General features: G+C 44.8%; 71 protein-coding genes and 1 riboswitch (1 of these 72 cut by a window edge). Of the genes, 52 read left to right on the top strand and 19 right to left on the bottom strand.

Annotation, left to right across the window (positions count from 1 at the left end; genetic code table 11):
* Window positions 1-176: 176 nt before the first annotated feature.
* The 9 genes from AC58QT_RS10275 to AC58QT_RS10235 all read left to right on the top strand — a co-directional run bounded on the left by AC58QT_RS10275 (window position 177) and on the right by AC58QT_RS10235 (window position 11868).
* Window positions 177-599 carry a hypothetical protein gene (locus AC58QT_RS10275; RefSeq protein ID WP_497408842.1) on the top strand — a complete coding sequence of 141 codons (423 nt, stop codon included), beginning with the start codon at window positions 177-179 and terminating at the stop codon, window positions 597-599.
* 407 nt (window positions 600-1006) lie between these two features.
* The gene (locus AC58QT_RS10270; RefSeq protein WP_497408841.1) at window positions 1007-3538 is read left to right on the top strand and encodes a winged helix-turn-helix domain-containing protein; all 2532 of its coding nucleotides are present in this window, start codon (window positions 1007-1009) and stop codon (window positions 3536-3538) included.
* Window positions 3539-3664: 126 nt separating this feature from the next.
* A complete protein-coding gene (locus tag AC58QT_RS10265; protein ID WP_497408840.1) occupies window positions 3665-6904 on the top strand; it encodes an InlB B-repeat-containing protein in 3240 nt (1079 codons plus the stop codon).
* A gap of 371 nt (window positions 6905-7275) precedes the next feature.
* Complete coding sequence (locus AC58QT_RS10260) at window positions 7276-7446, top strand: hypothetical protein (protein WP_497408839.1); 171 nt, start codon at window positions 7276-7278, stop codon at window positions 7444-7446.
* Between the two features lie 19 nt (window positions 7447-7465).
* Window positions 7466-8998, top strand: a complete 1533-nt coding sequence (locus AC58QT_RS10255) for a methyl-accepting chemotaxis protein (protein ID WP_497408838.1) — start codon at window positions 7466-7468, stop codon at window positions 8996-8998.
* A 190-nt stretch (window positions 8999-9188) separates the two neighbouring features.
* On the top strand, window positions 9189-9515 hold the full coding sequence (locus AC58QT_RS10250) for a helix-turn-helix transcriptional regulator (RefSeq protein WP_497408837.1): 327 nt from the start codon (window positions 9189-9191) through the stop codon (window positions 9513-9515).
* Window positions 9516-9587: 72 nt separating this feature from the next.
* Window positions 9588-9684, top strand: a riboswitch (cyclic di-GMP riboswitch).
* A 128-nt stretch (window positions 9685-9812) separates the two neighbouring features.
* A complete protein-coding gene (locus tag AC58QT_RS10245) occupies window positions 9813-10832 on the top strand; it encodes a GGDEF domain-containing protein (RefSeq protein ID WP_497408873.1) in 1020 nt (339 codons plus the stop codon).
* Window positions 10833-11034: 202 nt separating this feature from the next.
* The gene (locus AC58QT_RS10240; RefSeq protein WP_497408836.1) at window positions 11035-11178 is read left to right on the top strand and encodes a hypothetical protein; all 144 of its coding nucleotides are present in this window, start codon (window positions 11035-11037) and stop codon (window positions 11176-11178) included.
* 72 nt (window positions 11179-11250) lie between these two features.
* The gene (locus tag AC58QT_RS10235) at window positions 11251-11868 is read left to right on the top strand and encodes a polysaccharide deacetylase family protein (protein ID WP_497408835.1); all 618 of its coding nucleotides are present in this window, start codon (window positions 11251-11253) and stop codon (window positions 11866-11868) included.
* Between the two features lie 48 nt (window positions 11869-11916).
* On the opposite strand, the gene AC58QT_RS10230 is transcribed toward AC58QT_RS10235, so the two are convergent.
* Window positions 11917-13473 carry a diguanylate cyclase domain-containing protein gene (locus AC58QT_RS10230; protein WP_497408834.1) on the bottom strand — a complete coding sequence of 519 codons (1557 nt, stop codon included), beginning with the start codon at window positions 13471-13473 and terminating at the stop codon, window positions 11917-11919.
* A 215-nt stretch (window positions 13474-13688) separates the two neighbouring features.
* On the opposite strand from AC58QT_RS10230, the gene AC58QT_RS10225 reads away from it, so the two are divergent.
* The 3 genes from AC58QT_RS10225 to AC58QT_RS10215 are packed head-to-tail and all read left to right on the top strand — an operon-like array spanning window position 13689 to window position 15552.
* The gene (locus AC58QT_RS10225) at window positions 13689-14435 is read left to right on the top strand and encodes a phytanoyl-CoA dioxygenase family protein (protein ID WP_497408833.1); all 747 of its coding nucleotides are present in this window, start codon (window positions 13689-13691) and stop codon (window positions 14433-14435) included.
* Window positions 14436-14449: 14 nt separating this feature from the next.
* Window positions 14450-14671 carry a hypothetical protein gene (locus AC58QT_RS10220; RefSeq protein ID WP_497408832.1) on the top strand — a complete coding sequence of 74 codons (222 nt, stop codon included), beginning with the start codon at window positions 14450-14452 and terminating at the stop codon, window positions 14669-14671.
* Between the two features lie 35 nt (window positions 14672-14706).
* On the top strand, window positions 14707-15552 hold the full coding sequence (locus AC58QT_RS10215; protein ID WP_497408831.1) for a helix-turn-helix domain-containing protein: 846 nt from the start codon (window positions 14707-14709) through the stop codon (window positions 15550-15552).
* A 39-nt stretch (window positions 15553-15591) separates the two neighbouring features.
* Here the strand turns inward: AC58QT_RS10215 and AC58QT_RS10210 are convergent, their stop codons facing one another.
* The 7 genes from AC58QT_RS10210 to AC58QT_RS10180 form a co-directional block, all read right to left on the bottom strand.
* Window positions 15592-16449: an SDR family oxidoreductase gene (locus tag AC58QT_RS10210; protein WP_497408830.1), complete on the bottom strand. Its 858-nt coding sequence runs from the start codon at window positions 16447-16449 to the stop codon at window positions 15592-15594.
* Between the two features lie 193 nt (window positions 16450-16642).
* Window positions 16643-17494 carry a creatininase family protein gene (locus AC58QT_RS10205; RefSeq protein WP_497408829.1) on the bottom strand — a complete coding sequence of 284 codons (852 nt, stop codon included), beginning with the start codon at window positions 17492-17494 and terminating at the stop codon, window positions 16643-16645.
* 4 nt (window positions 17495-17498) lie between these two features.
* Window positions 17499-18479, bottom strand: a complete 981-nt coding sequence (locus tag AC58QT_RS10200) for an aldo/keto reductase (RefSeq protein ID WP_497408828.1) — start codon at window positions 18477-18479, stop codon at window positions 17499-17501.
* Between the two features lie 7 nt (window positions 18480-18486).
* The gene (locus AC58QT_RS10195) at window positions 18487-19431 is read right to left on the bottom strand and encodes an aldose epimerase family protein (RefSeq protein ID WP_497408827.1); all 945 of its coding nucleotides are present in this window, start codon (window positions 19429-19431) and stop codon (window positions 18487-18489) included.
* 1 nt (window position 19432) lies between these two features.
* Entirely contained in the window at window positions 19433-20671 is a 1239-nt protein-coding gene (locus AC58QT_RS10190) for an NAD(P)/FAD-dependent oxidoreductase (protein WP_497408826.1), read from the bottom strand.
* A gap of 13 nt (window positions 20672-20684) precedes the next feature.
* Entirely contained in the window at window positions 20685-21008 is a 324-nt protein-coding gene (locus AC58QT_RS10185) for a MocE family 2Fe-2S type ferredoxin (RefSeq protein WP_497408825.1), read from the bottom strand.
* On the bottom strand, window positions 21008-22117 hold the full coding sequence (locus AC58QT_RS10180; protein ID WP_497408824.1) for a fatty acid desaturase family protein: 1110 nt from the start codon (window positions 22115-22117) through the stop codon (window positions 21008-21010). The genes AC58QT_RS10185 and AC58QT_RS10180 overlap by 1 nt, the downstream gene beginning before the upstream one ends.
* Window positions 22118-22282: 165 nt before the next feature.
* Between AC58QT_RS10180 and AC58QT_RS10175 the strand changes: the two genes are divergently transcribed.
* The 16 genes from AC58QT_RS10175 (at window position 22283) to AC58QT_RS10100 (ending at window position 40945) form a co-directional block, all read left to right on the top strand.
* Window positions 22283-23164: an AraC family transcriptional regulator gene (locus AC58QT_RS10175; RefSeq protein ID WP_497408823.1), complete on the top strand. Its 882-nt coding sequence runs from the start codon at window positions 22283-22285 to the stop codon at window positions 23162-23164.
* A gap of 149 nt (window positions 23165-23313) precedes the next feature.
* Complete coding sequence (locus AC58QT_RS10170; RefSeq protein WP_497408822.1) at window positions 23314-24147, top strand: class I fructose-bisphosphate aldolase; 834 nt, start codon at window positions 23314-23316, stop codon at window positions 24145-24147.
* A gap of 30 nt (window positions 24148-24177) precedes the next feature.
* Window positions 24178-25335 carry a Gfo/Idh/MocA family protein gene (locus AC58QT_RS10165; protein WP_497408821.1) on the top strand — a complete coding sequence of 386 codons (1158 nt, stop codon included), beginning with the start codon at window positions 24178-24180 and terminating at the stop codon, window positions 25333-25335.
* A 2-nt stretch (window positions 25336-25337) separates the two neighbouring features.
* Window positions 25338-26573 carry a carbohydrate kinase family protein gene (locus AC58QT_RS10160; protein WP_497408820.1) on the top strand — a complete coding sequence of 412 codons (1236 nt, stop codon included), beginning with the start codon at window positions 25338-25340 and terminating at the stop codon, window positions 26571-26573.
* Window positions 26560-27108, top strand: coding sequence for a D-lyxose/D-mannose family sugar isomerase (locus AC58QT_RS10155; RefSeq protein WP_497408819.1), 549 nt, complete (start codon window positions 26560-26562; stop codon window positions 27106-27108). The genes AC58QT_RS10160 and AC58QT_RS10155 overlap by 14 nt, the downstream gene beginning before the upstream one ends.
* A 78-nt stretch (window positions 27109-27186) precedes the next feature.
* On the top strand, window positions 27187-27948 hold the full coding sequence (locus AC58QT_RS10150) for a DeoR/GlpR family DNA-binding transcription regulator (RefSeq protein WP_497408818.1): 762 nt from the start codon (window positions 27187-27189) through the stop codon (window positions 27946-27948).
* A 495-nt stretch (window positions 27949-28443) separates the two neighbouring features.
* The gene (locus AC58QT_RS10145) at window positions 28444-30291 is read left to right on the top strand and encodes a cache domain-containing sensor histidine kinase (protein WP_497408817.1); all 1848 of its coding nucleotides are present in this window, start codon (window positions 28444-28446) and stop codon (window positions 30289-30291) included.
* A complete protein-coding gene (locus AC58QT_RS10140) occupies window positions 30269-31339 on the top strand; it encodes a response regulator transcription factor (RefSeq protein WP_497408816.1) in 1071 nt (356 codons plus the stop codon). The genes AC58QT_RS10145 and AC58QT_RS10140 overlap by 23 nt, the downstream gene beginning before the upstream one ends.
* 98 nt (window positions 31340-31437) lie before the next feature.
* Window positions 31438-32343, top strand: a complete 906-nt coding sequence (locus AC58QT_RS10135; RefSeq protein ID WP_497408815.1) for an ABC transporter permease — start codon at window positions 31438-31440, stop codon at window positions 32341-32343.
* Window positions 32344-32355: 12 nt separating this feature from the next.
* The gene (locus AC58QT_RS10130; protein ID WP_497408814.1) at window positions 32356-33213 is read left to right on the top strand and encodes a carbohydrate ABC transporter permease; all 858 of its coding nucleotides are present in this window, start codon (window positions 32356-32358) and stop codon (window positions 33211-33213) included.
* Window positions 33214-33250: 37 nt separating this feature from the next.
* Window positions 33251-34819, top strand: a complete 1569-nt coding sequence (locus tag AC58QT_RS10125) for an extracellular solute-binding protein (RefSeq protein ID WP_497408813.1) — start codon at window positions 33251-33253, stop codon at window positions 34817-34819.
* Window positions 34820-34897: 78 nt separating this feature from the next.
* Window positions 34898-36247 carry a class-II fumarase/aspartase family protein gene (locus AC58QT_RS10120; RefSeq protein WP_497408812.1) on the top strand — a complete coding sequence of 450 codons (1350 nt, stop codon included), beginning with the start codon at window positions 34898-34900 and terminating at the stop codon, window positions 36245-36247.
* A 27-nt stretch (window positions 36248-36274) separates the two neighbouring features.
* Window positions 36275-37678 (top strand): NAD-dependent malic enzyme, encoded by a 1404-nt coding sequence (locus AC58QT_RS10115; RefSeq protein WP_497408811.1) that lies wholly within the window; start codon window positions 36275-36277, stop codon window positions 37676-37678.
* Window positions 37679-37833: 155 nt separating this feature from the next.
* On the top strand, window positions 37834-38997 hold the full coding sequence (locus AC58QT_RS10110; RefSeq protein ID WP_497408810.1) for a DUF4317 domain-containing protein: 1164 nt from the start codon (window positions 37834-37836) through the stop codon (window positions 38995-38997).
* A 113-nt stretch (window positions 38998-39110) separates the two neighbouring features.
* On the top strand, window positions 39111-39944 hold the full coding sequence (locus AC58QT_RS10105) for an AraC family transcriptional regulator (protein ID WP_497408809.1): 834 nt from the start codon (window positions 39111-39113) through the stop codon (window positions 39942-39944).
* Between the two features lie 128 nt (window positions 39945-40072).
* The gene (locus AC58QT_RS10100; RefSeq protein WP_497408808.1) at window positions 40073-40945 is read left to right on the top strand and encodes a phytanoyl-CoA dioxygenase family protein; all 873 of its coding nucleotides are present in this window, start codon (window positions 40073-40075) and stop codon (window positions 40943-40945) included.
* A 60-nt stretch (window positions 40946-41005) separates the two neighbouring features.
* Here AC58QT_RS10100 and AC58QT_RS10095 read toward each other — a convergent pair whose 3' ends face one another.
* Both AC58QT_RS10095 and AC58QT_RS10090 read right to left on the bottom strand, forming a co-directional pair.
* Window positions 41006-42865, bottom strand: a complete 1860-nt coding sequence (locus AC58QT_RS10095) for a heparinase II/III domain-containing protein (protein ID WP_497408807.1) — start codon at window positions 42863-42865, stop codon at window positions 41006-41008.
* Window positions 42866-42885: 20 nt separating this feature from the next.
* Window positions 42886-44259, bottom strand: coding sequence for a DUF455 family protein (locus tag AC58QT_RS10090; RefSeq protein WP_497408806.1), 1374 nt, complete (start codon window positions 44257-44259; stop codon window positions 42886-42888).
* 122 nt (window positions 44260-44381) lie between these two features.
* Here AC58QT_RS10090 and AC58QT_RS10085 point away from each other — a divergent pair, with 122 nt between their 5' ends.
* The 3 genes from AC58QT_RS10085 to AC58QT_RS10075 all read left to right on the top strand — a co-directional run bounded on the left by AC58QT_RS10085 (window position 44382) and on the right by AC58QT_RS10075 (window position 46991).
* Entirely contained in the window at window positions 44382-45236 is an 855-nt protein-coding gene (locus AC58QT_RS10085; RefSeq protein ID WP_497408805.1) for a helix-turn-helix transcriptional regulator, read from the top strand.
* Between the two features lie 126 nt (window positions 45237-45362).
* Window positions 45363-46091 (top strand): phytanoyl-CoA dioxygenase family protein, encoded by a 729-nt coding sequence (locus AC58QT_RS10080; protein ID WP_497288703.1) that lies wholly within the window; start codon window positions 45363-45365, stop codon window positions 46089-46091.
* A 69-nt stretch (window positions 46092-46160) separates the two neighbouring features.
* Complete coding sequence (locus tag AC58QT_RS10075; RefSeq protein ID WP_497408804.1) at window positions 46161-46991, top strand: helix-turn-helix transcriptional regulator; 831 nt, start codon at window positions 46161-46163, stop codon at window positions 46989-46991.
* A 155-nt stretch (window positions 46992-47146) separates the two neighbouring features.
* Here AC58QT_RS10075 and AC58QT_RS10070 read toward each other — a convergent pair whose 3' ends face one another.
* Window positions 47147-49840 (bottom strand): MGH1-like glycoside hydrolase domain-containing protein, encoded by a 2694-nt coding sequence (locus AC58QT_RS10070; protein ID WP_497408803.1) that lies wholly within the window; start codon window positions 49838-49840, stop codon window positions 47147-47149.
* A 151-nt stretch (window positions 49841-49991) separates the two neighbouring features.
* Here AC58QT_RS10070 and AC58QT_RS10065 point away from each other — a divergent pair, with 151 nt between their 5' ends.
* The 10 genes from AC58QT_RS10065 to AC58QT_RS10020 all read left to right on the top strand — a co-directional run bounded on the left by AC58QT_RS10065 (window position 49992) and on the right by AC58QT_RS10020 (window position 60730).
* Complete coding sequence (locus AC58QT_RS10065) at window positions 49992-50888, top strand: AraC family transcriptional regulator (protein WP_497408802.1); 897 nt, start codon at window positions 49992-49994, stop codon at window positions 50886-50888.
* Between the two features lie 80 nt (window positions 50889-50968).
* Window positions 50969-51892 carry a Gfo/Idh/MocA family protein gene (locus AC58QT_RS10060; protein WP_497408801.1) on the top strand — a complete coding sequence of 308 codons (924 nt, stop codon included), beginning with the start codon at window positions 50969-50971 and terminating at the stop codon, window positions 51890-51892.
* Window positions 51893-52025: 133 nt separating this feature from the next.
* Complete coding sequence (locus AC58QT_RS10055; protein ID WP_497408872.1) at window positions 52026-52964, top strand: 6-bladed beta-propeller; 939 nt, start codon at window positions 52026-52028, stop codon at window positions 52962-52964.
* Between the two features lie 431 nt (window positions 52965-53395).
* Entirely contained in the window at window positions 53396-54484 is a 1089-nt protein-coding gene (locus AC58QT_RS10050; RefSeq protein WP_497408800.1) for a glycoside hydrolase family 88 protein, read from the top strand.
* Window positions 54481-55251 carry an SDR family NAD(P)-dependent oxidoreductase gene (locus AC58QT_RS10045; RefSeq protein ID WP_497408799.1) on the top strand — a complete coding sequence of 257 codons (771 nt, stop codon included), beginning with the start codon at window positions 54481-54483 and terminating at the stop codon, window positions 55249-55251. The genes AC58QT_RS10050 and AC58QT_RS10045 overlap by 4 nt, the downstream gene beginning before the upstream one ends.
* A 23-nt stretch (window positions 55252-55274) precedes the next feature.
* The gene (locus AC58QT_RS10040; protein WP_497408798.1) at window positions 55275-55964 is read left to right on the top strand and encodes an RraA family protein; all 690 of its coding nucleotides are present in this window, start codon (window positions 55275-55277) and stop codon (window positions 55962-55964) included.
* Window positions 55965-56072: 108 nt separating this feature from the next.
* Window positions 56073-56960, top strand: a complete 888-nt coding sequence (locus tag AC58QT_RS10035) for an AraC family transcriptional regulator (protein WP_497408797.1) — start codon at window positions 56073-56075, stop codon at window positions 56958-56960.
* A gap of 148 nt (window positions 56961-57108) precedes the next feature.
* Window positions 57109-57918 carry a hypothetical protein gene (locus tag AC58QT_RS10030; RefSeq protein WP_497408796.1) on the top strand — a complete coding sequence of 270 codons (810 nt, stop codon included), beginning with the start codon at window positions 57109-57111 and terminating at the stop codon, window positions 57916-57918.
* Window positions 57915-59813 carry an FAD-dependent oxidoreductase gene (locus AC58QT_RS10025; protein ID WP_497408795.1) on the top strand — a complete coding sequence of 633 codons (1899 nt, stop codon included), beginning with the start codon at window positions 57915-57917 and terminating at the stop codon, window positions 59811-59813. Before AC58QT_RS10030 ends, AC58QT_RS10025 begins: the two co-directional genes overlap by 4 nt.
* An 83-nt stretch (window positions 59814-59896) precedes the next feature.
* Complete coding sequence (locus AC58QT_RS10020) at window positions 59897-60730, top strand: helix-turn-helix domain-containing protein (protein WP_497408794.1); 834 nt, start codon at window positions 59897-59899, stop codon at window positions 60728-60730.
* Between the two features lie 109 nt (window positions 60731-60839).
* Here AC58QT_RS10020 and AC58QT_RS10015 read toward each other — a convergent pair whose 3' ends face one another.
* Window positions 60840-61388: a helix-turn-helix domain-containing protein gene (locus AC58QT_RS10015; RefSeq protein ID WP_497408793.1), complete on the bottom strand. Its 549-nt coding sequence runs from the start codon at window positions 61386-61388 to the stop codon at window positions 60840-60842.
* Window positions 61389-61549: 161 nt separating this feature from the next.
* Here AC58QT_RS10015 and AC58QT_RS10010 point away from each other — a divergent pair, with 161 nt between their 5' ends.
* The 6 genes from AC58QT_RS10010 to AC58QT_RS09985 all read left to right on the top strand — a co-directional run bounded on the left by AC58QT_RS10010 (window position 61550) and on the right by AC58QT_RS09985 (window position 67015).
* Window positions 61550-61906 (top strand): cupin domain-containing protein, encoded by a 357-nt coding sequence (locus AC58QT_RS10010; protein WP_497282727.1) that lies wholly within the window; start codon window positions 61550-61552, stop codon window positions 61904-61906.
* 14 nt (window positions 61907-61920) lie between these two features.
* Window positions 61921-63150, top strand: coding sequence for a Tm-1-like ATP-binding domain-containing protein (locus tag AC58QT_RS10005; RefSeq protein ID WP_497408871.1), 1230 nt, complete (start codon window positions 61921-61923; stop codon window positions 63148-63150).
* Between the two features lie 23 nt (window positions 63151-63173).
* Complete coding sequence (locus AC58QT_RS10000) at window positions 63174-63998, top strand: phosphoenolpyruvate hydrolase family protein (RefSeq protein ID WP_497408792.1); 825 nt, start codon at window positions 63174-63176, stop codon at window positions 63996-63998.
* Window positions 63995-65032, top strand: a complete 1038-nt coding sequence (locus AC58QT_RS09995; protein WP_497408791.1) for a Gfo/Idh/MocA family protein — start codon at window positions 63995-63997, stop codon at window positions 65030-65032. Before AC58QT_RS10000 ends, AC58QT_RS09995 begins: the two co-directional genes overlap by 4 nt.
* 70 nt (window positions 65033-65102) lie before the next feature.
* Window positions 65103-65966 (top strand): sugar phosphate isomerase/epimerase family protein, encoded by an 864-nt coding sequence (locus tag AC58QT_RS09990; protein WP_497408790.1) that lies wholly within the window; start codon window positions 65103-65105, stop codon window positions 65964-65966.
* Window positions 65963-67015, top strand: a complete 1053-nt coding sequence (locus AC58QT_RS09985; RefSeq protein ID WP_497408789.1) for a Gfo/Idh/MocA family protein — start codon at window positions 65963-65965, stop codon at window positions 67013-67015. Before AC58QT_RS09990 ends, AC58QT_RS09985 begins: the two co-directional genes overlap by 4 nt.
* A gap of 197 nt (window positions 67016-67212) precedes the next feature.
* On the opposite strand, the gene AC58QT_RS09980 is transcribed toward AC58QT_RS09985, so the two are convergent.
* The 4 genes from AC58QT_RS09980 to AC58QT_RS09965 form a co-directional block, all read right to left on the bottom strand.
* The gene (locus tag AC58QT_RS09980) at window positions 67213-68826 is read right to left on the bottom strand and encodes a type 2 periplasmic-binding domain-containing protein (RefSeq protein ID WP_497408788.1); all 1614 of its coding nucleotides are present in this window, start codon (window positions 68824-68826) and stop codon (window positions 67213-67215) included.
* Between the two features lie 153 nt (window positions 68827-68979).
* Window positions 68980-69861, bottom strand: coding sequence for a carbohydrate ABC transporter permease (locus AC58QT_RS09975; protein ID WP_497408787.1), 882 nt, complete (start codon window positions 69859-69861; stop codon window positions 68980-68982).
* A gap of 10 nt (window positions 69862-69871) precedes the next feature.
* Entirely contained in the window at window positions 69872-70852 is a 981-nt protein-coding gene (locus AC58QT_RS09970; RefSeq protein WP_497408786.1) for an ABC transporter permease, read from the bottom strand.
* 202 nt (window positions 70853-71054) lie between these two features.
* Window positions 71055-73373, bottom strand: a complete 2319-nt coding sequence (locus AC58QT_RS09965; RefSeq protein ID WP_497408785.1) for a helix-turn-helix domain-containing protein — start codon at window positions 73371-73373, stop codon at window positions 71055-71057.
* 428 nt (window positions 73374-73801) lie between these two features.
* Here AC58QT_RS09965 and AC58QT_RS09960 point away from each other — a divergent pair, with 428 nt between their 5' ends.
* A complete protein-coding gene (locus AC58QT_RS09960; RefSeq protein WP_497408784.1) occupies window positions 73802-80875 on the top strand; it encodes a CBM96 family carbohydrate-binding protein in 7074 nt (2357 codons plus the stop codon).
* Between the two features lie 70 nt (window positions 80876-80945).
* Here AC58QT_RS09960 and AC58QT_RS09955 read toward each other — a convergent pair whose 3' ends face one another.
* The gene (locus AC58QT_RS09955) at window positions 80946-81938 is read right to left on the bottom strand and encodes a hydroxyacid dehydrogenase (RefSeq protein ID WP_497408783.1); all 993 of its coding nucleotides are present in this window, start codon (window positions 81936-81938) and stop codon (window positions 80946-80948) included.
* Window positions 81939-81962: 24 nt separating this feature from the next.
* Window positions 81963-82781: a sugar phosphate isomerase/epimerase family protein gene (locus AC58QT_RS09950; RefSeq protein ID WP_497408782.1), complete on the bottom strand. Its 819-nt coding sequence runs from the start codon at window positions 82779-82781 to the stop codon at window positions 81963-81965.
* A 149-nt stretch (window positions 82782-82930) separates the two neighbouring features.
* Here AC58QT_RS09950 and AC58QT_RS09945 point away from each other — a divergent pair, with 149 nt between their 5' ends.
* The 4 genes from AC58QT_RS09945 to AC58QT_RS09930 all read left to right on the top strand — a co-directional run bounded on the left by AC58QT_RS09945 (window position 82931) and on the right by AC58QT_RS09930 (window position 93202).
* On the top strand, window positions 82931-83779 hold the full coding sequence (locus AC58QT_RS09945) for a helix-turn-helix domain-containing protein (RefSeq protein WP_497282707.1): 849 nt from the start codon (window positions 82931-82933) through the stop codon (window positions 83777-83779).
* A gap of 388 nt (window positions 83780-84167) precedes the next feature.
* On the top strand, window positions 84168-89876 hold the full coding sequence (gene hepB / locus AC58QT_RS09940) for a heparin/heparin-sulfate lyase HepB (protein ID WP_497408781.1): 5709 nt from the start codon (window positions 84168-84170) through the stop codon (window positions 89874-89876).
* A gap of 98 nt (window positions 89877-89974) precedes the next feature.
* Window positions 89975-91888: an S-layer homology domain-containing protein gene (locus AC58QT_RS09935; protein ID WP_497408780.1), complete on the top strand. Its 1914-nt coding sequence runs from the start codon at window positions 89975-89977 to the stop codon at window positions 91886-91888.
* 12 nt (window positions 91889-91900) lie between these two features.
* Window positions 91901-93202, top strand: a complete 1302-nt coding sequence (locus tag AC58QT_RS09930) for a heparin lyase I family protein (protein WP_497408779.1) — start codon at window positions 91901-91903, stop codon at window positions 93200-93202.
* Window positions 93203-93284: 82 nt separating this feature from the next.
* On the opposite strand, the gene AC58QT_RS09925 is transcribed toward AC58QT_RS09930, so the two are convergent.
* Window positions 93285-93751, bottom strand: the end of a protein-coding gene (locus AC58QT_RS09925) for an AraC family transcriptional regulator (protein ID WP_497408778.1). It continues 1777 nt past the right edge of the window; 467 of the gene's 2244 nt are visible here — the last part of the coding sequence; its start codon lies beyond the right edge, outside the window; its stop codon occupies window positions 93285-93287.

Raw genomic sequence — 93751 nt, 5'->3', positions numbered from 1 at the left:
AATCCATAGGACTTCGTTTTCTAAGCGGTCGTTATTTTCATGGTGATGAAATCCTGCGAATGAGTGAGCATACGTTAAATAAACCCTTAAAACCGAGGGACGGGCAGGATACTTTAATGATTCCTCGAATACTTTAAGTTAAATGCACAGAATTTTATCGAGAGGGAAGATGATTTATGGACTTGATAAAATATGGTGAAATCCGAGGATTTTTAAAAGCCTTGTCTGAAATTAAATTTGAAGAATATGAAACATACTATTTTTATTTCGAGAACGTGAATCTTGTTGATACTAACTTGGTGAGGAGTTTAAAACAACATATATTAAGTTGTCATTATGTCACTAAGTCTGAACCACTCAATATTTCACTATCAGAAATTGAAAACTGGCATAAAGCTGTTATTCGAGGTTTTCATGACTTCGATATAGGTGACAAAGTCGTAGAAGAGTATTTAAATTTACTTGATGATTTTTTCGGAACATATAGCATCAAAGTATGGCAAGTAAATAGTGAATCGCATTTTGGAGCTTGCCAGTTTGAATACTTATTTGAAGTAAATAATTCCCTTTACTATCTCCTAATGTATATGACAGATTGATTTGTAGTTCCATGATAGAGAGGTTCTATCCAAAGAAATCCACTCCATTGTTAGGAGTGGATTTGTCTTTATATACTAATGTAAATCTTATGGTCAAATTGTACTTTGTGCTTAGATACATTACGGAGAACCGTACCATAGATGACAGGTAAGGTCATTATGCTAACGGAACCGAGGGAGTTCAATCGCCTATGCGGCAGCCGGTCAAACGATCGACTGTCGTTTTCTTTTGAAGTGACGGGCAAAATACGAGACTGGTCAGACAGAGAACGATGGTGTACCATAGATTACACAACTCTCTTTGTTTGCATGGTTGCTAGTCACTCCAATGAAACCAAACGAAGAAGGTACTTTTTGTTTAGAGAAAGATAAAACACGATTTATCCTTTTTTGTGGAGGAATTAACAGTGATTGTAAGTACAAAATTTCAGATCCCCCATATACGAAATACTATGGTATCCCGTCCGAAGCTGATGCGCAAGCTTAATGAGGGGATGGAAACCAAGCTGATGCTTATTTCCGCGCAGGCTGGTTATGGAAAGACAACAGCGTTATGTGAATGGGTGAAACAATGCAGCGCGCTTGCTGCGTGGGTCTCTTTAGATAAGCATGATAATGAGTGGATTTCATTTTGGAGTTGCGTAACGGCCTCCATTAAGGAGAGAATCCCTGGCTTTGGCCAAACGATTGGGTATCTTATTGAGAATGGACCTTCGGAATCTTCAGAGCCTATGATTAAGGAACTTTTGAATGAATTGAATTATATAACCGGTGAACTGGTAATCATACTCGACGATTATCATGTCATTCAACTCCCCGATATTCACCAATCATTGAGCTACTTACTGGAACATTTACCTCCTCATATACATCTTTATATCGCTAGCCGTACCGATTTGCCGATTCCTACTACCAGACTTCTGGCGAAGGGTGAATTGCATTATATTCAAATGCAGGATTTACGCTTTGAACTGGAAGAGGGGGTTGTATTTTTTCGAGATACGACGGATTTATCGCTAACGAAAGGGCAAGTAACCGAGCTGTTCCATCAAACTGAGGGTTGGGTCAGTGGATTGCAGCTGGCGGCAATCTCTCTGAAACGCAGTACGAATATAAAGCAGTCCATCCAGCAATTTACGGGTCAACAGCATCATATATCCGATTACTTGTTGGAAGAAGTGTTCCTGCATCAGTCGGAAACCATGCGGTCCTTTTTATTGGAAACGTCCATTTTAAGTAGAATGAACCATTCTTTATGCCAAGCAGTAACGGGGCAAATGAACAGTCAAGAGCAATTGGAGAGACTGGAGCAGCTAAATTTATTCATTATACCCTTAGACGAGGAGCGGAATTGGTATCGATATCACCATTTGCTTTCCGATTTCTTACGACAGCTAGGGTCCAGAACGGATTCGGAGAAATGGATTCAAGTGCACATCCGCGCGGCGAATTGGTTGGAAAAAAATGGGTTTGATGAAGAAGCGGTGGAGCATTATTTAGAAGGCCAACAGTTTTTGGATGTTATTCGGTTGATCGAGAAAAATCCCCCTGCCTTGATGCAATCGAAGAGTGATGCGTTGATGAGGTGGATAACTGTTTTACCAGAAAGCTCCTTTGCAGAGAAGCCAATGATTGAAATGTTTTATATAGCCGTAATGTTGCTAGGAGGTAAGAGGGAAGCCGCTATTCAGAGAATGGAGCAAACCAGAGTCCGGTTTGAAGCACTGCAAGGGAAATCACCCGATGTAGACTGGAACCAGGTTATGGGTAATATCTATTTCTATTGCGGTATGGCCTCTTATATCCAAAATGACTTTGTGCGAGCGTCGGAATACTTGGTCCTTACCGAACGATATATGCCGGAGGGAAGCTACTTTCAGGTGATGGGGGTAAACCGGTATGAAGGGTATAGTAGGAATTATGATCAATTAACTTTAATTAAAGATCTGTATGCGGCGGAAGACTTCATTTTGAAATGGATTAAAGCATGGGAGCATAAAAGGAATTATCCTTTCATTGGATATTTTTACTTGGCATATATCCATTTGCTGTATGAGTGGAATCGGTTGGAGGAGGCAGAATTTAACTATGGTCAGTCATTGGGGCGCATAAACCATCAGCCTCTTGCACGAATTATGATCCAATTAGACATCGCTGCATCGCGGCTTGAGCAAGCCAAAGGAAATCCAAAGCGAGCGTCCGAACTATTGGTGCAATTGAAGTCAAAAATTGATTCACCCGATTATGCTTTATTTGTAGTGAAAATCGAAACGGAACAAGCTTATTTATCTTTGCGGCAAGGCTCGCTCCAAGATGCGCTTGATTGGTCGCAAAGGTGCGGTCTTGCGCACACGGATGAGGTTTCATTGAACCTTTTGGCTGAGCATCTGATTTTGGCTAGAGTGCTTGCGGCGTCCGAACGAATAGAAGAAGCGCTGTACCTGTTGGAAAGATTATATCTCTTGGTACGCAAGGGAGACTGTCTCCGTGATCACACAAAAGTATTAATTGTGCAAAGTGTGACGCTATGGCATTCGGGTCAAAAGGAGGCTGCGCTCATTCCATTGGTCACTGCTTTGGATTTGGCTAAGCCAGATGGATATATTCGTAGTTTTATTGACGAAGGTTCTGTAATGGCGGAGATGCTTAACGCTTATTCAAAGGTTCAGGAAGATAGTCATTCTTCTTCGGGTTACTATGTAAAGCAACTGTTGCGTGCTATGAATAATACACCAGAGGATCATCAATCACCGAAAGGAAAACTTACAGGGCAGGAATTTAAAATTTTGCTGCTAATTATGGATAGATTGATGAACAAGGAAATTGCTGAACGTCTGAATATTACGGTAGATACCGTGAAATATCATATTAAAAACATCTACACGAAGCTTGGAGTAAACAATCGTAAACAAGCACTGGAACGTGCAAAGCAATTATAGAGACTTGGTTAAAATGCCTATCCTGTTTATTCAAAACCTACCCCTGGCGGGTAGGTTTTTTTTTGTTTATTTTAATTTATAGTAGAGGTGAATGTCGAATCTAGACAAAGGTGAGTGAAACAATTTATGAACAAACGTTGGATTTCTTTAGTAATGGGATTCGTTATTCTATTAGGGATGATCCCCACTTTTTCTAACGCTGCTTCTACCGATAATTGGGTTAATCGGCAACCTAATAACCTTGTTACCAGTAATCAGGACGTCTGCTACGGCAACGGCAAGTTTATGGCGGTGACTGATGAGGGGGCCATCTTAACCTCGACTGACGGAACAAGTTGGGCGAATTACAAACCGGCAACTACATTCAAGCTTACTAGTATCAGTTGCGATAATGGTAAGTTTGTGGTTGTGAGTAGAGCTGGAGATGCATCGTCCTCTAGTGACGGAGTGAACTGGAAAACTGGTTACACCCTCAATAATTATGCACAACTTTGGGGCGTTAGCTACGGCAAAGGCCTGTATGTGGCAGTGGGAGGCAAAATTGATGCTAGAAAAGGAGCCGTATACACCTCTACGACGAGTGAGACGCCTGACTTATGGACGGATCGCAATGTAAGCACCACGTCAATTCTTACGGGCGTCACCTACGGCAACGGAAAGTTTGTGGCGGTGGGGCAATATGGAACGATACTGACCTCCAGTGACGGAGCGAGCTGGCCGAGCCAACAATCGGGCATTGCGGCAGATCTTAAAGGCGTCAAATACCTAAATGGTAAGTTTGTGTCCTGGACAGTAGACGGAAAAACGATATTGACCTCCGTTGACGGAGCGAGTTGGAGTAAGATCACCACGTCGGGCATTATCTGTGCCTCATGTGAGTCGACAAATTCTGGTGTCCTTCATAGTGTCTCCTACGGCAATGGTACGTATGTGGGGGTGGGACCGGTTAATTCTATCTATACCTCCAGTGACTTAGTGAATTGGACGAAAAGCTATGCGGGTACGAACGGGTCTCTTAATGGCGTCACCTACGGCAACGGCACGTTTATCGTGGTAGGTAACAGAGGAGACATATTTCAAAACATTGATCCCCCGACGTACACGATTACTTATTACGGCAATGGCAGCACGGGAGGAACCGTGCCAACGGATAGCAATTCATACGCGCAAAATGCAACTGTAACTGTACTAGGAAACACGGGAAGCTTGGTGAAGACGGGCAACACCTTCAAAGGTTGGAACACGGCGGCCAACGGAACAGGAACCCCCTATGCGGCAAATGCAACGTTCGGCATGGGGGCGGCGAATGTGACGCTGTACGCGCAGTGGACGGTCAACCCGACATACACCGTAACGTACAACGGTAATGGCAGCACGGGAGGAACCGTGCCAACGGATAGCAATTCATACGCGCAAAATGCAACGGTAACCGTATTAGGAAACACGGGAAGCTTGGTGAAGACGGGCAACACCTTCAAAGGTTGGAACACGGCGGCCAACGGAACAGGAACATCCTATGCGGCAAATGCAACGTTCGGCATAGGAGTGGCGAATGTGACGCTGTACGCGCAGTGGACGGTCAACCCGACATACACCATAACGTATAACGGCAACGGCAGCACGGGAGGAACCGTGCCAACGGATAGCAATTCATACGCGCAAAATGCAACTGTAACCGTATTAGGAAACACGGGAAGCTTGGTGAAGACGGGCAACACCTTCAAAGGTTGGAACACGGCGGCCAACGGAACAGGAACACCCTATGCGGCAAATGCAACGTTCGGCATGGGGGCGGCGAATGTAACGCTATACGCGCAGTGGACGGTCAACCCGACATACACCGTAACGTATAACGGCAATGGCAGCACGGGAGGAACCGTGCCAACGGATAGCATTCCGTACGCGCAAAATGAAACGGTAACCGTATTAGGAAACACGGGAAGCTTGGTGAAGACGGGCAACACCTTCAAAGGTTGGAACACGGCGGGCAACGGAACAGGAACACCCTATGCGGCAAATGAAACGTTCGGCATGGGAGCGGCGAATGTGACGCTATATGCGCAGTGGACTACGGACCCGACATACACCGTAACGTACAACGGCAATGGCAGCACGGGAGGAACCGTGCCAACGGATAGCAATCCGTACGCGCAAAATGAAACGGTAACCGTATTAGGAAACACGGGAAGCTTAGTGAAGACGGGCAACACCTTCAAAGGTTGGAACACGGCGGGCAACGGAACAGGAACATCCTATGCGGCAAATGCAACGTTTGGCATGGGAGCGGCGAACGCGACGCTGTACGCGCAGTGGACGGCCAGCCCTGGTGGCGGTAGCGGTGACGGCAGTGGAGGTGGAGGTGGAGGTGGCATCCCAACACCACCAGATGACAGCAAAGTAATCTCAGAGAATGGTGAATTATCGCTTCCCACAGGCAAAACAGGCGAGGTTAGTTTGGCAGATGAAATCACAATAGATATTCCGGCAAATGCAACGGACAAAGAACTGAAACTAACAATTGAAAAACTTACTGAAACTCAAGATCTTCTAACGGATGAAGACGTTCTGGCTAGTCCAATCTTCGAGATTCTAAAAAATTTCTCAGAGAACTTCAGTAAACCCGTAACACTGACTTTTAAGTTTGATCCGACAAAATTGAGCGGTGATCGAAGAGCAGCCGTGTTCTATTATGATGAAGTGCAGAAGAAATGGGTAGAAGTTGGCGGTGTTGTTAGCGGTAATCAGATTACCGCAGAAGTAACCCACTTTACAAAATTTGCTGTAATGGTTGTAGGGCAAGCAACAAGTGAGCCAAAACCAACGATTAACTTTAGCGATATATCCGAACACTGGGCGAGGGCAATCATTAAGCAAGCGGTAAGCAGCGGAATCGTCACTGGTTATGAGGACGGCACGTTTAAGCCGGACAAAACCGTGACTCGTGCGGAATTTGCCGTCATGCTGATGAATGCGTTGAAGTCGGAAGGAGCGGGAGCGGCGCTGACGTTCACAGATACAGCGAAGATCGGAAGCTGGGCGCAGAAAGCGGTCGCGCAAGCGGTGCAAGCAGGCATAATTAATGGCTATGAGGACGGTACTTTCCGTCCAGCTGGGGAAATTACGCGTGCAGAGATGGCAGCGATGATTGCAGGTGCTTTGGGTAAATATACCGAAGCGAATGCCACAGCAACTAGCTTCGCAGACGACAAGGACATTCCAGCGTGGGCAAAAGATGCGGTTGCATATGTAAAGCAAGCAGGCATCGTGCAAGGGAAAGGCGACAACGAATTTGCCCCTGGGGACCCTGCAACAAGAGCAGAGGCTGTAACGGTTCTGCTGAACATGCTGGCTCAAAAGAGCAAGTAAAGTAGTAATCGTCAACCCAAACTGATTTTAGTTTAGATGTGTAAATAACAAGGGTTATCCTTAAAGCGGTAAAATTAACTGCTTAGGGGATAGCCCTTGCCTTATTTCAAATAGGAAGTATCGACACATGTGGAGTACTGTGGTATGGCTATAAAAGCTTTTCGTATTGATTTTTCTATGGCTACTTGCAGGTTATATCGGATCTGTTCTGAATTCATGGGGTTACCTAATCTCAAGTGGTTAAATAAAACTATACACGGTGTTAACTATCTCTAGATTGATCATACTCATTTTAATAATATAATGTTCATGATACTGGAGAAATAGTTAAGAGTACGTTCTCCTTAATCTTAGAAGAACAGGAGATAACTATGGCAGATCAAAATATCTCGAATGAATCCTTGCATGACATTATTCTTGAATGTAAACAGCTAATTCATCAGCTTGAAGAAATATCCATGTTATATATGGAAAAGTCGAATGTGTATACGGATGGAACCGAGATTGAAAAACGACAAAATAAGGATAAGCAATGTCGTTAATATAGGAGGCTAGTGGAAATTGATAGGACAAAAGAACAGGTTCATGTTACAGGTATCTTTGGGCACCATAGCACTCAGCTTTATCATCCATTTATTGTATAGAAAATTTAATTTCATGAAAAACATGGGACACATGATGCCGATGGAGAATCTGGCTGCTGGTCATGATACCGGTCAACACTATTCATTCGCGCTGAGCATTTTTTTAATTATTCCCGTGGTTTTCTTGGGGGTAGCTTATTTTCTTTATCGTAAGCAAACAGATCAACCCCTAATACCAATGCTTAATACATTAGTTCTTACGTTTTCTAGTATCTCTATTATTGCTGGTGGGGGAGGGGGGATAGAGCTGCATTTTTCTATATTTATGGTGGTTGCCATAGTAGCATATTATGAAGATATTAAGCTAATTGCCCTTATGACAGGAATTTTCGCCTTGCAGCATGTTTTAGGATATTTCTTTGTGCCTAAGTTGATCTTTGGGAGTAGCGATTACTCTTTCGTAATGCTTCTTATCCACGCCATTTTTCTGATCTTAACGTCCAGTGCAACAAGTCTCCAGGTTGTATCTAAGGAAAGAATTATGAGGGCAGTAGAATTGGAAAAAGCGATTAAACAAAAAGAAGCTGAAGCGCTTCTCGAAACGGTACGAAAACATTCTCAAGAATTAGAACAAGCATCTGTAATCATTTCAGAGAAATCTGAAAATAACATTGTGGCTAATCATGATATGCTGGCTACTTTTAAAGAAGTGTCTACAGGTCTTGAATTTCAAAGCGAATCACTAAGCAATATGGAGATTAATCTGCACAGTATTAATGAGATGATTGAGCAGAACTCCCAATCCTTTTCTGACTTGCAAGCAACGGCTGCTACAACAGCAACAACGATGCATAACAACCAAAATAATATTGAACCTTTGTTTGAGCAAGTTAGAATCGTATCCAATGCGATACACCAAACGACGGACACCATGCAAAATTTATATGAGTCTTCTCACCAAGTAGGGGATATTATTACCACGATTCAACAAATAGCTAACCAAACGGGTATTTTAGCTTTAAATGCGTCTATAGAAGCAGCTCGAGCTGGGGAACATGGCAGGGGGTTTGCGGTCGTTGCCAGTGAGATTCGGAAATTAGCTGAGCAGAGTAATAAGGCTACATATGAAATAAAGGCAATTCTAACTAATATTCAAGAGGAAAGTGAAGAATCTTTAACCCAGATTGAAGTTGGAAGACAAGCCACATCTCACACGGTTGAACTTGCAGAAGCGTCGATATCCAGTTTGGAGCAAATGAACCAGGCCATTACCGAGATGATTGTGATTGTTAAAGCCCTTAATGAATCTGTGAAGCATATTGAACTGCGGTCACAAGTGATTTCTAATGAAATGACTAACATATCAGCGGTCACCGAAGAAAGCGTGTCCACTGTACAAGAGCTTTATAGCACTACAGAAACCCAATCGAATACTTCTTACCACATTAATAGAGAGTTACTCCGTTTGAAGGAGCTTTCCAAAACATTACAGGAACAATTTTCTTCTTAAGATTGTAAAGGACCGCAATTCCAATGTTTCCGTGACATTTCCATTTTTATTCTTAAAGATTATAGAGAGATGTCATTGCCCGTGTAACCTATGTCGGGCTTATTTGTCTGCGTGATAGCCCGCATTGCGGGAACATTTTTAATGAGATTTTGAAACACATACTTACTATGTTAGGAGAATGAATCTAGCGATGATAGTAAACCGATTAATTGTAGAGTCACCCGTATTTAATGCGTACTTCAATACGTTTAAGGAACGGTTTTGTCTTACTCCGAGGGAGATTGAGGTATTGAGCCTGCTGATCGTTTGTGGAAACAATAATAGAGAGTTAGGTGAACAACTCCATATCACTGAAAAAACGCTGAATAATCATATTACTAAGATTAAGTTTAAAACCAGAACACATTCCATTCGGGAGCTTCAAGCATTTATTTATCGAGACTCTTTCAACCTGCTTCTTGTCAATATTTTTAAAAATGAAGAGAATATATCGGAGCCATTTTATTTTCAGCAATGATCTCAGATAGATTTGTATGCTAAATCGCGTTATTTCGAAATTGAAATAAAAAAGTACCCGCAAACAAGCAATAATGAACAAAGGCAAATCCATCGAAAGGTGGAGACGCAAAGCCACAGGTCTAAGCCAGGAAACATATTCATCCTGGGATGATAGCTGGGTTACCTTTAAAGGCTTGTTTTTTGCGTGAAAAGAATTGAAATAATCCTATTTAATTTATAAATAAGGAGATGCATATGTTTGCAAATAACGTTCCAATTCTACACCATTTCAATTTGTTGTATCTTGCTAATTGTAATGCTCGTTATGGCTTTAAGACTATTTCGACTGAGAAAAAAACAAGTATATTTGATACTAACATTCGGCCTGATACTTGCAGTGGTATATGAAGTCCTTAAAATGACCTCGATAGGATCCAAATCACTACTGCACATTGCTAGTGCCATCATGTTCATGAACATAAATATTGGAATTTACGCTTCATACCTTAATAAGATAAAACGAAGCATAATTTACTATTTGGTTGCTGCGATTTTCATCCCACTCTTACTCTTCTTTAGCAGTTCTTTCCATGCAGATGTATCACTTTTCATCATTGAACTTGCTGCTGTATGTATCTCCTGGATACTTATCAGCCCTCATATAGATGAGATGATTAAATACCGAGTATCATTAATAATCTATTCAGCTATTATTGTGATAAACATTGAAACAAACCACCTATGGCGAACAGAAAAATGGATCCTAATTGCAAAAGATATTCTACCGATTATTTACTATTTTATGCTGCTCTTAATCTTTATCGAACGTTTCCTAACTATGTTTCAGAGTGTGGTGGACTCATCATTAATAGATGGGTTAACTGGACTGTACAACCGTAAAGCTATCAGCGCTAGGATTAAGCAATGTGTGGAAAAAGGGGGATGTGTGATCGTATTCACGGATATTGATAATTTTAAGTTGCTCAATGATACCCTTGGCCACCATGCTGGGGATGCTGCATTAAAGACCGTCGCTGAAATTTTACAAGAAGAGACGGATGAAATTGGTTTTCCAGGGCGCTATGGGGGTGAAGAACTCATTGCTGTTATTGATGATAAAGATACGATCTCGCGTATTGAAGAGTGGACAGAGAACTTCCGTTCTAGAGTAGAGAGAGAGAGTAATGTCACCTTAAGCATAGGATTCAGCATATCCCGCAATGGTATAAGCCCAGAGAAGCTGCTTAAGCAAGCTGATCTAGGTATGTACTCCGCTAAACGGTCCGGTAAGAATAAAATTGTAGCCTATAAAGACGAACTGGATCGCGAGTATTAAAATATGAACGTAACTTATAGTCATAACCATACGTATTTCATTACTGATTTTCTAGCGTGCGCCGCAGCTTCTCGAGCTGGCTGCCGCGGACACGCTGATCCGCAACGCTGGTCTTCCTCTTGAAGTTACTGCAAATTCGATTGATCTAGGATTAGCACCTTACTTTCCGAATTACTCGAAAGAAAATGCACAGCTTAACCAAATGGTCAACGATTATGCGGTCAAGATCATTGTTGGCGGTGAACAGCTTACAGGTTTCGATGCATTTACGGATAAATTCAAAAAAGCAGGTGGCCAAACGAGTTATGACGAAATTAATGCTTGGTACGCGACCACTCGTAAATAACACAGTGCGGCAGTCGAGTACCTCTGTATGCGGAGAGTTGAAGCTATTATTACCCTAAGAGGAGCTCAATGGATGAAAATAATTAAACAAGTATCAACAACGCAAAAAGCGATTGCTTTTACATTTGACGATGGCCCTAACCCCGAGTATACACCTCAATTGTTAGATATTTTCGAAGAGGTATCCGGCCGTGCTACTTTTTTTATGATGGGAAAACAAATGGAATTGTATCCTGAGACGGCTCTCGATGTTCATATCAGGAAACACGAGATAGGGAATCATACTTACTCCCATCCTTTTATGACCCAGATTAGTTTGGAGGCATGTGAACAAGAACTTCTCGATACGGACAGATTAATTACACAGGTTACGGGCTCCCGGCCAGTTGTTATGCGTCCTCCTTACTTGGATTACAATCTGGAAGTTCACGAGATTACAGCCAAATTTGACTATCAAGTCATCGGAGCTCTTAACGGGGGAACAAGGGATTGGGAGATGCCTGGCGTCGAACATATTCTGGAGGTAACCCGAGATCACATCGGATGCGGGAGCATCTTTCTCTTCCATGATGGTTTTGAAGATCGCTCGCAAACAGTAGAGGCTGTTCGAATCTTGGCAAAGGAATTAACGGAACTTGGTTATCAACTTGTCACGGTTAGTGAGCTCCTGCAAATGGCGGAATCAGAATAAGGAACAACAAAAACGGAGCGCTGCAGGTAGCAGGCTCCGTTTTCTATTTTAAAGCACGGAACCATTCTTCCGGCTGCGTTTCACTTTATACATGGCTTCATCCGCTTTCTTCATTAATGTTGTAACATCCGTCGCATCTCTCGGGTATAGACTGATTCCAGCACTAAACGAAATGGGGATTGTGATATCTTCATATTGGAAGGGGGACTCGTATAAAAGTGATAATCGTCTATGCATAGTCGTGTCTAGTTCGCTATACTCATCAATGGATGAAATGACCCAAACAAACTCGTCTCCACCAATTCGTCCTATGAGATCACCGGGCCCAGAGCTCCTTTGTAAAATTTGTGCCATATGCTTCAGATAAAGATCACCCACGAAATGCCCGTGTAAATCGTTAATTGGTTTAAAACTATCCAAGTCGACTACTATGAGGGCAAAAAATTCATGATTGGCTATCTTTTGCAGTATTTGCTCCTGAAGGGCTGCGCGATTATATAAATTGGTTAGTGAATCATGGTGTGCAATATATTTGTAGCTTTGCTCTGATTCCAATAGTTTACGTTCTGTATCTTTCAACGAAGTAACGTCAGTAAGATGCATCACATACAATTTTTCATTGGTCTCCTCGATCAATTCTAAGCCTATTATCATATCCAAATCACCTATTTTCGGTGTAACCAACTTCGCCTCCCACTGAACTTCACTCTCCCGTTCAACCCGTGCCAATCTGGCGGCTAGACTCAGCCCGTCACCGAACTGAAAATGGTTCAACATGTCAGAAGCAAGGATCCCATCAAGCCATTGTTGTGCCTTTGGATTCATTTCTTTCATGGCTCCCTTTTGATCCAGAAGAAGAATAGCTGTAGGGGCCGACTTGAATAGATTATGGAAGAGCTTGCGGTAATCGGGCATAATGTCGTATTTACCAATCAAATGACGAAGTGCAACCCCCCAGAACAAATAACCGATAAAAAATAAGATCATGGCATTTCGTGAAGTGACGAACTTCGATTGCAAGAGAAGGGTGACCAAGACAAACCAGGTAAAAAGCAAGAATAAACTGAGAAGCAGAGAACGAAGAATTTTCCTATGCTTCACATCGCGAGCACGATACCAGGAGACTGTGAGAATGACAACGGAAATCAGGATATAGCCTGCAATAAAAGAAACGGTAACGAGTAGAAATAGCGGATCGAGGGGGCTTCGTCCATCCGTCACTGCAGCGTTATATAAGACCCTATGATCCTTGCTGATTAAAAATATAGCCCATAATGCGTACGGTGCTGCGTAAACGAGTGGCAAGCATCGCTTCAAGGATGAAACAGAGGGTCCTCCCATGAGAATGCTCAAGTGAACTAAGCAGCATATGACCAAAAGAATCATCGGACTGTTTCCGTAAAGGACGATCTGCATTTGATATTGCGGTAACAATGACGTTTTAATGTATTCCCCTAAAAAATATAACTGAAAAGCAAACATGAGAACAGCAGCAATTCGGTTAAGCATGCTCTTCATATTTCGATGTATTAAGGTAAAGGCCATGTAGAAAAAGAAATAAGTAGGGAGCAGAATTGTTAAGAAGTCCATGAATAGTTCGTTCATCAGTATATTCCTTATCGTAATGGCAGAGTGAAATAATAAATGTCCATTCTCACAGTAGCACGAAATTTACTATTGGCGCAATAAATCATCGAAGAACCTCTTTTAAAAAAGAGTAAAAAACACAACGAATTAGCGTAGCGTTCAAATTGTGACTACGGCTCATTTGTAAGATGATGGCTATGTAAGAATAATAGCTACAGGGGAGCGATTAAGCCATGTTAACACAAGAGCAGCTGCAACAATACGATGAAAAAGGTTTTATCATTTTAGAAAATGTATTCTCAAATGAAGAAATGGATCGCGTGCGCACCATCATAGATCATTTCGATGAAGAAACGGAACGCCGTCTCAGTGAAGCGGGGCAAAATTTTAACAACATCCCGAATCAGATCAATTTTACTTCCGGCTTGAATTTTATGAACCCAGAACTGCAACAGTTTATAGCGGATGATCGTTTTGTAGATTTGACAACTACTATTCTAGGCCCGGACAATCGTCTGTATTGGGACCAGTCTGTCTATAAGCGTCCAGAAGCGAATCGCGATTTCCCATGGCATCAGGACAATGGGTATGCGCCGATAGAGCCTATGCATTATTTAACCTGTTGGCTTGCACTTGAGGACGCTACCCTGGAAAACGGTTGTATTTGGGTTCAAGAGGGTTCTCATCATAAAGGCTTAGTTGAGCATGTGAAAACAGACATCGGTTGGTTATGTTACTACGGGGACGTTCAGGGGACACCAGTACCTTTGAAAAAAGGAAGCATGGTCGCATTCCATTCGTTATTGTTCCACCGCAGCACACCTAACCGAAGTCAAGGTACACGCAAAGCTTACGTGATTCAGTATTCTGCCCTAGGTTCAATTGACCCTAGAAATGGCGCTGAATACAAGAATGGTCCGATTATTTCAAAGGACGGAAAAGCTGTCTATGAGGGCTTTCAGTCCAAAGAGGAGTTGTAGAGGGGGAAGTTAGGATGGGCAAGCAAGTACTTTGCTGTATGAGAAACTTTCAGCAGTTTCAATATGGGCATATTTTGCAAGAGTTGGCAGACAATGCTCATGAGGTTCGTCTTGAACGATGTCAAAGCCAGTGTACCGGGTGTCGGCAGCAACCAGCAGCCATCATCGAGGGGAAGTGGATAGGATTTGATAAATCCGAGCAAATACGACAATATGTAAGTGAGCAGCTTTCATGAGAAAAGCTTATATGTGATAGTTAGGAGTGAGCTTGGTGAAGGAGCAAAAGGAACTGATGGACGAGTACTGGCAAATTCGCTTATATCAGGTGGAGGAAGCTTCCTATCAAGCCATCAATTTAGAAAACCTAATGTATCCTTATTGGGTTGTCAGCTTTATCTTTGAAGGACAGGTCGAGGTGAAGGATGGGAACAAGGCGCAAACAGCGAAGTCTGGACAGGTCATGCTGCATGCGCCAGGAGTTCCTTTTGCTGAAAAAGCTACGACACCTGGTATTCACCTATGGTTGTTAATTGATGCGAGAAACAGTTACCAAGTGGATTTGTTCCGTTTATATCCCATAGCTGAAGTGATGACCATGATAGATGCTGACGCCTACTCCGATATCTTTTACAAGCTATTAACCTCTTGGCAAAAAAATAATACGCCTTTTCGTGAACTTGAGTTATCAGGTCTTGGCATGCAATTAGTCCATTTATTATTATTGAGTTGGGATCAGAATGGCCGGGCTAGCCGGAATTTTCAGAGGGGCAGAAAAGACGAGCGTTTAGAAAAGGTCATCTCTTATATCAATACGTCTTTCCATGAGAAAATAACTCGAAAAACATTAGCCCAACTTGTGCATTTAAATTCAAGCTATCTGGATAAGATCTTCATTGAGCACTATCACATAAATCCGATGCAGATGCTTCGTGAACTGCGATTAAAGAAAGCCAAGAGTTTGCTGGAATCCAGCAACGAGAGTCTTGTTGATATTGCAACGGCGTGCGGATTGGGAGATGCCTCCTACCTTAGTCACCAATTCGCCAAGAGGTTTGGGGTTAATCCTGGAAAGTACAGGGAGCAAGTTCGTCAGACGACGCAGTCTTATTATCAGTGATGGACCTAGCCTTCGGACTTCACTTCTTGGAATGGTTCTTCATGATTTCATCCAGTAATCCTTGTAATCAAGTATATATTGTTCGATTTGTGTAGGTTGCTGATTCGTAATTTGTGTATACGTATCGGTAATCCCTTTGGCAAGCCCCAGTTTGGTGGGAATGTGAATGCCAGTTACGACATTAATGTAAGCTTCATCCAGACCCTTTTCGATCATGTAGGAGCGAAATTGTTTGACAGATGGGTTGGCATAGGTAATTTGACGACCCAAGATACGTGACATGATGTCAGCAACTTGGTAAAAATCCATGGCACGGTTACCTGTTAAGACTGGCTTATGGCCTTGAAAAGCTTCTCCTTCAAGTAGTGATCGCGCTGCAATTTCTGCAATATCTCGGACATCAATGAAGCTGGTTTTCCCCTTTCCACAGGGGACGAACAGGCGATCATTCCGCAGTACTTCATCCAACATAAAGAGGTTTAAATTTTGCATAAAATAGCCGGCTCTAAGAAAAGTAAAGGGTATCCCACTTTGTTTGATGATTTTTTCGTTTTTATTGTGTGGAATGAAGGGTAAAAACTGCACATCTTTCACAGAAAGATAGACAATGTGCTTGATGGCCATTTCTTTCGCTGTTTGGATGAACAGATGAAAATCTTGAAGCGAAGTCTCCGGCGGGTACATAAGAAACACACTTTGTATGCCTTGTAATGCTTTTTTAAATGTTTCATGCTTCTGATAGTGTAATTCCACGTACGAAATCTTCTCACCATAGGTTAGTTTAGCTTTCTCCGCATCTCGGACAGCGCATATCATATTCCCTTGCTTTTCCATTAATTTCTTTGCCACTTCTTGTCCTACATTACCGGTAAACCCAGTCACTAATATGTTATCCATGGGGGCAACCTCTTTTACTTAAATGATGGTTATTCCAGATCTATTATATACGTGCATGCCCATACCGGAAAGCAAAGGAAGCAAGTTCATGACTCAAAGGTCATGAACGAAAAAGAGGCTGTTCTCAAAAAGTCTAGATCGACTTTTGGGACAGCATCTTTCTATTCACATTGCCAGAATCATAGGAATGAAATTATAGCTTCCACTGCGAACTCTCGCTTACAGGCTCCTGCCCTTGTCGAGGGCGCAGCGTCACCCAGCGTGCCTGCTGACTCAGCAGGCGCTGCCACACAAGTTCCACCTCATAGAGTGGAATGCGAGGGGGTGCAGGTAAGCCCGTTACTTCGCCCTTCAGTGCTGCAGCTTTGCGCAGCAAGGTCTCAAGACAGGCGAGCATGATACGCTCGCCTTCAGCTCGCGAAGCTTCGCCAGCGTCCTCTCCCGCAGCGAGCCTGCCGCCTGAACCAGGTATCTGCTCCAGCGGGAGCAGGGACATGTCAACCAGCTCAGGTCGCAGGTACATGAGCTGGGAGATTTCATATTTACCGGCATGATCGCCGGTAAATTGACCCTGAACGAGCTCAGGGTCGCTGACGACCCACACACGAACTGGCGAGATCGCCATGAAGAGCTCAGCAGCCAGACGCAAGTCTTCTTGGTTGCCGCCACTGTGGCCAGAAACAACAACAATGGCCTTGAAGCCAGCATTGACGAAAGAACGCAGCTGATACAGGAAGAAATGCAGTACCACATGGGGCGGCATGCTGGTCATTCGGGGATTCTCCTCCCCGACAACTTCTTCCAGCCAGCGGGCATGGTAGCCGGTTTCATGGATGTGATAAGCTTGCGTTGGCGCAACAATTCCACCAATTTCGCTTGCGGCCTTTTCACACAGCCACTCCGCTTTCATTGTATCTAACCCGAACGCGCTGAATTGTCCATGCGGCTCACAGATGCCGAGAGGCAAATAGACGATGGGACACGCATCAATCCGCTGGTTAAATGCATAGGGGAAAAGTTCGGACCACCGCACGTTGTCAGTCATCGGCCTACCAGAACTTCGTGTCATAGAAATTACGAACCCATCTGTGATACTTCTGAATTTCCTCGAAAATAGGATCTGGCAGCGGAGCCTTGTCTAATGCAGCAATATTTTGATTCGCATACTGTGGAATATGCATGGAGACAAGTGCGGAGGTAACCGCAGGGTGGTGGAGTACGAATTTGAGCGCGAGCTCAGCAAGATTGTCAGCATATTCAGGGATAAATTTGCGCAGGCGATCCACCCGCTCGATATACATGGCACGAGGCACGTAGTCGAAGTACGTTTTACGGTAATCGCTGTCAGCGAATGTCGTATCTTCCGTCAGGAAGCCAGTCAAACCGCCTTCGTCCATGACACAGCGGGCCAAGAATGCCACGTTATGCTCTTCGCAGAAAGGCAGCAAGCAGTCGAGTGGAAGCGGATCAAAAATATTGAAGACCGTCTGCACGGCATCAATGGCACCACTGCGCACGATGGAAAGCGCAATATCATGCCGCTGATCGGGAATGGATATGCCGATAAAGCGAACTTTACCTTCTTCTTTCAGACGAAGCAGCTCCTCCATCCAATAATCCGCCCTATCCCATTGCGGCCAGTACTGGTGTAGTTGGATGAGATCAATAACATCAACGCCCAATTCCTTCAGAGACAGCTCTGTGCTTTCGCGCAGCCATCCTTGCGGGTAAGCAGATTCGATAGGAATGTGCGTCCCCCACCCCACGGAACCAGGACCCAACGATTGCACCTTGGAGGCGAGGAAGGGTTTGTCACCTTTCCACTCTTTGAGTGCTCTGCCAAGAATACGCTCCGAATCACCGTAAGCACGCGCAGTGTCAATAAAGTTGACCCCTTGTTCGAGACAGTTCAGTACACTCTTAATCAAGTCTTTTTCATCATGTGAGCCAAATGAACCGCCAAGCCCCATGGCACCAAAGCCAAGCCGTGATACTTGATCCGTTTCGGATCGAAATGCGTTATACTTCATGCGATGTTCACTCCTTTGTAATTGAGATATCGAAAGTCCACTTTGTTTGACCGAAAGCAGGAACAGACTTCACTTTGTTCATGACACTAGCGATATACACATCGTCCAAATACCCTGTGGCAGGCTCCAAGGCCAACGTATAATCACCGTTAAAAGCGCCGTAGTTCGCCCAAACCGCTAAGTAAGGGATATCATCTGGGGAAAAAGTGTAGCTAAGCGTTTCGCCCGAGATCGGATCAAATATGCCTGTGCGTCCCTCAGTTAGATCGCCTTCAAACCAATATTTCTCGGCATGTTGGCCAAGGTTAGGTTCAATCATCGATAAATCCACAGAGGTGCCCTTGACGAGTGGAAAGGAAGAACGTCCGTAAGGCTTCGGTGTTAACCGATTTTGATGTGAATATTGATATTGCACGGTGTCCAAATGAGGGGGAATGAGCAGTTGCATACCAGGACTTATTGCAAGCAAATTATGCGCACACCAAAGATAAGAGAAAGGATGCGGTGTGGGGTTGTGTACTTCATAGGTCGTGTGCAGCATGCCGCCGCTTATCGTGTAGGACTTAAAGAACTGGTAGGGTACTTTTACGCCATGAACCCACATACGTACGCTATATGTATGAAGCTCATAAGACCAGGGGAGGGTCCAAACCTCTCCATGATCAGGGAATTGGGTGCCACGCCACGGCTCATCTGGACAGGGGCAGGAGAGAATGGTTGGAAACATTTCGTCCCACCCGCTGCGATCCCCTTGATCCCACATCATGCCGTATGTTAATGGCTGCCAGGGCACCTCGGTTTGGAAAGCCCACTCCTTGCCAGAGGATTTACTCAAGTAGGAAACAAGCTTGCCTCCACGACCAGGCACGATCTCTACACGCAGTTCAGAGGTTTCGCCAACAACGCTGCGCATGCCTTTGTACACGGATTCCCGCCAAGTTGCAGAAGCCATTTTAAGTCAACTCCTTCAGCAGCGCTTTTAAATTAAGGCAGGGCTCAGCGAGCCTGCTCGGATCTAGAACAGCATGCTTCAGAATGAGCATTTCGGCTAGCTTAATGTCTTTGGCAATTCCTGAACCGATGCCGCTTGCAGCCACCAAGTGATGCGAGCTATCCAAGTGGAAAAAGAACAATCGTCCGTCGTCAGCATGGCTCTGAACGGTTATCGAACTGGCATCTGGCAGACCAACAACCTGCAGCGTCTGCTCATACTGATCCGACCAGAACCACGGAATCGCCTCGTACGGCTGATCCGCGCCGAGCATATTTCGCGCGGCATGGGCGCCGCCCTCTTGGGCATTGCGCCACGCTTCCAGCCGGATGCGTGTGCCGCCGTACACCTCATGCGGGAACGCGGAGCAGTCTCCCGCCGCATAAATCGCTGGATCGCTCGTGGCGAGCCGATCATTCACATGGATACCGTTGCCCACGTCCAGTCCACATGCTGTGGCCAGACTCGTCTCCGGTATCGCCCCAATGCCTGCGATGATCGCGTCGCATCGCAGCACTGCGCCATCCGCGAGCGTAATCCGCTGCTCGCCTTCCACATCCTCGATGCGTGCGATGCCGACGCCGAGCTGAAAATTCACCCCGGCCTCTCGGTGCCGGGCTTCCACAGCTTGCGCGATGCCCAGGGGAACCCCGCGCATCAGAATACGGTGACCGACCTCGAGGACGGTCACTTCACAGCCTCGCTCGCGGGCGCTGGCTGCGACCTCGAGGCCAATAAAGCCGGCGCCGATGACGACGAGATGGCGTCCGGCCTCCAGCCTCGTGCGGAGCTTCTCGGCGTCCGCATAGGTCCGCAACACCATGACCCCGGTGGTGTCGGAGCCTTCGAGCGTGAGCTTGCGCGGACTTGCGCCTGTTGCAAGGAGCAGCTTAACATAGGCGATTTCCTGTCCATCTGCAAGCCGAACGGTTTGGTGCTCGCGGTCAATCTGCACGGCAAGCACATCTCGCACCCATGTAATCGCTAACTCATCCAACGCATGTTCATTTAAAATATAAGTAGGAGCAGCATCGCTTCCCGAAGCCAAAGCTCCTTTGGATAGAGGGGGGCGCTCATAGGGCGCAAGTTTTTCCTGACCAATGAGGGTAATTGGGCCTTGCCAGCCTTCTTCACGCAGAGTTCGAGCTGCGCTTGCGCCGGTTTCTCCAGCGCCGATAATCACCATGCCACCTGTTCGCACAACGTTTTGCCCCCTAGTCGATTTTGATGTAAACCTTGCCGTCGTTCGTGACTTGGACAGGGTACGTAATTAAATGCTCGCATGCAGGCGTTTTCTTTGCCTGACCTGTTTTGTAGTTGAACCTGCCGTTATGTTTGGGACATTCAATAATATCTCCCATGACAAGGCCATCGGCCAAATGCACCTTCTCATGCGTGCAAAAGCCATCAGTTGCATAATAGTTGCTATCTTCCGAACGATAAATCGCAAAGGATCGTCTGCCGGAATCAAAGCGAATCACATCCTCCTCGTCCACGGCGTCTGCCTCACATGCGTATGTCCATCCTTCTAGTTGCATTATTGTGCCCTCCCTAAATTCTTTCCTTCTTCTCGTTCCTCACTTGTAGGACCATATTTGTAAGGCTGTGCGGTTGCAGGAAGCACACGCTGAATCGTGTAACTAGGATCCTTGCCTTGCCGAATAAGGGCAACCGTTACTTCCTTTACTGCTTCCCATACGCTGCGGTTTGGTTGAGGGAAGTCCGATTTGAGTTCCTCGTGCAGCTTAGGCAGCGCATGATACGGTACCATTGGAAACATGTGATGCTCAATATGATAGTTCATATTCCAGTAAAGGAATCGGAATACCGGATTCATATAGATCGTACGTGCGTTCAAGCGATGATCAAGCACATCCTCGTGCAGACCGAGATGCTGGACTAATCCGAATGTGAGCATGAGCGAAGCACCGTAGAATGAAGGTAGAACGATGAACATCGCGGGTAGTATGCTCCCGGTATAGAGACAAAGTCCGATAACAGCCAAGAAAATGAGCACATACACACGTGATTCCCAGAATGTTTTGCGGAATTCCGATTCGGGCAAATAGGTGCGCTGCTCCGGATCCACAATGCCAAAACAATGGAGAATCATGCGTTTGATATCCTTCGGCCCACCGTATAAATGAAAGAACTCCATGAGAATAATGCGCCAAACGGGCGGACGGGGCTGAGCAATCTCCGGATCAAGACCGACAATGTACGTATCGGTATGATGACGTGTGTGACTCCAGCGCCAAGGCGTTGCGGGACGTAGAACCATAAATGAAGCGATTTGATAGATGACTTCATTCATCCACGACGTTTTGAACGCAGTGCCATGTCCGCACTCGTGCCAGCGGGAATCACCGGGGGATGAGTACAAAATCCCATAAACGAAGAAGGCCGGAATGGCCCACCAGGTACCCCAAGAATAGAAGGCCAGCACGCCGGTACCGATCAATAAAGCAAACCAAATGAGTGTATCGCGGATGGCCGGTCCGTTGCGACGCTGCATCAGCTCTTTGAGCCGTTTCCGTGAAATGGGGCTGGCATACCACTGAGCGGAGGCAAGTCCTTTTTCCAACGCTCGCAATCGTTCTGTACCTGTCAAACTATAATCCCTTTTATGGCTTGTAGCTGCGCTCATACGAATCTCCTCCAACATCGAAATGTCTACAGTAAAGGCTTACATTTCTCATTATAGAAGCTTAGTAAGAGACTGTATTTAGTATAAATCCGCAATGTGGTGTCCAAAATCGTGGTTAATTCAATTTAAATCAGGTACAATTCTTAGAGAAGGAGGGAGCTGCGGATGCCGAAGAAACCGCTCTATTATTTAAGTCCCAATGACACGCTCAGCGAATTAATTGATACGTATTTCCCACCCTATATTACCTTAGCGCATACGTTCAATGCTCCAGCCGGATGGGGGATTTATAACCGCGTTCTCAAACAATTTCAGCTGCAATATGTATTAAATGGAAGCGCCCAATATACCATTGAAGGCAACCCTTATTTGACACGAAAAGGCGATCTCATTTTTCACAGACCTGGTGAAAGGCACAGTGTGTCCACCATTCCAGGCGAGCCGTATTTGTGTTTGTCATTGGTATTTCATTTTGGTCAAAGCGCATTCCCCTTAGATGACTTGGTGTCGACGACGAACTACTTGGGCAACTTTACTAGTCATGAGATTGAGCGCAAGCTGACTTCCCTCGTTGTCCATTATCGACAGCCAGGACTGGTGCATCAACTGCATGCGCAGACGCTGCTGATGGAGCTGTTGCTTACGTTCAACTCCTTAGCTGGAGAGCGAAGTGAACAAGAGGCAACCGTGGCACAGCGGAACAATTTTACAAGGTTAGTACTGGTCAAAAACTACATCATTGAGCATTTTGCCGAAGAAGTGAAAATTAAAGATCTGGAAGCACTTTGCGGATTTAGCTGCGATTATTTAATTGTGCAGTTTAAACAGACGTTCGGGATGACGCCGATTCAATACCAGATTCATCTCCGGGTTGAGAAGGCGAAGGAGCTGGCCGTTCATGAAGGGCTGACACCTAGCGAGGTTGCACAACGTGTTGGCTATAGTGATATTCACACGTTCGGAAAAATGTTTAAGAAAAAAACCGGCACAAGCCTGAGCCAATTTTGTGCCACCTTATTTACGGAGGATTTTGAGCCAGAGGCATAATGGAGGACATACGAGCCCTAGAGTTGAATCTAGGAGCTCGTATTTTTTTATAGAAAAATAGATAGACATATGTTATAAAACAACCTACTATAATGTTATAAACGAACTTAATTTTGTTATTTTAAAACACATGGGAAAGGGTGGTAGACATGTCTGTTCAACCAAGATTAAATCGCATGTTTAGTGAACAGGGGAAATGCTTTGATGTGGCCATCGATCATGGCTTCTTTAATGAAGTTCAGTTTTTAACCGGTATCGAAAATATGAAGCAAGCCATTGAAACCATTGTGAATGCGGGTCCTAACTGTATCCAGCTGAGCATAGGTCAAGCCAACCATCTTCAAGCCATACCGGGAAGCAACAAACCAGGTCTTGTTCTTCGTACAGATGTTGCCAATATTTATGGGCAGGTGCTTCCTACATTTCTTTTTAGCGAACTGATCGACAACGCGATTGAGCAAGCAGTCCGGATGGATGCGGTGGCTGTATGTGTGAATCTGTTGCAATTACCGAATCAACCCCAACTTCATTATCAATGTGTGAAAAATGTATCACTGCTCAAAACAGCATGTGAAAAGTATGGCATGCCGCTCATGGTGGAGCCTTTAGTTATGCTAGCTAATGAAGCGAAAGGCGGTTATATGGTCGATGGCGATATTAACAAGATTATGCCGCTCGTTAGGCAGGCAGTAGAACTTGGTGCAAATGTGATTAAAGCGGACCCTTGTGATCATGTGGAAGAATATCATCGTGTCATTGGGATTGCTTCGGGTATTCCAGTCCTTGTCCGGGGCGGAGGGCGAGCCAGCGATGAGGAAATTATGAGCCGTACGGTGGAGCTGATGAAGCAAGGCGCATCGGGTATTGTGTATGGCCGCAATGTCATTCAACATCCGAACCCAGCTGGCATGACCAAAGCTTTAATGTCCATTGTTCATCATGGGGTATCAGCAGAAAAGGCACTGGTGTTATTGCGTCAATAACTTTACGTTCTAGGTGGAGGGGATCACATTTTGAAAAGGAAAATTATTCGGTTTGGCGTTATCGGTTGCGGACTCATGGGCAAAGAATTTGCGAGCAGTGCAGCAAGATGGTGCCATCTTACCGGGATCGACAGTGAGCCCAGAATCGTAGCTGTCTGTGATGCCAACCCCGCAGCGACGGAGTGGTTCCAAGACAACGTATCCAGTGTGGAAGCCACCTATACCGATTATAGGGAAATGCTTGCTAACCCCCATATAGACGCGATTTACTGTGCGGTTCCCCACAATCTACATGCTCAAATCTATATCGATATTATTGAATCAGGGAAACATCTGCTAGGTGAGAAGCCATTCGGTATCGATCAGGCGGCCAATACATTGATTATGCAAGCCATTGAACGAAATCCACATGTTATCGTCCGCTGCTCATCTGAATTTCCATTCTTCCCAGGTGTTCAACAGATTGTTCAGTGGGTAGCTGCGAATAAATTTGGAAAGATCATTGAAATTGAGGCTGGATTCTGGCATTCAAGTGACTTGGATCCCACGAAACCAATCAATTGGAAGAGGCGTATCGCTACGAATGGCGAATATGGTTGTATGGGCGATCTAGGGATGCACGTTCTTCATTTGCCCCTGCGTTTTGGTTGGAGACCGAAATCCGTGAGAGCTTTATTATCCAAAATTGTACCAGAGCGGCCCGATGGCAAGGGAGAAATGGTTCCTTGCGAAACGTGGGATAATGCGATATTGGCCTGTGAAGTTGACACCGGTGATCAGCAATTTCCGATGGTCATCTCGACCAAGCGTATTGCCCCAGGACATGCGAATACGTGGTTCATTCGAATTACGGGTACGAAATTCTCAGCGGAATTTACTACGAAGAATCCTAAGCAAGTGAGTTCATTGCCTTACAGCTCTGGCGGAGTACAGTCTTGGCATGTGACTGATGCTCCATATAAATCAGCGTACAGCACCATTACTGGAGCTATCTTTGAGTTCGGCTTCTCGGATTCGATCTTACAGATGTGGGCTGCATTCTGTGATGAGTTAACACATGGTAAGGAGATGGCGCAGCCTTTTTATTGCGCTACACCAGAAGAAGCGGCATCTAGTCATCAGGTGTTTACAGCCGCGTTAGCATCCAATCGAACGGGTCAAACCATTGCGTTACATTGGGAGGAATAACTGTGAGCGGCAAAGCGGAAGTCGTCGTGGCTGGACATATTTGCTTGGATATTATTCCAACGATGGACGAGAAACAAACGAGTATAGCTGAGCTGCTATCACCTGGGAAGCTTGTGAATATCGGCCCAGCGGTTATTTCGACCGGAGGTGCGGTTTCGAACACCGGAATTGCGCTTCACCGTCTGGGAAGTAAGGTGAAATTAATGGGGAAGATAGGTGCGGACCCCTTCGGTGAAGCGATACTTACCCTGTTGAGGCAGCAGGAGCCTGCGCTAGTCGAGGGAATGATTGTATCTCCTGAGGCTGATAGCTCCTATTCCATCGTCATTAGTCCACCGAATATGGATCGGATGTTTCTTCACGCGACAGGAGCTAATGATACGTATGCGGCTTCTGATTTGAAACAGGAACACTTGCAAGGAGCAAAGCTGTTTCATTTTGGCTATCCACCTCTCATGAAGAGAATGTTCGAGAATGAGGGTGGGGAACTCCTATCCTTATTAAAGAGAGTCAAAGAGAGTGAATTGACGGTTTCGCTTGATTTGGCCAAACCTGATCCAGAATCCGATGCTGGAAGGGCTAACTGGCGAGCCATTCTGACGCAAACCCTGCCGTTTGTTGATGTGTTTTTACCTAGTTTTGAGGAAATTGTGTATATGCTCGACCGAGAGCATTACGACCATATGGAAAAAGCGAGTCCAGATGGCGACCTGTTGTCTTATGTAGATGTTGAATTATTAGCTCAATTATCCGCTGAACTCATCCAGATGGGAGTGGCGATTGTGGTCATTAAGCTAGGTGAGCATGGGGTATACGTACGAACAACTTCAGATCAGAAGAGATTGGCGCAGATGGGATTAAGTTCTCCCAAGCAGTATCTGCTCGATGATTGGTTAAACTGCGAAATGCTATCCTCCTGTTATGAAGTCGATGTCGTAGGTACAACAGGAGCTGGCGATTGTACCATTGCAGGTTTCCTTTTCGGTCTGACAAGGGGATTAACACTGAAGGAGTCACTGCAAAGCGCTGTTGGCGTGGGGGCTTTTAATGTTGAACAGGCGGATGCTACCAGTGGCATACCCGAAATGGCAGTCGTACAGGACCGAATGTACAGAGGATGGAAGAAGCGTGAGACGAAGTTGAAGCTGGTCAATTGGCATTTGCATGAGGATCAGATATGGATAGGACCTCATCATAAGTCTCCGAAAGAGGGTGTTGAAGCGAATGAAGCGAAGTGAAATTGGGCAAGCTCAGCTGCGGGCTGAACAGATGTTGACATCATTAGGCATTCAACTCACTCAGGAAGAAATTGCGCGCATTGAAGTGGCAGACTTTGGACTGGGACAGCTTGAGGTACAAGGGCTGGAGCTCATTACTTATATCAATACTGATCGTTATTGTGCCAAAGATTTAGTGCTATTTCCGCGACAAACTTGTCCTGAGCATCTTCATCCTAGAATCGCAAATGAACCGGGTAAAATGGAAACTTTTCGCTGCCGTGCAGGGGTCGTCTATTTATATGTAGAGGGGGAGCTTACGTCAGAGATATCGGCGATTGTACCTTCAGGCAGTGAGGATTTCTACACCGTCATGAATGAAATCATCCTGCATCCGGGTGAGCAATACACGATTGAACCTGGGATTAAGCATTGGTTTCAAGCCGGTGATGAGGGGGCTATCATTTCCGAATTTTCAAGTACGAGTCGGGATGAGTTGGATATTTTTACGGATCTGCGCATACAACGTATGCCCCTCATTCATGAAGATGTGTAGGGCTCGATGAAATCAGGTTGAACCTCAGTGAAATGATTGGGATAATAAGGTGAAAAGAAACATTAACGGGGGTTCTCCATGATAACAAATCAAATCAATGGTCGGCAGCAGCAAATCTTAGATCGGATGGCACTCGATGGAGAGATTCGAATTGCTGAATTGAAAGAAATGTTTGATGTCACTGAAATGACAATACGTCGTGATATAGAGAAACTTGAGACGATGGGGATGCTTAGACGAACCTTTGGTGGTGCTATCCTCATGGGCAAGGATATTGCCTTGCAGGATCGTACAGGTGTCATGATGGAAGAGAAAATGAAAATGGGCCTCCGCGCTGCACAGCTCATTAAAGAAGGGGAATCCATCTTTCTGGATGGAGGTTCAACGACACTTCAAGTTGCCAGATATCTAACACCGAATATGCCAATTACGGTGGTTACCAATGCGCTTAATGTTGCTGCGGAGCTGCAAGGCAAGCAGATTCCAACGATTGTCGTGGGGGGCATGCTCCTGGATAAAACCTCGACACTCGTAGGGCCTGTCGCTTCCGTCACGATTGCCAAAATGGCTTTTGACCGCGTATTTATTGGTACTACGGGGTTCACGATCAAACATGGATTCAGCAATTCGAATATGCATGAAGCCGAAATCAAAACGCTTGTTATGGAACAAGCGTCTGAAGTGAATATGATGATGGATCACACGAAGTATGGCGTTCGGGATCTATTCTCATTTGCTGAAATCGGTGACGTTCATCGCATTATTTCAGACAGGTATCCGGAAGGTGAACTTCACGAGGCTTTGAAAGAAAGTGAAGTTCAAATGCTGGTGTGTTCTTAGGGATGCCTTACGTGTTTTGCACACATATAAGAATTTATATGTTTTTTGGGGTAAGCGAAGGCTTATCCCTATTTTCTTCCCATTAAGCATCTCGAAATGAGCAAAGAACTGCAAAAATACATCTTTTTAAGGAGAATAGACCGTTTATAGAGGAATTGCTGCGAATATACATCCTTTTTTACCGATACGCCATAAAAAGATTAAAATGTTGTGAAAAAGATGCATATTCGCATCCTTCCTAATAGACAGCGACTTCTCTAGTGGAAAAAGATGCGTAACCGCATCTTTTTTTAGATTCTGACTTTCCGAAGCCGGAGCAGCCTAGGAGTTGTTTCATATTTCTAATTATTATTTTAAATAAATGCTTAAAATTGTTGAGAAATCAATAGATTTGAATTAACATACAGAAGGTAACTACGGGTTCGAACGAAAAAACCGTCCGGTTAAATACGGACGGTTTTTTTATACTATTTTCCTACATAAGGCGGGTAATCCATGCGCAAGCTTCCGTTCAAATTTATTTCGATTAGGATGAGACTCATCCTGTTATTTACACTCTTTTTTCTGCTTCCCTTTATACTGTTTGGATTTATTTGGTATCAGCGCTCAACGGAGACGATTGAAGATAACGCCATAGCGTCTGCGCAGAAATCCATTCAGCAGGCGAGTAGTTATTTGAATTATTATTTCAATGACTTAGAACGCAGCACCCTGCCTTATATTACGCATCCGCTAATTCAGGCCTTTATGAGTGTGCCACCTGACGATATTTATCAACGATTTTACATGACCAACCAAATTCAAAATCAAGTGATCGATCAAATTATCTATGGCAGAAAAGAAATTTATGGGTTCTCCATCTACTCAGGTAATGGAGCGGTCGTTTCTAATCTGGGTACGACGATGGACGTGTGGGCAAGCCGAGATCTAGCCCATCACGAGCCAAGCGATGAGCGGAAAGTTAATTATAATCATGTGCGTTGGGAGAATCAAATACCGATCCTTACCATTACTAGAATTCTCACGAATAATAAAGCGCAAAGCACAAAAGGGCTTATGGTTATCGATCTTCGCCTGAATGAAATTGCTGCCTTTATAAGTAAGATCGGCTCGAGTCAGTCGGGTTCAACTTGGATCGCAAATAAAGAAGGCAAAATCATGCTTCATCCGGATCAAGTGCTGATTGGTACTCAAGTTCCAGAATGGTACAACAACAGTATTAACAATCGGGAGAAGGGTTCGTTAATCGTGAAGGATTCCGGGATTAAAAAGCTGATCGTGTTTGAGAAATCCCCCTTAACCGAATGGACGCTGATCTCCGAGATCCCGCTTGCCGAATTGACCGGTGATTTATTTAAATTGCGTAATTTGACCATCTTTATTTTGATAGGCGTTACGCTTATTTCTTTGCTTGTTCTCGGCGGATTTTCGCTCCGCCTCACCAATACGCTGACCCGATTGAGTTCGCTTATGAAAAGAGCAGGTCGCGGGGAAATGTTCGTGCGCGCTCATGTGAATCCAGATAGGCAGGACGAGCTTAACGAGTTGAATGCAAGTTTTAATCACATGGTTGAGAAGTTGCACAATTTGATTGATGAAGTTCATACGTCCGAAATCAGGGAGAAGGAACTCGTGATCAAACAAAGAGAGACGATGCTCAAATCTATGCAAGCCCAAATCAACCCCCACTTCCTATACAACACACTCGAGGTCATCAATTCCTATGCAATTCTGGAAAATGTGATGCCAATCAGCAGGATGGCTACTTCGCTTGCGGCTATTTTTCGGTATAGCATTACAAGCGATGGCGAGAAAGTCTCTTTGCATGAGGAGATGAAGCATATTCAAACGTATCTGGACATTCAAAAAGAACGTTATGAACATCTAACCGTTCAATTGGAATTCGAATGGGAGGATATGGCCTATATTCAAACCCTTCGCCTTACTTTACAACCGCTTGTTGAAAATGTATTCCGCCATGCTTACGAAAAGCATGAACGTTATCCGGATTTTATTGGCATTAAAGGTGTGCCTACGCCGAAAGGTTATCGTATCTTCATTGTGGATCAGGGGGGAGGCATGCCAGCTTCCGTCATGGAGACATTGAACGCGGCGTTTCAGTCTTCAGAAGAGGTCACATATAACATGTCTGGACAAGAGGGCGATCTAGATAACCAGTCGGGGCATGTAGGCCTGTGGAACGTTCACCATCGTCTGCGTTTAAGTTTTGGCGAACCGTACGGGCTATTCATATCAAGTTCGAGCAGTCTTGGCACCTGCATAGAAGTGCTTTTACCTGTAAGTATGGGAGGAAATGAAGATGCTGAAAACGATCCTTGCTGATGATGAGACCATGATCAAGAAAAGTTTGAAGGTGATCGTGGAGAGAACGAATCTCTTCACAGTGATAGAAGTGTTTACGAACGGCCGTGATGCGTTGGCCTATATGCAATCAAACCCGGTTGATCTCTTAATAACTGATATTCGTATGCCAGTCATGGATGGACTGAGTTTAGTCTCAGCCTTGCGTGATAGTGGCAATGAAGCGGAAGTGATCATTTTAAGCGGCTATGGCGAATTTGAATATGCACAAAGAGCGCTTCGCTACGGAGTTACCGATTACTTATTGAAGCCGATCGTTCCGGAGCAATTGGAGAACATGTTAGAGAAAATCGTGAATAAAAGAAACCGACAAAAGCTCATGCAGGAACAGCGCCAAGAGTCGCTTTGGTATTGTACCCAACAAGGGGAGCTACTGTCTCACCTGCTGCGTGACATGGATGGAGCTGCCATCGTCTCGCTTTTGGATGATATCTATAGGTATATGGCGGAAAAGTTTGGTGACCAATTGGACAGTTACAAAACCTTCTATGTCAACATGCTGGCATTTGCCTTTAACGAGCTAATCGCCATCTCTCCTGACTTTAAAGAAAAATTAACAGCTCCGGTGCCATTTATGGAAGAAGATACGATTGACAAGTTAAGGGCGCGTGTACGCAAACAAGTCAGCGAGTGGATGCTGCGAATGACGGATGTCAGAAGTCACGGCATCGCGCTGACGATGAAGAAAGCGCTGGCTTATATCCACCACCATATCTATGATGAGAATTTGACGCTGCAAGCCGTTGCTGATGAGCTGAAGTTATCTATTTCGTATACGAGTGAAAATATTAAGCAATCGCTCGGTTTGAACTTCACTCAGTACGTGACGAAGCTCCGTATGGAGCACGCTAAATCATTGCTGGCGGATTCTTCTTGCAAAATGTATGAAGCCGCATTCCAATGCGGTTATGCGGATTATGCGCATTTTACAAAAACATTCAAAAAGTTTTACGGGTATTCCCCAAAGGAATATCGCACACGATTAAACCTATCTTCTTTAGAGGAATAATTAGCGAAAAAATGACAACTTGTGCCGCTTAAATCACATGTACCTTCCTTTGCGCGACAATTACAATGAAAACAACATAAAGGAAGGAGGTCGACATCGTGGTTAATCAGTCAAATTATCTAAAGAAAAATTGGCAAATATATTCCATGATCGTGCCAGGCTTATTGTTTTTTCTCATCTTCAAGTACATCCCTTTAGCCGGCAGTGTTATAGCCTTCCAGAATTATACCCCTTTCAAAGGAATAACTGGAAGTGAGTTTGTTGGATTTGCGCATTTTCAGCAGCTATTTACGTATCCTGAGTTTTACCGAATTCTGCGTAATACCCTGCTTATCAGCTTGTATCAACTCGTCTTTGGATTCCCTGCGCCGCTTATTCTTGCACTCTTACTGAATGAGATTCGCAAAGTTTTCGTTAAGCGAGTGATGCAGACCGTATTGTATGTTCCACACTTTTTATCCTGGATTATTTTGGGCGGCATGATGATAACCCTGCTCTCGCCAGAATCGGGTCTGGTCAATCATTTTTTGAATTTGTTTGGCTTAGAAAGTGTGTTTTTTATGCAAAAACCGGAGTATTTCCGCAGTATTGTCGTCGTTTCTGGCGTTTGGAAAGAAGTCGGTTGGGGAACGATTATCTACTTAGCGGCCTTGACAGGCATTAATCCGGAGTTGTATGAAGCGGCTGATATGGATGGAGCTGGCAAGTTTCGGCAAGTGTTTAGCGTAACGATACCGGCCTTGATGCCGACGATCATGGTACTGCTGCTCCTCAAAATAGGACACATTCTGGATCTTGGCTTCGAGCAAATTTATGTGTTGCTGAATCCTCTCGTGAAGGATGCCGGCGATATTCTGGATACTTACATTTACGAAGTCGGATTACTCAACGGAAGGTACAGCTATACAACGGCAATCGGATTGTTCAAATCCGTTGTGGGTCTCGTTCTCATCTTGGGAGCAAACACCATTAGCAAGAAGACAACAGGAGATTCGATTTACTAGGAGGATTGGATTATGAGAAGCATCAATCCATCTCGCAAATGGTTTGACATCTTCAACTATGCATTTCTTTCGCTTGTTTCAATCGCTGTGCTGCTGCCATTTCTAAACATTGCAGCAGGCTCGTTCAGCGGAGGCAATGCGATTTTACAAGGGGAAGTCACCGTTTTCCCTGTTAACTTTACTTTTGAGAACTATGTCGCTGTCATTAAAAACGTAGGTTTTTGGAAAGCTTTCGGTGTTACCGTGTATATCACAGTCCTGGGAACGGCGATCAGCTTGATTTTTTCGACGCTTATGGCTTATGGGCTTGCTCGACGCGACTTAAAGGGAAGATCGACAATTCTTCTCATCGTATTGTTCACAATGATCTTTACGGCTCCAATCATTCCTTCCTATTTGCTCGTCAAGTCGTTAGGCATGTTGGATACCTTATGGGCCGTTATGATTCCATCTATGATTAGTGGGTTTAATCTACTCATCATGATCTCATTTTTTCAAGGGATTCCGGATGGATTGACGGAGGCAGCAAAGATTGACGGATGCAATGAATACCGAACGCTCTGGAGCATTGTATTGCCCCTATCTATGCCGGTTATGACAACGATCGGGTTGTTCTATGCCGTCTCTAACTGGAATGGTTATTACGCCGCCATGATGTACCTGCGTGATCCTGAACTGTTTCCGCTGCAAGTGAAATTAAGACAATTGGTCACGCAAGATAACGCCGGAGACTTCCTCACGTCGCTCTCGTCGGCAGAAGGCATTAAAATGGCTACCATTATCGTGGCAACCGTGCCAGTCATGCTCATCTATCCATTTATTCAGAAGCATTTCGTTAAAGGCGCAATGATTGGTTCGGTGAAAGGTTAATCTTACAATTTCAACCTAAATAGGGGGATTTCGGATCATGTACAAAAAAGCGTTAACAGTAGTTGCTTGTGTTTCAGTAGCTGGAAGTGTACTAGCAGGATGTGGTAATAAAGACGAGGCTAAGGGGACTAATGAAAAGAACGGGGCTTCGGCAGCTCCGCCAGTCATTAAGTTGATTATGGGAGATCGCAATATGCCGTACGTAACGTCTTCGCCGAACATTAGCGATGACAAGTATGTCAAAAAGCTGCGTGAGTTATCGAAAACAGATGTCCGTATTGAAACGATCAACCAAGGTGACTATACGAAAAAATTGAATCTGTTGTTTGCCTCAGGCGATCTTCCAGATGCCATCCAGGCTGTTAACGGGATTACGTCACCTGAAGTAGCATCGGCACTAAGCAACGGGGCCTTTTATGAGCTGAATGAATTGATTGATAAATATGCACCGAGCTTGAAAACAAAAATTAGCAAGGATATGTGGGATTCGTCACTCGTGAGTAAGGACGGAAAAATTTATGCGATTCCACGTGAAGCGCCAACGCCGAATAACCGCATTGTTTACATGCGCAAGGACTGGCTGGACAAGCTTGGATTACAGGCTCCAAAAACGGTTGACGAGTACTTGAATGTGCTGCGCGCATTTAGAGATAAAGATCCTAACGGCAACGGCAAAGCAGATGAAATTCCTTTTATTGGTCGTAAAAACTTTGACTTTGGTTACGCATTCTTTGGCGCATATGATGTGAGCCCAGAGGGATGGAAGTTTGTAGACAACCAGCTTGTACCTAATTTTATTCGCCCGCAAATGAAGGATGCTTTGAAATTGCATTTGCAAATGTATCAAGAAAATTTGATTGATAAAGAAGTTTTCCTTAATACGCCTGCTGATTGGGTAACGAAAATAGAAAATACACAGCGTGCCGGCATGTGGATTCATTCTGCTGAATATCCGGACAAAACAGCAACAGCGTATAAAAAGCTGACGCCACCAGTTGAATTCATCAACATTGCTGCCCCAACGGGACCAGACGGAAAAGGCGGTAACTTGATCGGGTCGAAAGTGGATCCATTGTCAACTTGGGTCATTCCGAAAAGTAATAAGCATCCAGAGCATGTATTGAAATTCTTGGAATGGTTCCTATCGGATGAAGCTCAAAAGTTCTTGAACTACGGACTTGAGGGTGATGATTACACCGTAGACAACGGCAAGATGGTGCCTAAGCCTTGGGCGACGAAAGCAGACTCGGACAGAGACCAAATGCATACCCAATGGTTAAGATTCATTGGTCCAAGCTATATCCATGATCAAGAATTCATGAAGGCACGTGAAAATGGTCAATTAGTACCGACCGCGCTTAAAATCGCAACGAGCGAAGGCAGAGTCAACGATGGATTGGATATGCCGATTCCGCCGTCCCTTGAAATGAAGCCTGAGCTTCAATTTACAGGACTGTGGATGGAGTTGGCAGCCAAGATTCTAACGGGACGCGAGACGATCGACAGCTTCGATAAGTTCGTTGAAGATTGGAAAAAGCGCGGTGGAGACAAAGTCATCCAAGAGGCGACAGATTGGTATTTGAAAAATAAACAAGCCAAAAAATAATAGGTGCATGAAGCTGGGGGGATTTCATAAATCCCCCTAGTCTCATTTCTACCTACAAATAGAAGGAGTATGGATTCAATGCTGAACAACCATGTGAACAAGTTGCAGGAAATTTTCTCTATGCGCTCGCGATTGCAACGTTACCTGGAAGTAGAGGCAGCCTTGGCGCTGGCTCAGGCTGAGCTTGGTCTCATCCCGCAAGCGGCAGCTGATAAGATCGCCAAGGCAGCAGACGTAGAATTGATGGATATTGAGCGACTCGAGGCGGACCAAGCTAGAACGGGGCATTTTATGATGCCGATCGTATCCGAGATGTCTCGCATGGTTGGGGAGCCGGATGGCGGTTTTGTCCATTGGGGGGCAACCTCGCAGAACATTGAGCAGAACGGGGATGTTCTCGGCTATCGCGCTGCTGTAGCCATTTTGAAGGAGCAGATGTGCGACGTATTGGAAGCTTTGGCGCAATTAGGTGCGCAGAGCGCAGACACGGTAATGGCGGGACGTACGCATTGGCAGCAAGCCGTCCCAATCACGCTCGGCTTTAAGGTCGCCAATTGGTCGGATGTGATGATTCGCCATTTGGAGCGATTGGAGCAACTCAAACCACGTATGCTGACCGTCATGATGGGAGGCGCTGTTGGCAACTATGCCAGCTTGGGCAGCATTGGTCCTGCAGTTCAGGAAGGCGTTGCACGGCATCTTAACTTGGCACCAATGACGGTGCCAGGCAGAAGCATTGTTGACCAATTTGCTGAGTATTTATTGCTGCTTGGCATGATCGCCGCTTCTTTGACTTCGATTGCAGAAGAAATTGCGCGTTTAATGGCAACAGAGTTTGCAGAAGTCAGCGAAAGTTTGCCAGAAGGCGATGTAGGCAGCTCAACGATGCCGCAAAAAAGAAATGCGAAGAAGTGTATGGAAGTTGTTACCAAATCCGCTCGTATTCGAGCAAACGTGCCTATCGCACTGGAGGCCATGATTCATTCCCATGAGGTGGACGGTGCACGATTTGCCATGATGCAAACAGCCTTGGAGCAAAGCACGATTTTAACGGGAGAAATCCTGAGTGCGATTCATAGCGTTCTTAGCGGTCTAGAAGTGTACCCGGCAAATATGCAAAGGAACTTAACGATATCTGGAGGTCTCATTAATGCGGAAGCGGTTATGATGACGCTGGCCGATACGTTGGGTCGTCAAGTCGCGCATGAAGTTGTGCATGAAGCGGCCCACCAAGTGGCGGCAAGCGGATTTACTACAACTTTCTATGACGTCCTGTCGAAAGACCCGCATGTCAATAAGCATCTGGATGCTAACGCGATCAGAAAGTTGCTCGATCCAGCGTCGCACACAGGCCTTAGCAGCGAGATAGCGAGGGAGACGAGCGCTCGAGCTTATAGCGCGGTGCGCATTCACCGAACCGTTAAGTAATTAGCATAAAGAAAGGTGGCGATCTTAATGGCCAATACGAGCGTCATCATTCGGATGGAATTGGATCACGAACAAACTAGTTTTGGCGAGGTAGCTGCATCCATAAGCAGCTTAGGCGGGGATATTACCTCGGTCGATGTCATTCGTCCTGGACAATCCTCGTCGATACGGGATCTTACGGTAGAGGCAGCAGATTCCGTTGAAACCGTCATCGTGGAGTCCTTGAAGAAGCAAACAGGCATCAAGTTGATTCATGTGTCAGATCGCACATTTCTAGCGCATTTAGGTGGAAAGATTAAGGTTCAACCCACGATGTCCATTAAAAATCGAGATGATTTGGCACGTGTGTATACACCGGGCGTGGCTAAAGTATGTAAAGCCATTCATGAGGACCCAAAGAAGTCGTATTCGCTGACGATTAAGCGCAATACGGTTGCCGTCGTCACGGATGGGACGGCCGTTCTTGGGCTGGGTGATATCGGTCCGATGGCAGCCGCACCCGTTATGGAAGGGAAAGCTATGCTATTCAAGCAGCTGGGAGATGTCGATGCGTTCCCAATCTGTCTGGACACGACGGATACGGAGGAAATCATTCAGACGATCAAAAGGATCAGTCCGATTTTTGGCGGAATCAATTTGGAGGATATCAGTTCCCCGCGGTGTTTCGAGATCGAGCAGAGACTGGCTGAAGAGCTAAGTGTCCCTGTGTTTCACGATGACCAACATGGGACTGCTGTTGTTGTCCTAGCGGGCTTGCTGAACGCGCTTAAAGTTGTAAATAAACGCATCGAAACCGTCCGCGTCGTCGTCAACGGGATTGGGGCAGCAGGTGTTTCAATCTGCAAAATGCTGCTGGGAGCGGGTGTCACACGCCTTGTACCCGTGGATCGTGAGGGTGCGATTGTTCGAGGAGAGTCCTATGCACATCCCATGTGGCAATGGCTTGCGGATCAACCTCAAGTGGAAAGTGAGCAAGGCTCGTTAACAGAGGTTCTTCGAGACACAGATGTCTTCATCGGAGTATCCAGAGGCGGTCTGCTGACAAGTGAACATATCCAAAGTATGGCCCCTCGCAGCATCGTATTTGCCATGGCCAATCCAGATCCGGAAGTGCGACCTGAAGATGCCCTTCCGCATGTGGAAGTGTTCGCAACGGGGAGAAGTGATTATCCGAACCAAATCAATAACGTTCTCGTATTCCCAGGTATTTTCCGAGGAGCGCTGGACTGCAGAGCCAAACAAATTAATGAGCCGATGAAATTGGCGGCAGCGCGTGCGATCGCATCCGTCGTTACGGAGTCGGAATTGAATAGTCAATATATCATTCCAAGTATTTTTAACGATCATGTCGTTGCCAATGTGCGCAAATCCGTCATAGAAGCGGCCATATTGACTGGTGTTGCGCAACGGATTCCATCTGATTTTAGATAGCATGATAAGATAGATATTCAAATAGGTTGAGAAATCTATCAATATGATTTAACATACAGGAAGTAAAGTTGGAAGCCCTTCTCACGAAGGGCTTTTGTTTTGGTGCGAACGCACAGAAAGACAAATTTCACTTCTTAGGAGTTGTCTATCGAACCATGATAAAGAAAGAAATCGCTCACATTCGTAAACATTTTAAATTGGATAACGAAATGCTTAAAATTCACGATATTTTCAACGTGTATATCATGAAAGAAACAAACGAGATTTACCATTATGAGCGCCAACCGTTTTCCTTTGTTGACAGAGAGAAGCAGGAATTATATATGGCTAATTTCAAAAAACTGTTGACCGGCGAACTAGATCAGAAGATGTATGAGTTGAAGTTTCAGGAGGAAGCGGAGCAGCCTACAAAGGTACTTCTTCATCAAGGTTTAGTGACGGGGAACCCGGAAGAGTGGCAAGATCTCATGCTTTTGTTGGTGGAGAAAATGCTCACGGATACCATCTACGAACAGGATACGGTGATTACTTTTGTTCGCGGCCAGTACTCCAATCCAACCAAGAGTAGGAATGAAGATGCCATGGAGAGCGAAAAGAATGAGATGTTCTCGAATCTATTCATCCTATGTAGCGTGAATTCCACGGAACAACAGAAGAAAACACTCATGTTTGACTATGTGGAGAGAGAATTTAAATATAATGTTTTCGTAGATCCGATCATCAAATTGAATACGCCGGAACAAGGTTTTTTCTATCCTAGTGTGACGGACAACTATTCCGATGTGAATCGCATCCTGTATTGCTCGGGGAGAGCGCATGAACCGAATTGGCAATTCATCGACCAAGTGTTAAATGCTGAGAAAACAGTGACAGCGTTAGAAGAGAGAGCTATTTTTGAAGACATCGTAAATGAATTGGCTGGCGATCAATTGGATGCGGCTAAGATTGCACATGTATATGAGGAGATTCATCGCGTCATCGAGTCGAATGAGGAGGAAGAACCTCCGAAGTTGGACTACAAAGATGTGGAACGTATTCTAGCGACGAGTGGTGTTGAAAACGTAACGGTGGAAAGAGTAGAACGCGCGTTTCAAAACGTCGTCGACGACAAAAACTACGAACTCAAAGCAAGCAGTGTAATGCCAAAGTTCACATCGAAATCGATTAAAATTGAAACGAAGGTAGCGACGATTACGGTAAGCCCGCAAGATTTAAAGTTCGTGAGACAGGTGAATTATCAAGGGAAACGATGTGTCATGATCGAGGTTGACGAGGATGTCGTGATTGAAGGGTTTACACTGACTTCAGAGACGTTATAGAGTAAGGAACTCGCATAGGCATGGAGCGCCGCGGCTGTTACGAATGCCATTTTATTGAGATTAAAAATTAGCTTAGCGTTTACACCAACTTGCCCAAAAGGGAGGCGACCTGAGTGAAATTTAGTATCATAGACGTTAATAATAGTGGAAAAGCCTTATGCGAGATTGGCTGGAATTGGCGTACGGCTCCGCTGGAAGATTATGACCTGTGGTGTGCTTTAGCTGGCAAGGGTACGATGCGTATCAATGGGATTGCCTACCCTATTCAAAAAGGTGCCTGTTTCCTTGTGCATCCCGGTGACCAACCCGAAGCTGATCAAGACCCCGAGAATAGATTGACGGTTGTTTTTATCCATTTTACAGTAGAGCAGGAAGCTGCTCCTTACAAAGATGAACTGCTGCCTGAGCGAGTTATTTATCTAGAGGAAGTTTACGAGCTTGAGCAACTGTTAAATCAGGTACTGGAAACGAAGTTCAAGAAGGATGAATGGACGGCTCAGGAGTTTGACTGTTTAATGAAACAAATGTTAATGAAATTATATCGTAGTCGAAAACAATCGCAAGGGTTACCTACTTCCACGGTTTCCAAAAAACAGCGTCAAGTTGTATCCCAGGTTATGCGACGCATTCAAGAGGACAATGGACGGAGTCGGCCCTATGAAGAGCTTGCACAACTAGTAGGATTAACACCCGGGTATTTATCTAAAATATTCAAACAGGTTATGGGGATATCAGTAAAAGAATATATCACGCATATTCGACTGCAGCGGGCCCAATATTTACTCTCGCAAACGTCAATGAATGTGTCGCAAGTGTCTGAAACGCTAGGCTATTCCTCAATCTTTTTGTTTAGCAAGCAGTTTAAGCAGCATTATGGTCTTCCGCCTTCCCACTTCAAGTTTGACGGTGTTCAACCTAGATCTCATGGAGAGAAGAAAACATTGTAATTGTTAAGAAAAGACGTTTAAGTACAAAGAATCACAGACTTAAGCCATGTTCATTCGATTCCCTCTTAAGCTACAATAAAACTAGATAGCATGACATTTTATTCAAGCTTGAAGAGGGGGCAGCATGCATGTCAACGAATGAACAGAAGACACTTTATGCTTATGATAATGAGGAAGAGCGTCAGTTGGCTCATACGATTGCAAATACGATGTATCGGTATGATCAGGTTGAAGACAATCGTATTTCCACCTTGCGTGATTTGACGGAGGAGCATGTGAGGCAATTTTGGGCACGTGGATATCTGGTCGTAGAACAAGCCTTATCCATGGAGGAAGTAAACACCTCACTGGCGGCAGTGATGGATATTCTCTCAGGTGTCTCCACCGGCACGAAGATCCAATTCGTCAAGCCGCGTAATGAGTTGAAAACGTTAGAAGAGATCGAGCTTGCCGCTCGTAAGCTCAGTGATTATATTGATCATGAACCGCGATTACGTGACATTGCCTATCACCCATCCATCATGGAAGCGTTGAGTAAGCTGTTTGGTGAAAATGCCAAGGTTGCGCAGGATCAAGCCATTCTCAAACCGCCGACAGGTGGTGCGGAGAAGCCTTGGCATCAAGATATGGCTTATGGCCCGCTTGCCTATGACAAAGCAGTTATCGGCTTATGGACTGCGCTTGATCCCGCTGAATTAGACAATGGCTGTATGCATATCATCCCTTATTCACATCGTGAGGGCGGTGCACCGCATTATGCGGTACGAGATTGGCAGCTGTGTGATAGCACGGTGCAGGTTGAGCATGATATGGCTGTTCCGCTGCAACCAGGAGGAGTCTTGATCTTTCACGGACTGCTTCACCACGGAACGCCGCCGAATTTCTCTGCGAAGCGCCGCCGAGCTTTGCAAGTTCACTACGCGCCTGAATCCGCAAGCAAGCTTAGCCCAAAGGAATATAAACGGATGTTCACCAATGAAATGACAGGCGCGGAGTGTTAGAACACAAACAACAAATACCCCATCGAACTCTCACACGTAGAGTTCGATGGGGTATTGTTGTTAAGCCAGCCCTTCAAAATGAAACACGAATTGCAACCTTCGCTCCAAATCATCCGTTACACGTACCCTCATATCCAACGCATAGTACACCTTTTCATGGCCAAAATGGTTCAAGGATGGCAGCGGCTCCACAACCGGCCCCATCAACGCTGCGTCATAGCTCAACACAAGTTTGTATGAAGTGCCAACAAGCTCGACCCGACCAGCTCCTGCAATCACAGGCTTTACCTGACAAATGAAACGCTCGGCTAACGCAGTACCAGCTCGTGCTGAGAACACATAGTGATCCTCCAGCTCTAGCTTAGGCAGACCGTCTTTTTTATGCCAAGTCCAACTTCGCTGCAGCTTCAGTAGCCCAGGGACATGATAGGCATCCTGCAGCTCTACGACGAATCGGTCATAGTCGGTTGTAATCTCGGCCTGTCGTACGGTCGCTCTATAAGCTGCACCAGCTTGTTGGCTAACGCCATCGATTATAGGAACAGAGTGCCCCAATGCACTGTTGCAAATGAAGGAGTACCTCGTAGCGGGTGCGAAGTAAGGTTTCGTATATTGCCCAGCTCCGATATCAGCCAGAAACGTCTCTTGTCCAGCTAGGACGATGAAATGCCCGACATCGTTATGATTATGGGGCTCATCGTTATTGCCGCCTTTGGCGGCAAAGGAGAACTTCCCATCTAACTTCTCGACCCGCGACACCATCCACTGCGCATCTGCTAGATAGATCGACGCCTCCTTCCATTCTTCACCCTGTGATCTCGGCTCGTACCAAATCAAATTGCGGAACGCAGGCGCCCATCGGCCGCAATGATCACAAATCTCTTTATCCTGAAACGTATATGCGGGGAGTTGTACCTCCGGAAACCGCCGCGCCATTTCATGCGTCAGCCCGATGTACACATCCCATTCTTCTGGCGAATCAGAAAAATTAACAACCTTACGACCGTCTAGGAAGCAGTTCTGCTGAAATAAGGCTACTTGTTTCACTTTAGGATCTGCGAGTAAATCTACCGCCCCATCGGTTCTCCGGGAGAGAAGCTCTGCGAAATACGTATAGAAACCGAATCCATACCCCCAATACATATAGCCTTCCAAGCAGGCGCCGTCTTCGCCAAAGCCTTCAAGGAATAAATGGACCGTAGGCAGCGCTTTGTCTAAGATGAGAGCTAATTCCTGCTTATCTTCAATTAAGTAGATGGCTGCCGCACCGATCGAACCGGCACAGACCGCCGCCCAGTTATTACGAACATGCTCCCAGAAGAAATCGTTCACAAGAAAAGGTGTAAAAATGCGGCGGTACACTTCTCGATTCACACGATCTCGTATGGTCTCCGGCCAACTATGCCCTGTCAGCATCATGACTTCAGCCAATGCAAAAGCAGTCTCCGCAGCGAACAAATCAATCCAGATCCCCGGGTCCGGTATATTTTGCTCATGTACGGAATATCCATCCGTTCGGAGCCCAGGCGGGCTCTCAAAAGTGACGGGTACGCACCAGGAAAATTCTCCGCAAATGGCCCACACCGTATCCAAAAGTCCGTCTCGGTAATCGGTGCGTTCAGGAAATAGCCAGCTCAACAAGCCAAATGTCGTTAGTCGCTGTCTCCTGGAGAAAAAGACGGGCTCATATGTTTTGCGGAAGCCATCCTCCCAAACTCGACGGAATAGTGTCCAAGGCAATTCAGTGATAGGCTGCCCTAGAAATCCTGCTCCATCAGCAGCTAATCGTTCAAGAATAGGTTGGAATTCAGGTTCCGACATCACTCGTCTGCGTACGGCTTCTCGATCTTCCCGAAAGAGCCAATTGCCGATGCCGGGGCTGCCTTGAGGCAGGAGCTCGTAAATGGAATTGTGACTCATTGTCTTCCATGCCTCCCTGATTAGTAAGATGTGTAATTCAACTCAACCGTTGATAGTCCGCAAAAACCAGGGAAATTCTTCGCGATTTTCTTCGCTTCTTCAGGGGTTGCTGCTGCACCAAGCTGTTCAATACGGCGCAAACGTGAGCGTTCGGACATTTCTGCAGCTGTGATTAAATCGTTGATTTGTTTATACAGCTCAGGTCCCCATATTTTACCAAAATCTACATGCATACGCTCATCTGCCATATCGAATTCACACTGAATGGCCGATAGAGCATCTCCGAATTTCCAGAATTGTTCAGCGCTCTTACGCTTCTTGATGAAGGAACAGGGCTCAGCAACCATCGTCAGACCCGCATACATATCAGGGAACCATTCCGCTGCTAGATCCGTAAGCCCCTTCCCAGGTGAACCTTTGAAATATTTGAACTGTGATGTTGTATAGCCCATTTGCTCCAGGCGACGAATCCCCATGTGGCAATGGCGAATCTCATCCCACAGATGTCTAGCGAGGTCAAAAAAGAATTGTTTTGGCATGTGCTGTACCCCGTAATACAAGTAACAGAGTGACTCTGCCGCGCCCATCTCTGTCGCGTTGATGAAGTGCATTTGTTTAATACTGTCATGAAGCGGCGACATGCCAGGATCTTCATAAGTCGTTTTATATTTGCTGTCCGGCACATGAATCGGGAATCGTTCCACATTCCAGGCAGAATCGGAAGGTACAGGTCCTACGGCTTCATAGGCAGGAGGGATTGGCCAATCCAGAGAAGCAACTTGCTCGCTCAACGGCGCTGCTGCATAAGTCTGCCATACACCTTGCACATAATTACGCCAGTCCGTTATTTGTTGAAAAAGCTCCTGATGATCACTTCCAGCAAAGTAGATCTGTTCATTCGTCCATTTGATACTATCTTGACGGTCTAGCATAATTACCCGCAGAATATCAAAAGTCGGTACATCAAGAATCGGATCTAGGCGATATTGTAATTTCTCATACTCGGCATACACATGTTGAAGGATATAGAGATACCCAGTGAAGAAGGCATGCTCAGAAGGAGCGAGTGAAATTCTCTCGAACGTCTCACGTACGACGGCTGGCGTGTTCTGTTTGTCCAGTGACGGCCCCGGCAATTCAGAAACGCGCCCATAAAGGTATTTGGCATGTTGGTTATGCAAATAAGCAAATCGACCTAATTGCGCTTTGGTTTCAAACTCTTTAACAGCTGGAACCCAGCCAAAGACTGCGCGAGACAGCTCGAATTCCAGCCAAAACAGTGCTACTAGTGCATTGGCTGTATCTTTGGGACGGTAGAATCTTCCGGCTTGGTTGGCATGGATGCGAGGTGTGACTTCGTTATCCATCACATTGACTTCACGATGTTCATTCATAATCATTGCCCTCCCTTGTATATAAAGCTATACGTTTAGTTTAATCCAAGGGAAGCAAGAAAAGTTTCCTGTATCTATGTTAAAATATCGTTATATTGCTATTTTCTCGGGGATGGTGCGGAATGAAGCTCATAGACAATGTACTTGGTAAGCATCCTTATTTGTCTTCGGTTCGAAAGTTTACGACGGATGAGAAGGGCTATGCGATATTTCATGCACATCAGGGATTGGAGTTCCTTTACGTGGAGCAGGGAGATGGCCATATCATTATCGATAATAAGCTCATTCCTATGCATCCGCAAACCTTATATTGCTTTCAACCTTATCAATTGCATAAAGTCAACGCGAAAGCGAGCAGCGATCAACCTTATATTCGTAGTCTTATCGTCATTGAGCCATTAACTGTCTTACCATATTTAGCTGTATTTCCAGAGCTATCCGCTTTTTTTCAAAGAGTTTGGAAAGAGATATTACCGACACAATTTTTCGAGATTAGCGAGGTTAGTCCGATCTTTGCCCTATTACAACACGAACTGGATAACCAAGATCATGGAGATCAGTTAGAAGTTGTTGCGCTCACCGTTATTGCTATATTACGTAAACTTCGCGAAGTGATGGATGAGAAGGAAGCGGCTCATGTGAAAAGAGCTTCTCGCAAAATTGCGATAGTTGAGCAGGCGATGGCTTGGTTGGATACCAACTATCGAGAGAGTTTTCGTCTGAATGAACTAGCTTCAGAGCTGCACATTTCACCCTATTACTTATCACATTTGTTTAAAAAGGATACGGGAAGTACGTTGACAGAGTATGTGACGGTCAAACGGTTAAGAGAAGCCTGTCTCGTCCTACAAAGTACGGAGCAATCCGTAGAGATAATCGCCTCGCAGGTAGGGTTCGCAACGGCTTCCCATTTTATCTACACGTTTAAAAAGCACATGGGTATTACACCTTACCAATATCGAACACAGGACAGATAGGTTGGGGGAAGTCATCATCGTAAGATAATCACTATTCAGAGTTTCATAAGTGGAGTATGGAATGCTCTTTTATTTTATGATAAGTGAGAAATGAATCACTCAATTATAGGGATGAAGGAGCGACATATGATGCTGAAACTTACACAAACAGATCGTTCGTTTTACCGTGAAAATGGCTATGTGCTTTACAACAAACCGGTTTTTTCCGAAGAAAAGTTGAATCGATTGGAAGCTATTTTCAATGATCATCTCCTAGAAAAAGGAGACAAAATTTCGGATGAACTGGATCGTCCTCATATACGTGATCCCAGACTGCTGGAATTTCTGCTCAGTGACGAGGTGCTTGATTTGGTGGAGCCGCTCATAGGACCTAATATTGCGCTTTGGTCTAGTCATTTTATTTGCAAGGATCCTTATAAAGGTAGAGCTACACCATGGCATGAAGATTCTGCTTATTGGAAAGGGAAAGCTTCTTCCTATGAAAATATTGTAACATTATGGCTAGCAATCGATCGCAGCAATCGTGAAAATGGTTGTATGCGCGTCATTCCTGGTACGCATCATAATGGTTTCTCCGAGTATGTGGCTGTGGATAAGCAGTCTAATACCTTCGATACGCAGATTAAGACGGTCGATGAGTCTCAAGCTGTTTATTTTGAATTGGAGAAAGGTGGCTGCTCACTGCACGATTCACGGATTATTCATGGCGCAGAAGCGAATCAAAGCCCGTATCGCCGATGCGGATATACCATGCGATATTTTTCTACGGATACAAAAGTAATGGATCAACGTGAAATCTGGCTTTGCCGAGGTAAGGATCTGGCGGGAAATACGTACCGTAATGTCCTTGTATAAATAGCTGTAGAGGGGTTATTCTGGAATGGAGCCAGAAGGCCCTTTTTTTTTCGGAGGAGATGACCCTTGTTGAACCGTGAACCAACTCGGCTGATGATGAATGATTTTACGAATACCACGGCTTCGTTTCATATCGCCCTGCATGAATTGGATCAGCCTGTTCCCATGCATTGGCATGATTTTTATGAACTTAGTTATGTCATTGAAGGGGAAGGCATGCATGTTTGGAATGGCGTACAGCAGCGTTTAGAGCCTGGGATGCTGATCCTGTTGACCCCGGCGGATTTTCACGAACTAATTCCGTCACCTGGAAGTACGCTGCGAAAATACAATGTGCTATTCTCTCAGGAGCTGTTGGATGAAAAGGTGAGTCAGCATTTATTCTGTGACCTTCGAGATCACTATGTTCATCTAAGTACGCCGAAAGCGGACTGGGTTGAACAGGATTTTGCCCGACTCATCTATGAGTATAATCACCATCAGGATGGGCAGCTCTTAGCTATTTCCTATACATTAAATCGGATCTTACTCGAGCTGTACCGCAAATCGCCTTCAGATGTGCACCGTGAAGCGGATAGTCGTTTGCATGCGATAATTCAGAAGTCGCTAGCGTACATTCAGCACCATTTCCGAGAAGAGTTGACACTGGACATGATCTCCGCATTAGCAGCCTTGTCTCCTAATTATTTCAGCGAGTCCTTTCGTAAAGTAACAGGAATTACGTTCCAAAAGTACGTGTTGGAGGTAAGATTATCCTTCGCAAAATCGTTGCTGGCCTCTTCCGATTTATCGGTCACTGAGGTTTGTTTATCATCGGGTTTCAATACGCTGAATCACTTTGAACGTGCCTTTAAACGAAAATATAACCGAACGCCTAAAAGTATACGAATGATCGAATAGAAAGTTCAATTTAAGAATTCATTAAGATTGATCAAGCAGCCTATGACCGTTACCCAAACGTTACGCTCTGAAAAGAAAACGCTCTTCCATGAATGGAAGGGCGTTTTTCTTTTCACTACATAAGGTAGGAGAATCTAGATAGGGACAACGCAAGGCTAAATGGCTTTTATCCAGATCGATGCCTGTGGCTGACAGTCTTCAATTCGCAGTTCTAGTCCTCCGCTTTCACGAACGACGGCTTGAACCGCACAGCCAATGCCTTCGACTGCGTAATGCTGGTCTAAGGACATATTAACCAGCATGTAGAATGCTTGCTGCGAACTCGCACCGTAATGGAATTTTGCTTGGAACTCTGTGCAATCCTCATTGAATTGCTGCGAAATCATCCATACGTTAAACCCGGTTGATACTTTGCCTATTTCATAATACGCAGCAAACCAATTCAATACCGGTGCAGACAAGCCGCCAAAATGGTGCCATCCGGCTCCGCGACCTGTTTGAACGATGAAATGTTCATAGCAGTTATAGGTAAGTTCAGTTTCCCGTTGCCAAAGATCAAGTGCCGTAGTGGCAATCAGATTGGCAAGATCAGCATGACCCAGATCAAGCATCGTTTTCCAGAAAAACCATTGATGCGGCATCCATACAGCGCCATTCCAATAGCCGTCCGCGCGATAGTAAGGCGCACTCTGGTCCACTGTAGACAGACCAATGGATGTCCAGCATCGGTTCTCGTCAAAAAGAGCGGCTATCAATCTTTCGGCGCGTTCTCTTGAACATACGCCAGCAACCAGTGGATATAATCCATCCATGCCCATGTTGTAATTGGCCCCGGATTCGTGCCGAAGAATGTGCAGAGGCACGCCTTGTTCGTCATGCACGACATAGCCATAATAGCCAGCTTCTTCATCCCAAGCATAACGCTCAAGCGCTTCGGACCATTTGCGGATGTCGGCATCATATTCCGCCATATCTGGCTGCCATTCGCTTCGCATTGTGGCAGCCATTTTTAAAATCTTGGCCGTACGGATAGCTTGACTCGTAGTTATAATGGGGGAAACCGTTGCTTTCAGCCCTTCGAAATGTACGTGTTTCTGCGGTGGATAATCGTCCCAACCACCGGAATTGTAGAAGTAATCCCATGTTTTTAGCAAGTCTGAACGCATAGAGCTCGTTGTGGAGCCTTGAATTTTGCCAGAGAGGAATCGATAATATTGCCGCAGGCGCGTATAAAAATGATCCAAAAGCGCTGGAGAACGTGTACAATTCCATAGTTCGAGAAACAGATAATGCTGCACGGGCACAGGACTTCCATGGTGGATGAACGCTGCCTGCGTATCGCCAGGCTCCGTCATATACGCATTTAGACAGTCGACTGCGCGCTGAACGTCCAACTCGGAGAAGCCGAGTCCAATAAAGCCGGAATCCCATGTATACAACGAATCCCACCAGCGGCCGGGTGTACTATGGCGAATATAGCTTCGTTTGGTATACACGGGGAATACGGTATTGGTTAACAAGGTGGCTCGCATTAACTGTTGACCAAAGGCATAGGGATCACCGGTCTCATAGGAGGCAGGTCGTTCAAGACCTAACCTTGCTGCTTGATAAATAGTTTCGCAATGTGTAGAGGTAAGCTGAAAGTTCAACAGCTTTTGCGTAACAGCTTCATAGGTGCCAGAGCAAACCATGCCATGTAGGACCGTTGATGATTGAGGCAATACATGAATCGGTCTCATAAAAATATTTGTAAAATGTCCTTTATCATTGCCATGTAGAACTTCGTCTACGTGATTATGAACCGTATGGCGCGCAAAGCGGTCCAACTCATCATTTTTATACGCCCGAATTTCAACGTCGGCGTAATCCCACATCAACCCGTAGTGATAGGTGCTATCCGGATAGCGTAAAATTAAGCTTCCAGGGACAGGACCTTCGAGCCGTTCTGGCTCTGTGCGCCACGGAATATCAGGAAAAGCAACAGCCTGTTGTTCTTGTTCTTCGATGAGGGTGAATCCATCGAATTCTATCGCTCCCGAACCTGTGGAACAAAGTTCAATGATATAGTCACCTGCTGGCAATTGCCCTATGTCGATTTGAGCGGTGATTGCTTCATTTGTTTTCTCCAATGGCAAGTAATAGGCACAGTTCTGGATGGTTATGCGTAGTTCGCCATCGTGATCCGCTTTGTATCTCGCTAGCAATAGACCGTTATGCAAGTGACGAGAGGAAGTCCATTCGTAGACAAGTGTGTCACCCTTGTCTGTTCCGAAGCCTTGGCCTATGGCAGAGCCGCCAGTCCAATGTTGTCCGCGAACTTCACCACGCAGAAATCCGTCATATCCGAGTCCGTCTGCAGGGCGTGGTCGTGCGAAAGTCAGTTCTTTATAATCAAGGGCATCCATCCAAACCGCCCCCTCGGGAAGTTGAGCCTCGGCAAAAATATGCGCCTGGCCATGTCCCGGAAGACGGGGGGGATGTAACGAAGCCATCCAATGCAACACGAGATTTTGCGGATGTTCTGTTCGATTGACAAGTGAAGCGCGGACTAGACGGCTGTCGTCATCCACTTTGCAGAAAGAAATATCGGTATAAACTTGATCTTTCCACTCCAGCTCGTGTCGATGGGCGTAGTAGCTATAATCAGGCGCCGCTTCCCAGGGGTGATAACCAGACTCCCACAGGACACTGGGAATATCCATTTTCCGTCGGTAGAAGCCAGGCATTAGGCTAAGATCAAAACGCAAACCGCGCGCTTGGTCACTAATGTGGGAGATGCCGATATATTGCTTCGTGTAAGGGCCCCAATCAGGCAGCCGCAAATCATGGGTGTTCTGTAGTTCCTTCATCGATGATTGCTCCTTATCATGAGATCGTAGTTTATCTTCATTTTAGATCAATGCTTAGTAAAATACGTCTTATAATCCGTCATTTTTATCTTGATATCGGATATTCGTGTTACACTGGAAGGAATTGAGATCAGAGCGAGGTTGATGCAGATTGAACGTCGATTTGGAAGCTTACGATAAAGAGAGAGTGGATTATTCAAATCCGAATTTGCGCTTGAAAATTTGGGGGATTCACCATCCAGCCATTCATTCAGACTTATATGGACCATGGCATTACCATGAGGAAGTGGAATGGATTCTTATTCTTCAGGGATCGATGACAATGGAAACGACACAACGAGCGTACAAGCTAGAAACGGGAGATGTTGTCTTGTTTGGCTCCAATGAAATTCATCGCTCCCACAAACATATGGAACAGGAATTAACCTATCTCGTTTGTCATGTCGACATGGCGGCGTTCATGGATCAGACTTTGATGCCTTATTTTGCCGCTTGGACGGGACGATCTGCCAACCTGACGCGACTAAACAGCCTCTTCAGCAAGTACCCGCAATGCAGGACGGACATCAGTCAGTTATTAAACGATTTGTTGGAAGATATGACAACGAAGCAACGAGGATACGAGCTATCTGTTAATGCTACGTTGAAACGGCTTCTCTATATCCTGGTCAAATATGACGATGAGCACGTTATCGTCCCTATGGATCCGCAGTTTGCCTTGAAACTTAGCCCAGCACTCGACTACATTGAGCAATTGTTGGAGGATAGATGCCAGCTTGAGGATGTTAGCTCCAAGCTGAATTACAACAGTAGTTATTTTGCCAAAATGTTTAAGAAAGCGATGGGAATCACTTTCACGGAGTATGTTCAACTTCGTAGAATGAAACGAGCGGAGCAGCTTCTGCTAACGGAGTCATCTTCCATTACTGAAATCAGCGCTAAGGTGGGCTTTGTTAGTCCGGCTCAATTTTATCAATTATTTAGAAGGCACTATGGCTGTTCTCCGAAGAAATATATGTCGAGGCGTAATCTTTTTGTAGGAGATTAAGTACAAATAATCTGAACATAGTGCAAGCATTACCAATAACGACTTCTCTATGATAAGGGATGAGAAAGGAGAGGTGAGGCATGAAAATAGGTATTGTGGGTCTGGGGTTCATCGCACTAACCGAATATTTGCCAGCGTTAATGCAGATGAAGGATATCGAGATTGTATGCGTTGTGGACCCTGACCAGACGCGGTTAAGTGACGTATCAAGGAAATACCATATACCCAATCTTTTCAGCAATGTGGACGAGCTTTTGAATATCGATTTGGATGCGGTACTTGTGTTAACGCCTTATCAGGCTACGTACCAGATTGTTCGGACATTGCTTGAGCATGGCATTGATGTGCTTAGTGAGAAGCCGATGGCAGAGACGTTAGAGCAGGCGGAGGAGCTCGTCAAGCTTGGAGAGCGCAAGCAAGCGATCTATATGGTTGGACTCAATCGAAGATTTGCTGGCCCTTTCCTCGAAGCTAAGCAAGTCGTAAGGGCAGGCCAAATTGAACTGATTTCCGTGGAGAAGGTCAAACATATGACCTATTTCAGAGATAAGCCTATGATGGATTTCGGCATCCATGCACTGGATACGTTGCTTTGGTTGAGTGAGGGCCGAGTAACGGCATGTTCCGTGAACAGCACTTTTGGACCAGATGGAAGAGAGTCTACTGTTCAAGCGCAGTTTACCTTTGACAACGGGATTAAGGGTCATTTCTTAATGAGCGGCTGTGCAGGGATGTGGGAGGAGACCGTTAAGCTGTATGGTCAAGGGACCACTGTGGAAATACAGGCTCCAAATATCCTTAAAGTAAAAGAAGGATACCAAATCACAGAGAAGGTATTTGGGTTGGCCGGACCTGGTAGCAGCGGTAATTCTTTTGGCTTTCGCCAGCAGTTACAACATTTCGCAACTTGCGTACAATCGAGAGAAGAGCCATTAACTACAGGCCGAGTAGCACTCTATACCCAACAAGTGATGGATATGCTTTATAAGCAGATGGGGAAGTAGCGCTAGGCTGAAAGAAACACAATTTTACTTAAAATAGTGCAAGTATTCATGTCCATAATTTGTTAATATAAATGGTGGAACTCCGAATGATAGGAACAAAATAATTATAATATAGAAGGGCTGTGTGGTAAAAATGGAGGCACAAAAGACGAAGCGTTTGTATGCGGGTAATACTTCTCATTTATATGAGGTGCAATCGGATTGGCTTCAAGTTCCATCTACCGTTGAGCTTGGCTATACCCACGGCATCGTGACGGACAAAAACGACCGTGTCTATATTTTCCATACTGGCAAGCCCAGTGTCTTAGTTTTTGAATCAGATGGCAGCTTTGTTACGGCATGGGGCGAGGAATTCGCGGGCGGAGCTCACGGTTTCTATTTACATCAGGAGCAAGAGGGCGAATTTCTTTATGTGACGGATACGAAACAGGGTATTGTTGTGAAGACGACACTGGCAGGGGAGAAGTTACTTACGATTGGCGTTCCAGATCGACCTGATATTTATGATGATGAACGAAAATATGTGCCAACTGACGTGGCAGTCGCACCTAACGGTGACATCTATGTTTCGGATGGCTATGGACAAAGTTGGGTACATCAATTTACAGCGGATGGCGAATATTTGCGTTCATGGGGAGGCAAAGGTTCTGAGCTCGGTGAATTCAAATGTCCGCACGGTATTTCGATCGATCTGCGCAGAAGTGAACCTGAAATTTATGTGGCTGATCGAGGCAACCATCGTATTCAGGTTTTCACCCTAGATGGTTCATTTATACGCAGCTTGGATGATGATTTGGATATGCCTTGCTCCTTTTTCTTTCATGGTGAGGAAATGTACATTCCTGATCTATACTCACGTGTTAGCATATTTGATGGCCATGACAGACTCGTTGCACATCTTGGCGAGGATCGGCAAGCGAAGGGGCAAGAAGGTTGGCCTAACATTAGCAAATCCTATTATCGTGACAATAAATTGAGTTCACCGCATGGGGTTTGTGTCGATTCTCAAAGCAATGTGTACATTGCGGAGTGGGTCATCGATGGGCGGATTACGAAGTTGGTACGCGTATAAACAGTTGAATGTCTTATGTATTGAAACCGCGCTGGTGTGCGGTTTTTTTTGACGTCTAAAGAATTTGTATGGTTTGGATTTTTTGGTTCCCATTCAGCATCTCGATAGGAACAGAGAACTGCAAAAATACATCTTTTTTAAGGAGAATAGACCGTTTATCGAGGAATTGCTGCGAAAATACATCCTTTTTTCCCATTATTCCATAAAAAGGGTAAATGCGGTGGAAAAAGATGCACAATTGCATCTTTCCTAATTGAACACGACTTCTCTAGTGGAAAAAGATGCAGATTCGCATCCTTTTTTTAGATTCTGACTTTCCGAGGACGAAGTAAGCATTTCATAAAATAAAGCAAGAAAATCATAACAAACTGAATGTTCGCTATGGCACGCTTCGTTACAATAAAAGCGTATCGAAGGAAGGGAGCCAAACCATGAAAACATCCATTGAAAACATGCTACAAGGGGTCATGTCCAGAAATCCGCTGAGTATTAATACGGACTGGGATGGTTCATTATTGATTACTGCGCTGCTAGCGTGGGGTGAGGCGACAGGAGACAGCAAATACGGGGAATTTGCAGCGAAATGGTTCAAGTTTCATCAGGAGAATGATCATTCACTGACGGATGCTGAGTTTTACAGCGGTTATACAGGGATCAAGTCCAAAATCTTGCGTGAAGGTCCGATTCCTTTTACTGCGTATTGCGGCCATTGGGGGCTTGCCTACACATCACCAGGATTAGCAAAGCTATCGCTTGGTACTGGACCAGCAGATGTTGCGGATGCGATTGCCAGCTATATTTTACACCGAGCTTCGCGGAGCGCGCATGGCTGCGTATATCACGATGATGATGCTAATTTCGTGATTCCAGATACCTGTTACTTTGCGTCGCCTATTCTGGCTATTGCAGCTAAGCTTACAGGCAAAGCGTTCTATCTGGAGCAGGCTGTTCACCAGCTGCGCGCGTACACCGCTCTATTTCACAATCAAGAAAATGGACTTGCTCACACGCTTTGGTCGCACGAAGGATTGCCCAATAAGTATTGGAGCAGAGCAAGCGGCTGGTTAGGCGGAGCCTTGGTTAATACACTGAAGTACATGGATCCCAATCATGAAGAATATGAAGGATTTGCAAATGCCCTGCGAAAGCTAGCCAAAGGCGTTGTGGGTGTCCAACGAGATGACGGAGGCTTCCACTTGTTGCTTGACCGATCAGACACGCCAGTAGATTGCACGGCGCCATCCATGTTGGCTTTAGTACTCAGAGATGGTGTGCAACTCGGCATTCTAGCTTCGGAATATGAGGATGCAGCAAAGCGTGCATGGGAGGCATCAGCACGATTCGTAACGGAAGAAGGGCGACCAACGCGCGCTTATACAGGGTGGGCTAAACCTGCCATCGTCGATGGATTTGGGGAGAATAACTTTGATAGTCCACGTGATTTTGTGATTGGATTAATTCTTTTAGCTGGCGCCAGCTTTGAAACTGCACAAGCTAATCAGGGGGTAGGTACGAAGTGAACTTGTTTCAACTGCAGGATCAGCATGCGTTAATTACTGGAGGCAATAAAGGCATCGGTCGAGCCATTGCGCTAATGCTTGGCGCACAAGGCGTGAAAGTGGCGCTTAGTTACCTCACCAATCGTGAAGAGGCCGAACAGGTTGTCACTGATATTCGTGCAGCCGGCGGGACGGCCATCGCTATTCAAGCTGATGTTACGCAGCCATCGGATATTGAAAGAGGAGTAAGCAGCGCGGAGGCAGCGTTTGGTGGCAGTATCGATATTTTGATCAACAATGCCGGCCATCTTATTCAGCGTTGCGCGAACAGTGAAATGACAGAAGACTTATATTCGCGCATTATGGATGTCAATTTTAAAGGAACGGTCTTTACAAGCAAAAGGGTTATTCCAGGCATGAAAGCCAAAGGACACGGACGGATTATTAACTTGACATCGCTGGCAGCACATAATGGCGGCGGACCTGGAGCGACGATTTATGCAGCAAGCAAAGCAGCCGTAATTACGTATGCTAAGGGGTTGGCAAAAGAATTGGCAGCAAGCCAAATCACCGTGAATTGTGTATCGCCCGGCTTTATCGGACAGACAGCCTTCCATGCAACATTCACTTCGGATGAAGCGCGTAAGGCAACCGTTAATGGCATTCCATTAGGACGGGAAGGCACGCCTGATGATGTTGCTGGTGCGGTGTTATATCTCGTTTCCAGCTTGGCTGATTATGTAACGGGAGAAACAATTGAAATTAATGGCGGCATGTTCATGCGCTAAGCGAATAAGAGGAGGCATTAAACATGACACAAACGCAAGCACAAACACAAGAAATTACGATTGCCGGATATACGGGGAGTGAACTGGAAGAAAAGCTGTATGCTGCCGTCGTTTCTGATATCTTGGACGATCTAGGATATCGTCACCAAACGTTAGACTGTGGCATTCGCGCGCTGGATCCATCCTTGAAGCTTTTCGGAAGAGCCTTTACCGTGCTGGCAGCTGAAGTGTTTGAAATCCCTAAGGAACCATACAAGCTGCAAATGGAAGCGGTAGACAGCATGAAGCAAGGTGAGATCTTCGTGGTGCATACCGGTGCCCCCAATCATGCGGCATTCTGGGGCGAACTGCTTTCAACGGCCTGTCGTGCTAGAGGTGGCCGAGGTGCATTGGTAGACGGACTCAACAGAGACAGCGGTAAAATTTTGGATATGCAGTTTCCCATGTATTCGCGCGGTCAACAGCCAACGGATTCTAAAGGACGCATAGATGTGATTGGGTATCAAATTCCTGTAAAGATTGGCGGCGTGGTCATTCAACCAGGCGAACTGATTGTCGGGGACCGTGATGGCATTGTCGTTGTTCCACGAGAAATTGAAGAAGAGGTAATCAAGTTAGCGATTGAGAAGGCTGAGGGTGAGAACTTAGTTCGGGAAGCGTTGCAGCAGGGTATGTTGTGTACGGATGCATTTAAAAAGTTTGGCATCCTGTAAGCGTTGGTGGGATTGCATCTTGATGCAAGTTAAGTTGATAAACCTCCAACACAGTGCGAAAATGAGAGGATGAAACCTAGCATGTTAATCAGCAGGAGGCGTCCTCTCATGGAACCTATTCTTTATAAACTGAAGGACTACACGTCAGACCATTTTCCTTTTCAATTGCGATTGCGAAATAATGAAAATATGAGAAGTGATGTACATGCGCACGACCAGTTCCAAATCTGTTATGTGCTGAAAGGCAGCTGCAAGAATCGAATACGCGATAATGAAGCTGTGCTGATGAAAGGGGATTTGTTCTCCATCCCCCCTTTTCTTGAGCACTCTTTGTCGATGATTCCAGGGAAAGAAGTTGAGCTGGTCCAAATCGATTTTTCACCGACATTCATTAATGAAAGTATGCATGATTTGACGACGATGAACAGTTTTGTTGATTTTACCTATTTGCAGCCTATTCTAGCTATTGGTGACAAGCAGCTTCCCAAACTGAACATCTCCAGCTCAAATCAATTGAAAGTTGAAGATCTGATTGCCAATATGCAGCAGGAATTAGGGGAGAAGGATGAAGGCTATCCGTTAGCTATACGAGCTGATCTGCTTCGGCTGCTCATTATCGCGGGTCGAGAGTTCCGTAATTTTGTTGAGAACCGCAAAGAAGGAACGACCATCCACATTCACCGCAAGGCCTTTTTCGATACGGTCACATTTATTAAGCAAAATTTCCACGAAGAATTAAAACTCGATAGTTTGGCAGAAATGGCGGCAATGGCGCCTACTTACTTTAGCCATATGTTCAAGACCATGTTGGGTCTTACTTTGACAGAATATATCAACAATCTACGGATTCATAAGGCTATGGAGTTGTTAAGAGGGACAGATCTCAATGTCACAGAAATCCAATACTATGTTGGTTTTAATCATGCTGGACACTTCAATCGTATGTTTAAGAAACTAACGGGTGTAACGCCTATGCAATATAGAAAAGAGTTATAAGGTTCATGATTAGAATCGAACAATTGACCATATATTCTGCCTTATCGTCCATTTACTCCTTATAAAATCAGCGTATAATCAAAAATATAAATCATCTTATTTTCCACATTCGGCCGATTGGGGAATCTACGAACAAGGAGAGATTCGTATGAGCCTTCCTGAATATATCCCAACTCTCATCATCGGAGCTTCGTTGCGAGGATTGGGTATTGCTTTCCGTAAAGGAAAAGAAGCCATTACTTTGGAAATGACAAGTGGTGTTGGTAATGAATTTATAAGAAGCTATAAATGGACAGATGCTGTCTATGAAACCGTCACACCTCTTGGACAACGGATGACACAGGAGTGTATCGAACGTAATTTACGAACCGCTATGAATACTAAATTACACTTGCCAGGACTTATGCATGTGTTAATGCATCATATATCCCAAGCCAAGCTTGATGTAAGATTGCAAACGGCTGTGGTTGAAGTGAAGCGCTTACTCCATCAGTATGAGGTCACTTGCTATGATGCCTCGGGATTGCGAACCATAATCACGGATGAACTCATTGATACAACAGCACGATGCAGTACGAAGCCCGAGTCGTATTCACCCACTGCAAGGAGTCTAAATATGCTCATTCAGGGGTATCAAGATACGATGGGTCAGCCAAGTGACGACGATTTAAGGGAATACACAGTTAAAAAAGGCCGATTTGCCTCACAAGTTGTGCTAAAATATCCCGTCTCCATTGGTACGGATTGGGCGTCTGCTCGCAATGAGCTATTCCATTTTTGGCTAAATAGGCCGGATTCGATAAGGGATTGTGCCTTCGTAACGCATGCTGATGAGTTTGAAATGAGTTATTCGTTGCCTCGCTACGAATTATCCTCCTCTTGGCACTGGTTGCCATCCGCCTATTATGAGGACCAGTTTGAGGCCTTTGAGCAAGGGTATGAGGGGGACGCACGATGAACTTACATGAGAAGCAAGCTGGTCAGCTCGTGATTAAGCCCATGAAGGAGCTTGAACTGCAGGATCACTACGATGTCATTGTCGTTGGGCTTGGCACTGCAGGTTCTATGGCTGCGTTAGGTGCAGCACGTAAAGGACTGCGCGTACTTGCCATTGAGCGGCTGAACATGATAGGCGGCACCGGTGGTCCTGGCGGCGTGTACGCTTATTATTACGGAAACCGTGGAGGACTTTTCGAGAATATTGATCGTGAGGTAACCCGCCTTCAAAAGCAGAAAGATTTTGTCTCGTTCACCTCCGTTCACGCGGAGTTAAAAAGCTGGGTTGGTGAACAAGAACTGCTGAAATCAGAGGTAACCGTTGAATATGAATCATACGTCATTGGCGTTTATATGGAGGCCAATAAGGCAGTTGGACTACGTTGGTGCTCACCCTTGGGCATTCATCATACTTCTGCGAAAGTGATCATTGATAGTACAGGCAATGCCGAAGTTTGCGAGCTGGCAGGCTGCGATTTCCAATCGGGACGCGAACTCGATGGCCAATCGCAACCATTTTCCAATGTATTGATGAAAATGTCTGCCAATTATCGCATATCCAATTTCTACACTGATTCCGGGTATATCGATGTAGCTGATCCCAACGATGTGACTCGTGCAATTATCGAATCTAATCTATTAGGCACACATCTCGAAAAGTCGTATAGCGAGGAACATTTGCTGTTAAAGACGACACAATTACTGGGCATTCGTGAGAGCCGGAATATTATTGGGGAAGAGCAAGTTGTTTTCCAACAATTTCTGGCGGATGAGGGCACGCAAGAACCGATATTTTATGCCTTCTCTAACCTAGACAATCACGGAAAAGATATGGCATTTGAAAGTGAGACGCAACAAAATTGGTTAGTAGCTGCCAGCTTATTCGGCTTGAATTTGAACGTGCCTGTGCCGAGGGGAGCGTTGATTCCTAAAGGGTATGATGGACTATTAGCAGCTGGCCGCTGTATATCACTGGATCATGATATTGCCTCTTGCGTACGCCAACGAAGAGATATGCAGAAATGTGGTGAGGCAGCAGCCAATATGGCGTATTTGTCCATCAAGGGGGAAATGCCACTGAAAGCAGTCTCTTATTCTGAGTTGCTGCCGATGCTGCTTGAGACCCATTGTTTGAAGCCTGAATTGAAAATGGAGTACCGGGATATAACTCCGCAAGAAGATGGTAATCTTGTGGTAGTACCAACCTCCGAATGGTTGACTGACTTCGATGAGTTGAAGGCGGGGTTAAGCAGTGACAAGTCAGGTATTGCGATATGGTCCGCCTATCGTCATGGAGCGAGCGCTGTAGATAACTTAGTTGCGTGGACGCTTCAGCAGGAGAATCATTTGCTGCGAAAAAACAGCGCGATAGCGCTGGGACTGCTCGGTGAATCCGCTTCATTGGTGAATCTCCGTGAAATGGTCTACCAAAGAGATCTTTATTTGCCGCTTTCCAGTAGAAAATATAACCAACCTCACGTTTTTGCAGCCATCTACTTGCTAGGCAGGATGAAAGATACAGTCATTATGCCCGAACTTCTTACCTTTATGAAGGATGATAGCTTTATAGGGGAAATAGAAGTCGACAAGCACAATGATGAATTTATTTTTGATAACCAAGAACTATATTTCCAATTCTTCTCCTTCTCCATGATGGCAGCCTTACGAATTGCGGAGCAACACACGGAGTGGCGAGCAGCGATCCAACAAATCATCGATTCCCGTTTTGCTGATCCGACATTCGAACTTTCCATTACGCTCAAAACACATATTAAAGAAGCAAAGGGATTCCTCAAAAAAGCGATGCGAAACAGCGTTGAATCTATTTACCAAAGGATGACGCAGCACTGGAGTTGACCGAATAGCAAGGCAGTACTCTCTTTTAGAAGAGGGTGCCGCCTTGCTTGCATTTGTCCCTAGCTGGAGGAAAGGAAGTCACGATGGATCAAATATTCATGAATCGGTTTATGCCAAGAATCAATGCTGTTCTCATACGTGATGAGCAGCACTGGCGAGCTAATAACAATGAAGTATTTAAGGCAGCAACGCAGTTTTGCAATCTGGGTCTAGTGCTTAGTGGAGAAGGTGTGATCGAACTTGATGGACACATGTATCAGCTGCATCAGGGATGTTTTTATCACATCTCGCCTCCAGGCCGAAGAATGAGTTTTCGCTCTAATCCGGCTTCCCCTTTAATCTATATAGCCGTTCATTTTGATTATCGTTTACTGCAATGGGAGGGTCTCGACATGATCTCTAGAGAATCCTTTGCGGCACTGCCGCTTCCACATGTGATATTGCTGCAAAATTACATGAGTGCACTGGAACATTTTCGAGCGCTGCACAGTCTTTGGAACGATAAGCCTTCTGGGTATGAATGGCGTGCCAGATTAAGTTTCATTCAGTTATTGGACAACATCGAGTCGTGGCAAGGATCTTCCAGCAAAGCTGAGATAAAAGTGATAGAATCGGTAAGGCTTGCCATGGAACATGTGCATACATCGTATAGACAACCGGTTACACGGGAGGAAATGGCCAAGCGCTGTACGATGTCAGTCAGCCATTTCTCCGTCTTGTTCAAGAAGCATACCGGCTATAGTTATGTTCAGTATATTCACAGAGTTCGCCTAGATCTGGCTAAGGATCTGCTGCGTAGTTCTCAGGCGTCGATTAATCACATTGCAAATGAACTTGGCTATGAAGACGCTTTGTATTTTACCAAATTGTTCACGAGAGAAGTGGGGTTATCGCCGAGATTATATCGGAAAGGATAGATATGCCAGTCCAATACAGGAGAAAGCGGAACAATCCATGTACCCAAAATAAAAAATGCCAGCTCCCTATTAAGTGGAGCTGGCATTTTTTATATACAGAATACTTGTACTAGGAGGGTTTGGATTGACTGAATATCGCTAAATAAACAACTTCGTCGCTGATCGGGATAAGCGTATGCTTCTCAATCGAGTCGAAGTATAAGCTGTCACCAGCCTTCAGAATGTAATCCGTGTTTCCAACCTTGTACCGCATCTCCCCTTCCAGCACATAGACGAATTCTTCTCCGACGTGGCTGTACAAGGATCCGCTCTCATAATCTATTTTTTTGGCCGTAAACAAAAATGGCTGCATCATTTTGTCGCCGCGTTCTACAGCAAAGGCAAAGAAGGAATAACCCTTATCCGTTTTAACCAATTTTGATTTGCTCACAGATGAGGAGGTATAGATGCTGCCCGTCTGCTGCTCATCATCAAGCAAAGTAGACACTTTCGTCCCTAACGCATCTGCGATTTTGACTAATGTGGCAATGGGGGGAACTGTTTTGCCGTTCTCAATTTTGGAAAGCAAGCTTTTGGAGAAGCCGCTAATGGTGGCAACGTCCAGCAAGCTGCGATTCTGTTCTAGTCTCAACTTTTTAATTCGGGCTCCAAGATCCATCTTGTGGTTGCTCCTATAAAATGAAATTGAGTTTATCATAACGAAACAAAGTAGAATCAGTCAAGCTTTTGGATACATGTAAAAATAGGATTGATTTATTCAACTAAGTTGAATACAATGAAATTAGATTTAATAACTAACGATTAGGAGATGACTGTAACATGGCAACTATTACAAGTTTGACGGACGAGAAACACGTGCTTGATCTCGATTGGGGGAAAATTCAATGGTTATGTGGTCAGGAAATTGATCCTGAATGTGAAATGACGTTCGGGATGGTCTATATCCATGCGGGAGCCGAGAATAACAAGCATTATCATCCGAACTGTGAGGAATTTATTTTCGTACTTTCTGGGGAATGTGATCACACATTAGGCGATGAAAGCTTTCACTTGAAACCTGGGATGATGCTGCGCATTCCAAGAGGTGTGTGGCATAATGCCAAAGCAACCAGCTGGGAACCTTGTCGCATGATGATTATGTATTCCGCACCTGATCGACAAACAATCGGGGAATAGAGGCGTTCAATGTGATGAAGAAGAAAGCTGTATTAATTGCTGCACTGGATAGCAAGGGAGCAGAGTTCGAGTTCATTAGAAACAAGTTAGTTAAGCTTGGGGTTGAAGCATATGTCGTCAATGTTGGTGTGTTAGGCGATCCACTGTTTGAGCCGGATGTGCACAGCGATGAGGTAGCCAGATTAGCAGGAACTTCCTTGCAGCAACTGAGAGACGAACAAGATCGAGGCCGGGCAGTTACGGCCATGTCGCGTGGCGTGGCGCTGCTGCTTCCTGAGCTAATCAAGCAAGGGTTTGTTGGAGCCGTATTCGGAATGGGTGGAACGGCTGGCACGTCCGTAAGCGCTTCCGCTATGCAGGCCATTCCTATCGGGATCCCGAAGCTGCTCGTTTCTACCGTTGCCTCAGGGGATACTAGACCCTATGTAGGCGTCACCGATATTACAATGATGCATTCGGTCATCGACATTGCTGGGATAAATACGTTGTCCAAGCAAATTTTAAGCAATGCCGCTTATGCTTTGGCAGGCATGGTTCAAGGTGCGAATGAACAAGTGCTTGATGCAACCGTTGAAGATGGTAAACCCATGCTCGGGATGACGATGTTCGGAGTCACAACCCCTTGCTGCAATCGGGTGCGTGAGCGACTGGAAGATGAGGGCTTCGATGTGCTCGTGTTTCATGCAACGGGGTCTGGAGGCCGAGCGATGGAAGCACTCATACGGGCTGGATTTATCCGAGGTGTATTGGATATCACGACCACGGAACTAGCAGATGACCTTGTTGGTGGCATTTTTAGCGCCGGTCCCCATCGGCTGGAAGCAGCGGGGGAAGCAAAGATTCCGCAACTTGTATCTGTAGGTGCACTTGATATGGTCAATTTTGGTCTTCCGAATACGGTGCCAAGCCAATTTGCAGACCGCCAATTTTATCAGCATAACCCGACTACGACACTCATGCGGACGACTGTCCAAGAAAATGAAGAGCTAGGCCGTAGATTGGCGGTTAAGTTAAATAATAGCCAAACGCCAACTGTCTTCCTTTTCCCGCATGGAGGGGTTTCACTGTTGGATACAGCAGGGAATGCCTTTGAAGGGGTCGCGGAGCGTGAAGCACTATATCGGGGAATTACAGAAACATTACAGGCCAATATTCCCGTCGTTGCTGTGGATCGTGATATAAATGATCCTTATACAGCAGAGATGATGGTTAAACACTTTTTGCAATTGTATCGTTCATCTTAATAAACGGAAGAGAGGTTACGTGCATGTCAAGACAGGAACGTATAGCGGGATTCAAGGCCAAGATCGCGGAAGGAAAACCGATCATCGGGGGAGGTGCTGGTACCGGATTATCTGCGAAGTGTGCAGAAGAAGGTGGCATTGATCTTATTATTATTTATAATTCAGGCAAATACCGCATGGCAGGGCGCGGTTCATTAGCAGGCTTAATGCCCTATGGGGATGCCAATCAGATCGTAGTCGAGATGGGAGCAGAAGTACTCACAATCGTACAGCATACACCCGTTTTGGCAGGTGTGTGTGGGACGGATCCTTTTAGGAGAATGGACGTATTCCTACCTGAATTGAAGCGGCTGGGTTTCGCCGGCGTTCAAAATTTTCCAACCGTTGGGTTGATCGATGGGGTATTCCGTCAGAACCTAGAAGAGACTGGAATGGGGTACGATCTTGAGGTGCAAATGATTGCCCAAGCGCATCAACTCGGACTTTTGACGGCACCTTATGTGTTTAACGAAGAGGATGCGGTGAAAATGGCGCAAGCAGGCGCGGATATTCTAGTCGCACACGTCGGTCTTACGACCAAGGGAGCGATTGGGGCTAAGACGGCTTTGACGCTAGATGAATCGGTTGAGCTCGTACAACGCATCCATGATGCGGGGAAAGCAATCAACCCGGACATTATCGTCCTGTGCCATGGGGGACCGATCTCTGAGCCAGAGGATGCCGTGTATGTGCTAGAGCGTACCCATGGGGTAGCAGGATTCTTTGGCGCATCGAGTATTGAACGACTTCCAACGGAGAAAGCGATCACGAACCAAGTACGCAGTTTTTCCGAGATGTTAAACGTATGACATATCAAAGGGAGTTTGAACAAAGACTATCGGTCGCAATCATTGGGGTAGGTAATCATGCCTATCGTAATATTCTTCCTTGCATGCATTACTTACCCGTGCACATAAAGGCTGTCTGTGATGTGAATGAAGATTTGGCGAAACGCACGGCACAACAGTTTGGATGCAAAGCGTACACTAGCGCTGCGGACATGTATGAACAGGAAGAGTTAGATGCTGTATTTCTTTGTGTCTCACCTCAGCACCATCCTCAACTTGCCATGGAAGCCTTCGAGGCAGGGGTTCATGTATGGATGGAAAAGCCAGCTTCTATGCGTGTTCACGAGATTGAAGAAATGATCGAAAAGCGGAGAGATTTGGTTTCGGTTGTTGGTTTCAAAAAAGTATTCATGCCTTCGACGCAAAAGGCGGTCGAAATAGCGCAGTCTCCGGAATATGGTGGATTGAAGTCTATCCTTGCTGTATACCCGATGAGTATGCCGCAGAACGGCAAGCAAATTCTTGCAGATCGTGCGTTTACCAATTGGTTGGGGAATGGTATCCATCCATTGTCCCTCATGCTCGCGGTTGGCGGTGATGTGGAAGCCGTCACTGTCCATCACAGTCCGAACGGACATGGCGTGTGTTTGTTGGATTATGCTAGTGGCATTGTAGGCACGTTCCATATGGCATCGGGTCCTAGCCCCATTGAGCAATATCGATTTTTTGGCGACGCTTGGCATTTAGAAATTGATAACTCGCTGCGCGTAAAGCTGCAGAGGGGCATTCCCTTCAATTACAATGTGACCCATCAGTACATCCCAGAGGGGACGGATACGGGAGCGATTGTATGGGAACCGCAGAATCATTTGGGAACCCTCGAAAATAAATCTCTTTTTACCCAAGGCATGTATGGAGAAATGAAATATTTTTGCGATTGTGTGCTCACAGGTAAGCCAGCTATCAAAGGGTCACTAGAGTTTGCTCGTCAATTGATGAACATGTATGAGGCTGCCTTGCTGTCCGAAGGAAAAACGGTGGTCATTCCACACTAGTTCGGCAGGAATTAGTCCTTCCTTGGTAAATGTAATAGATACACATAATGAATCATAGGAGGCAGCTACTGTGGTGCAACTGACCATGTTATGCAATATGGCGGATTCCGATTTTATTACTGCTTTGGATACTCAGAAAAGTTGGGGCATAACCGTATTAGATCTCAAAACGAGCATTTATGGCAAGTCATTAATTGATTTGACAGTCATAGAAGCTGAACAAGCGGCAAAGGCGATTGCTGATCGAGAGATGTCCGTGTACTGTTTCTCCACCGAGTTATTTCATCGTGATATTGAACTAGGAGAAGCCTTTTTTAGAGATCATTTTTTGGCCAAAATCGAGCATCTACTCGTGTTAGCGCGCATTCTACAACCAACGGTAATTCGGCTGTTAGCAGCAACGACTCAGAAGAGAAGTGAGCTTCGCAACAGTATTCCTTATATAAAGAATGAGCACTCTTGGCTAATTCCCATGTATCGAGCTGCTATAGATAAAATTGCTGAAGCCGGATTCGAAGTGACCATTGAGAATGAATGTCGTAATTGCATATTCGCTTATCCGCAGGAAATTGTTGATTTTTTTGAAGAGTTAGATCGGTCGGAACGCGCCTATTTTACGTATGATGTGCAGAATTTATGGCAAATGGGAACTTTTCCTACACTAGCCGTGTACCGTGAACTGGCCCCGATTATTGGTTTTTATCACGTCAAAGGTGGTCAAACGGGTGGTGAGGGTGAGAAGTTGGTATGGAAATCAAGCCTAGAGGATGCCTCCTGGCCTGTAGCAGAGCTGACAAGGCAAGTCATCATGGATGGGAAAAGTCCCGTTATCTGCATTAATCCGTCTCATGGACAGGACAAAGCGGGTTATAACTATGAGCATATATTTAAAAGAGATCTTGATTTCTTAGTAAAGGAGATTAGCCAACTATGAGTATGAAACCAAAATTTATTTTGCTGGGAACAGGCGGATTTGGTCGATACTGGTGTAAGGATTTTCTGCCGAAAATTATCGGAGAAAATGGCATAGCCGAACTTGTGGCCGCCGTTGATGTAAATCCACAAGCTCATCAGAATGCGATTGAGTTTCTCCATCTAGACGCTTCGCAGTGCTATACCGATATTCACAAGGCGCTTCAGGAAAATCCATGCGATTTCGTTATTATTGTTTTGCCTGCTCATTTGCATGAGTACGCTGTAGATATTGCGCTATCGTATGATAAGCATATTTTGATGGAAAAGCCTATTTCCGATTCGATGGAGAGCTCTGCCAGAATTTATAATAAGGTCAAGCAAGCTGGCAAGAAAATGGCGATAACGAGCAGTCATCGCTTTGATCAAGACAAGCAAACGTTAACCCAATTAATTCAGTCGCAAATCTATGGGGCACCTCATTATTTAATTGGGCGCTTTACGTGTAACAATCGGGATGCGGTATCCAATCCGAGGGAGTATGCGCATCATCACTTTCTGATCTCCTCAGCCGTTCACCATTTCGATATTATCCGTTCCTTATCGGGGGCGAATGCGAAGACGGTGTACACACAATCGTGGAACCCAGCGTGGGCTGCATTTAAGGAGCATAGTACCGCACTCATTAACATTGAAATGGAAAATGGGGTTCGAGCCTTCTTCGAAGGCTCGAAATCAAACGCCACCCAGCTTAATGGCTGGACGAATGACTATTTCCGAGCGGAGTGTGAGTTGGCTACACTGGAGCTTGATCACCGTAAAATCACGGTGAGAAGCGATCTGGGCTATCCTCATCCGCAGCACGCGATTATCCCTTTATTACAACAAAAGGCTTGGAGACACACATGGTTAATCGAATTGTTCGTCAACTGGCTTCAAGGTGGCGAAGCTCCACCGAATAACATTGATGACAATATCCAATGTACGGCTTTACAATATGCTGCGATTGAGAGCGGCTTGACGGGCAGGATTGTGGATGTTCAGGATTTTTTACAGGGATATATGAAATAAATCATTGTTAGATAACTAGGTTGCTGGAAAAGTAGAAAAGGACTTGAGCGGTATTTCACGCTTGGAGTCCTTTTACACGTGATTGCGTCTGTTCAACAGCTATATTCGTACCCAATCTCCCATAAGATGCCTTGTAAAAAGAACCATCCAGCGATTGCAGGTACACTGCAGAAGGCTGGATGGTTTTACGTTTGTACTTATCGTTTATTATAACGATCCAATGCGCTTTGTTGAATTTTGATCGCTTCATCAATATTCAAGGATTTAAGCTTCTTAATAAAGGCATCATAGTTCTCGATAGGTTCTGCCCCCATAATGAACTTGTTGAACATTTCTCCCGTATACGTATTCACATCGCTCATAATGGAAGCGAATTTTGCGCTTTCTTCTGGTGAAGGTGTTACTGGCGGCATTTTCTTCTTATTGATGGCGTCACTCCAGTTCTTAACGGATGTCTTCAGAACCGGTGTAGTCCAGCTGTACTGTTCATTGTAGCGTACATCGATTAATTTAGGTGAACTACCGCCATATTTGGATAATGCTTGTGCCATCGGCAAGCCTTGTGGATTCTTCGTAATCAAATCCGTGTATTTGGGATAGCCGTTCTCCATCGTGTAGGAGACGCCTTCAATCCCAAAGTTAAATAATAAACTTCCTGCTTCACCGTAGCGATAATCCAGATATTTGACAGTTTCAATCGGGTTTTTGTTAGATTTGGTAATCGCTGCGCCTAATCCATTGAAGTAATTGATCTTTTGTCCAATTTCGGCGCGATCACCTTTCTTCAAAGTCGGATACGTAATACCTTGGAAGACAAATTTAGGATTCTTATCCTTCATCAGCTGATTGAATTTACCTACTCCGCCACCAGCAAGTACGATACTGGAACCAATGCGCTCGCCAGTTACCTTTGCATCAAATAGCTTCTCATCGTTCGTTGCATATTCAGGGTCTAACAAGCCTTCTTTATACCATTTTTGCAGCGTTTTCACGAATTCTTTAAATTCTGGTTGCGTGACGCCGTATTTCACTACGCCATTATCTTGATAAAACTCATGTCCAATTCCCCATGCACCAACCAGGAAGCTAGAATCTTTTAACCAGAAATCGGTGTTGATGTGAAAAGGAATTTCATCTGCTTTCCCATTGCCATTAGGGTCTTTCTCTTTAAAAGCCTTTAGAACCGTATACCACTCGTCTAGCGTTGTCGGTGCGCTCAAACCAAGCTTATCCAGCCAGTCCTGACGAATTGCTGGTCCTGTATACGTTAATTGCTCGTTTTTCAAACTAAGATCTGGGAAAGAGTAGATTCTACCACTATCTGTAGAAATTTGTTTCTTCACTTCAGGGTTTTCTTTGAGGATTTTACTCAGATTGGGGGCATATTTATCAATTAAGTCCTTGAGGTCTATGATAACCCCTTCGTTAATAGCTTTCTCAGGTCCGCCAGGGTATGACAGCCAATTGAAATCAATAACATCGGTTAGGTTATTGGACGCAACCATCAGATTTAAGGCTTGCTTCACTTGTTCGGGTCCGATCGGAGGGTGGGTATATTCGACTTTGACGCCGGTACGTTTCTCCAGCTCCTTATACATCTCTCTGTCATTATAATTTTTGGAGACAGGTGCGGCATTATTGTTCATTTCTAAGAAGTACGTAAGCTTGGTTAACGGCTGCGGCGTGCTGCTGCTTGAAGGAGTTGTACTGGTTTCAGCTGGCGTCGTTGAGTTGCTGCATGCACTTAACATGGCTGCTAGGAGTAAAATAGATGTGAAACCGATTGCATAATTCTTCGTCTTTGTGTTCATTCTTGTTTTCATCCCCTTAGTTTAAGTAGTTGGCTTACAACGCAAATATAGTGAAATTGGGCGGTGTTGACTACCATCCATATCGGATTCCAACTATCAGTTCTCTGCATTTGATGACAATCAATTGGTACTCTGCAAGGGCTGCAAGGCACATTACCCTTTGATTGCTCCAATCATAACCCCTTTAACGAAATACTTTTGTAAAAATGGATAGATGATCAGAATCGGTGTTGTCGTTACGATGATGGCGGCATATTTGATCGTACTAGCTACAAATGCTCGGTCATCGGTGGACATATTCGTGGTCATGCTGTCTGTACTATTGATGATGAGAATTTCACGTAGAATCATTTGCAGTGGATATAAATCGCGGTCCCTCAAATAGATGAGTGCATTGAAGTAAGCATTCCAATGACCTACGCCGTAGAATAAAATCATAACAGAGATAACCGGCATTGATAAAGGAAGGATGATGCGGAACAAGATGACCAAGTCGTTAGCACCGTCAATTCGCGCCGACTCTTCCAGGCTATCGGGAATGGCTTGAAACGATGTTCGCATAACAATTAGATTGAAGGTACCCACTAAGCCAGGCAAGATCAAGGCTAATCGCGTATCATATAAACCGAGATCATTAATAAGGAGATAGGTCGGAATTAGACCGCCACCGAAAAACATCGTAAACACGATAATCATCATGATCGGATCACGTAACATAACATGCTTTCTAGATAGGGCATAAGCTCCTAAGCTGGTAAAGAAAATATTAAGTACAGTGCCTGCCACGACATAGAATATGGTATTTAAATAACCAAATGTAATCATGGGATTACTGAACACGAGTCTGTAGCCTTCAAGGGAGAAGCCTGTGGGCAAGAACATGAGACCTCGCTGCTGTGCGAATTGTGCAGGCTCACTGAAGGAAGCCATTACGATATAGTAGAAAGGATAGAGGGTAACGAGACATAAGAATGAGAGTAACAAATAAGTAATACAATCAAAACTAACATCAGCAAGTGTTTTTTTCTCTTTCATGGTGTACCCCCTACCACAGTTTCGTTTCCGTGAAGGAACGACTCAGTTTATTGGCTAAGATTAGAAGTGCAAAGTTAATGACGGAATTGAATAATCCGACAGCCGCACTGAAGCTGTAATTGGACTCAAGCAAACCCTTGCGATAGACGAAGGTAGAAATGGTATCCGCTGTTTCGTACATAGATGGGTTGTACAGGAGAATAATTTTCTCTGCTCCCACACTCATGAAGTGACCGATTGTAAGAATGAATAAAATAATAATGGTTGGTGCAATACCTGGCAGTGTAATGTGCCTGATTTGTTTGAGTCGGTTGGCACCATCCACGCGAGCAGCTTCATAGAGAGAAGGATCAATACCCGCAATAGCAGCTAAATAAATGATGGATCCCCAACCAACCCCTTGCCAGACACCAGAACCGACAAATAAGAATCGAAACCAATCCGAGCTAGTAAGAAACTTCTTCGGCTCCATGCCGACCATACCAAGCAATTGATTAACTAATCCGCCTAAGGAGAAGAAGTCCACCGTCATACCTACTACGATCACCACGGAAATAAAGTGAGGAACGTAAGTAATGGTTTGGACCGCTTGTTTAAATAAGCGATGCCTGACCTCATTTAAGAGAAGAGCTAACAGAATTGGAGCGGGAAACCCGAAAATAAGCTCATAGAAGCTGATGAGCAGCGTATTTTTTAATACACGCCAAAAGTAGAAAGAACTGAAAAATTGCTTGAAGTGGACCAAGCCTACCCAATCGCTGGCCATAATCCCTTTCGCTGGTGAGAATTGTTTAAAGGCAATTTGTGCGCCATACATCGGTACATAATGAAAGATGACGTAATACGCGACAACAGGCAAGAGAATTAAGTAGATGAGCTTATTTCTCTGTAAATCTTTTTTGAGCCTGCTCAGGTAACCCGTCTTCTTGTGGTTAACAACAGCCACTACGGTTTGTGCTGCTGACAAGCTGTTGCTTGAATCGGTTTGCATTGGGATCACCCTTTCTATGTGTTTAACCTGAGTATAGAAGGGCGGGCGTCTGAAACCTACAGTTAATAAGGGAGAAATGCCTGCGGAATGCCACTTTTGGGACTATCAATTGGTATCCAATGCCAACAAGAATCGCTATTTGTGAGAAAAAGGACAGAAAAACCAGGGGGCTGTTTAATGACGAGCCATCTGGTTTCGTTTGTTATTTGATGCCACTGCGATATTTACCAGGAGTAAGTCCTGTATGTTTTTTGAAAATCCGTTGTAACCCGATATCCGTTGAGTAGCCTAGCTTTTGCGAGATATCTACAATGGTTAGGTCTGTCTCGCTTAGCAGTTTTTTCGCTTCCTCTACACGCATTTTGGCGATGTAGTCCGTCAGTGTCTCACCCGTGTGTAATTTGAAGAATCGGGATACGTACTTAGGAGACAGACTGAAATGGTCGGCGACACTCTCAAGTCCAAGCATACCGTTAAAGACTTGGGCTTCGAGATAGGTAAGCATATTATTTAATAGCTCTTGATTGTGGTCGGATCTTTCTTCATTCACATAAGTACATAGAGTGGCATACATCTTCTTTATTTCATGAAACATTTCAAGTAACGTGTCACAGGAGGTAAGCCTTGTATCCGGATCGTCCTCTAGAATAAACACATCGCGATAGGTTAAGTTTAGCACCTGCAAGCATTTTAACAGCGTGCTTACAATATTGTACATTAACCATTTGCCTAACTCAGGTGCAATAGCTCCTCTGTCAAAATTCATGGCATACACCTGGTCTAGCAGCTTACTGACCTGATCCAATTCGGCATGCTTTACTAAATTAATAATCTGACCTTCCATTTCGATGGGGTAGTAGTAGGTTTTCTCTTCTTCACCCAAGTCACGGTAAAAAATAACAGAGTGCTCACTCTTTAACCATTTGTGTGCGATCGTCCGCGTAGCCTCGGAGTAGCATTCTCCAATCTTCGAAGCGTGAGGTCGACTTTCACTGACAGCTATCGTCACAAAGATAGACAATCGGCTTTGCAACACATTTTTTAATTCGTTTAAGCAAGTCTGCATGATTGGCTGCCATTCACTGGTATCGCAACTGTGGTTGATGAGTACGCCAACTTGATCTCGTTCCATTTCAGCAAAGTAGCCATACATGCCTCGTTCTTTCAGTAAATCCTGCAAAATATTCATGATAATAAACCGAACATGAGCCCATTGTCTTTCCGAGTTGTCCTTCACAAACTCTGTACAGTCGTCCAGATCAATCAGCATGACGGCAAAGTGCGGATAGGTAAAAGGAGCGCCAAGCATTTCCAAGGACGCTTCTTGGATGGTATCGCTTTCAACACGCCCTCGAATGAGTCGATGTATGTAGCTGGATTGAATCGTCGGGAAGTGCTTATGAAGCTGCCCACGCAGTTGACGCTCCTCTTCCTGAGATTCCTCCATGGAAAATTTCAGCGCAGCCCACTCATCCCATTTGCCATTGGGGGAGTTAGAGGGGGCTTTGGAACGGATGACCTGTACTAAGTTCCGTAATGGACTATAATTACGCTCCGTCATGACATAGGCGGCGATTAAACCAAGCAGCAAGCAGGCTGCTCCTGCGGCCATAGCGGCATTTTTGACATGAAGCACAGGGGCGATAAACGCTTTCTCAGGCATGGTAACTACATAGGTCCAGCCGGATTGTTTGGAGTTCTCGGAGGTTACCATCATACGGTCTTTCTCCGTGGCGTTGGCAATGGACGTAGTGGGAGATTGGCTTACTTGTGCAAGAAGCACCCCATCTAGCGGGTTTTCTGATGTACTCATGACTAGGTGTTTGTCTTTGTCGAGAATATAGATCTGTATTGGATTCGTATTGACAGACATTTCTGTAGAATCCAGTAATTTGGATTGATCCAGCATAATCAATAATTTGCCAAGAGAACCTGTACGTTCCCCAAGTGGGATAGAAGATGTATAGGTCACGATTTGCTTGCCAGCCGTTGTAGGGCTCGCGGGAAGAAATTGCTGATAACTATAGCCTTTGATAACCGTGTTCATCCAAGCTTCATAGGTGAAGTCTTGGAAGCCTAGATAGTTGTTGTAATAAAAGGCAGTATCCATTCTCGCCGACGAAGTCACGATGCTGTCCAAGCGTTCAATACTAAGGGAGAAATCATCAATAATGCTATTGACTTGTGTATACTTTCGAAGTTCCGTCAACAGTTCGCTTGCCAAATAATCCTTCTGGGGATGGTTAGGCTGTATTTCAGTCAGCAGCGTTTGAATTTTGGGATTTACAGAAATGAGATAAGAGAATTGCTGGAGTTCAGCTAATCGATGATCAACGTTCTGACGAAGCTGGCTAAGTAATAAACGATTTGCTTGATAAGCGTTATCATAAATGATTTTTTCAAGCTGCGTATACATCCCCCATCCAATGAGCAGCGGGAATAACAGCATGATGAGATTGGAGACGAATAAACGGTAAAATACCTTTTTGCGACGGAGCGTAAATAGATTGCGGTTGATCAACGGGGTCACCACCTAAGATTAGGATGCCGATCATCATCTTCATATTGCCTGATATGAAGCATTCTAGCATATCTGGAATAGGTAGTGCTAGAATTGTTTATTCCGAACTGGAAATCAAATCTAATCAAGCTTGTTGGCATAAAAAGTGCAGCTTTTTACATGAAATTTGTAGTTTACGCCGTTCAAAAAACATAGGCTCAAAAGGTATCATTCGCATTTTAACAAAAAAATGCAGCGTTTTGACGGCTTTTTAAAGTATACGAGGGGAATGGTTGAATCTAATATGAAGGAGAACCATACGTCATCACATCTCATTTATGATAACGCTTACGAGAAGGGGGCTCGTAGTGATTCGTGCATAAGTGAGCTGGCGATCAGACATCCAACGACGAGTAACCACCATGGAATCTATTTAAAGGAGTGAAGTAATGTCGAGGCTAAAAGTTAAACAAATCATGAGTAAGTTGTTAATTGTCGCTCTGTTGGCCGGATCTTTTCAAGGCTTGCTGATGAATCCATCCACAACTAGTGCGAGAGATGATTTAATCATTGCAGAAGGGGATACGTATGTATCCAGCGTAGTTGCCGATCAAGACAAAAATTTTAATAAAGCGACGTTTAATCAAATGGCGGTAGCTTCTTCAGGCACGACCCATCAATATGCATTTCTACGGTTTAATTTGGCAACACTCCCAGCCGACCTGAACGGAGCTACATTTAAGCTTCGATTGTATAACAATCCGGTAACGACCTCCCCTTCCAAAGATACGGCAGTTACGATGAACGTCTACGAGACGGATGATTCTTGGACGGAAGATACATTGAAATGGACGAACATGCCCTCTCCGATGGGGCCATTGATCACCTCTTTTACAATTCCAACTTCGGCCAATGTAGGTACTTCTGTTGAAGTGGATGTGACGAATTATGTGAAGCAGCAGAAAGCCTTAAATAAAAAAGTGAATCTTGTCATTATGAGTAAATCAGGCTATTGGAGAGGGTTTACAGATAAGGATAGAACCTCATCTGAATCTTATAAATGGCCTGCCATCGTCTACAAGCATGATGCGGAACCAGCCGTTTATCAATCGGCAGCCGTTAGTGGAGATTTTAAAGAAATTAATTTAGCTTGGAATGAAGCCATTTTTGACAATACGTCGGGCAATTTAAAGAGCAAAGTGCTGCTCACGACGGATGGGCTTACGTATAACCCTTTAGGGGCCAATGATACGGTCACGGTGAGCAACAATGTGTATCTAAAAGTAAACCTTCAAGCACCGCTGATCGGAGAGAACAATCGGATTAAAGTGTTGGCTAACACGGTAAAGGATACCTATAACAATATTACTTCGACGGAAGTTGTCACGAATCAACTTATTGGACAAGTGGATATGACCGTTCCAACGTATCAGAATGCAACGGTTGGCGGTACAGCGCGAACGGTAACCCTTAACTTTGATAAAACGGTAGCCTGGCATACAGGAAATCCCAAGTCAAACATCCAGATTTCTACTAATGGGGGTACCACTTATCAAGCGCTTGGCGCCAATGATACGGTTGCTGTTAGTGGGAATTCTGCTGTTATTCAATTTGCAAGCGCGTTGATTGGCAGCAATTATAAAGTGAAGATACTAGCAAACACGATCAAATCATTTGCTAGCAATTTGCCGATCACCACAGACATCACGACTCAGACATTGAACATTCCAGCACCGCTAACATCGCTAGTAACTGTCAAGGTTAACGCGGATACCTATGTAGATGCCGGTGGAGCCATTACGACATCGGATGTGAGCGCAAACAGTCCTTACTACAAAAACTATGGAACAGAGTCGCTTATGTATGTAAGAGAAGTTTCTGGCGCTTCTGTGATCGGTGCAGCTAAGGCGAGATCATTCCTGAAGTTTAATATTGCGGACCTGGGCACGTTTAATATAGGGAAATTGCGTTTGTATCTTTCCTATGGAACAACGCAAGGTGGAACGTTCTCCTTCTACGCCGTAGATGATGATAGCTGGACGGAAACGGGATTGACCTATGCGAATCAGCCAGCCTATGGCGATCTGATTGGAACGGTTACGATCGATGCTAACCGGACAGATACTTGGTATGATCTCGATGTAACGGATTACTTGAGCAAGCAAAAAGCCAAAGATGGCGTTGCCAGTATCATGATTATGAATGATACAACGTCCACAACAGGTGCACGGAGCTTTAAAACGAAGGAAGGCTCTGGCGTAGGAACCATCTATCCGCAGCTAGCCGTGGATTATGACAGCAAAGCTCCTGAAATCTCAGGTGTAGCAGTAACGGATAACAAAAAAGTGGAATTGACGTTCAATGAAACACTTGTGAATAAAGCTGCTGATTTAAAAGCAACGATTAGTACGTCCTCGAATGGTATAGACTACGCTCCGCTTGCAGCGGGTGACACGGTGAGTGTTAGCGGACAAAAGTTGACGATTAATTTGGCTCAAAAAATAACTGTGCCAACATTAACAGTCAAAGTGGCGGCAGGAACATTAGCCGATGTGTTCGGCAATGTCAATGGACTTGCGATCGTTACGCAACCGATCGTACTTGACGTCTCGGCTCCTATTTTCGAGCCTAATGCAAAGATGGATGCGACGAATAAAATCATTACGTTGAAGGCGAATGAAACGTTAATTAGTCAGGCTGCTGACGCTAACCTACTAAAAGCAGCTGTTACTTTGAGTGCAAATAACGGGCCATTCGTTGCGTTAGCTGCAGGGGATACCGTTACGACTAGTGGTAACTCATTTATCGTCACGTTAGCTACTAAAATCGTTGGAGCGAACTACAAATTAAAAGTAGCTGCTTCTACCGTTAAAGATGCCAGCGGGAATTTGACACCGGAATATACGTCAAACGCTTTCTCTGAGGATGTAACGGCTCCTCAATTGACGAATGTATTTACCGTCAACTTTAATAAAACGATCAAAGTCGCTTTTGATGAGCGCATTATTAACAATTTGGGAGATAGCCAAGCTTTGAAGAATGCCGTACAGCTATCGACAGACGGTGGATCTAGTTATCATGCGCTTGGTGCCAACGATAAGGTTGAGATTGGTGTTAATCATCTAAATCTGATTCTAGGGCAGCCCGTTTCTGGAACGGGACTGAAGGTGAAAATAGCCTCTGGCGCATTGAAAGATGCTCCTGGCTTTGTAACATCCGAGATTAGCGGCACATTTGCTGCGGGCTCTGTTGCTTATCCGTATTCGGAGCCTGCTCATGAATCTCTCGTGGATGCCTTAAACCATATTCGCAACATCGTGTTTGCTAATACAAATAACGGAACAGGCAACGCGGTTGAAACAGAGAATGCCAAAGGATTCTCCGTTGTTGCACAAGCTATAGCTGCTGGGAACACGGATCCCCTTTTGGTGGATGAATATGTGGATGCATTGAAAAAGATGTTAACTGTCCCTGCCAAAATGCCCAATCTGCAAGCGGGTCTTGATGATCGGTCACAGTCACCGATTGTATACGGAATGGCGCTTCTCTGGAATGACGAGCGGATTACGTCAAGATTAACAGAAGCCGAGAGGTCTACCTGGTCCACCTTTATGAAGGCAGCGCTAATCGCGGAGATGTATATGCTTAGCGATTACGACAAGGATGGCAATTATATCGGCTACACGCAAAGAAGACTCGCGATGAATGGGGACGCCAATAACGGTGTAACGGGGAACTTCGGGGAACCTCACTTGACGAATCTTTTTGGGGCTGCTTTTGCCATTGGTTTAGATAACATTAGAGGGATTATCGCCAATTATGATCATAAGGCATTTATTACCGAGTTAAAAAGTAAAGGATTAACCACCGTTGCGGCTAGCTTTGAGAATACGAGTAATTATTCGACAGCTGCAACAGATGCACTGAAACTGACAGAGAAAGCTGCCCGAGTGGAAGCAACATTGAAATCGAGCAAATGGTCATTCATGAATGTGACTTTGGATGATTTCCTAGAAAATCCTCTGAAAATCCTTGCTGCCCAAGAAGCGTACAACTGGCCATATCTAGCAGAAGATGGAGAGTTTCAAGGTCAACTCGGGATGGGATTTGAGTTCCGTTCAGCCGATCAAGGCGGTCCGCGTGAATCACCAAGCTATGTGATTTTAGGGTTAGAGCCTGCGATTTCCAATACGGTTCTGTTGAATCATTTTGGTTATCTACATACACCTGAAAATACGAACTCAGCTGCCCAAATTGAAAAGTTACAAAAGGTAGCGTCCAATGATCTGTACGCTAAAATTATTAATGGCTATTTTGGCCAAAGTTGGATTAGTACCCATACGTATCAGATTAATGAGAGTGATTCCTGGCCGTTCCTGTTTGAATTACTATATTCGACAGGTAATCTGACGGGGGCAACTTTCCATGATTCATTCAACTACAGCAACGTAGCTGACATGGCGTCTAAGAATTGGACAGTTAATCAAGCTAGCTCTACCATTACGAACGACAGCATTATTCCGTATAATCAAAAGTCTGTCATAAACTCGTCCGTTGTTGGTGGACATAACCATGATGATAATGAGAAATTATTTACCATCACGGGAGGTCAAACACCGATTATTGCTTACAATACCGCAAAGAAAATGGCAAATATGAACTACTTTGCCTGGATGAACACGCCTTCGCTTGGAACAGGTGAAGCGGGAATCCTAGCGAGGGTTATGGATGCTAACAACTATTACCAAATTTCGTATACCAGCAATAAGTTGTTCATTAAGAAAAGGGTGAATGGCAACTTTACGACGATTGCTGAGAAATCGTTTACGTTGCCTACGACTAGACCTGGGTCGATCTTCTATTTTAACCCTTGGGGCTGGAAGGATACCGTTGTCTCGGCGACAGCTCATCGATTACGAGCAGAATTAACGAATGGCACTATAAATGTATATGTAAATGGCAACATGGAGTTAAGCGCGTCGGACTCAACATTTACAGAAGGTTTTGTGGGCTTAACGGCTGTACAGACAGTTGCCAAGTTCGATGGTCTTCTTGTTAGCTATACACAGCCTGCAGCACCTGTTTTGAATTCGGTTAAAGTAGGCAATACCAACTTGACGCTAGATTACACACCTGTTGATGGTGCATTGACCTATAAAATCAAGTATGGCACACAATCCGGGGCGTATACAAACACGTTAACTACGACGAATCCAACACCAGTGATTCCTAACTTGGTCAATGACACGACCTATTACTTTGTTGTAACTGCCGTAAGCGCACAAGGGGAAAGTCCTATTTCCAATGAGAAATCGGGCACACCCAAAGCACCGGATGCTGTGACACCTACGCTGAATAGTCTTGTCGCTGATGGCAATCAAGTCACAGTGAATTTTTCGACGGACCCCAAGAATACATCCTATGTCATCAAATATGGGAAAACCAGCGGAAATTACACGAATACAATTACCAATGTAACAAACACAGGCTATGTCGTAACCTTGGATGCTACAGCAAGACCTTACTATTTCATCGTGATCCCTTCGAATGAAAATGGATTAGGGACCGCTTCTAATGAGAAAAGCGTTGTACTGGATACACCTTTCTTACCTGTCGTTAGTGTAACGGCAAGCTTAGACACAGATCCGAAGTATGTGGCACTGAATACCATCGATGGTGACCTTACAGCTGAATCACGTTGGTCAGCAGAGAAAGAACAGTGGATACAGTATAAATTAGGTGCTCCTAAAGAAATTAATGCCGTATCTTTAGCCTATTTTAATGGTCATACGAGGAAAAATTATTTCGATATTCAGGTATCCCTAGATGGAAATAACTGGACGACAGTTTATCCTGGAGGAATAACAAGCGGAACAACATCGGGGCTGGAAACCTACGTATTTCCTGCGGTGACAGCTCAATATGTGCGAATTCTTTGTCATGGTCATTCGGGTGCAGGCTTTGGACTTGGATTTAACAGTATTATTGAAACCAGAATTTTCGCGGCTGCGCCAACGAAGCCAACAGGTTTGCATGTAACTAGTAAGACTGCTAATCGCGTTAGCTTGACTTGGCAAGCATCTAGCACGCAATCGGATACGACCATTACGTATGATTTGTTTGATGGGGGAATTGAGCGCAATGCATCAGACATTACGGGCACATCCTATACGGTGACTGACTTGCAGCCCGCAACAAGCTATTCGTTCACCGTTGTTGCCAAGGATTCAACAGGCAAAGTATCCGACGCGAGCAATGTCTTGACAGTAACAACAGAGGCCTTACCGACACCAACAGGCGGAACACCTTCGCCATCTGGAGGAGGAACACCACCGCCCACGCTGCCTCTTGGCACGGTTGAACTTCAACCTGTCATAAGTGGTGAAACCGCTCGAGTAGCGTTAAGTGCTTCTTCTTACAACACGGCGTTAGGTCAAGCACCAACGGACAGTCATGGAGATAAAATTGTCACAGTGGTCATCAAGCCTGAACAGGGGATCAAGGAATATCGCCTTGCACTTTCGAAGGCAGCTTTTGATGCCTCTAAACCGAAAGTAAGAGATTCTGTGAAGGGAATAGAAATTAAATCTGCACTGGGAACGGTAACGATTCCTGAGAATATGTTTAAGCCAAAAGACGTCGAAAACGCATCGACGATCGAGATCTCCATCGCACAAGCCAGTGCGGATGGTCTTAGTGCTAAACTGAAAGAGAAGATTGGCAATAAACCGCTTATTGAACTGAATGTGCGCATAGATGGTCAAGTTGTTCTTTGGAAAAATAACAATGCTTCTGTCAAGGTAAGTATAGCTTATACGCCAACCGAGCAAGAACTGCAAGATCCTGAGCATATCGTCATTTGGTATGTGGATGGTGCCGGCAAAGTCAGTAAGATTCCCTCTGGGAAATATGATGCTGCCACTGGAAGAGTTACCTTTGCAACCACACATTTCAGTACCTATGCCGTCGCATTTGAGGAAACGACCTTTGATGATATCCAAAGCTTGGCTTGGGCGAAGAAACCAATCGAGGTACTAGCTTCCAAAGGGGTCATTAATGGGACTTCCGAGCATACGTTTTCGCCGAGTGTCAACATCACAAGAGCTGATTTCATCAAGCTCCTTGTCGATGCGTTAGGTGCCAGCACCGAAGTGGAAAGCAACTTTGGCGATGTGATGCCTTCGGATTATTATTATGAGGCGGTTGGAACAGCCAAAGAGCTAGGCATCAGTTCTGGCACAGGAGAGAACAACCTTAACCCGCTTGCATGGATTACGAGACAAGACATGATGGTCATGGTGGAAAGAGCGTTACGCTTAGCAGGTAAGAAGTTGCCCACTGCGAATTCTGTGGACATGACTCCGTTTGCTGATTTAAATCAAGTAGCGTCTTATGCGAAAGATAGCATCACCATTCTGATTCAAAGTGGACTTGTGGAAGGAGATGGGCAACGCCTTCACCCATTAGGCCATACAACGCGTGCGGAAGCTGCGGTACTGCTGTACAAAGTCTATAATCAATGAAGAAAAGGGATTGCGCTATGAAATGCGCAATCCCTCTTTTTAAGTCGGTAGCAGTTAGGTAACCTGCCTGCTACCGTGTCATATGGCGAAACTGTTCAACAGGCACCCGATAAGCGAGCTCATCAGCACGTTGGAACCGTCGGATTTCTTCCACCATCGCGGCACTTAATTTGGTAAGTTCCACCATTCCGGCGACATGAGGCATCAGGATGACATTGTCCAGCATTCTTAGTTCGCTGGATAATGGTAGGGGTTCTTTCTCGAATACATCCAACACAGCTTGGATTCTTCCCGTTTTTAGCTCTGCGATAAGAGCGTTCTCCTCGATTATAGCACCTCGCGCAGTATTAATAAGAAGGGTGCCATCCTTGAGGAGGGCCAGCCGATCTTGATTTAACAGATGATAAGTCTCATCTGTCTTGGAGGCATGGATAGATACAATGTCTTGATCTGCCAGCGCTTCTTCTAAGGAGCAGAGGGTAACATTCGGATAGGTGCTAAGCGATTCTGGCGATACATAGGGGTCATACAGCTTTACGCTAACGCCAAACGGTCGCAACAGGTCCAACAGAAATCGACCCACAGTGCCCAGACCAATAAGGCCAATGCTTGCTCCTACTAACGTGCCACAAGGCGAAGTATCCCAGATGCCTTGTTTCATGGCTGAATGGCGTTGTACGATATCGCGCTTAGCAGTTAGCATGTATGCCAACGTTCCTTCTGCTACATACTTAGCCATCAGTCGATTCGCACTGGCTACTTGAATCCCCCGCTCATACACGTCTTCTGTTAGAAAAGTAGCGACACTGCCGCCGGGAGTAACAATGAGCTTCAGATGCTTGGCTTCATCAAGCACTTCTTTGGTAAATTTCGGAGCTCCTTCCCATGCCATAACGATACATATCTCAACTTGATACAGCATCACTTTAAGTTCATCTGGCGTACAAACGTGGCTATGTGGATTTTCTCTTAAGTTGCCGTGAGCTCGGAGATCACTCAGAATCGTGGTTGGGAAAAATTGTTGTTTTAATTTGCCTCTGTGCAAGGATAATAGCATATTCATCTTCTAGGTCTCCTTATTTGAACTTTATGAATCCGAGTGAACTTCAAGCTGTGAACGAACGTACTGGACGAAAAAAGGAAGTGACTGCTCATAGTCTGCCAGATAGGGACGCCAAAGTTTTTCCCACTTAAAGGTGACCCAGCCGTGGAACTGATTTCCTCCTATTGCATGAAAGTAATCCTTTAGTGGAATTTGGCCTGTCCCTGGCAATACATCTTCATAGCCGTTCTTCAACAGAAGAATATCGGCTAAATAGAATTGCTGAGTCAAATCGGAAGCGATTTGATGGACATGAACAGCACTTTCCTTTTGGAGAAGGCAGTGATCGGTAGATACAATGAGTCCGAGCCTCGGATCGTTTAATTGCCGGATGACATGGGAGCAGTCGCTCACGCAGAAGTTGTTATAATGATTTTGAAGTAACAAAGTAGTGTGTTTAGGAGCATCACTTAGCACCTTGTGAAGTACACGTACCAATTGGTCTTGAAACGAACTGACTTCCATGCCAGCAGGGATTTGACCTAGTCGAAGCCGGAGGCTTCTTGCACCCATTTGATTGGCGAGTTCTAAGTGGGAGAGAATGCTTTCTGTCATTTGCACCCATGAAGACGGTGGGTTGTTGCCGGTTTCGTTATAAGCTAAGAGACTAGCTAAAGCAATGCCTTCGGCATCAAGCGTATCAACAAGTTCTTGGATGTGATGCTTAGAGGAGGCTAGTGTAAGTTCCCCAGATGAAGAGGACACGCGAAGGTCGATGCCATCGTAGCCATATTTTCTTGCTATTTTGATGGCTTGGACTCCCGTCAACTCAGGCGTAGCAAGTGTGGTGTAACTTAACTTCATAGGTTCAACTCCTTGGTTCCAACTGTGAATGGGGCGTCTATCTGTTACTTACTATACCGCTTTTTTCTTAGAAATACGTGTGTTGTTTGTACCTAAAAAGTATGTTATTTTGATGTCATATGAAAGAGTGAGAAGGAGGTTGTATTCGCATGAAAGTTCAACGATTTACGGCTGAACAAGTCATTGATCCCGTAATAGAGGCTTATTATCGCATTCATAATACAAGCAGCAATGTTCGTGTTTTACACACCCATGAATACTATGAGCTTCATTGTGTCGTAAAAGGGACGCTGAAGCATAGTTTTGCAGATGGCACTAGCCAAGTTCTGCCTGTCGGAAGTTTGTTATTTATTCGTCCCCAAGATGAGCATGTCTGTTTAGCGGCAACCGAAGAAGAGTGCGAATACATCAACATTGCCTATTCGATAGGAACTATGCAAGAGCTATTTGGATTCCTTGGGAAAGGGTTTTTAGCTGAGCGATTATTGGCTACACCGTATTCGCCATTGTATGTCCTTTCCGAAGTGGAGAGTCGGCAGTTTTTGCATCAATTTGAACGAATAGCCTCGATCCCACATGGACAAAAGGAAAGAATAAAAACCCAGTTACGCTCCTTACTCGTCGATAGCTTACTGAAATACTTCTCTACTTTGCTGGAATTGGAAGGGCCAGAAGTTCCTGAGTGGCTATCGAGTGTGTATGAAGAGATGCATAAGAAAGACAATTTTATCTTAGGTGCTGAGCGAATGGTAGAGCTGTCAGGCAAGAGCCACCATCACCTCTGCCGAGAATTCAAAAAGTATTTTCAACAAACACCGACGGATTTTATCAATAACCTGCGTTTGAATTATGCAGCGAATATGCTCGCATTCAGTAATCAAAGCGTGATGGATATCGCCATGGATCTCAACTTTTATAACCTAAGTTATTTCCATCATGTGTTTAAAAAACAATTTGGGATGAGTCCGTTGAAGTATAGGAAGGGTCATGTGACTTAGACAATGATGAACTTCTAGCGCGTTGCGTGAAACGCAGTACATAATAGGGTTTTACTTAAATGGAATTGCAAAAAGTGTACGATTGAACAAATTAGTATAGCGCCCAACCGCCAAAAAGTTGAGTGTTTTCAAGGATTTGTGAAGTATACATGGCATGACGAGATCATTACTATGAAATTAGGAAATCTGACATCCTACATACACTTGAGAGAGATGTAGGAGGAGGGGGGACGTTATCCTAAATAGAGATAAATAGGTTAGAGGATGAATATTCAAACAAAAGGTCTTACTTTTAAAGTTTTATTTAAAGCGCTTACATCAAATTTTAGGATGTAAATCGTCTCATGTAATGACAGTTGTGGAGAAAGTTTTAAGGGAGGTACTAGTGATGTTAAGGAAAGGTTATCAAAGAATCACTTCGTCTATTGTCATCTGTTCATTCCTCTTGTCGAGCATGTTGGTTGTACCACCTCATGTTCTAGCGGCAGCAGGTCCGTTCAGCCCTGAGGTTATCATTGAGGCAGAAGATACGTTGAGTAATGGGAATATGAGCATCTTTAGCGATGATATCACAGCTGCAGGCAGCTATATCACGTCCAAGAACAATCCATCACCCGCACCGGCTCCCGTGGCAACTGCTTCACCTGATGCGCTGCTTACAGTAAATCTTCCTTCAGCTGCTAGTTACGCGCTTTGGGCGAGGGTTTATTCAACAGATGGAGGCAACGATTCCTATTATTTCGCTTTTGATCAAAATGCTTATGCATTAAAAACGATTACGGTAGTAAAACCTGAGTGGCAATGGATCAGAGTGGACACGCTGCAACTTACGCCAGGTACACACGATTTGAAAATGAAATATCGGGAAAATAATCTTAAAATAGATCGCTTCGTTGTTACGAGTAATCTGTTTTATACACCAACGGGTCTGGGTGTGAATGTAGTAGATAGCCCAATTGTGGAATCTATCTATCCCAATCCTTTCCAAACACCAAGCATCACGCCGCCTGCAAATGAACATCCTCGTTTGTTTGTACGGAGCAGCGATATACCTACCATTAAGGCTAATCTTGCAAAAGGAGAATTGGTAAGTGTTTGGAATCGTGTCAAAACGACGGCAGCGTTGAATGTGACAGGCATATTGAACGCGCCAGCTCCAGGACAATCCAACTACGATGATTCACAACGCAAAGTCATTGAGGCTAATGCCTTATTATATCTTTTGGATGGCAATCAGGCTGCAGGACAAAAAGCAGTCAACATCATGACTAACTATATGAATACGGCGATGATTCCAATTGTGGGTGACTCCACAAGAGCGATGGGACAGGTCATCCTCACTGCTGGCTTAGTATATGATTGGTGTTATGCCTTAATGGACGATTATCAACGGCTTAATTTCCGATTAAATATGGATCGCATTGCCCGTAATATGGAAATTGGTTATCCGCCATTAGGTCAGGGCGCCGTCGTAGGACATGGATCTGAAGCACAGCTTATACGTGATATTATCGGTTTCGGTGTGGCTGCTTATGATGAAAATCCGAATATCTACAATATTGCTGCAGGCAGATTCTTTAAAGAGTTCGTGCCAGCAAGAAATTACTTGTATGAATCTAATATGTACTCGCAAGGGGATTCGTATGGTCCTTATCGTTTTCAATGGGATATGTTTGCTTCCTATATTTTTAAACGCATGGGAGCTGGGAATGTATTCTCAGCTGAGCAACAATATGTTCCCTACCAATCCGTGTATACGAGAAGGCCTGATGGTCAGCTATTGAGAAACGGTGATTCCTATACGCAAAATTACAACAGCATAGGTACTTACTGGAGTGTTTCACCGTCGTTATTTTATGCAGCGAGTTACTACAATGATCCGTATTTGAGATCTGAATTTAAGAAAGAATATGCTTACAATAGCAACATTGTTGAAGATACCTGGATGGTCCTGTTTGACAATCCAGATCAACAAACGGAGAGTGTTGTTTCACTTCCACCATCTAGGTACTTTGGAGAACCCATGGGTCAGATGGTAGCGAGAACAGGCTGGGGAACTGGTTTCAATTCCAATACGGTTGTCGCAAATATGAATATTAGCAATTATAACTTTGTGAATCATCAGCACTTGGAAGCAGGAAGCTTCCAACTCTATTATAAAGGCGCATTGGCTATAGATAGCGGTGTCTACCAAGGTACTGGAGGGAAATTCGCGGGCAATCATGATGGCAATTATAACAAGCGAACGATCGCACATAATGCGATGTTGGTCTATGACCCGAATGAAGAGTTTCTTTTATACGGAAGTAAAAAGACATCCGATAATACAGACGTCATTAACGATGGTGGACAAAGATTCCCTAACAGTTATAACGAGCCTAGTACTTTGGAAGAATTGAAAGATCCTAGCAAAGGTTATGAAGTTGGGAAGGTTCTACAGCATGCAATTGGAACGGATGCTGCGAAGCCAGATTTTACGTATATCAAGGGAGATATTACGAAAGCTTATACGAGTAAAGTGTCCGATTATAAGCGTTCCATGGTATTCCTGAATATGAAGGATTCAACGTATCCGGGGGCATTGATTGTGTATGACAAATTAACAGCCAGCGATCCTACTTTTAAAAAGACTTGGCAGCTGCACAGCGTAAATGAGCCCGAGATATCAGGTAATACGCAAACGATTAGGAATGGGAATGGCAACTACAACGGCAAGATGGTCAATACGACATTGCTGCCGATGCAAGAGAATGCCAATATCGCTAAGGTCGGTGGTGATAATTTCCGTTATAGCGTAAATGGCATTAACTACCCTGAGCCGATAGCTAGCGGCAATTCGGATGAATCGGGTTCCTGGCGAATTGAACTCTCTCCGAAAACGCCAGCTGCTACGAATGAATTTTTGAATGTTATGCAGGTCATGGATAATGACGAAGTGAAAGCTCCGCTCCAAACGGAACAAGTTACAGGTGATAAAATTGTTGGTGCGAAAATTTCAGATCGCGTTGTAACGTTTGGCAAAGAAAGTCAGCAGTTATCGGGTTCTTTCCAAATTCAAGTTGCTGGAACAGAGAGCAATCTCTATTATCTGGTAACAGATTTGGCGCCGGGCTACTGGAAGGTAGAGAAAGATGGCATCACGGCAACTACGCAATATGAAGTCACGCAGGAGAATGGGAATATCTATTTTAAAGGTGCACCAGGTACGTACACATTATCTCATTCAGATCAAAAGACATTACCGCTAGCTACAGCTGTAAGTGATGATGACGCAGTCGTCATTGAAAAAATCGGACTAAGCATCGACGGTGTGAAGATTGCAAGTACACCGGCTCCAAAGCGCATCAATGGCATCCCTATGCTGCCACTAAAAAATGTGATGGAAAGACTAGGGGCCAGAGTAAGTGAGGATGTGGCTGCTGGAACCGCTACGATCATCAAGTTGGGCAAAGCGATTACGTTACATGCTAATAGTAAAGAAATAACGAAGAATGGTGTATCCCATCAATTAACACAAAATGCCGTGATTTTGGATGGCGCATTCTACGTCCCTACGGATTTAATTGATCTTTCGGGTTGGGGAACGGCTACTTGGGATGAGTATTATTTAAGTTTTAATATCAAATCAATACGACCTGTCGATAATAATGGACTTCTTGCCGTTATGGTTAGTGATGGAGATCCATACAGTGGTGAGAATACCATAGATCAAGATGAAACTACCATTTGGTCAGCTCCCGGAACTAATGCAGCAATTACTTACGATCTGGGATCTTTGAAGCCCATTAGTAAAATCGGGATTGCTTGGTATAAAGGGAATGAAAGAAGAGCGATCTATGAGGTGCAGACATCATCGGATGGCCAGAATTGGGTCACTACATTTGACGGCATGAGCTCTGGCGCAACGAGTGAAATGGAGAGTACGGTATTTGATAATACGATTACCAGATATATCCGAATTGTGGGGCATGGATTTCTTTCGCCGTATGGAACGATAAAAAATAACGCCATTACCGAAGTGACCCTATATTCAGCCATATCACCTATTGTTGGTGTGAAATCTAAAAACACAGAGACGACGGGAAGCGAAAGCACAAAAGCGCTGGATGGTGACTTCAATACCTACTGGACCGCACAAGGTGAGGATCAATGGATTCAATTTGATCTAGGTACAACCAAAAGTGTTAGCGGCTTCGGTGGTGCCTGGTGGAGAGGAGATATAAGAAAAGAGATCTATCAAATCATGATCTCGGAAGATGAAGTGAATTGGACCACTGTATTCAATGGGAAAAGCAGTGGAACGACTTTAAACATAGAAGATGTGTATTTTCCAGCTGTGCAAGGTAGATATGTAAGAATTCTATGTAACGGAAATTCATCTTCTACAACAGTTCCGAATAATGGTTACAACTCTTTGGCTGAAGCAGTTATCTATGCGAATGATGCTGGACCTGTGGTAGCGGAACATTCCGCTTCTGTAGGCGCCATCACATTTAGAGATGAGTCAAACAATGAGATTTCCGCGATACCTGCAAATAGTAACTTTACTGTGCATGCTGCTGTAACAGGCAATGTTAATGATGCGAAAGTAAAGCTCATTTATGCGCTGTACAGGAATAATGATGTGCTGGCCATTGAACAAGATGAAGTTACGCTCCAGAAGGATCAAGTGAAAGATGTTTCTCTGGCGATCACATCACCAGCGGATGTCCAGGATTGTATCGTACGCATTTTCGTCTGGGATGAATTAAACAGACCCCTAACAAACGCAGTAGTATTTCCCAAAGTTATTTCTCATGATGCCACGTTGAGCGGATTGAAAATGAATGGTCAGGATATTGCTGGTTTCGCAAGCAATACGAAGAGTTACACGTTTACACAAGGAAACACGACGCCACCTGTATTAACGGCTACAACGACGCATAACTTGGCTACAACTGTCATCACGCAAGCAACGAGTGTACCAGGAACCGCAACCGTCGTGGTTACGGCTGAAGACGGTCATACCCAAGAAACGTACTCAGTGGCAATCAGCAAGCTAATGGGGACGGCCGCCACGCTAAGTGATGTGAAGCTTAATAATGTTACGTTAGATGGATTTAATAAAGACACGTTAAGCTATTCGGTTACCTTGCCTTCCAAAGTCATTCCGACGCTTACCGTTACGAAGACGGATATCAATGCAAATGCCGTTGTGACATTACCTACGGTTCTACCAGGAACCGCGACAGTTGCCGTTACATCGGAAGATGGCTTACAGACGAAAAGTTATTCCATTGTGCTGGATTATGTACGGTCAACGGATGCATCGTTGAAAGATTTGAAAGTAAATGGAACTTTGGTTAATGGGTTTGCGGCTGCAACTACAGTCTATTCAATAACCTATGGAACCGGGGCCAGTGCAGGGATCTATGGGAATTTGGGGACAACATCTGCGCCTGTATCTAATCCACTTATCCCTGTAATTACGGCAACGGCAACGAATCCTAACGCACAAGTGGAAATCAACAGCGGAGGATTTGGTATCGTTAAAGTAACAGCTGAAGACGGAGTCACCATTAGGAAGTATAAAATTAATGTTACTCATGTGTTGAAACCAATTAATGATAATACTGTTGATAAACTATCCCCTGCTACAGTTGCTGTTTCTAATCCACAAATCGGGGCGAAGAAGGATCAACAATATGTCCTGCAACAATTTGACTTAACTGGCATTAATGGCACAGTGAGCTCGGCCAGTTTAAGTCAAAGGCTTCAAAAGGCAGCGGCAGATTCAAGTGTGGCTGTATCCGTAGCTGTATATGGGGTGGACAGTAGTCTTATATGGAATCAAACGAGCGTCACCTATAATTCAGTTTCCTCTATATTAAATGCGACATTAAGCTCACCATCATTGGGGCAATATGTAATTCCACAGGCAACTCCTTCGACATCTTGGTACGTGCAGTCGCTTGACGTTACAAGTTTCATCAACGCATTAGTTGCCGCTGGACACACAAAAGTAACTTTCATCATAGCGGGAACTGTTTTAGTTAGTGCAGAAGAAAAAGGAAATGGTTATGTTAATCTCTTGCTGACTACAGTACCGTTAAACTAATAAGCGTTTGTAGAAACTTAAATGTCAGCAGTAGGTTAATTACTGCAGTTGCCTACTGCTGATGCTAACAAACAGGAACGGAAATAAGGAGGACCATGATGAAAAGGGTACTGATATTTATGATGATTTTTTCGATAAGTATGGGTCTGTTACCGATCAGTTCTTGGGCTGCAACGTTTGCAGAAACGACTGCTACTTATGATGCAATATCAAGAAATGTAACAGTTGAAGGGAACCTTTCCTCAGGTGTTGGAAAGCCAGTTACATTGACAGTGACGAATTCAAGTGGAGCCATAGTCATCGTAGATGAACAATTGAGCGGTGCAGGCGGAGACTTTCGTTTCGTAAATGCGTTAGCAGCGGATGCGCAAGACGGTGTATACCATGTAACGTTAAGCGGAGAGGGAGTCGCAAGTGTATTAAACAGGACTTTTACAGTAGGAAACCTTCAAGATGGAATAGCCTATCTGAGTGCGCTATCTGTCGGCGGGAACCGAATAACAGGTTTTGACCCTGAGAAGACGACATATAGAGTTAACGTCACTTCCACAACAATAAATACAACGATTACAGCGACTTTAGAGCAGAGTTCAGCGACTTTGAAGATTAATAATGAGGTGGCAGCTAACCAAACAGCGTCTGCACCAATTCCGTTACAGGAAGGTGAAAATGAGATAGCCATTAAGGTAACGTCCAAAGATGGCTTAAATGTTAAGCTGTATACGGTTAAGGTTATCAAACCTATAACACCAGCTCCACCAACACCTGCGCCAACATCAACATCACCAACTACTACATCAGCACCAACAACATCAACGCCAACACCGACCAATGGAAAAGTAGAACTTACGCCTGTACTTGAGGGTGGGACTGCACAAGTTCAAATTGATTCGGGAGTCTTAAACAAGGCGTTCGAGCAAGTTCCTGTGGGTCGGAAAGGGGACAAAACGGTTACCGTGGCGATCAAAGAGGTTTCAGGCGCGAAGGATTATGCACTGGAGATGCCTCGGACAGCGTTCCGCGAGGCGAAGCCGAATGAGCTGCAGTCAGCTCGTCAAATTGCCATCGAGTCGCCGCTTGGAACGATAACCATTCCAGATACCATGTTTAAGTCGAAGGATCTTGGCGCAGCATCTTCAATTAGGATATCAATAGGCCAAGCAGACACATCTGGATGGAAGCCGGAATTGAAGGAGAAAGTCGGAAGCAAGCCAGATGTGGAGCTGAATGCGTATCTCGATGGCAAGTTAGTTTCATGGAAGAACAATCAAGCTCCTGTTACTGTGAGTATAGCTTATACGCCTACAGCAGAAGAGCTGAAGCGTCCTGAACACATTGTCATTTGGTATGTAGATGGAGAAGGTAAGGTCAATAAGGTGCCATCTGGCAAATATGATGCAGCGACAGGTAGGGTTACCTTTAAGACAACTCATTTTAGCTCCTATGCCGTAGCTTTTGACATGAAAACATTTACGGATATCCAACAAATCAGCTGGGCTAAATCTCAAATTGAAGTATTAGCATCCAAAGGAATTGTAAATGGCACAGCTGAAACAACTTTTGCACCAGGTGCTTTCGTGACTAGAGCGGATTTCTTGATGCTGTTGGTTGGCGTATTGGGCGTAAGTGCTGACGTCGGGATTAACTTCGATGATGTATCACCTAGTGATTATTACTATGAAGCTGCCGGGATTGCGAAGGCACTTGGCATCAGCAACGGTGTAGGGGGCAACAAGCTGAATCCAAGAGATTACATCTCTAGGCAAGATATGATCGTTATGGTGGAGAGAGCGATGAGAATCGCTGAGCAGGATCTGGAGAGTAGGAAAGCGATAGATCTCAATCGTTTCCTAGACGCTGCTTCTCTATCGGACTATGCAAAGGACAGTCTACTTGTATTGCTTCAAAATGGTTTAATTGAAGGAGACGGGGATCGCTTGAATCCAGTATCGTATACGACTCGAGCTGAAGCTGCCGTCCTGCTGTATCGCGTGTATAATCAAAACCAATGAGGAGTGATTATTATGCAAGCACGAACAAGCACTAAGAAATCTTTATCCATTTTTGTGGCAGGGTTATTGTTGTTCATATTCAGCTCATTTTTTGCCCCAAATACGACAATGGCTGGAACTCTTGATGCTTATATTGATGCCGAATCTGCATCTGTTAATGCAGGTAATGATTTAATTGATAATGGGGTTACCTATTGGGGATATGAGCAAGGAACATATTTGCCGCCGACGATAACAACGGAGCAAAAACGTGCTGGTTCCAACTCAATCAAATATGAAATTGCAAGAGATAATTCAACAAATGGCGTTCCCTATGATCGTGACAGAATAGAAAATTATGTGGAGTTCAATAGTGGCAGTTATCCTGGTTTGAACCATAATATTTGGCAGCAAACGAAGTATCTCGGGTTAAGCGTCTATATCCCAAGTGATTTTGTTACGCCAACCGACTGGTTTGTTTTCTATCAAATCAAACAACATGATGGCAGTGTAAGTCCTTCTCCCAACATTGCATTAGTCGTTAATCCCAATGGAAATGTAGAAGTTGTTCTGAGACATGGAACTGGGCTTCAAGATTCAAGCACAATAACGACGGCAACTAACATTGGATCACTGTCAAATTTCAAAGGTAAATGGGTTGATTTTGTTATAAAATTTAAAATTACAACAGGATCAGATGGCATTGCTCAGGTTTGGAAAAAATACGCGACAGAAACGACGTATACAAATATTGTGAATTATACGGGAATGACAGGATTTACGGCTTGTACTACCACAGCTTTTGAAATAAAAGGCGGTATTTATAGAGCTGTTATGCCGGTATATAGCAAGCTTTATTTAGATGAAATCCGTTATGGTAATGCAATCAATGATGTTAAATTTCCTGGCACCACAATTAATGAAAACTTTACTGGAAGTTATTCCTTCCTAGCTGCAGCTGCTTCATCGCAGGGAAGTTTCTCACCGTTTACAGTTGTCAATGACGCCTCTGCACCAAGCGGGAAATATATCTACGCACCTGGTTTAAACAGTACGGGTTCAGCACCTGCAGCGGGGCAAGCCGTTTATAATTTTAGCCGTCCAAGTGCTGGTAATGCGACCCTCTCTGCGAAAATACTTGCCCCAGATTTAGCATCCGATTCATTCTGGTACAAAATTGATAATGGCAGCTGGGCAGTTTGGTATGTTCCATCGACTAGTAGTGCTTGGCAAACGATTTCTCAAACGGTAGCTGGTTTATCCAGTGGGAACCACACGTTGACAATTGCTTACCGGGAAGGAAATATGAAACTAGATTCACTTTCTGTTAATTGAACGTGAACTTGAGCTTGATCTAGCAAACAAATAGGCTGTCTCAAAGGTCATTACAGACCTTTTGAGACAGCCTATTTGCGTGTCATACGCCATTGCGATACTCCGCTGGCGTAATTCCGGTATACTTTTTAAAAACCTTATAGAAGTAAGTGCTGTTGTTGTAGCCTGTCTTCTGAGAAATTTCCTCAATGGACTCAGTGGTCGTGGAGAGGAATTCCTTGGCACGGGCGACACGATATTCATTTAAATAATCGGGAATGGATTGATTGGTCAGCTTTTTGAAAATACGGCCTAAATAGGCTGGCGACATATCGATGAGCTCGGCAATTCGGAATAAGCTCAGATCACGGTCTGCAAAGTGGGTATGAATAATGTGATCCACCTGGGTTACCAAATTGTCATGTTTGGTGCTCTTACGTTCCTTCAGACCATTGCAGATACACGTTATCAATTCATTGAAATGGTTGCGAACATCCTGTAAGGTTTCCAGTTTGTGCAGTTGCTGAACGAAATTCGTAAAATCGTAATTGAAGGAGACGCCTGAGCTTT

The sequence above is a fragment of the Paenibacillus sp. J31R109 genome (assembly GCF_059692055.1).
Note: the sequence above shows the minus strand (reverse complement) of the source record. Positions and strands in the feature narration are given on the sequence as shown.

Coding starts and splice junctions, on each gene's coding strand:
- AC58QT_RS10220 (WP_497408832.1), top strand. CDS start 14,450: ATGGGCAAGCAAGTACTTTGCTGTATGAGAAACTTTCAGCAGTTTCAA.
- AC58QT_RS09935 (WP_497408780.1), top strand. CDS start 89,975: ATGAAAAGGGTACTGATATTTATGATGATTTTTTCGATAAGTATGGGT.
- AC58QT_RS10030 (WP_497408796.1), top strand. CDS start 57,109: ATGAGCCTTCCTGAATATATCCCAACTCTCATCATCGGAGCTTCGTTG.
- AC58QT_RS10110 (WP_497408810.1), top strand. CDS start 37,834: ATGATAAAGAAAGAAATCGCTCACATTCGTAAACATTTTAAATTGGAT.
- AC58QT_RS10085 (WP_497408805.1), top strand. CDS start 44,382: ATGAAGCTCATAGACAATGTACTTGGTAAGCATCCTTATTTGTCTTCG.
- AC58QT_RS10005 (WP_497408871.1), top strand. CDS start 61,921: ATGAAGAAGAAAGCTGTATTAATTGCTGCACTGGATAGCAAGGGAGCA.
- AC58QT_RS10210 (WP_497408830.1), bottom strand. CDS start 16,449: ATGGATAACATATTAGTGACTGGGTTTACCGGTAATGTAGGACAAGAA.
- AC58QT_RS10240 (WP_497408836.1), top strand. CDS start 11,035: ATGGTCAACGATTATGCGGTCAAGATCATTGTTGGCGGTGAACAGCTT.
- AC58QT_RS10130 (WP_497408814.1), top strand. CDS start 32,356: ATGAGAAGCATCAATCCATCTCGCAAATGGTTTGACATCTTCAACTAT.
- AC58QT_RS10060 (WP_497408801.1), top strand. CDS start 50,969: ATGAAAATAGGTATTGTGGGTCTGGGGTTCATCGCACTAACCGAATAT.
- AC58QT_RS10200 (WP_497408828.1), bottom strand. CDS start 18,479: ATGAAGTATAACGCATTTCGATCCGAAACGGATCAAGTATCACGGCTT.
- AC58QT_RS10170 (WP_497408822.1), top strand. CDS start 23,314: ATGTCTGTTCAACCAAGATTAAATCGCATGTTTAGTGAACAGGGGAAA.
- AC58QT_RS09960 (WP_497408784.1), top strand. CDS start 73,802: ATGTCGAGGCTAAAAGTTAAACAAATCATGAGTAAGTTGTTAATTGTC.
- AC58QT_RS10260 (WP_497408839.1), top strand. CDS start 7,276: ATGGCAGATCAAAATATCTCGAATGAATCCTTGCATGACATTATTCTT.
- AC58QT_RS09950 (WP_497408782.1), bottom strand. CDS start 82,781: ATGAAGTTAAGTTACACCACACTTGCTACGCCTGAGTTGACGGGAGTC.
- AC58QT_RS10035 (WP_497408797.1), top strand. CDS start 56,073: ATGGAACCTATTCTTTATAAACTGAAGGACTACACGTCAGACCATTTT.
- AC58QT_RS10010 (WP_497282727.1), top strand. CDS start 61,550: ATGGCAACTATTACAAGTTTGACGGACGAGAAACACGTGCTTGATCTC.
- AC58QT_RS10070 (WP_497408803.1), bottom strand. CDS start 49,840: ATGAAGGAACTACAGAACACCCATGATTTGCGGCTGCCTGATTGGGGC.
- AC58QT_RS10250 (WP_497408837.1), top strand. CDS start 9,189: ATGATAGTAAACCGATTAATTGTAGAGTCACCCGTATTTAATGCGTAC.
- AC58QT_RS10120 (WP_497408812.1), top strand. CDS start 34,898: ATGCTGAACAACCATGTGAACAAGTTGCAGGAAATTTTCTCTATGCGC.
- AC58QT_RS09945 (WP_497282707.1), top strand. CDS start 82,931: ATGAAAGTTCAACGATTTACGGCTGAACAAGTCATTGATCCCGTAATA.
- AC58QT_RS10095 (WP_497408807.1), bottom strand. CDS start 42,865: ATGAGTCACAATTCCATTTACGAGCTCCTGCCTCAAGGCAGCCCCGGC.
- AC58QT_RS10020 (WP_497408794.1), top strand. CDS start 59,897: ATGGATCAAATATTCATGAATCGGTTTATGCCAAGAATCAATGCTGTT.
- AC58QT_RS10080 (WP_497288703.1), top strand. CDS start 45,363: ATGATGCTGAAACTTACACAAACAGATCGTTCGTTTTACCGTGAAAAT.
- AC58QT_RS10180 (WP_497408824.1), bottom strand. CDS start 22,117: ATGAGCGCAGCTACAAGCCATAAAAGGGATTATAGTTTGACAGGTACA.
- AC58QT_RS09955 (WP_497408783.1), bottom strand. CDS start 81,938: ATGAATATGCTATTATCCTTGCACAGAGGCAAATTAAAACAACAATTT.
- AC58QT_RS10245 (WP_497408873.1), top strand. CDS start 9,813: ATGCTCGTTATGGCTTTAAGACTATTTCGACTGAGAAAAAAACAAGTA.
- AC58QT_RS10195 (WP_497408827.1), bottom strand. CDS start 19,431: ATGGCTTCTGCAACTTGGCGGGAATCCGTGTACAAAGGCATGCGCAGC.
- hepB (WP_497408781.1), top strand. CDS start 84,168: ATGTTAAGGAAAGGTTATCAAAGAATCACTTCGTCTATTGTCATCTGT.
- AC58QT_RS10125 (WP_497408813.1), top strand. CDS start 33,251: ATGTACAAAAAAGCGTTAACAGTAGTTGCTTGTGTTTCAGTAGCTGGA.
- AC58QT_RS10150 (WP_497408818.1), top strand. CDS start 27,187: ATGATAACAAATCAAATCAATGGTCGGCAGCAGCAAATCTTAGATCGG.
- AC58QT_RS10015 (WP_497408793.1), bottom strand. CDS start 61,388: ATGGATCTTGGAGCCCGAATTAAAAAGTTGAGACTAGAACAGAATCGC.
- AC58QT_RS10230 (WP_497408834.1), bottom strand. CDS start 13,473: ATGAACGAACTATTCATGGACTTCTTAACAATTCTGCTCCCTACTTAT.
- AC58QT_RS10145 (WP_497408817.1), top strand. CDS start 28,444: ATGCGCAAGCTTCCGTTCAAATTTATTTCGATTAGGATGAGACTCATC.
- AC58QT_RS10050 (WP_497408800.1), top strand. CDS start 53,396: ATGAAAACATCCATTGAAAACATGCTACAAGGGGTCATGTCCAGAAAT.
- AC58QT_RS09980 (WP_497408788.1), bottom strand. CDS start 68,826: ATGAACACAAAGACGAAGAATTATGCAATCGGTTTCACATCTATTTTA.
- AC58QT_RS10275 (WP_497408842.1), top strand. CDS start 177: ATGGACTTGATAAAATATGGTGAAATCCGAGGATTTTTAAAAGCCTTG.
- AC58QT_RS10040 (WP_497408798.1), top strand. CDS start 55,275: ATGACACAAACGCAAGCACAAACACAAGAAATTACGATTGCCGGATAT.
- AC58QT_RS10140 (WP_497408816.1), top strand. CDS start 30,269: ATGCTGAAAACGATCCTTGCTGATGATGAGACCATGATCAAGAAAAGT.
- AC58QT_RS10265 (WP_497408840.1), top strand. CDS start 3,665: ATGAACAAACGTTGGATTTCTTTAGTAATGGGATTCGTTATTCTATTA.
- AC58QT_RS09985 (WP_497408789.1), top strand. CDS start 65,963: ATGAGTATGAAACCAAAATTTATTTTGCTGGGAACAGGCGGATTTGGT.
- AC58QT_RS10115 (WP_497408811.1), top strand. CDS start 36,275: ATGGCCAATACGAGCGTCATCATTCGGATGGAATTGGATCACGAACAA.
- AC58QT_RS09995 (WP_497408791.1), top strand. CDS start 63,995: ATGACATATCAAAGGGAGTTTGAACAAAGACTATCGGTCGCAATCATT.
- AC58QT_RS10185 (WP_497408825.1), bottom strand. CDS start 21,008: ATGCAACTAGAAGGATGGACATACGCATGTGAGGCAGACGCCGTGGAC.
- AC58QT_RS10205 (WP_497408829.1), bottom strand. CDS start 17,494: ATGACTGACAACGTGCGGTGGTCCGAACTTTTCCCCTATGCATTTAAC.
- AC58QT_RS09970 (WP_497408786.1), bottom strand. CDS start 70,852: ATGCAAACCGATTCAAGCAACAGCTTGTCAGCAGCACAAACCGTAGTG.
- AC58QT_RS10175 (WP_497408823.1), top strand. CDS start 22,283: ATGCCGAAGAAACCGCTCTATTATTTAAGTCCCAATGACACGCTCAGC.
- AC58QT_RS09975 (WP_497408787.1), bottom strand. CDS start 69,861: ATGAAAGAGAAAAAAACACTTGCTGATGTTAGTTTTGATTGTATTACT.
- AC58QT_RS10025 (WP_497408795.1), top strand. CDS start 57,915: ATGAACTTACATGAGAAGCAAGCTGGTCAGCTCGTGATTAAGCCCATG.
- AC58QT_RS10100 (WP_497408808.1), top strand. CDS start 40,073: ATGTCAACGAATGAACAGAAGACACTTTATGCTTATGATAATGAGGAA.
- AC58QT_RS10055 (WP_497408872.1), top strand. CDS start 52,026: ATGGAGGCACAAAAGACGAAGCGTTTGTATGCGGGTAATACTTCTCAT.
- AC58QT_RS10235 (WP_497408835.1), top strand. CDS start 11,251: ATGAAAATAATTAAACAAGTATCAACAACGCAAAAAGCGATTGCTTTT.
- AC58QT_RS10225 (WP_497408833.1), top strand. CDS start 13,689: ATGTTAACACAAGAGCAGCTGCAACAATACGATGAAAAAGGTTTTATC.
- AC58QT_RS10090 (WP_497408806.1), bottom strand. CDS start 44,259: ATGAATGAACATCGTGAAGTCAATGTGATGGATAACGAAGTCACACCT.
- AC58QT_RS09930 (WP_497408779.1), top strand. CDS start 91,901: ATGCAAGCACGAACAAGCACTAAGAAATCTTTATCCATTTTTGTGGCA.
- AC58QT_RS10155 (WP_497408819.1), top strand. CDS start 26,560: ATGAAGCGAAGTGAAATTGGGCAAGCTCAGCTGCGGGCTGAACAGATG.
- AC58QT_RS10000 (WP_497408792.1), top strand. CDS start 63,174: ATGTCAAGACAGGAACGTATAGCGGGATTCAAGGCCAAGATCGCGGAA.